At 73.1% G+C, this 111943-nt stretch carries 105 protein-coding genes (1 of these 105 running past the window's edge); 52 read left to right on the top strand and 53 right to left on the bottom strand.

Annotation, left to right across the window (positions count from 1 at the left end; translation table 11 throughout):
• Positions 1-543, bottom strand: partial view of an SDR family NAD(P)-dependent oxidoreductase gene (locus ASG05_RS09190; RefSeq protein WP_056259989.1) — the 5' portion only. It extends 483 nt beyond the left edge of the window; the window shows 543 of its 1026 coding nt (coding positions 1-543); it begins with the start codon at positions 541-543; its stop codon lies off the left edge, out of view.
• Between the two features lie 150 nt (positions 544-693).
• Here ASG05_RS09190 and ASG05_RS09185 point away from each other — a divergent pair, with 150 nt between their 5' ends.
• From ASG05_RS09185 to nhaA, 5 genes are all read left to right on the top strand, one after another.
• On the top strand, positions 694-1569 hold the full coding sequence (locus ASG05_RS09185; protein ID WP_056259987.1) for an SDR family NAD(P)-dependent oxidoreductase: 876 nt from the start codon (positions 694-696) through the stop codon (positions 1567-1569).
• A 244-nt stretch (positions 1570-1813) separates the two neighbouring features.
• Positions 1814-2467, top strand: coding sequence for a TetR/AcrR family transcriptional regulator (locus tag ASG05_RS09180; RefSeq protein WP_056259985.1), 654 nt, complete (start codon positions 1814-1816; stop codon positions 2465-2467).
• A gap of 111 nt (positions 2468-2578) precedes the next feature.
• Positions 2579-5182 carry an MMPL family transporter gene (locus ASG05_RS09175; RefSeq protein ID WP_082486584.1) on the top strand — a complete coding sequence of 868 codons (2604 nt, stop codon included), beginning with the start codon at positions 2579-2581 and terminating at the stop codon, positions 5180-5182.
• 250 nt (positions 5183-5432) lie between these two features.
• On the top strand, positions 5433-5606 hold the full coding sequence (locus ASG05_RS16300; RefSeq protein ID WP_157490152.1) for a hypothetical protein: 174 nt from the start codon (positions 5433-5435) through the stop codon (positions 5604-5606).
• 73 nt (positions 5607-5679) lie between these two features.
• Positions 5680-6972 (top strand): Na+/H+ antiporter NhaA, encoded by a 1293-nt coding sequence (gene nhaA, locus ASG05_RS09170; RefSeq protein WP_056259983.1) that lies wholly within the window; start codon positions 5680-5682, stop codon positions 6970-6972.
• A 16-nt stretch (positions 6973-6988) separates the two neighbouring features.
• Here nhaA and ASG05_RS09165 read toward each other — a convergent pair whose 3' ends face one another.
• The gene (locus ASG05_RS09165; RefSeq protein ID WP_056259981.1) at positions 6989-8239 is read right to left on the bottom strand and encodes a hypothetical protein; all 1251 of its coding nucleotides are present in this window, start codon (positions 8237-8239) and stop codon (positions 6989-6991) included.
• Positions 8229-8771 (bottom strand): RNA polymerase sigma factor, encoded by a 543-nt coding sequence (locus ASG05_RS09160; protein WP_082486699.1) that lies wholly within the window; start codon positions 8769-8771, stop codon positions 8229-8231. Before ASG05_RS09160 ends, ASG05_RS09165 begins: the two co-directional genes overlap by 11 nt.
• Before the next feature lie 125 nt (positions 8772-8896).
• On the opposite strand from ASG05_RS09160, the gene ASG05_RS09155 reads away from it, so the two are divergent.
• Positions 8897-9304 (top strand): low molecular weight phosphatase family protein, encoded by a 408-nt coding sequence (locus tag ASG05_RS09155; protein ID WP_056259977.1) that lies wholly within the window; start codon positions 8897-8899, stop codon positions 9302-9304.
• 131 nt (positions 9305-9435) lie between these two features.
• Here the strand turns inward: ASG05_RS09155 and ASG05_RS09150 are convergent, their stop codons facing one another.
• The 6 genes from ASG05_RS09150 to ASG05_RS09125 form a co-directional block, all read right to left on the bottom strand.
• Positions 9436-10401, bottom strand: a complete 966-nt coding sequence (locus ASG05_RS09150; RefSeq protein WP_082486583.1) for a carbohydrate ABC transporter permease — start codon at positions 10399-10401, stop codon at positions 9436-9438.
• Positions 10398-11357, bottom strand: coding sequence for a carbohydrate ABC transporter permease (locus ASG05_RS09145; RefSeq protein WP_056259975.1), 960 nt, complete (start codon positions 11355-11357; stop codon positions 10398-10400). The genes ASG05_RS09150 and ASG05_RS09145 overlap by 4 nt, the downstream gene beginning before the upstream one ends.
• Before the next feature lie 60 nt (positions 11358-11417).
• Positions 11418-12770 carry an ABC transporter substrate-binding protein gene (locus tag ASG05_RS09140; protein ID WP_056259972.1) on the bottom strand — a complete coding sequence of 451 codons (1353 nt, stop codon included), beginning with the start codon at positions 12768-12770 and terminating at the stop codon, positions 11418-11420.
• A gap of 84 nt (positions 12771-12854) precedes the next feature.
• Entirely contained in the window at positions 12855-15110 is a 2256-nt protein-coding gene (locus ASG05_RS09135) for an alpha-amylase family protein (RefSeq protein WP_056259970.1), read from the bottom strand.
• Positions 15111-15712: 602 nt separating this feature from the next.
• Positions 15713-16711, bottom strand: coding sequence for a LacI family DNA-binding transcriptional regulator (locus ASG05_RS09130; protein WP_056259968.1), 999 nt, complete (start codon positions 16709-16711; stop codon positions 15713-15715).
• A gap of 160 nt (positions 16712-16871) precedes the next feature.
• A complete protein-coding gene (locus ASG05_RS09125; protein WP_056259966.1) occupies positions 16872-17066 on the bottom strand; it encodes a hypothetical protein in 195 nt (64 codons plus the stop codon).
• 155 nt (positions 17067-17221) lie between these two features.
• Between ASG05_RS09125 and ASG05_RS09120 the strand changes: the two genes are divergently transcribed.
• Complete coding sequence (locus tag ASG05_RS09120) at positions 17222-18583, top strand: hemolysin family protein (protein ID WP_056259964.1); 1362 nt, start codon at positions 17222-17224, stop codon at positions 18581-18583.
• 58 nt (positions 18584-18641) lie between these two features.
• Here ASG05_RS09120 and ASG05_RS09115 read toward each other — a convergent pair whose 3' ends face one another.
• On the bottom strand, positions 18642-19133 hold the full coding sequence (locus ASG05_RS09115; protein ID WP_056259962.1) for an SRPBCC family protein: 492 nt from the start codon (positions 19131-19133) through the stop codon (positions 18642-18644).
• Positions 19134-19262: 129 nt separating this feature from the next.
• On the opposite strand from ASG05_RS09115, the gene ASG05_RS09110 reads away from it, so the two are divergent.
• The 4 genes from ASG05_RS09110 (at position 19263) to ASG05_RS09095 (ending at position 23529) form a co-directional block, all read left to right on the top strand.
• Positions 19263-20192: an aldo/keto reductase family oxidoreductase gene (locus tag ASG05_RS09110; protein ID WP_056259959.1), complete on the top strand. Its 930-nt coding sequence runs from the start codon at positions 19263-19265 to the stop codon at positions 20190-20192.
• A gap of 315 nt (positions 20193-20507) precedes the next feature.
• Positions 20508-20960 (top strand): S-ribosylhomocysteine lyase, encoded by a 453-nt coding sequence (locus ASG05_RS09105; RefSeq protein ID WP_056259958.1) that lies wholly within the window; start codon positions 20508-20510, stop codon positions 20958-20960.
• Positions 20957-21880: a 5'-methylthioadenosine/S-adenosylhomocysteine nucleosidase gene (locus ASG05_RS09100; RefSeq protein ID WP_056259957.1), complete on the top strand. Its 924-nt coding sequence runs from the start codon at positions 20957-20959 to the stop codon at positions 21878-21880. Before ASG05_RS09105 ends, ASG05_RS09100 begins: the two co-directional genes overlap by 4 nt.
• A 233-nt stretch (positions 21881-22113) precedes the next feature.
• Entirely contained in the window at positions 22114-23529 is a 1416-nt protein-coding gene (locus ASG05_RS09095) for a nucleobase:cation symporter-2 family protein (RefSeq protein WP_082486582.1), read from the top strand.
• 340 nt (positions 23530-23869) lie between these two features.
• On the opposite strand, the gene ASG05_RS09090 is transcribed toward ASG05_RS09095, so the two are convergent.
• Positions 23870-26641, bottom strand: a complete 2772-nt coding sequence (locus tag ASG05_RS09090; protein ID WP_056259956.1) for a molybdopterin-dependent oxidoreductase — start codon at positions 26639-26641, stop codon at positions 23870-23872.
• A complete protein-coding gene (locus ASG05_RS09085; RefSeq protein WP_082486581.1) occupies positions 26638-27582 on the bottom strand; it encodes an FAD binding domain-containing protein in 945 nt (314 codons plus the stop codon). The genes ASG05_RS09090 and ASG05_RS09085 overlap by 4 nt, the downstream gene beginning before the upstream one ends.
• 180 nt (positions 27583-27762) lie before the next feature.
• Between ASG05_RS09085 and uraD the strand changes: the two genes are divergently transcribed.
• Positions 27763-28338: a 2-oxo-4-hydroxy-4-carboxy-5-ureidoimidazoline decarboxylase gene (uraD, locus tag ASG05_RS09080; protein WP_082486580.1), complete on the top strand. Its 576-nt coding sequence runs from the start codon at positions 27763-27765 to the stop codon at positions 28336-28338.
• A complete protein-coding gene (gene uraH / locus ASG05_RS09075; protein ID WP_056259955.1) occupies positions 28335-28661 on the top strand; it encodes a hydroxyisourate hydrolase in 327 nt (108 codons plus the stop codon). Before uraD ends, uraH begins: the two co-directional genes overlap by 4 nt.
• A gap of 56 nt (positions 28662-28717) precedes the next feature.
• Here the strand turns inward: uraH and ASG05_RS09070 are convergent, their stop codons facing one another.
• A complete protein-coding gene (locus ASG05_RS09070; RefSeq protein WP_235491450.1) occupies positions 28718-29194 on the bottom strand; it encodes a nucleoside deaminase in 477 nt (158 codons plus the stop codon).
• A 50-nt stretch (positions 29195-29244) separates the two neighbouring features.
• Entirely contained in the window at positions 29245-30138 is an 894-nt protein-coding gene (gene pucL, locus ASG05_RS09065) for a factor-independent urate hydroxylase (RefSeq protein ID WP_056259951.1), read from the bottom strand.
• Positions 30139-30251: 113 nt separating this feature from the next.
• Between pucL and ASG05_RS09060 the strand changes: the two genes are divergently transcribed.
• The 5 genes from ASG05_RS09060 to ASG05_RS09040 all read left to right on the top strand — a co-directional run bounded on the left by ASG05_RS09060 (position 30252) and on the right by ASG05_RS09040 (position 36661).
• The gene (locus ASG05_RS09060; RefSeq protein WP_082486579.1) at positions 30252-31421 is read left to right on the top strand and encodes an acetamidase/formamidase family protein; all 1170 of its coding nucleotides are present in this window, start codon (positions 30252-30254) and stop codon (positions 31419-31421) included.
• The gene (locus ASG05_RS09055; RefSeq protein WP_056259945.1) at positions 31414-33165 is read left to right on the top strand and encodes an AtzH-like domain-containing protein; all 1752 of its coding nucleotides are present in this window, start codon (positions 31414-31416) and stop codon (positions 33163-33165) included. The genes ASG05_RS09060 and ASG05_RS09055 overlap by 8 nt, the downstream gene beginning before the upstream one ends.
• A 132-nt stretch (positions 33166-33297) precedes the next feature.
• The gene (locus ASG05_RS09050) at positions 33298-34506 is read left to right on the top strand and encodes an alanine--glyoxylate aminotransferase family protein (RefSeq protein WP_056260777.1); all 1209 of its coding nucleotides are present in this window, start codon (positions 33298-33300) and stop codon (positions 34504-34506) included.
• Positions 34503-35759 (top strand): allantoate amidohydrolase, encoded by a 1257-nt coding sequence (locus ASG05_RS09045; RefSeq protein ID WP_056259943.1) that lies wholly within the window; start codon positions 34503-34505, stop codon positions 35757-35759. The genes ASG05_RS09050 and ASG05_RS09045 overlap by 4 nt, the downstream gene beginning before the upstream one ends.
• On the top strand, positions 35756-36661 hold the full coding sequence (locus ASG05_RS09040; protein ID WP_235491449.1) for a MurR/RpiR family transcriptional regulator: 906 nt from the start codon (positions 35756-35758) through the stop codon (positions 36659-36661). Before ASG05_RS09045 ends, ASG05_RS09040 begins: the two co-directional genes overlap by 4 nt.
• A gap of 267 nt (positions 36662-36928) precedes the next feature.
• Here the strand turns inward: ASG05_RS09040 and ASG05_RS09035 are convergent, their stop codons facing one another.
• From ASG05_RS09035 to ASG05_RS09020, 4 genes are all read right to left on the bottom strand, one after another.
• Complete coding sequence (locus ASG05_RS09035; RefSeq protein ID WP_056259941.1) at positions 36929-37648, bottom strand: MBL fold metallo-hydrolase; 720 nt, start codon at positions 37646-37648, stop codon at positions 36929-36931.
• A gap of 34 nt (positions 37649-37682) precedes the next feature.
• A complete protein-coding gene (allB, locus tag ASG05_RS09030; protein ID WP_056260773.1) occupies positions 37683-39083 on the bottom strand; it encodes an allantoinase AllB in 1401 nt (466 codons plus the stop codon).
• Positions 39076-39855: a DUF1275 family protein gene (locus tag ASG05_RS09025; RefSeq protein ID WP_235491448.1), complete on the bottom strand. Its 780-nt coding sequence runs from the start codon at positions 39853-39855 to the stop codon at positions 39076-39078. The genes allB and ASG05_RS09025 overlap by 8 nt, the downstream gene beginning before the upstream one ends.
• A gap of 274 nt (positions 39856-40129) precedes the next feature.
• Positions 40130-41542, bottom strand: coding sequence for a carboxylesterase family protein (locus tag ASG05_RS09020; RefSeq protein ID WP_235491447.1), 1413 nt, complete (start codon positions 41540-41542; stop codon positions 40130-40132).
• Positions 41543-41583: 41 nt separating this feature from the next.
• On the opposite strand from ASG05_RS09020, the gene ASG05_RS09015 reads away from it, so the two are divergent.
• The 3 genes from ASG05_RS09015 (at position 41584) to ASG05_RS09005 (ending at position 44501) form a co-directional block, all read left to right on the top strand.
• Positions 41584-41805, top strand: coding sequence for a DUF1653 domain-containing protein (locus ASG05_RS09015; RefSeq protein ID WP_056259939.1), 222 nt, complete (start codon positions 41584-41586; stop codon positions 41803-41805).
• A 127-nt stretch (positions 41806-41932) separates the two neighbouring features.
• Positions 41933-43207, top strand: coding sequence for an AI-2E family transporter (locus ASG05_RS09010; protein WP_082486577.1), 1275 nt, complete (start codon positions 41933-41935; stop codon positions 43205-43207).
• 376 nt (positions 43208-43583) lie between these two features.
• Entirely contained in the window at positions 43584-44501 is a 918-nt protein-coding gene (locus ASG05_RS09005) for a phospholipase (protein WP_235491446.1), read from the top strand.
• A gap of 123 nt (positions 44502-44624) precedes the next feature.
• On the opposite strand, the gene ASG05_RS09000 is transcribed toward ASG05_RS09005, so the two are convergent.
• From ASG05_RS09000 to ASG05_RS08980, 5 genes are all read right to left on the bottom strand, one after another.
• Positions 44625-44924 carry a hypothetical protein gene (locus ASG05_RS09000; protein ID WP_157490151.1) on the bottom strand — a complete coding sequence of 100 codons (300 nt, stop codon included), beginning with the start codon at positions 44922-44924 and terminating at the stop codon, positions 44625-44627.
• Between the two features lie 239 nt (positions 44925-45163).
• Positions 45164-45883, bottom strand: a complete 720-nt coding sequence (locus ASG05_RS08995) for an ABC transporter ATP-binding protein (protein WP_056259931.1) — start codon at positions 45881-45883, stop codon at positions 45164-45166.
• Complete coding sequence (locus tag ASG05_RS08990) at positions 45870-47972, bottom strand: hypothetical protein (protein WP_056259930.1); 2103 nt, start codon at positions 47970-47972, stop codon at positions 45870-45872. Before ASG05_RS08990 ends, ASG05_RS08995 begins: the two co-directional genes overlap by 14 nt.
• A 77-nt stretch (positions 47973-48049) precedes the next feature.
• Positions 48050-48436, bottom strand: a complete 387-nt coding sequence (locus ASG05_RS08985; RefSeq protein ID WP_056259928.1) for a lactococcin 972 family bacteriocin — start codon at positions 48434-48436, stop codon at positions 48050-48052.
• Between the two features lie 81 nt (positions 48437-48517).
• Positions 48518-48814: a hypothetical protein gene (locus ASG05_RS08980; protein WP_056259926.1), complete on the bottom strand. Its 297-nt coding sequence runs from the start codon at positions 48812-48814 to the stop codon at positions 48518-48520.
• 84 nt (positions 48815-48898) lie between these two features.
• Here ASG05_RS08980 and ASG05_RS08975 point away from each other — a divergent pair, with 84 nt between their 5' ends.
• Entirely contained in the window at positions 48899-49807 is a 909-nt protein-coding gene (locus ASG05_RS08975) for a transglutaminase family protein (protein ID WP_056259924.1), read from the top strand.
• A 198-nt stretch (positions 49808-50005) separates the two neighbouring features.
• On the opposite strand, the gene ASG05_RS08970 is transcribed toward ASG05_RS08975, so the two are convergent.
• Positions 50006-51454 (bottom strand): glucose-6-phosphate dehydrogenase, encoded by a 1449-nt coding sequence (locus ASG05_RS08970; protein WP_082486695.1) that lies wholly within the window; start codon positions 51452-51454, stop codon positions 50006-50008.
• A gap of 84 nt (positions 51455-51538) precedes the next feature.
• Between ASG05_RS08970 and ASG05_RS08965 the strand changes: the two genes are divergently transcribed.
• Positions 51539-51751 (top strand): hypothetical protein, encoded by a 213-nt coding sequence (locus ASG05_RS08965; protein ID WP_056259922.1) that lies wholly within the window; start codon positions 51539-51541, stop codon positions 51749-51751.
• A gap of 125 nt (positions 51752-51876) precedes the next feature.
• On the top strand, positions 51877-52227 hold the full coding sequence (locus ASG05_RS08960) for a hypothetical protein (RefSeq protein ID WP_056259920.1): 351 nt from the start codon (positions 51877-51879) through the stop codon (positions 52225-52227).
• A gap of 43 nt (positions 52228-52270) precedes the next feature.
• Here ASG05_RS08960 and ASG05_RS08955 read toward each other — a convergent pair whose 3' ends face one another.
• A complete protein-coding gene (locus tag ASG05_RS08955) occupies positions 52271-52945 on the bottom strand; it encodes an SDR family oxidoreductase (protein WP_056259918.1) in 675 nt (224 codons plus the stop codon).
• Between the two features lie 29 nt (positions 52946-52974).
• The gene (locus ASG05_RS08950) at positions 52975-53301 is read right to left on the bottom strand and encodes a DUF3140 domain-containing protein (RefSeq protein ID WP_056259916.1); all 327 of its coding nucleotides are present in this window, start codon (positions 53299-53301) and stop codon (positions 52975-52977) included.
• A gap of 125 nt (positions 53302-53426) precedes the next feature.
• Between ASG05_RS08950 and ASG05_RS08945 the strand changes: the two genes are divergently transcribed.
• Entirely contained in the window at positions 53427-54467 is a 1041-nt protein-coding gene (locus tag ASG05_RS08945) for a glycosyl hydrolase family 18 protein (protein WP_056259913.1), read from the top strand.
• Positions 54468-54621: 154 nt separating this feature from the next.
• On the opposite strand, the gene ASG05_RS08940 is transcribed toward ASG05_RS08945, so the two are convergent.
• On the bottom strand, positions 54622-55044 hold the full coding sequence (locus ASG05_RS08940) for a hypothetical protein (RefSeq protein WP_056259910.1): 423 nt from the start codon (positions 55042-55044) through the stop codon (positions 54622-54624).
• A gap of 203 nt (positions 55045-55247) precedes the next feature.
• Here ASG05_RS08940 and ASG05_RS08935 point away from each other — a divergent pair, with 203 nt between their 5' ends.
• From ASG05_RS08935 to ASG05_RS08915, 5 genes are all read left to right on the top strand, one after another.
• Positions 55248-55880: a hypothetical protein gene (locus ASG05_RS08935; protein WP_056259908.1), complete on the top strand. Its 633-nt coding sequence runs from the start codon at positions 55248-55250 to the stop codon at positions 55878-55880.
• 25 nt (positions 55881-55905) lie between these two features.
• Positions 55906-56796 carry a hypothetical protein gene (locus ASG05_RS08930; protein WP_056259906.1) on the top strand — a complete coding sequence of 297 codons (891 nt, stop codon included), beginning with the start codon at positions 55906-55908 and terminating at the stop codon, positions 56794-56796.
• 571 nt (positions 56797-57367) lie between these two features.
• Positions 57368-59416, top strand: a complete 2049-nt coding sequence (locus ASG05_RS08925) for a glycosyltransferase (RefSeq protein ID WP_056259900.1) — start codon at positions 57368-57370, stop codon at positions 59414-59416.
• On the top strand, positions 59413-60144 hold the full coding sequence (locus ASG05_RS08920) for an HlyD family efflux transporter periplasmic adaptor subunit (RefSeq protein ID WP_056259896.1): 732 nt from the start codon (positions 59413-59415) through the stop codon (positions 60142-60144). The genes ASG05_RS08925 and ASG05_RS08920 overlap by 4 nt, the downstream gene beginning before the upstream one ends.
• 185 nt (positions 60145-60329) lie before the next feature.
• Positions 60330-62351, top strand: a complete 2022-nt coding sequence (locus ASG05_RS08915; RefSeq protein WP_056259894.1) for a glycosyl hydrolase — start codon at positions 60330-60332, stop codon at positions 62349-62351.
• Between the two features lie 118 nt (positions 62352-62469).
• Here ASG05_RS08915 and ASG05_RS08910 read toward each other — a convergent pair whose 3' ends face one another.
• A complete protein-coding gene (locus ASG05_RS08910; protein WP_056259892.1) occupies positions 62470-64125 on the bottom strand; it encodes a PQQ-binding-like beta-propeller repeat protein in 1656 nt (551 codons plus the stop codon).
• Between the two features lie 137 nt (positions 64126-64262).
• Between ASG05_RS08910 and ASG05_RS08905 the strand changes: the two genes are divergently transcribed.
• Together ASG05_RS08905 and ASG05_RS08900 are read left to right on the top strand one after the other, a co-directional pair.
• Positions 64263-64529 (top strand): hypothetical protein, encoded by a 267-nt coding sequence (locus ASG05_RS08905; protein ID WP_056259890.1) that lies wholly within the window; start codon positions 64263-64265, stop codon positions 64527-64529.
• A 4-nt stretch (positions 64530-64533) separates the two neighbouring features.
• A complete protein-coding gene (locus ASG05_RS08900) occupies positions 64534-64998 on the top strand; it encodes an N-acetyltransferase (protein WP_056259888.1) in 465 nt (154 codons plus the stop codon).
• 181 nt (positions 64999-65179) lie between these two features.
• Here ASG05_RS08900 and ASG05_RS08895 read toward each other — a convergent pair whose 3' ends face one another.
• Entirely contained in the window at positions 65180-67000 is a 1821-nt protein-coding gene (locus ASG05_RS08895) for a PQQ-binding-like beta-propeller repeat protein (protein ID WP_056259886.1), read from the bottom strand.
• A 169-nt stretch (positions 67001-67169) separates the two neighbouring features.
• Here ASG05_RS08895 and ASG05_RS08890 point away from each other — a divergent pair, with 169 nt between their 5' ends.
• Positions 67170-68717 carry an APC family permease gene (locus tag ASG05_RS08890; protein WP_056259884.1) on the top strand — a complete coding sequence of 516 codons (1548 nt, stop codon included), beginning with the start codon at positions 67170-67172 and terminating at the stop codon, positions 68715-68717.
• A gap of 173 nt (positions 68718-68890) precedes the next feature.
• On the opposite strand, the gene ASG05_RS08885 is transcribed toward ASG05_RS08890, so the two are convergent.
• Positions 68891-69583 (bottom strand): peroxiredoxin-like family protein, encoded by a 693-nt coding sequence (locus tag ASG05_RS08885; RefSeq protein ID WP_056259883.1) that lies wholly within the window; start codon positions 69581-69583, stop codon positions 68891-68893.
• Between the two features lie 248 nt (positions 69584-69831).
• Between ASG05_RS08885 and ASG05_RS08880 the strand changes: the two genes are divergently transcribed.
• Positions 69832-70296 (top strand): MSMEG_6728 family protein, encoded by a 465-nt coding sequence (locus ASG05_RS08880; RefSeq protein WP_056259881.1) that lies wholly within the window; start codon positions 69832-69834, stop codon positions 70294-70296.
• A gap of 23 nt (positions 70297-70319) precedes the next feature.
• Here the strand turns inward: ASG05_RS08880 and ASG05_RS08875 are convergent, their stop codons facing one another.
• From ASG05_RS08875 to ASG05_RS08860, 4 genes are all read right to left on the bottom strand, one after another.
• Entirely contained in the window at positions 70320-71012 is a 693-nt protein-coding gene (locus tag ASG05_RS08875; RefSeq protein ID WP_056259879.1) for a peroxiredoxin-like family protein, read from the bottom strand.
• A 194-nt stretch (positions 71013-71206) separates the two neighbouring features.
• Positions 71207-71983 carry a DNA-formamidopyrimidine glycosylase family protein gene (locus ASG05_RS08870; RefSeq protein ID WP_056259877.1) on the bottom strand — a complete coding sequence of 259 codons (777 nt, stop codon included), beginning with the start codon at positions 71981-71983 and terminating at the stop codon, positions 71207-71209.
• A gap of 3 nt (positions 71984-71986) precedes the next feature.
• Positions 71987-76981 carry a DEAD/DEAH box helicase gene (locus ASG05_RS08865; protein WP_056259875.1) on the bottom strand — a complete coding sequence of 1665 codons (4995 nt, stop codon included), beginning with the start codon at positions 76979-76981 and terminating at the stop codon, positions 71987-71989.
• A gap of 42 nt (positions 76982-77023) precedes the next feature.
• Positions 77024-78223: a Fic family protein gene (locus tag ASG05_RS08860; protein ID WP_235491445.1), complete on the bottom strand. Its 1200-nt coding sequence runs from the start codon at positions 78221-78223 to the stop codon at positions 77024-77026.
• A gap of 140 nt (positions 78224-78363) precedes the next feature.
• Here ASG05_RS08860 and ASG05_RS08855 point away from each other — a divergent pair, with 140 nt between their 5' ends.
• Genes ASG05_RS08855 through ASG05_RS08845 form a run of 3 tightly spaced genes read left to right on the top strand, consistent with a single transcriptional unit; the run spans position 78364 to position 80376 of the window.
• Positions 78364-79008, top strand: a complete 645-nt coding sequence (locus tag ASG05_RS08855; protein WP_056259872.1) for an FMN-dependent NADH-azoreductase — start codon at positions 78364-78366, stop codon at positions 79006-79008.
• A 50-nt stretch (positions 79009-79058) separates the two neighbouring features.
• Complete coding sequence (locus ASG05_RS08850; RefSeq protein WP_157490148.1) at positions 79059-79367, top strand: hypothetical protein; 309 nt, start codon at positions 79059-79061, stop codon at positions 79365-79367.
• 10 nt (positions 79368-79377) lie between these two features.
• On the top strand, positions 79378-80376 hold the full coding sequence (locus tag ASG05_RS08845) for an aldo/keto reductase (RefSeq protein WP_056259866.1): 999 nt from the start codon (positions 79378-79380) through the stop codon (positions 80374-80376).
• Between the two features lie 38 nt (positions 80377-80414).
• Here the strand turns inward: ASG05_RS08845 and ASG05_RS08840 are convergent, their stop codons facing one another.
• Positions 80415-80987, bottom strand: coding sequence for a phosphatase PAP2 family protein (locus ASG05_RS08840; protein WP_056259865.1), 573 nt, complete (start codon positions 80985-80987; stop codon positions 80415-80417).
• 124 nt (positions 80988-81111) lie between these two features.
• Here ASG05_RS08840 and ASG05_RS08835 point away from each other — a divergent pair, with 124 nt between their 5' ends.
• The gene (locus ASG05_RS08835) at positions 81112-82005 is read left to right on the top strand and encodes an SDR family oxidoreductase (protein WP_056259863.1); all 894 of its coding nucleotides are present in this window, start codon (positions 81112-81114) and stop codon (positions 82003-82005) included.
• A gap of 135 nt (positions 82006-82140) precedes the next feature.
• Here the strand turns inward: ASG05_RS08835 and ASG05_RS08830 are convergent, their stop codons facing one another.
• From ASG05_RS08830 to ASG05_RS08820, 3 genes are all read right to left on the bottom strand, one after another.
• The gene (locus ASG05_RS08830; protein WP_056259860.1) at positions 82141-82998 is read right to left on the bottom strand and encodes an NAD(P)H-binding protein; all 858 of its coding nucleotides are present in this window, start codon (positions 82996-82998) and stop codon (positions 82141-82143) included.
• A complete protein-coding gene (gene pip / locus ASG05_RS08825) occupies positions 82995-83978 on the bottom strand; it encodes a prolyl aminopeptidase (protein ID WP_056259859.1) in 984 nt (327 codons plus the stop codon). Before pip ends, ASG05_RS08830 begins: the two co-directional genes overlap by 4 nt.
• 116 nt (positions 83979-84094) lie before the next feature.
• Positions 84095-84520, bottom strand: a complete 426-nt coding sequence (locus ASG05_RS08820) for a DUF1810 domain-containing protein (protein WP_056259855.1) — start codon at positions 84518-84520, stop codon at positions 84095-84097.
• A gap of 128 nt (positions 84521-84648) precedes the next feature.
• On the opposite strand from ASG05_RS08820, the gene ASG05_RS08815 reads away from it, so the two are divergent.
• Positions 84649-85737: a GNAT family N-acetyltransferase gene (locus ASG05_RS08815; protein ID WP_056259853.1), complete on the top strand. Its 1089-nt coding sequence runs from the start codon at positions 84649-84651 to the stop codon at positions 85735-85737.
• A gap of 87 nt (positions 85738-85824) precedes the next feature.
• Here the strand turns inward: ASG05_RS08815 and ASG05_RS08810 are convergent, their stop codons facing one another.
• Together ASG05_RS08810 and ASG05_RS08805 are read right to left on the bottom strand one after the other, a co-directional pair.
• A complete protein-coding gene (locus ASG05_RS08810) occupies positions 85825-86502 on the bottom strand; it encodes an SIMPL domain-containing protein (RefSeq protein WP_056259851.1) in 678 nt (225 codons plus the stop codon).
• Positions 86503-86595: 93 nt separating this feature from the next.
• A complete protein-coding gene (locus ASG05_RS08805; RefSeq protein ID WP_082486574.1) occupies positions 86596-87300 on the bottom strand; it encodes an alpha/beta hydrolase in 705 nt (234 codons plus the stop codon).
• Between the two features lie 98 nt (positions 87301-87398).
• Between ASG05_RS08805 and ASG05_RS08800 the strand changes: the two genes are divergently transcribed.
• Together ASG05_RS08800 and ASG05_RS16295 are read left to right on the top strand one after the other, a co-directional pair.
• On the top strand, positions 87399-87947 hold the full coding sequence (locus ASG05_RS08800; RefSeq protein ID WP_056259849.1) for an NUDIX hydrolase family protein: 549 nt from the start codon (positions 87399-87401) through the stop codon (positions 87945-87947).
• 529 nt (positions 87948-88476) lie between these two features.
• The gene (locus ASG05_RS16295) at positions 88477-89055 is read left to right on the top strand and encodes a hypothetical protein (RefSeq protein WP_157490145.1); all 579 of its coding nucleotides are present in this window, start codon (positions 88477-88479) and stop codon (positions 89053-89055) included.
• A 64-nt stretch (positions 89056-89119) separates the two neighbouring features.
• Here ASG05_RS16295 and ASG05_RS08790 read toward each other — a convergent pair whose 3' ends face one another.
• The 3 genes from ASG05_RS08790 to ASG05_RS08780 all read right to left on the bottom strand — a co-directional run bounded on the left by ASG05_RS08790 (position 89120) and on the right by ASG05_RS08780 (position 92686).
• The gene (locus ASG05_RS08790; RefSeq protein ID WP_056259845.1) at positions 89120-89425 is read right to left on the bottom strand and encodes an EthD family reductase; all 306 of its coding nucleotides are present in this window, start codon (positions 89423-89425) and stop codon (positions 89120-89122) included.
• A 229-nt stretch (positions 89426-89654) separates the two neighbouring features.
• Entirely contained in the window at positions 89655-91547 is a 1893-nt protein-coding gene (locus ASG05_RS08785) for a DEAD/DEAH box helicase (RefSeq protein ID WP_082486573.1), read from the bottom strand.
• 539 nt (positions 91548-92086) lie between these two features.
• Positions 92087-92686: a DUF1684 domain-containing protein gene (locus tag ASG05_RS08780; RefSeq protein WP_056260768.1), complete on the bottom strand. Its 600-nt coding sequence runs from the start codon at positions 92684-92686 to the stop codon at positions 92087-92089.
• Between the two features lie 242 nt (positions 92687-92928).
• On the opposite strand from ASG05_RS08780, the gene ASG05_RS08775 reads away from it, so the two are divergent.
• A complete protein-coding gene (locus ASG05_RS08775) occupies positions 92929-93432 on the top strand; it encodes a nucleoside deaminase (RefSeq protein ID WP_056259843.1) in 504 nt (167 codons plus the stop codon).
• A gap of 97 nt (positions 93433-93529) precedes the next feature.
• On the opposite strand, the gene ASG05_RS08770 is transcribed toward ASG05_RS08775, so the two are convergent.
• Positions 93530-94018 (bottom strand): hypothetical protein, encoded by a 489-nt coding sequence (locus ASG05_RS08770; RefSeq protein ID WP_056259839.1) that lies wholly within the window; start codon positions 94016-94018, stop codon positions 93530-93532.
• Between the two features lie 173 nt (positions 94019-94191).
• Between ASG05_RS08770 and ASG05_RS08765 the strand changes: the two genes are divergently transcribed.
• Together ASG05_RS08765 and ASG05_RS08760 are read left to right on the top strand one after the other, a co-directional pair.
• Positions 94192-94788 (top strand): hypothetical protein, encoded by a 597-nt coding sequence (locus tag ASG05_RS08765; protein ID WP_082486571.1) that lies wholly within the window; start codon positions 94192-94194, stop codon positions 94786-94788.
• 48 nt (positions 94789-94836) lie between these two features.
• Complete coding sequence (locus ASG05_RS08760) at positions 94837-95142, top strand: DUF427 domain-containing protein (protein WP_056259838.1); 306 nt, start codon at positions 94837-94839, stop codon at positions 95140-95142.
• Positions 95143-95300: 158 nt separating this feature from the next.
• On the opposite strand, the gene ASG05_RS08755 is transcribed toward ASG05_RS08760, so the two are convergent.
• The 8 genes from ASG05_RS08755 to ASG05_RS08720 form a co-directional block, all read right to left on the bottom strand.
• Positions 95301-95945: a CGNR zinc finger domain-containing protein gene (locus tag ASG05_RS08755; RefSeq protein ID WP_056259835.1), complete on the bottom strand. Its 645-nt coding sequence runs from the start codon at positions 95943-95945 to the stop codon at positions 95301-95303.
• Positions 95946-96102: 157 nt separating this feature from the next.
• Positions 96103-96558: a SprT-like domain-containing protein gene (locus ASG05_RS08750; protein ID WP_056259833.1), complete on the bottom strand. Its 456-nt coding sequence runs from the start codon at positions 96556-96558 to the stop codon at positions 96103-96105.
• 21 nt (positions 96559-96579) lie between these two features.
• Entirely contained in the window at positions 96580-97857 is a 1278-nt protein-coding gene (locus ASG05_RS08745; RefSeq protein ID WP_056259831.1) for a hypothetical protein, read from the bottom strand.
• A gap of 149 nt (positions 97858-98006) precedes the next feature.
• A complete protein-coding gene (locus ASG05_RS08740) occupies positions 98007-99215 on the bottom strand; it encodes a sorbosone dehydrogenase family protein (protein WP_056259829.1) in 1209 nt (402 codons plus the stop codon).
• Positions 99216-99330: 115 nt separating this feature from the next.
• A complete protein-coding gene (locus tag ASG05_RS08735) occupies positions 99331-99735 on the bottom strand; it encodes a flagellar assembly protein FliW (RefSeq protein ID WP_056259828.1) in 405 nt (134 codons plus the stop codon).
• Complete coding sequence (gene flgL, locus ASG05_RS08730) at positions 99732-100616, bottom strand: flagellar hook-associated protein FlgL (RefSeq protein ID WP_056259825.1); 885 nt, start codon at positions 100614-100616, stop codon at positions 99732-99734. The genes ASG05_RS08735 and flgL overlap by 4 nt, the downstream gene beginning before the upstream one ends.
• Positions 100617-100619: 3 nt before the next feature.
• The gene (flgK, locus tag ASG05_RS08725) at positions 100620-102044 is read right to left on the bottom strand and encodes a flagellar hook-associated protein FlgK (protein WP_056259823.1); all 1425 of its coding nucleotides are present in this window, start codon (positions 102042-102044) and stop codon (positions 100620-100622) included.
• A 1-nt stretch (position 102045) separates the two neighbouring features.
• On the bottom strand, positions 102046-102549 hold the full coding sequence (locus tag ASG05_RS08720; RefSeq protein WP_056259821.1) for a flagellar protein FlgN: 504 nt from the start codon (positions 102547-102549) through the stop codon (positions 102046-102048).
• A 478-nt stretch (positions 102550-103027) separates the two neighbouring features.
• On the opposite strand from ASG05_RS08720, the gene ASG05_RS08715 reads away from it, so the two are divergent.
• The 5 genes from ASG05_RS08715 to ASG05_RS08695 all read left to right on the top strand — a co-directional run bounded on the left by ASG05_RS08715 (position 103028) and on the right by ASG05_RS08695 (position 107163).
• Entirely contained in the window at positions 103028-103849 is an 822-nt protein-coding gene (locus ASG05_RS08715; RefSeq protein ID WP_056259819.1) for a sigma-70 family RNA polymerase sigma factor, read from the top strand.
• Positions 103850-103964: 115 nt separating this feature from the next.
• Complete coding sequence (locus tag ASG05_RS08710; RefSeq protein WP_056259816.1) at positions 103965-104789, top strand: flagellin; 825 nt, start codon at positions 103965-103967, stop codon at positions 104787-104789.
• 193 nt (positions 104790-104982) lie between these two features.
• Entirely contained in the window at positions 104983-106371 is a 1389-nt protein-coding gene (fliD, locus tag ASG05_RS08705; protein WP_056260767.1) for a flagellar filament capping protein FliD, read from the top strand.
• A complete protein-coding gene (fliS, locus tag ASG05_RS08700) occupies positions 106371-106838 on the top strand; it encodes a flagellar export chaperone FliS (RefSeq protein WP_082486569.1) in 468 nt (155 codons plus the stop codon). The genes fliD and fliS overlap by 1 nt, the downstream gene beginning before the upstream one ends.
• Entirely contained in the window at positions 106828-107163 is a 336-nt protein-coding gene (locus ASG05_RS08695; protein ID WP_056259814.1) for a hypothetical protein, read from the top strand. The genes fliS and ASG05_RS08695 overlap by 11 nt, the downstream gene beginning before the upstream one ends.
• A 66-nt stretch (positions 107164-107229) precedes the next feature.
• Here the strand turns inward: ASG05_RS08695 and ASG05_RS08690 are convergent, their stop codons facing one another.
• Positions 107230-108756, bottom strand: coding sequence for a CitMHS family transporter (locus tag ASG05_RS08690; protein WP_056259812.1), 1527 nt, complete (start codon positions 108754-108756; stop codon positions 107230-107232).
• 216 nt (positions 108757-108972) lie between these two features.
• Between ASG05_RS08690 and ASG05_RS15860 the strand changes: the two genes are divergently transcribed.
• From ASG05_RS15860 to ASG05_RS08680, 3 genes are all read left to right on the top strand, one after another.
• Entirely contained in the window at positions 108973-109149 is a 177-nt protein-coding gene (locus ASG05_RS15860) for an antitoxin (protein ID WP_082486568.1), read from the top strand.
• A gap of 71 nt (positions 109150-109220) precedes the next feature.
• Positions 109221-111212 carry a sensor histidine kinase gene (locus tag ASG05_RS08685; RefSeq protein ID WP_235491444.1) on the top strand — a complete coding sequence of 664 codons (1992 nt, stop codon included), beginning with the start codon at positions 109221-109223 and terminating at the stop codon, positions 111210-111212.
• Positions 111209-111910, top strand: coding sequence for a response regulator (locus tag ASG05_RS08680; RefSeq protein ID WP_056259810.1), 702 nt, complete (start codon positions 111209-111211; stop codon positions 111908-111910). The genes ASG05_RS08685 and ASG05_RS08680 overlap by 4 nt, the downstream gene beginning before the upstream one ends.
• The last annotated feature ends 33 nt before the right edge of the window (positions 111911-111943 follow it).

The following is a 111943-nucleotide window of genomic DNA, read 5'->3' as shown; positions in this document are numbered from 1 at the left end:
GCCCGCGATGTTGGCGAGGGCGTCGATGCGGTCGCCGGCGGCCGCGACCACGGCGTCGACGTCGTCCTGCTTGGTGATGTCGCCGACCACGGTCACCAGGTCGGCGTCGGGCAGGGAGGCGACCAGCGCCTCCAGCTTGTCGGCGAAGAGGTCGACGGCGACGACGCGACCGCCCTCGCGGGCCACACGCGACGCCGTCGCGCGGCCGATGCCGGACGCGGCACCCGTGACGACCACCGTCCGGCCCGCGAAGCGCCCGGGCGTGACGGTCTCGCGCCACGGGCCGTCGGCGTCGTCCGCCTCGTCGGGCACGACCCCTCCGTTCACCTGCAGCACCAGTCCGTCGACGAGTTCCTGCGGCACCTGCCCTTGGCTCATCACGACGAGTTGCTGCAGCGGCAGGCCGCGGACCGGGGCCAGCGCGCTCTCGTCGAACGCGCCTCCCTGGCCGAGGGCGGCGCGGATCGCGGGGCCGCCCTCGGGGTGGTCGAGCCAGGCGCCGACGGTGCTGGAGCCGGTCAGGGGGGCGGTGGCGTCGGACATGTCGTCTCTTCTCTGAGCGGGGAAGTCATTACGAGACAGGTTGTCTCGCATCGAGACGGTACCGCGGTTCGAGCCCCCTCCGGCTGAGTGCCCGCCGAGAGATCGCCGACCGCCGCCCGGCCGCGGGGCATCCCGCCTAGCGTCCCCTGCATGACCGTCACCCTGCCTCCCGCCGCCCGCCTCGACGACCAGACCGTCGTCGTCACCGGGGCCAGCTCGGGCATCGGCCGCGCCGCCGCCCACGAACTCGCCCGCCTCGGCGCCACCGTCGCCGTCGTCGGCCGCAACCCCGACCGCACCCGCACCGTCGCGCACGAGGTCGGTGGCCGGGCCTACCTCGCCGACTTCTCCGACCTCGCGAGCGTCCGTGACCTCGCAGAGCAGCTGCTCGCCGAGTTGCCGCGCATCCACGTCCTCGCGAACAACGCCGGGGCGACGATCCCCGAGCGGTCGACGACCGTCGACGGCCACGAGACGACGTTCCAGGGCAACCACCTCGCACCGTTCCTGTTGACGGCCCTGCTGACGCCGCGCCTCCTCGAGACCGCGAAGGACGCGCGGCCCGGGTCGGTCCGCATCGTCCAGACCTCGAGTGCCGGCAACCTCTTCGGCAAGGTCGACCTCGACGATCTCGACAACTCGGCGGGGCCGTGGGCCGGCGGGTTCCGTGCCTACGGCACCTCGAAGCTGCTCAACGTGCTGTTCACGCGCGAGCTGGCCCGACGCCTGCCGCGCGCCGGCGGCGGGGTCGACGCGTACGCGTTCCACCCCGGGTTCGTCGCCTCGGGCTTCGGCGGCACCGGCGCGTTCATGACGGCCGCCAAGCGCCTCGCGGTCTCGACCGAGGACGGCGCCGAGCCCCTGATCCGCCTCGCCGGGGCGACGACCGTGCCGGCACCGAGCGGCAACTACTTCGACCGGCTCAAGGCGCCGGGCCGCGTGGCGCGCCAGGCGAACGACGCGGACCTCGCCCGCCGCCTGTGGGACGAGAGCGCCCGCCTGCTCGACCTCGACGAGACGATCTAGCGCAGAACGCGCCCCCGCCCGCCCACGATCTCGCCTCGGGCTGGTCGAGTGGTCGCGAAACGTCCTTCCGCGGGATGCGAAGGACGTCTCGAGACCACTCGACCCTCGCGTCGCCAGGGCGACAGCGGGAACGAGGAGGCGCGGGGCGGGCGGGGTACGGACGCCGCTTCCGGCCGCCCAAGTCCCAGCGACTGCCCAGCCGAGGTGGGTGCACCGAGTGCGTCGCTGCACTTAGTGTAGGCAGGTGACCGTCAAGAGCCTGGTGCCCGACCGCCGTGCCGCCCTCAAGGCGAAGCACCGCCAGGACATCGTCGACGCCGCCGACGCGCTCATCGCCGAGCGCGGCGCACCCCGGTTCAGCGTCGACGAGCTCGCCGAACGCGCCGACGTCTCGCGCCGCACGGTCTTCAACCACTTCTCGTCGCTCGACGAGGTCGTCATGACGGCCTGCACCCGAGTGCTCACCGGTGCGGTCGACGAGTTCCGGGCCGCGACCGCCGCGGCGCCCGTCGGGGACGGCAGCCGCGCCTCCTTGTTCGCCGAGATCATCCAGGCCATGCAGGTCATCGACCTGCCGGCGGTCGTCTCGTACCTCTGGGGCGTGCTCGGCGACGACGGCAGCGACCCTCGGTCGCACAGCCTGATCCAGGACGTCTTCACCCGCGTCACCGAGCAGCTCTCGGTCGAGACGGCCGAGCGCAGCCCCGCCACCGACCCGCTCGAGGCCGAGGTGCTCGTCAGCTCGCTGATGAACGGCATCGCCGTCGTCGCCCGGCACTGGATCGTCCGCACCGGGGCCGTCGTCGACGACGACAGCCGCGCGGTCTGGGCCGACCTGCTCGACCGCATGGTGACGAGCATCCGCACCGGCTACGGGCCCACCCCGACCACCCCCTGACCCGTCGGCCGGTGCGCCCGGCCGACCCGCACCTCCTTCTCGACGACGCGACGTGAGGCCCACCCCCCGCAACCCGCATCACCCCGCACCACCCTGGAGGAACAGACACCCATGGCATCCCTGCTCTATCGACTCGGCCGGTTCTCGGCCCGGCGGGCCTGGCTCGTCATCGTGGCCTGGCTGGTCGTGCTCGGCCTCGCCGGCGGCGCCTTCGCGCTGTTCGGCGGCACGCTCACCACGGCCGTCAGCATCCCCGGCACGGCGACCCAGAAGGTCAGCGACGAGCTCGCCGAGAAGTTCCCCCAGGCCAGCGGCGGCACCGGCACGGTCGTCTTCACGACCACCGACGACTCCGCGTTCACCGACCAGCAGAAGTCCGACATCGCGGCCCTGCTGACCGATGCCGAGGGGCTGGACGACGTCAAGGGCACCACCGACCCCTTCGCCACCCAGCAGCAGATCGACGACCAGGCGCAGAAGATCACCGACGGCCGCGCCCAGATCACCGCCGGCGAGGCGCAACTGACCTCGGGTCAGCAGCAGATCGACGCCGCGACGGCCCAGATCACCGCCGGCCAGCAGCAGCTCGACGCCGCCAAGGCCCAGGCGCAGGCCGCCGGCGAGGCCGCGCTCGCCGCCGCCACGCCCCAGCTCGAGGCGCAGCAGGCCCAGCTCGACGCGGGCACGCAGCAGATCGCCACGCAGCAGGCCACGCTCGACGCGAGCAAGGCCGAGCTCGAGACGCAGAGCGCCACGCTCGAAGAGGGCGCGAAGCTGCTCGAGCTGACCGACGGCATCCGCCAGGTGTCGACCGACGGCACCACCGCCGTCGCGAACATCCAGTTCGACAAGGCCCTCAACCTCGTCACCAGCGAGAACAAGGAGGCCGTCGTCGAGGCGATGGACGACGCGTCGATCGACGGCGTCGCCGTCGAGGTGTCGAACGACATCGCCTCCACCATCCCCGAGGTCTTCGGCCCGGGCGAGGTGGCCGGCGTCTTGATCGCCGCCATCGTGCTGTTCGTCATGCTCGGCACCCTGATCGGTGCGGGCCTGCCCCTGATCAACGCCCTGATCGGCGTCGGCGTCGGCGTGCTCGCCTCGCTGTCGCTGTCGGGCGCCGTGGAGATGCTCTCGGTCACCCCCGTGCTCGGCGTCATGCTCGGGCTCGCGGTCGGCATCGACTACTCGCTGTTCATCCTCAACCGGCACCGCACCCAGCTGAAAGAGGGGGTGCCGCTGCACGAGTCGATCGGCCTGGCCAACGGCACGTCCGGCAACGCCGTGGTGTTCGCGGGCTCGACGGTGCTGATCGCCCTGCTCGCGCTCAACCTGACCGGCATCCCCTTCCTCGGCCTGATGGGCACGGTCGGCGCCGTCTGCGTGTTCGTGGCGATCCTCATCGCCATCACGCTCACGCCGGCGCTGCTGCGCCTCGTCGGCCTGCGCATCCTGACCAAGAAGGCCCGGAAGGCCGTCGGCCACACCGGCGCCGTGCGCGTCCCGACGAAGCCGATGAGCACCGTCCGGGCCGTGCTGACCCTCGTGGCCGGGGTCGCCGTGCTGCTGATCATCGCGATCCCCGCGCTGTCGATGCGCCTCGGCCTGCCCGCCGGGTCGTCCGAGCCGGTCGACTCGAGCGCGTACAAGGCGTACAAGCTGATCGACGAGAAGTTCGGCGCCGGCGTCAACGGCCCCCTGGTCGTCGTCGCCGACCTGCCGACCGCGATCTCGGACGACGACCTCGTCTCGGAGCAGGTGCGCATCGGCACCATCTTGAAAGGCCAGGACGACGTCGCCGCGATCGCCCCGATCGGCGCCTCGGACGACGACACGCTGCTGGCGTTCCAGGTCGTGCCGAAGGGCGGGCCGACCGCCGAGTCGACCGAGCAGCTCGTGCGCGACCTGCGCGGCCTCGACATCGACGACGTCTCGTCGCTCGGCGTCGCGGGCAACGCCTCGGGCAACATCGACGTGAGCGAGAAGCTGGCGGGTGCCCTGCCGCTCTACCTGCTCGTGGTCGTCGGGCTGTCGCTGATCATCCTGATCTTCGTGTTCCGGTCGATCCTCGTGCCGGTCACCGCCACCATCGGCTTCGTGCTGTCGCTGTTCGCCGCGTTCGGTGGCGTCACCGCGGTCTTCCAGTGGGGCTGGCTCGGCCCGGTGTTCGGCGTGCACGACCCGGGGCCCATCCTGAGCTTCCTGCCCATCCTCATGGTCGGCGTGCTCTTCGGCCTCGCGATGGACTACCAGCTGTTCCTGGTCAGCGGCATGCGCGAGGCGCACGCCCACGGCTCGTCCGCCCGGCTCGCGGTGCAGCGCGGCGTCCACGCCGGACGCACCGTGGTCACGGCCGCGGCGCTGATCATGACGGCGGTGTTCTCGGGCTTCGTGTTCTCGAACTCGGTGCTGATCCAGTCGATCGGCCTGGGCCTGGCGCTGGGGGTGCTCTTCGACGCGTTCGTCGTCCGCCTCCTGCTGATCCCGGCCGTGATGCACCTCCTCGGAGAATCCGCGTGGTGGCTGCCGAAGTGGCTCGACCGCATCCTGCCGGACGTCGACGTCGAGGGCGCCTCCCTCGAACGGTCGCATCCGCACGCCTCGGCCGCGGACGCCGGCTCGGGCGGGCACGTCTCGCACGTCGACCCGACCGTCCCCGTCGACGCGGTGCCCGACGGCAGCGACCCCGACCACCACGGGCGTCACGCCGGCTGACCCCCGCACGTCGCACCGCCGAGTGGACGTCGCACCGCCGAATGCGGCGGTGCGACGTCCACTCGGCGGTGTCGTCCGACCGTGACCGGCCTTCGGAGCGCCACCCGCGCCTCCTGACCTCGGCGCCGTCGGGGCGCAGGAGGCACGGGGCGCAGAAGACACGGGGCGCAGGAGGCACGGGGCGCAGAAGACACGAGGCGCAGGAGGCGCGGGTCGGCCTGCCCACGGAGCCCGGCGGTACCCTGGGGCCATGTCGTCCCCCGCCTGCCCGAGCCGCGCCCCGCGCCGGGTGCGCACGGCACAGCAGGCGTTCCCGAAGCGGTTCGTGCTGACGAAGCGCACCTGCGGAACGAACGGCTGGATGAGCCTGTGGGGCAGCAACGCCCACGGCGAGATCGCCGGGTGCCCGCCGCCCGTGGCGTGACGCCGCTCCTCGTCGTCGACGGGTCGAGCGGTCGTGCCGCCCTGCCCACCTTCGCTCTCGAAAGACGACGACCATGACCCAGCCCACCCCTGCCGACCCGACGGCCACACCTCCCTCCCCGACGCACGCCCCGCACGCCGAGGGTCGGGGAGCCCGCCTCTCGCGGTTCCTCAGTCGTGACACCACCGGTGGCCTGCTGTTGCTCGGTGCGACGGTGCTCGCCCTCGTCCTGGCCAACAGCCCGGCCGGGGCGTTCTACGCGCAGGTGCGCGACGTCTCGTTCGGCCCCGAGGCGCTCCACCTGAACCTGAGCGTCGGGGCCTGGGCGGCCGACGGCCTGCTCGCGATCTTCTTCTTCGTGGTCGGCCTCGAGCTGAAGCAGGAGTTCGTCGCCGGCTCGTTGCGCGACCCCCGGGTCGCCGTGCTGCCCATCGCGGCGGCGGTCGGCGGGGTCGCGCTGCCGGCGCTGATCTTCACGCTGGTCAATCTCGGCGCCGGGCCCGACGCCCTGCAGGGCTGGGCGATCCCGGCCGCCACCGACATCGCGTTCGCCGTCGCCGTGATCGCCGTCGTCGGCAAGCGACTGCCGCCCGCCCTGCGCACCTTCTTGTTGACCCTGGCCGTGGTCGACGATCTCATCGCCATCACGATCATCGCGGTGTTCTACACGGCGGGCATCGCCTTCGTGCCGCTGCTGCTCGCGCTGCTGCCGCTGGCCGCCTTCGCCCTGCTCGTCCGCCGCGGGGTGCGGTCGTGGAGGCTGCTGATCCCGCTCGGGGTCGTCGCCTGGGCGTTGGTGCACGCCTCGGGGGTGCACGCCACGATCGCCGGTGTCGTGCTCGGGCTGCTCGTGCCCGCGGTGGCCACGGCGCGGGCCGGCGTCACGCACGTCGGCCCCGACGGCCACGAGGAGCGGCACCCGCTGACGCACCACTTCGCCGAACGCTGGAGCCCGGTCTCGTCGGGTGTCGCCGTGCCGATCTTCGCGTTCTTCTCGGCCGGCGTCACCGTCGGCGGCTTCTCGGGCCTGGTCGAGTCGCTCGGTGACAGCGTCGCGTTCGGCATCGTCGTCGCGCTCGTGCTCGGCAAGTCGATCGGCATCACGGGGGCGTCGCTGCTGGTCACGCGGCTGCCCGGCATCCGACTCGACCCGACCCTGCGGTGGGGAGACGTCGTCGGCCTCTCGTTCGTGGCCGGCATCGGGTTCACCGTGTCGCTGCTCGTCGGCGAGCTCGCCTACGGAGCCGGCAGCGCTCAGGACGACGTCGTCAAGGTCGGCGTCCTCGTCGGCTCGCTCGTCTCGGCGCTGATCGGCGGCACGATCCTCGCCGTGCGCGGTCGGCGGCGCGCGGGCGCCGAGGCCTGAGCGCAGGAGGCGCGGGTCAGCCCGCGGGACGCGTCGCGACGATCGCCTCCGCGGCCGCGACGAGCACGCGCTCCAGATCCGGCCCATGCGCGTTGCCTGATCCGACCTGCAGCCAGGACCCGTCCGTCAGCACGTTCACGGAGCACGAGCTGCCCTCGCCGTAGAGGCAGACGTATTCGGCACCGTCAGCCCCGGCCACCGTCGCCGGTGAGCGTTCGATCGAGTCCGTCGAGGTCGTCTCGTCGACGGCCCAGCCGCTGCCGGTGCCCAGCGACACGTACACCTCGCCGACCTCGGTGGTCGGGCTGTCGGCGACGGACGGGACCATCCACTGGCACAGCAACGCCTGATCGACCTCGGTGGACATCCGCCCCGGGGCGTAGAGGGGGCTGGGGAACGGCCCCTCGAGTCGGGGCGAGCCGATCACCTCGCCCAACGCCACGCCCGGGGCCAGCCGCGAGCAGTCGTCGACCTGGCTCCACGACGAGGCAGGTCGCGTCCAGGCGGGTCGTGGCACGAGCCCGTCGAGTCGGTCGACGACCAGCTGCAGGGACGCGGTCGTGTTCGCGGCGCGCGTCTCGGCGGTCACCGCCCCTTTCCAACCGTCGACGTCGGTGGACTCGAACTGGACCCACCAGGGCCCGGCGACCAGGCTCGCGAAACAGCCGTCTTCGCTGCAGTTCATGGCCGAACTGTCTCCGACCCCCACCGACCTCCAGCCGGCTCCGCGGAGCGGGTCGACGTTCTCGAGTCCCTTGTCACGATCGGCCGACACCGAGACGATCACGTCCGAGTGCGACTGCACGGACGAGTCCCATGTGCAGGTCAGAACTCCGTTCTCGAGCAACGAGGCCGCGGTCGGGTCGACGAGATCGGGTGCGCCCAGCTCGGGCGACGGGATGAACAGGTCCATCCGGACGCCGCTCGCGAGCGTCGCGCAGTCGATCGGCACGGACGGTTGCGGTGCCACCACGGGTGCCACCGTCGGCGTCGGCCGCGGCGTCGCCGTCGGGGTGACGGTCGGCGACGGCGTGGGCGTGCCGGTCGGCGTGGCCGGGGCCGACGCCCGGAACGGCGAGGGCAGCATGCCGAGGGCGAGGGCTCCCGAGCCGCCGCCGATCGCGAGCAGTGCCGCGAGGCCGAGGCCGAGGCCGAGGTTGCGGTGGCGCTTGCGGCGCGGGGACTCCGTGGTGCGTTCGAGGACGTTCTGCTTCATCGTGACGAGCAGGCGGGCCAGGTCGTCTCCGGTGGGGGGCTCAGAGTTCATCGTTCATCACCGCCTTCTTCTTCAGTCGCGATCGGGTGCGCGACACGCGTTGGGTGACGGCGCCGAGGCTCAGGCCGACCTGCGCCGCGGCCTCGCCGTAGGGGCGTCCCTCGATCAGGCAGAGCTCGACGATCTGCCGGTCGACCGGGCCGAGGGCGTCGATCTCGTCGCGGACCCACCTCAGCCGGTCGCGCGCCTCCTGGCCGTCGTCGGGTGCGACCAGGTCGTCGGGGAGCGCGTCGGCGGCGGTGCGGGCCTGCTTGCGGCGCAGGTTCGCGGCGTGGTTGCGGCAGACGACCAGCAGCCAGGGCAGCAGCGAGTCGTCGGGCAGGTCGATCTGGTCGACCTTCTTCCAGAGGGTGACGAAGGTGTCCTGCACGATCTCCTCGACGTCCATGCGCGTCTCGGCCAGCGCCCAGGCGTACCGGGTCACCGTCGGCGCGTGCCGGTCGAACAGCGCCGACAGCGCGCGCTGGTCACCCCCGACCGTGCGCCTGACGAGCTCGTCGTCGCCCTCCGTGTCGTGATCCACGTCCACCCCCTCACTAGAGGAGTGTCGCGGAACGGACGAACCTGACACGGGATGTCGGACGGGTCGGCGGACGGCCCGTCCCGACGACCGGGGTCCCGGTCACCTGCGGTCGGTAGGGTGCCCGCATGACCCCGACCCGCGCCTCCGTCCTGTTCGTCTGCCAGAAGAACGGGGGCAAGTCGCAGATGGCCGCCGGCCTGATGCGCGACCTCGCCGGCGACGAGGTCGCGGTCGTGTCGGCCGGCACGACGCCCGGCACCGCCCTCAACGCCCAGTCGGTCGCCTCGCTCGCCGAACTGGGCATCGACCTCGGCGACGAGCACCCCAAGGCGCTGACCGAGCAGATGGTGCGCGACGCCGACGTGGTCGTCGTCCTCGGTCAGGAGGCGCGGGTCGACGAGGTGCCCGGCACCCGGTTCGAGACGTGGGTCACCGACGAACCCTCGGAGCGCGGCATCGAGGGCATGGAGCGCATGCGCCTCGTCCGCGACGACATCCGCGCCCGCGTCACCGACCTGCACGCCCGCCTCTGACGCCCCACGACGAACGGAGGCGGTGGTGACCTCTCAACGTCACCACCGCCTCCCGGGCCGCCGCTGCCACGGCCACGGCCCACCCGCGCCGACCTCCACCGTGAACCGGCGGTCGGGCGGGAGCCTGCCCGCTAGCCCTTCACGCCGCCGGCGCTGAGGCCGGACTGCCAGAAGCGCTGCAGGAACAAGAACGCCACGACGAGCGGCAGGATCGACACGAACGACCCGGTCAGCACCGTCGAGAACAGCACCTGGGCGCCGCCGCCCCCGGTCGCCGCCTGCTGCCACTGCGCCAGGCCGACCGTCGCGGGGAAGAGCGACGGGTCGTTCAGCATGATCAGCGGCAGGAAGTAGTTGTTCCAGGTCGACACCAGCGCGAACAGCAGCACGGTGACGATGCCCGGCGCGAGCAGCCGCGACGCGATCGTCAAGAAGATGCGCAGCTCGCCCGCCCCGTCGATGCGGGCCGCCTCGAGCAGGCTGTCGTCGACCGCCTCGCTCGCGTAGACGCGCATGAGGTAGACGCCGAACGGGCTGACCAGCGACGGCAGGATGATCGCCCACGGGGTGTCGACCAGGTTCGCCGCGCTGAACAGCAGGTAGGTCGGGATCGCCAGGGCCGTCAGCGGCACCATGACCGCGCCGAGGATCAGCCCGAAGACGAACGACTTGCCCTTGAAGACGTACTTCGCCAGCGAGTAGCCGCACATCGTCGCGAGCACCGCGGCACCGACCGAGCTGACGACGGCGTAGAGCACCGTGTTGCCCATCCACTGCACGAAGATGCCGTCCTGGAAGGTGAACAGCTGCGCCAGGTTGTCGCCGAGGGCGAAGGTGCGGCCGAAGGCCAGGCCGAACGTCGAGAAGATGTCGCCGTTCGTCTTGGTCGCCTGGATCGCCAGCCAGACGAGCGGCAGCAGGAAGTACGCCAGCGTGATCCAGAGGATCACGGTGAGGATCGGCGTCTTGCGCTTCGACCGCTCGACGCGACGTCGCGGGCGTCGCCGACCCGCGCCTCCCGAGGCGTCGAGACGTCGGGCGGGGCGGTCGACCGAGGTGGCCCCGGCGGTGTCGACGGGTGCGGGTGCGATCGTCACGACAGTCGCTCCTTGCGTGAGGTGGCGAGCTGCACCACGTAGCTGATGATCATGATGAGGAACCCGAGCAAGAAGGCGATGGCCGCGGCGTAGTTGACGTCCTGGTTCTTGAACGCGACGTTGTACGCGTAGAGGTTCGGGGTGAAGTCCGACCCGATCGCGTTGGGCGCGATGCTGTAGAGCAGGTTGGGCTCGTTGAACAGCTGGAACGAGCCGATCACCGAGAAGATCACGGTCAGCAGGATCGCCGAGCGGATCGCCGGGATCTTGATGCTCCACGCCACCCGGAAGGGCCCGGCACCGTCGATCTCGGCCGCCTCGTACATCTCGGTCGGCACGCTGCGCAGTGCGGCGTAGAGCACGATCATGTTGTAGCCGATGAACTCCCAGCTGACGATGTTCATCGTGCTGCCGAGCACGTTCTGCGGCGAGAGCAGGTCGGGCGGGGTGAGCCCGAGACCGCTGATCACCTGGGCGATCAGGCCCGACTCGCGGCCGTAGAGGTAGCCCCACATCAGCGTCGCGACGACGCCGGGCACGGCGTAGGGCACGAAGATCGCCAGGCGGACGAACTTGCTGCCGGCCACCCGACCCGTGTCGAGGGCGAGGGCGACGAACAGGGCGATCACGAGCATGATCGGCACCTGCACGAAGAGGAACAGCGCGACGCGGCCGAGGCCGGCCCAGAAGCTGGGGTCGCTCAGGGCGCGGCTGTAGTTGGCCAGGCCCGAGAAGACCTGCCCGCCGACCAGCTGCGAGGTGAAGGTGCTGAGGTACCCCGCGTAGCCGAGCGGCACGAGGAACATCGCGGCGAACACGATCAAGAACGGGATCGCCAGCGCCCAGGCCGCGACGAGCTGCGGACGGTGCAGCGAGCTCGTGCGCCGCGGGGTGGCGGGCTGACGGGACGAGGAGGCGCGGGTCGCGTCTCGACGAGGGGTGACGGAGGTGGACATGGGGCTCCTTGCCGGGCTGGAGGGGGTGCCGCCCGCGGGCGGGCGGCACCCCCGTGAGCACTACTTGACGGTGAAGCCCTGCTGCTTCGCGTAGGTGGTGACGTCGTCCTGCCACGCCGTCAGCGCCGCGGACAGGTCGGAGTGGTCGGCGATCGCCTTGCCGAGCGTGTCGTTGAAGCTCGAGTAGACGTAGTCCATGAACGGCAACCACTGGAAGTCGGTGCTGACCGTGTCCGAGACGCCCGCGAAGAGCTCGTTGACCTTCTGGCCGCCGTAGAAGTCCGAGGCGGTGTCGGTGAAGTCGCTGCTCGACAGGGTGTCGGTCGTCGTCGGGAACAAGAACTGCTTGTTAGCGAACGCGAGGGTCGACTCGGGGTCGCTGTTCAGGAACTTGCTGAACTCGGCTGCGGCGATGGGGTTCTGCGTGCCCGTGATGACGGCGTCGCTCGACCCGCCCCAGTTGCCCGAGACGTCCTCGCCGGCCTTCCACTGCGGGATCTTCGCGGCGGTCCACTTGCCGCTCGTGTTGGCGGCGGTGCCCTGCAGGAACACGGGGCCCCAGGCGGCGGTCTGCCAGCTGGCGTACTTGCCCGACGAGAAGCCCTGGTACCAGGCGTCGTTGAAGTCGGCGTCGGTCGAGACGAGGTCCTTGTCGATGAGGTCCTGCCAGAAGGTCACGACCTTCTGCGTCTCGGTCGAGTCGAGGTCGATGCCGACGGTCTTGTCACCGTCGTACGAGAACGGCTTGGCGCCGGCCTGCCAGAACAGCCCGACGACCTGGCCGGGGTCGTTGCCCGGCAGGTTCGAGATGTACGAGCCGGTCTTGTCCTTGATCGTCTGGGCGTCCGAGGCGAAGTCGGCCCAGGTCTCGGGCGCCTCGGTCAGTCCGGCCTGCGCGTAGATGTCCGAGCGGTAGAGGTTGCCGAGCGGGCCGGAGTCCTGCGGCACCGACCAGACGCCGGTGTCGTCCGCGACCTGGTTCCAGACCCACGGGACGTACTTCGACTCGAGGTCCGCGCCTCCGTAGGGGGTCAGGTCGACGAGGCTGCCGGTCTGACGGAACGACGGGATGTACTGGTACTCGATCTGGGCGACGTCGGGCGCGCCCTTGCCGGCCTTGAGCGCGGTGCGCAGCTTCGGGTACTGCGCGGTGCCCGTGCCGACGTTCACGACGTCGACCTTGATCTTCGGGTACTTCGCCTCGAAGAGGTCGACCTCTTGCTGGATGTCGGGCACCCAGGTCCAGAAGGTGAGGGTGGTGTCGGTGTCCATGGCCTTGTCGATGTCTGCCTGCGACACGGGGGCGGTGGTCGACCCGCCGCCCGATCCGCCGGACGGCGCGCAGCCGGTCAGCACGAACGCCGACACGACGGCGAGTGACACGAGCGCCTTTGCTGTGGTCTTTCTCTTCATGGTGGTTCTTCCTCGAGGGGGTGGGGAGCGGGAGTGGTGGTTCAGGGGAGGTGGTGCGGGGTGGGTGGTGCNGGGTCGGGTCGCCTACGCCGTGGTGTCGGGCGCCTCGTCCTGGTCGGCCGCCTCGACGAGCTCGTAGACGTGGGCCGAGCGCGGGGCGAGCGTGAGGGTGGTGCCCGCGGCGACGACCTCGTGGGTCTCGAGGTCGCACACGGCCGCGGGGGTGGTGACCGTGGCCTCGTGGGCCGACCAGTTCGACACGAACGCGAGCCCGGGGGCGTCGGTCCGTGAACCGGTGGTGACGGTGACCGTCTCGGTCGCCGCCCAGTCGCCGGTCGCCGTGGCCGGCACGAGCCAGCGCGCGATCGAGCGCGACAGCTCGGGGTTCGGCACCGTCGCGACGTAGCTGACGCGGCCGGCTCCGGAGGCGCGGGTCGTCAACAGCGCGTCGGCCCCGATCTCGGTCGGTGCGGCCCGCAGCACGACCGTGGCGTCGTCGACCTGCAGGACGTCGGCCCAGCGGGTGCCGGCCGAGCCGGGCTCGAGGACGAAGGGGGCCTCGGCGGCCTGGGTGGGGGTGCTGGTGCCGGGACCGTCGGTGGTCTCGGGGACCGCGCCCGCGCCTCCTGGGGTCGGGGCGTCGGCGACGGTGCCCGCGCCTCCTGCGGTCGGGGCGTAGGCGCCCTCGACGTGGACGGCGAGGGGTTCGTCGAGGTTCGTGTACTCCTCGTACCAGACGCCGGCAGGGCCCGAGAGGCGGGCGGGCGCGGGGTCGCGGCGGGCCCGGGCGAGCTCGTCGCCGTAGGCCGTGCGGATGCCGACCACGAGGTGCCCGCCGGCCTCGGCGTAGGCGGTGAGCGCGGCGAGGGCGGCGTCGTCCACGACGTACAGGGCGGGCACGACGAGCACCGGGTACCGCGCGGCCAGCTCGGCCGGGTCGGCGGCGACGAACTGCGCCACGTGCTGGATGCGCACCTGGGCGCCCACCTCGGCGAGCCCGCGGTAGTGCGCGTCGAAGAGGTGCAGGTACGACTCGGGGTCGGGGGTGCCGTCGGCCCGCGCCAGCGGCGGGTACGTCTCGAACGACCACTTGGTGTCGGTCGACCAGAGCATCAGCACGTCGGCGTCGGGCTCGAGCCCGTCGATCGCCCCGCCGACGGCCTTGAGCGTGGCCCCGAGCGCGGCGACCTCGCGGTAGATGCGGCCGGGACGCTGGCTGTGCGGCAGCACGCCGCCCCAGTAGGTCTCGACGCCGAAGTGCAGCGTGTGCCAGTGCCAGTACTCGACCATGCGGGCGCCGCGGGCGACGAGCGCCAGCGCGGCCTGCTTGATCTGACCGTCGAACGGCGGGTGGTTCTGCCAGGGGCCGCCGATCGACTGCGCGTTGGTCTCGGTGACGAGGAACGGCGCCTGCGCCGACGAGAAGGCCCGGTCGCCCCACTGCTGCAGAGCCCAGACGCCCGTGTGCCACCAGCCGGCCTCGCGGGGGACGTCGACGCCGACGGTCAGGCCGTCCTGCATCTTGTAGTACGGGTTGCCGGCGGTGACGTCGAGGCTCTCGACCAGGCGGTCGTCGGCGACCTGCGGCCGGGAGTACGAGATGCAGGTGGTCACGAACTGGTCGTCACGGGCGTACTCGCGGACGACCGCGGCCTGCCAGGCGATCAGCTCGTCGGCCAGCTCGCCCTGGAACCGACGCCACTCGAGGTCGTACTGCGGCTGCACGTTGCCGTCGGGGCGCCAGAGCTGCGACCACTCGGTCAGGCGGTGGGACCAGTAGACCAGGCCCCACTCCTCGTTCAGGCGCTCGACCGTGCCGTACTTGCGTTGCAGCCAGGCCACGAAGCGGTCGAACACCTGGTCGTTGCGCGGGCGCTCGTTGCCGGGCTCGTTGTCGACCTGCCAGCCGATCACGGCCGGGTGCTGCGCGTAGCGCTCGACGACCTTCCGCACGACGCGCTCGGCGTAGAAGCGGTAGGCGGGGTGGCTCTGGTCCATCTCCTGCCGGGCGCCCCAGCCGGCACGGACGCCGGTCGTGCGCTCGGCCGCGATCTCGGGGTGACGCACCTGCAGCCATGGCGGCACGGCGTAGGTGGGCGTGCCGAGCACGACGTCGATGCCGCGGGCGTGGGCCCCGTCGAGCACGGGCTGCAGCCAGTCGAGGTCGAACTCGCCTTCGCGCGGCTCCCACGTCGACCAGACCGACTCGCCCACCCGGATCACCGTGAAGCCCGCCTCGACCATCAGGTCGAGGTCGCGGTCGAGGGTGCCGGCCTGCTGGTACTCGGCGTAGTAGGCGGCTCCGAAGAGCACCCCGGAGTGGCGTGGAGCAGAAGTCATCGTTGACCCGTTCGTGTGTGTCGGCTGCGGTGGCGACGGTCGATGTCGACGGGAGGCCGGGGTGGTTCCGGCATGGTGCTGGGGGTGGTGCCGGGGTCGTGCCGGGGGGTGGTGCCGGGGTCGTGCCGACCATGGCATTCGCTGTGGCGTCCCTGGATGTTGTCGATAACATCGGTGTCTGCGGAGAACGTAACCCACGCCCCGCCACCCGCGCAAGACCCACTTTCGACGGCGGCCCGCGCGCCCCCTCTGTGGGACGTGGAGGCGCGGGTCCTGTGGTGCGGACCCCGCGGTCCGGCGTGGAACGCGCGCCTAGGCAGGGGTTCTGCGCCGGACGAGGGGGTGCGCCGGACGTGCTGGCAGGAGGGCGCAGGTCGTGTGGTGCGGACCCCGCGGTCCGGCGTGGAACACGCGCCTAGGCAAGGGTTTCTCGCCGAATGAAGGGGTGCGCCGGGCGTGCCGGGCGGGAGCCGCAGTTTGTGTCGTGTGGACCCCGCGCTCCGGCGTGGAACGCGCGCCTAGGCAGGGGTTTCGCGCCGGACGCGGGGGTGAGCGGCGGCGGACGGGGCCCGAGAGGCGCGGGTCGGCCGGCGCCCCATGCCTCAGCCGCGCGCGGGAGCCGTCGAGGCCCGGGCGACGAGCGTCGGCACCGGCAGGCGGGCGGCCGTGTCGGGGCTGCGCCCCTCGATGCGGGCGATCAGCGACGTGACGACGTGGGCGCCCTCGAAGCCGAAGTCGAGGGCCACCGTCGAGAGCGAGGGAACCATGAACCGCGCCTCCGGGGCGTCGTCGTTGCCGACCACGCTGACCTCGTGCGGCACCGAGACGCCTTCGGCGGCGAGGGCGGCGAGCAGCCCCATGGCCATCGCGTCGTTGGCGACGGCGACGGCCGTGAAGTCGTCGGTCCGGGTGGCGAGGCGCAGCCCGATGTCGTAGCCGGCCGCCGCGGACCAGTCGCCGACGTCGGTGACCGTCACCGCGCCTCCTGACGCGGCGATCACCTGACGGAACCCGTCGGCGCGCTCGCGGGCGGCCAACCACTGCTCGGGCCCGGCCACGTAGGCGACCCGGCGGTGGCCGAGCGAGACGAGGTGTTCGGCCGCGACCCGGCCGGCGTGTTCGTTGATCGACTCGGTCGTGCCCTCGAGGATCAAGCCGAAGTCGCGCGCGACGGGCACGGTGATCGCCCGCCGTTCGAGGGCCGACCGGGCCACCGCGGTCTGCGCCGTGACGACGATGCCGGCGATCTGTTGACCGAGCATCAGGTCGAGGGCGTCGTCGACCGAGCGTTGGTCGCCGCCGTCCATCGACACGATGTCGGTCACGTAGCCGAGCGATCGGGCGGCCTCGGTCGCCCCGGCGATCGTGCGGGCCGGGCCCGACTGGTGCATGTTGTCGGCGAGCAGCCCGATGCGGTTCGTGCGCTGCAGCCGGAGGTACCGGGCGGCCGAGTTCGGGCGGTACTCGAGCTCGGCGAGGGCCTGCTCGACCTTCTCGCGCGTGGCGGGGCGGATGCCCTCGAACCCGCGCAAGAACCGGCTGACGGTCTGGTGCGAGACGCCCGCGCGCTTCGCCACGTCGTAGATCGTGGCGTCCTTCATGCCCCGAGGGTAGCGGTGACGCGCGCCACCGTGGGGTGCCCGGCGCCAGGGAGGCGCGGGCAGCGTGGGCGAGGAGGCGCGGGTGCGGTGGGCGCGGCGGCGCAGTCGCGGTGGGTGAGGAGGCGCGGGCGCGGTGGGTGAGGAGGCGCGGCCGCGGTCGTCAGCGCCGGCGCTTGTCGGGGCGCACCACGAGCCATAGCACGGCGCCGACCGCGATGCCGCCGGCCATGCCGAACCCGATCGCGAGCCCGACGGACCACCCGAGCACGAGCGCGAGGACGACCCCGGCGAGCAGCCCGAGCACGAGGCCGGAGAGGACGTAGGCGGGCAGTCCGCGATCAGGAGGCGTCGACATGCCCTGGACGGTATGCGTCCCGCCGTCCGGCCGACCTGTGAGCTGACTGACCGGTGACCGCAGATCTGCTTCGTGAAGGGTCCACACGGAGCCCCCGGCGGACGCTCGGCTGATGCCCGGCACCCTCACGGCCGGTTCATCGATAGCGTCGGGGCATGGACGTCGACACCCTCGTGAACATCGGCCTCGTCGTGGTCTTCGTGCTGATCGGCGGGGTGTTCGCGGGCACCGAGATGGCGATCGTCACCCTGCGCGAGAGCCAGGTGCGGGCCATCGAGACCCAGGGCGAGCGCGGGCGCCGGACGGCCGCACTCGTCCGCAACCCCAACACGTTCTTGTCGGCGGTGCAGATCGGCGTGACGCTGGCGGGCTTCTTCTCCTCGGCCTACGGCGCCTCGACCATCGCGCCCGACCTGGTGCCCGGGCTCGAGTCGCTCGGCCTGTCGCCGGGTGCCGCCTCGACGGTGTCGGTCATCGGGATGACCGTCGTCATCGCCTACCTGTCGCTGGTGTTCGGCGAGCTCGTGCCCAAGCGCATCGCGATGCAGAAGTCGGTCGCCTTCACCAAGGTGCTCGCGCCTCCGCTGAACGGGCTCGCGACGCTGATGCGTCCGCTCATCTGGCTCTTGTCGGTGTCGACCAACGGCGTCGTCCGCCTGCTCGGGCTCGACCCGAAGGAGCGCGGTGACGAGGTCTCGGCCGACGAGGTGCGCGACCTCATCTCGAGCAACCGTGACATCCACGAGCAGAGCCGGACCATCTTGACCGACGTGTTCCGGGCCGACGACCGCCGGGTGGCCGAGGCGATGCGGCCACGCCACGACGTGGCGTTCCTGACCGGGGCGACCCGCGCCTCCGAGGGGTACCACGAGGTGCTCGACCTGCCCCACTCGCGCTACCCCGTCACGGGTCGCGACGTCGACGACGTGCTCGGCTTCGTGCACGTGCGCGACCTCATGGCCGCGGTGCCGGCCGCGCGCCGCGAGAGCGTGGCCGACGAGCCGGCCATCGCCGACATCGTGCGTCCGATCCTCGCGCTGCCCGGCACGACGAAGGTGCTGGCGGCCCTCACGACGATGCGTCAGGACGGCCACCAGATCGCCGTCGTCATCGACGAGTACGGCGGCACCGACGGCATCATCACCCTCGAAGACCTGCTCGAAGAGCTCGTCGGCGAGATCTACGACGAGTACGACGCGGGCGCCGCGACCGAGGTCGGCTTCGAGCCGGGCGGCACGCGCGACGTCGAGGGCGGCCTGATCGTCGAGGGGCTCGACGAGATGCTCGGGCTGACCCTGCCCGACGGGCGCTACGAGACGGTCGGCGGGTACATCCTCGACCGGCTGGGAAGGCTCGCGGTGGTCGGCGACTCCGTGTCGGTCGACGAGCACACGCTCGAGGTCGTCGAGACCGACGGCTACCGCATCGCGACGGTCCGGGTCACGCCGCCTCCGTCGCACCCCGAGGCCGCGGCCCAGGGTGGGCCGGACGAGCCGGGCGGCGGCCCGGCGGCCTGAGCGGCCGGCCGGGCTCGGACGACGGCCGGGCGGGCTGGTCGGACGGCGGCCGGGTGACCTAGGCGGCCGACTGGCCGACGCGTTCGACCTCGCGGGCGATGCCGACGAGGACGCGACGCATGTACGGCGCCCAGGCGAACCGCACGATGCCGCGGACGATCAGACCACGCCCCGGGCGGGCGAAGAACGAGTAGGTCCAGTCGACGCGGGTGCGTCCGTTCGGCGTCGACGAGTAGCTCCAGTCGGCACGCCCGCCCGTCACGAGGCGACCGAGCAGGCCGGTGAAGCGGCTCAGCTCGTAGACGAAGACCCCGTCGGGCTCGACGCGCACGAGGCTCTCGACGACGCTGCTGCCGTCCGACAGCTCGAGCCGCCGGGTCCGACCGACGGCGTCCCACGGCCCGGTCTGGTCGTGCACGGCCACGACGGCCGGGATCACGCCCGCCCTCGGGTAGAACCCGACGGGGGTCAACGGCGTCGCGACGCGCCACGTGTCGTCGAGCGCGGCGGCGACGACGCGGGCGGTGCTCGCACTCGCGGTGACGGTCATGCCGAGGTGTTCGGAACCGAGGGCGCGAACGACGGGACGTCTCGTCCCCAGGTCGCCCGCGCCTCGTCGACGTCCACCGAGGAGGCGCGGGTCGACACGGCGAGGCCGCGGACGGGGCAGACTGGCCGCGTGAAGACGACGACGTTACCCACCACCGACCGCCCGGCCTCGACCATCGTCCTCGGGCTGATGCGCATCTCGGGCATGACCGACGACGCGATCCGAGAACTCGTGGCCGAGGCCCGAGACCTCGACATCGACTTCTTCGACCACGCCGACGTGTACGGCGACCACCCGCACCACTGTGAGCAGCGCTTCGGTGACGCCGTGTCGATGAGCTCGTCCGAGCGCGACGCCGTGCAGCTGCAGAGCAAGGTCGGCATCCGCGACGGCTTCTGGGACTTCTCGACCGAGCACATCCTCGAGTCGGTCGACGCCTCGCTCGCCGCACTGCGCACCGACCGCCTCGACGTGCTGCTGCTGCACCGCCCCGACGCCCTCGTCGTGCCCGACGAGGCCGCCGCCGCCTTCGACCAGCTGCACACCAGCGGCAAGGTGCGCCACTTCGGCGTCTCGAACCACACCCCGGCCCAGGTCGAACTGCTGAAGCGCAGCGTCGAGCAGCCGCTGATCGTCAACCAGGTGCAGCTCAGCATCACCCACGCGCCGCTGATCGCCGCGGGGGTCGCCGCCAACATGGCCGGGCTCGACCAGTCGGTCGACCGCGACAACGGCATCCTCGACTACAGCCGTCTGAACGACATGACGCTGCAGGCCTGGTCGCCGTTCCAGAAGGGGTTCTTCGACGGCGTGTTCCTCGGCGACCGCCAGGGCTACGCCGAACTCAACGACGTGATCGACGAGCTGGCCGCGAAGTACGACGTGCCGCCGTCGGCGATCCCGGTGGCCTGGATCACCCGGCACCCGGCCGAGATGCAGGTCGTGCTCGGCACCACGAGCGTCGCGCACCTCCGCGACAGCGCCGCGGGCTCGGACGTGCCGCTCACCCGGCCCGAGTGGTACCGGCTCTTCACAGCCGCCGGTCACACGCTGCCGTAGCGGGCCGGGGGCCGCACGCGGCACGCCGCCGTCTGGCACTCCGCGCGCGCCGCAGCCCGCCACCCCGCATCCCGGCATCGCGCCGCGACGAAAACAACCCGCCATCCTTTTGCGTGGCGTGTTGTTTACGTCGTGGCGGGGTGGCAGGCCGGCAGGCCGGCAGGAGGCGCGTGGTCGCGGCAGGTCATGCAGCGACCGCCGTCGGGGGAATGTCCTAGGGTCGACACGGCGTTGGGACGCACAGATCGGTGCAGCGCCGACGCGACCCCCGCGCCCCGCCCGCACCCCGAAGGGACCATCGTGACCCAGCCCAAGATGAACGTCGAGTCGTTCAACCTCGACCACCGCACCGTGGCCGCGCCCTACGTGCGCGTCGCCGACCAGAAGACGCTGCCGCACGGCGACGTCATCACCAAGTTCGACGTCCGGTTCGCGCAGCCGAACGAGGGCCACCTCGACATGAAGTCGGTCCACTCGCTCGAGCACCTCTTCGCCGAGCACTCGCGCAACCGCTCCGGTGACGTGATCGACTTCTCGCCGATGGGCTGCCAGACCGGCTTCTACCTGATCCTCCAGGGCGACCCCGCGATGGACGACGTCCTGTCGCTCATCGAGGGCACCCTCACCGACATCACCACCGCCACCGAGGTCCCCGCGGCCAACGAGGTCCAGTGCGGCTGGGGTGCCAACCACTCGCTCGAGGGTGCCCAAGAGGTCGCGCGCGACTTCCTCGCGGCCCGCGACGAGTGGTCGACCGTCACCCGATGACCGGGACGCACGCCGCGCCTCCTGCCGACGGGGTCGCGGCGCTCGCCGTGCCGTCGATCATCGTCGTCGTGGCGATGGCCGACGAGGCCGAGCCCTTCGTCTCGCGTGCCTCGCGGGTCGACGAGCCGGTCGCGGTCGGCGGGTCGTTGCAGCGCGTGCTCGAGATCGACGGGGTCGAGCTGCTGCTCGTGCAGAGCGGCATCGGCTTCGTCAACGCGGCCGGGGCGGCGACGTCCGCCATCGTGCGGTCGGGGTCGCTCGAGGGCGTCGTGCCGACCGTGATCAGCGCGGGCACCGCAGCGGGCATGGGCGCCGGCATCGAGATCGGCGACGTCGTCGCGGGGTCCGAGTACCTCAACCTCGACGCGGACGCGCGCGTCTTCGGCTACCGGCTCGGGCAGGTGCCCGGCATGCCGGCCAGCTTCCACGCCGACCACGGACTGATGGAGGCGGCGGTCGCCTACGACACGTCGGTCTCGTCCCCCGCGGAAGGATCGGTCGAGTCGACTGGCTCTGGTTCGGGCTCTGGCTCAGGCGATGCCGCGGGCTCGGGCTCGGCCTCGGCCTCGGACTCGGACTCGGACTCGGACTCGGACTCGGCCGAGCCTGCCGCAGCGCGCGGCGGTTGGGCCGTGCGCCCGGGGCTGATCGCCTCGAGCGACGCGTTCATGACGGCCGAGCGCGTGATCGGCGTGCGCAGCGCCTTCGCCGACGTGGTCGACGTCGACGCCGTCGACATGGAGTCGATGGCCATCGCCCAGACCTGCCACGTCCACCACGTGCCGTTCGTCTCGGTGCGCGGCATCAGCGACCTCGCGGGGCCGGACGCCCACGACGTGCACGACGAGAACCTCGCCCTCACGGCGGGCCGGTCGGCGGACGTCACGATGCACCTCGTCCGCGCGATCGCCGCGGGCTGAGTCCGGACGCCGGCTGAGCCCGGCCGTCCCGCCCGCTCGCACCGTGCCTCCTGCGCCTCGAACCCCGTTAACGAAGAAGAACCCCGACAAAACGGGGTTCTTCTTCGCGAACGGGGTTCGTCGGCGCGATCCCGCGAGACGACACGAGCCTGAAACACGCGTGCCGCCCCGTCGAAACGCGCGTTTCGTACGCTGACCGCGACAACCCGACATCCCCACGATCAGGAGTTCCGATGTCACAGCCCACGCCCACCGGCGCCGCACCCGTCGAGACGACGCACCCCGTCGACCGCGTCCCGCCGCTGCGGAGGCTCTTCCCGCTCGGCCTGCAGCACGTGCTCGCGATGTACGCCGGGGCGGTCGCCGTCCCGCTGATCGTGGGCGGCGCGCTGGTCGGCATGGGCCAGCTCGAGCCGGGTGACATCGCGTACCTGATCAGCGCCGACCTGTTCGTGGCAGGCATCGCGACCATCGTGCAGTCGGTCGGCTTCTGGCGGTTCGGCGTGCGGCTGCCGCTGATGCAGGGGTGCACCTTCGCGGCGGTCGGGCCGATGATCGTGATCGGCGGCGAGTACGGCATCACCGCGATCTACGGGTCGGTCATCGCGAGCGGGGTGTTCATGATGCTGCTCGCACCGTTCTTCTCGAAGCTCGTACGGTTCTTCCCGCCGATCGTGACCGGCACCGTGATCCTGATCATCGGCGTCTCGCTGATGGACGTCGCCGCGGGCTGGGTCGGAGGAGGCGCGGGTTCCGACGACTTCGGACGCCCGCTCGACGTCGCCTTCGCCGCCGGCACCCTGCTGCTGATCGTCCTGATCGAGCGGTTCGCGCCTCCTGGCCTCCGTCGCCTGTCGATCCTGCTGGGGCTCGTGGTCGGCACCCTGGTGGCCTGGCCCTTCGGGCTGACCGACTGGAGCGGCGTGGCCGAGAGCAGCTGGTTCGGCCTCGCCCTGCCGTTCCACTTCGGGCTGCCGACGTTCCCCGTGAGCGCGATCGTGTCGATGTGCATCGTCGGCCTCGTGATCATGACCGAGACCACCGGAGACATCATCGCCGTGGGCGAGATCGTCGACCGACCGGTGACGCCGCGCCGCCTCGCCGACGGCCTGCGCGCCGACGGCCTGTCGACCGTCATCGGTGGCGTGTTCAACACGTTCCCGTACACGGCCTTCGCGCAGAACGTCGGGCTGGTCAGCATCACCGGCGTGAAGTCCCGGTACGTCGCGACGCTGGCCGGAGGCATCCTCGTGGTGCTCGGGCTGGTGCCGGCGCTCGGCGCGGTGGTCGAGGGCGTGCCGGTCGCCGTGCTCGGCGGGGCCGGCGTGGCGCTGTTCGGCATGGTGGCCGCGAGTGGCATCCGGACGCTGTCGAAGGTGCGGTTCACGAACTCGAACATCTTGATCGTGGCGATCGCCCTGGGCGTGAGCCTGCTGCCGACCGTCAGCCCCGAGATCTACGCGCAGTTCCCGACCTGGTTCACCATCGTGTTCGACTCGGGCATCAGCGCCGGGGCGATCGTCGCCGTGCTGCTCAACCTGCTGCTCAACTCGCCCCGGGTGCAGGCGCGGGACGGCGGGGCCGACCGCGACGTGTCGGCGCACGACGCCGTCCGCGGGCCGGCCGCACCGGCTGCGCACGAGGGCTGACGCGCCGAGCCCCGAGCGGCACGTCGCACCGTCGTCTGAGCGTCGCACCGCCACATTCGGCGGTGCGACGTTCATCTGACGGTGCGACGTCGATCCGGTACGTGACGGATCACGCCTCGAGCGAAGGAGGCGCGGCGCGAGGCCCCGACACCGGTGCCGTTCCCGGCGGCAGCGGCGGCCGTGCCGACCCGATCGTGCCGTCGGGTCCGAGCTCGCCGGCCCCGGCGACCCGACGGCCCAGCGCCCGCGGCCCAGTGCCCGACGGCCCAGCGCCCGCGGCACAGCCCCCACGGCCCAGTGCCCGACGGCCCTGACGACTCGCCGGTTCGACGTCTGCGGGTCAGCGCCCGCCGGCCAGGCGCCAGAGGCGGTCGCGTGACATCGGCAGCTCGTGCGGGCGCACCCCGAGCGCGTCGCGGATCGCGTTCGCGAGGGCCGGGGCGACCGGGTTGTAGGGCGCCTCGCTCATCGACTTGGCGCCGAGCGGCCCGAGGTCGTCGTGCGTGGTCGCGAAGTGCACCTCGGTCTGCGGCACGTCGCCGAACTTGGGCATCCGGTAGTTGCGGAACGCCGTCGTCAGCACGCGGCCCTCGTCGTCGAGCACCATCTCTTCGTAGAGCGCCGTGCCGATCGCCTGGGCCGTGCCGCCCTCGACCTGCCCGCGCAGCTGTTCGGGGTTCAGCACGACGCCGGCGTCCGCCGCCTGCACCGAGCGCAGCAGTCGCAACTCGCCGCTCGCGCGGTCGACCGCCACCTCGAAACCGTGCACGTTGAACGCCACCGAGCGCGGCGTGCCGTCGTGGGCGCCGTCGGCGGCGAGCGGACCGTCGGCCAGCAGCCGTTCGGCGGACACGAGCACGGTGGCGTCGGCGCCCGGGCCCACCCGCACCACGACGCCGCCGGCGACCACCTCGGGGGCGGTGCCGGTCTCGACGGCGTGACCCGCGCCTCCTGCGATCGCCAGGGCACGGTCGACCATCGCGGCCCGCAGCTTGTGCGACGCGGCGAGCAGGGCCTTGCCCGCGACGACGACGCCGGCCGAGCCGTAGGCGCCCGTGTCGTAGCGGGCGACGTCGGTGTCGGACTGCCGGACGACGACCCTGTCGGGCGTCGTGCCGAGCGCCGAGGCGACGAGTTGGGTGTGCACCGTCGTCGTGCCGTTGCCGAACTCGGCGGTGCCCACGCCGATGTCGTAGCGGCCGTCGGGCAAGAGCTCGATCGAGGTGTCGGCGAAGTGCCCGCGCGGGGGGATCGTCGCGATCATGGCCAGGGCCATGCCGCGTCCGGTCGACCAGGTCGGGCCGACGGGGGCAGGAGGCGCACCCACGGGGGCAGGGGACCCCAGCGCCTGCTCGACCAGGTCGAGGCACTGGTCGAGCCCGTAGCTGCCGATCAGCAGATCGCTCTCTTCGTCGGGGTCGGTGACCACCATCGGGTCGCCCGGGACGATCACGTTGCGACGGCGCAGCTCGAACGGGTCGATGCCGAGCTCGCGGGCGAGTTCGTCCATCGCGGACTCGACGGCGAACACGACCTGGCCGAGCCCGTAGCCGCGGAACGCCCCCGAGGGCAGGTTGTTCGTGTACACCGACTCGGCGTCGACGCGTTTGTTGGGGCAGCGGTAGACGCTGGTCGACTCGTGGACCGAGTGGTACATGACGCCGACGCCGTGGTTGCCGTAGGCGCCGGTGTCCATCAGCTGGTCGACGTGCAGGGCGGTCAGCACGCCGTCGCTCGTCGCCCCGACCCGGACGCGCACCCGCATCGGGTGGCGGGTCGGCGCGATCGTGAACTCGTCCTCGCGGGTGAACTCGTACTGGACGGGCTGCCCGGTGCGCAGGACGGCGAGGGCGACCAGGTCTTCGGTGATGAGCTCTTGCTTGCCGCCGAAGCCGCCCCCGACGCGGGCGGCGAACACGCGCACCTGCTCGGGCGGCAGGTCGAAGACGTGCGCCAGCTCGTCGCGCACGAGGAACGGCACCTGGCTCGCCGTACGGATCACGAGGCGACCGTCGTCGTCGAGCCAGCCCCGTGAGGCGTGCGTCTCGAGGGCTCCGTGCGAGACGCGCTGCGTGCGCCAGGTGCCCTCGACGACGGCGTCCGCGGCGGCCAGGCCGGCCTCGACGTCACCCGTCTCGTCGTGCATGGCGGCGACGGTGTTGCGCTCGGGGTAGGCGATGCGCGACACCTCGGTGGTCTTCTCGCCGTGCAGCAGCGGGGCCCCGGGCGAGCGAGCGGTCTCGGGGTCGAACACCGCGGGCAGCGGCTCGTAGTCGACCACGACGGCCGCCAGGGCCTTCGTCGCGGTGCGGACGTCGTCGGCGACGACGGCGGCGACCCGCTGGCCGCGGAACCTCAGCACGGGGTCGAGCACGAGGCCGTCGTCGGGGTCGTCCTCGCGGTCCTCGTGCCGCCCGGTCGAGAACAGCGTCGCGGGGGAGTCGCGGTGCGTCAGCACCAGGTGCACGCCGGGCATCGCCTCGGCGGCGGTCGTGTCGATCGACGTGATGCGCGCGTGGGCGTGCGGGCTGCCCAGCACGGCCAGGTGCAGCAGCTTCGTCGTGCTGCGGAAGTCGAGCGTGTACGGCTCGGAGCCCGACACCACGCGCATCGCCGCCGGGGCCGCCACCGACCGACCGGCCGCCTCACCGTCGGCCGGTGCCACGGTGTTCTGCACGCCGCAGATCGCGTCGCCGATCGCCCGGTACCCCGTGCACCGGCAGAGGTTGCCCTTCAGGAGGCGCGGGAGGTCGTCGCGGTCGGCCTCGGTGAACGTCGAGGCCGTCACCACCATGCCCGCCGTGCAGAAGCCGCACTGGAACCCGGCCGCATCGGCGAACGCCTGCTGCACGCGGTGCGGGTGGTCGGGTGTACCGAGCCCGGCCGCCGTCGTCACGGCACGGCCCTCGAGGCGGTGCGCCGGGTAGATGCACGAGTGCACCGGCTCGCCGTCGACCAGCACCGAGCAGGCGCCGCAGTCGCCCGCGTCGCACCCCTTCTTGACCGAGTGCACGCCGTGCTCCCGCAGCAGCGTGCGCAACACCTGCCCCGGGGCGACGTCGGTCTCGAGGGGGAGGCCGTCGACCTCGAACGTGACGTGCCTCTGGCTCATCGCGCGCCTCCTGGGGTCGTGCCGGTGCGGGGCGTCGGCCTCGCCCGGGCGGTGGCGCTGCGGGGATCGTGGGTCGGCTCACGCGGAGGTCGCACTCCGCTGCCGCCGGTGCCGATGCGACCGGTGCCGGCGGTGGCGGGGCGGCCGAGCTCGACGCGCAGTTCGTCGGCGAAGCGGGTGCTCATCGCGCGGCGCCAGTCGGGGTCGCCGTGCGGGTCGGAGTACCAGCAGTCGACCCCGGCCATCGCGTCGGCGAGCGACCGTTCGCCGGGCACCTCGTCGAAGCGCAGCTGGACGGGACGGGTCGTGCCGGCCGTCACCGTCACGACGAACTCGCCGTCGAGGCCGAGTCGCGCCGTGACCAGGGTGCCCGAACGACCCAGCGGGCTCAGCGAGATGCGCCGGAACCCGGTCCGTGACCGCAACGAGTCGATCGGCACCTCGAGCGACCGCAGCACCTCACCCGGCTCGAGGGCGTTCTGCACCACCCCGGTGACGAAGGTCGAGACGGGCACGCGGCGCTCGCCGCCGTCGGTGGTCCAGACGACGGCGGTGGCGTCGAGTGTGGCCATCAACGACGTCATCGCACCGGCCGGCAATCCGAGGGCGACGTTGCCGCCGACCGTGGCGACGTTCCAGATCTTGAACGAGGCGAGCAGCGAGTCGACGCACTGATCGATCAGGGGGTGGCCTGCCCAGTCGTCGTCCGAGGGCAGGCGCAGCAACTCGGCGATGGTGCAGGTCGCGGCCACGGTGACGACGTCGGTGGCCCGTTCGATCGGAGCCCAGCCGAGCGAGGTCAGGTCGACGAGGCCGGTCAGCCCGGGTTGCCGCTCGGAGAACAGCCAGGTGCCGCCGCCCAAGGGGCGCTCGCCGGGTGCGAAGACGACCTCGTCGCGGTGCGACGGGGTGCGGATCTCGCGAACGGTGGTCAGGTCCATGGGAGCCCCCACTCTGCACGACCGGGGTTTCGAGCATGTGTCGGCTCGCTCGGCGTCGAACGACCGCCGCGCCCGCCACCCGCCACGAGGCGGACGGGCACCGCGTCACCCGGAGCCGAGGAGGCGCGGGTCGGTCGGCCGCGCCCCGCGCCCCGGAGCCACGTCGCTAGGGTGTGCGTCATGATCGACCTCGACCGAGCCGACCTGCGCTCGCACCTGCTGGCCGCCCTGAACGTCGAGCGGTGGGCCGACGACGTCGCCAAGCAGGCGCCGTTCGCCGACGCCGACGCCCTGATCACGGTCGCGGCTGCCGCCGCCACGCCGCTCAGCCCGGCGGAGATCGACGAGGCGATGTCGCACCACCCCCGCATCGGTGAGAAGCCGGTCGGCGAGGGGGCGGCGCAGCAGTTCAGTCGACACGAGCAGGCGTCGGCCGCCGACGCCGACGACGCGAACCTCGCGCAGCTGCTGGCCGAGGGCAACGCCGCGTACGAGGAGCGTTTCGACCGTGTGTTCTTGATTCGCGCCGCCGGTCGGAGCCGGGCCGAGATCGTCGGCGAGCTGCACCGGCGGCTGCGACTCGACGACGAGACCGAGTCGCGCATCGTCGGTGCCGAGTTGCGCGACATCGCGCTGTTGCGGTTGCAGTCGACCTTCGCCGAGCCCGCGGCCGACGGGGCCGCAGCGTCCGCGTCCGCCGAGCCTGACCGAGCCGAGCCCCACCCGGCCGAGGGCGACGCCGAGGCCCGCGCATGAGCCACGTGACGACTCACGTCCTCGACGTCGCACTGGGTCGCCCGGCGTCCGGCATCGCCGTCGCCCTCGTCGACGCGCGCGGCGACGAGCTCGCGACCGGGGTGACCAACGCCGACGGTCGGGTGCCCGATCTCGGCCCGGACGCCCTGTCGGCGGGTGACTACCGGCTCGTGTTCGAGACCGCCGCCTACTTCGCGGCGGCTCGGCGTGACACGTTCTACCCCCGCGTCACGATCGACTTCACCCTCGCCGACGAGTCGAGCCACTACCACGTGCCCGTGCTGCTGAGCCCGTTCGCCTACTCGACCTACCGCGGCAGCTGACCTCTCGACCCGCCCGTCGAGTTCGCGGGCGGGGTGACCCGGGGACATCGATCGCCTCAGTAGTCGGTGCGGTGGTCGTGGGTCGCCCACGCCTCGAACGGTGCCGGCGCGTTCGACGGGCGGACCTCGTCGACGGGGAGGTCCCAGGTCGACCGGTCGCGCGCGAACAGTTCGTAGAACTCGAGGTCGTCGAAGCCGCCGCGTGCGGCGTCGTGCCGGTCGGCCGCGTAGACGACCCGGTCGACCCGCGCCCAGAGCGAGGCCGAGAGGCACAGCGGGCACGGTTCGCACGAGGTGTAGAGGGTGGTGCCGGCCAGGGAGAAGTCGCCGACGGCCTGGCAGGCCGCCCGGATGGCCGTGACCTCGGCGTGGGCGGTGGGGTCGAGGTTCGCCGTGACCCGGTTCTGCCCCTCGGCCACCAGTTCGTCGCCGCGGACGACGACGGCCCCGAACGGCCCGCCCCCGTTCGCGACGTTCTCGACGGCCAGCTCGATGGTGCGGGCCAGCCAGCGGGCGTCGTCGGCGTCGGTCACGGTGTCTCCTCGGGGTGCTGCGGGCGTGGGTTCGGTCGCGTCGACGAGGCTCATGCGAGACCTGCCGAGACGCGCCAGGCGTCGTGGGCCGGTGGGGCGTCGTCGCGCAGCACCGTCGCCTCGATCAGCCCGTAGGGCCGGTCGGCCGCCCAGAAGACCTCGCCGGGGTTCTCGAGGCCGAACGGGGACAGGTCGTAGGCGAAGTGGTGCTTGTTCGGTGCCTTGAGCCGCACCTCGACGATCGAGGGGATCGCCTCGAGGACGGCGGTGCCCATGTGCCAGAGGGTCTGCTGCAGGGCGAGCGACTGCAGGGTGGCGAACTCGCGGACCATCAGGCGCTTGACCTCGGCATAGGTGGCGTCCCAGTCGACGTCGGTCGTGCCGAACCGCCATTTCGCGTCGAGCGCCGTCGCCATGACGCGGTCGTGCGTCTCGGGCAGCGTCGTGAACTCGTCGGTCAGGAAGCCCGCGAACTCGGAGCCGGTCGACTTGAGCAGCACGAGGTCTTTGAGCCCGCCCACGACGTGCTCGCCGCTGTCGTCGACCGTCACGGCCGCGGTGCGCACCTCTTGACCCGACCGGAGCCAGGTGTGGTCGTGCTCGGTGCCGTCGACCACGGCCCGCTGCCAGTCGTACTGCTCGATCTCGATGCGGGCACCCGTCACCGGCTCGACGTCGTGCACGAAGTGCCGGGCCAACTCGAGCCCGAAGGCCTCGACGGCCTCGACCCCCTTCGACTTGGCGAACGCGAACGCGGTGTTCTTCTGGGTGTCGGTGGGCAGCACGGCGCTCTGGTCGCCGTGGAGGTACGCCGCGTCGAACGGACCACGCAGGGCGGTCGTGACGTTGACGTCGCGGATCTCGTGTCGTGGCCCGTCGCGGGAGAAGCGCACGAGTCGTGATTCCGCCTTGCCGTACTGGTTGTCGCCGAGGATGATCGCCATGCCGCGATGATCACACAACCGTGTGAACGACTTGTTTCACGATCGACCATTTGTGAACAACTCGTTTCAGAAGGCTTATCGGGACGAGGCGTCCACTCGCTACTGTGCTGGGCATGGCGATCTCCGAGGCGACCCCCGCACCCCCGTCAGGCCCCGTTCCCGCGACCCCGATCCTGCAACCGCTGCCCTCGGGCGACGGCGACGGCGAAGGCCGCCACAAGGGTGACCGGGGCGTCCCCTACCTGCCGGCGACGCTCGAGACGACCTTCTGGGGGCGCCTGCCGTGTGCCGGCGACGAGCCCGTGCTGACGATCGAACCGGGCACCGCCGTCGTCATCGACACCCTCAGCCACGAGGGCGTGCTCGACGACCAGGGGCGTGACCCGCGGGCCTTCTTCGCCCGCCACGGGGTGCCCGCCGAGCACGTGCTCGACGACGCCGTCGAGCTGGCTGCGGCGAGCGACGCCGTGCACGGTCGCGACGCGACGGCCGACGGCCCCCACGTCGTCACGGGGCCCATCGCCGTGCGCGGGGCGCAGCCCGGCGACCTCGTCACCATGACGCTGCTCGACGCCACGCCGCGCGTGCCGTACGGCGTCATCTCGAACCGTCACGGCCGCGGCGCCCTGGCCGGCGAGTACCCGCTCGAGGCGGGCCCGGTCAGCGTGTTCGCGGCCGTCGACCACGACCCCGACGGGTCGCTGGTCGGCACCCTGCCGCTCGTGCCGGGTGGCGACCACACGGTGAGGTTCCCCCTGCACCCCTTCCTCGGCATCATGGGCGTGGCCGTCGCGGGCGACGAACGCCCGCACTCGGTGCCGCCGGGGTCGCACGGCGGCAACGTCGACATCGCCCTGCTGACCGAGGGCGCGTCGCTGCACCTGCCGGTCCAGGTGCCCGGCGCCCTCGCCTACGTCGGCGATCCGCACTTCGCCCAGGGCGACGGCGAGGTCGCCCTCACCGCGATGGAGGCCAGCCTCCGCGTCACGGTCCGCTTCGACCTCGTGCCCCGCGCCGAGGCCGTCGCGCTGTTCGGCGAGATCGCCGGTCCGCTCGCCGAGACCGCCGAGATGCTCGTGCCGACCGGTCTCGACGAAGACCTCGACGAGGCGGTGCGAGCCTGCGTGCGGGCGGCCATCGACCTGCTCGAGGCCCGCTACGGCATGGACCGCAGTATCGCCTACGCGTACCTCTCGGCCGCGACCGACTTCGACATCTCGCAGGTCGTCGACCTGGTCAAGGGCGTGCACGCCCGCATCCGCAAGGCGGACTTCGGTGGCTGAGGCGGCCGGCCCCGAGGAGGCGCGGGTCGCTCCGGGCACCGTCCCCACGTCCGTCGAGGGCGACCTGCCCGACGGGCTCCTCGCCGCGTTCGACGCCTACGAACGCGCGCTCGGCGCCGACGACCAGGCGGCGCTCGCCGCAGCCTTCGAGCCGACCGCCACCGTCCTGCGTGCCGACGCCGGGGGCCTGCTGGTCGGGCACGAGGCGATCACGGCGTTCCGCGGCAGACGCGGCTCCGGGCCCGTCCGTCGCGTGGTCGAACGGCACGTCCGGGTGGTCGATGCCGACACGGCACTCATCGTGTCCGTCAACGCTCCCACCGGTGGTGGGCGAGGGGTCGTCACGCAGCTCTGGCGGCGTGCGCCGGGCGTCGGCTCGGGGGGTGCTCGACCGTGGCGCGTCGCGTCCGCGCAGGTGCAGGCACCACCGCCGGCCGTCGACCGGCGGGTGTGGCGGGTCGTGGGCGAGCCGCTGGTCGCCGGGCGGCGAGAGGCGGGGGCGACCCCCGCCGCGCCTCCTGCGGGGTCGGGATCGGGGCCCGGGCTCGCCGGGCCGTCCGGGCCGTCCGGGGCGACCGGAGCGGTCGGGGGTGCCGACGGCGGCGGACCCGATGCGTCGTCCGTCGGCACGCTCGCGGGCGAGACCGTCGCCGTGAAGGACCTCTTCGCCGTCGCGGGGCACGCGATCGGTGCCGGGGTGCCCGCCCGGCTGCACGACGCCCCCGTCGAGCCCCGCCACGCGGCCGCGGTGCGGCACCTGCTCGACGCGGGGGCCGACCTGCGCGGCATCGCCCAGACCGACGAGTTCGCGTACAGCATCGCCGGGCGCAACTCCGCCTACGGCACCCCACCCAACCCGGCCGTTCCCGGGGCGATCTCAGGGGGCTCGACCAGCGGTCCGGCGACGGCGGTCGCCCTCGGGCAGGCCAGCATCGGCCTCGGCACCGACACCGGCGGGTCGCTCCGGGTCCCGGCGTCGTACCAGGGCCTCTGGGGCATCCGGACGACCCACGGGGCCGTCGACCGCACCGGGCTGCTGCCCCTCGCTCCGACCTTCGACACGATCGGCTGGCTGACCCGAGACGTCGACACCCTCCGTCGGGCGGCGGGGGCGTCGCTGCCCGCGGCCGACCAGGTGTCGGTCGAGCCGTCGTACGTGGTCGACCCGACCCTGCTCGCCTCGGTCGCCCCCGAGGTGCGGGTCGAGTTCGGGCGGACTCTGGACGAGGCGACCGCGGCGGGCCGGGTCGAGCGTCCCGGTCAGGTGCAGCTGGGCGACGTCGCGCAGCTGTTCGAGCTGTTCCGCGTGCTGCAGGCGTTCGAGGCCTGGCAGTCCGACGGCGACTGGATCACCGCGCATCCCGGCGAACTGGCCCCCGACGTGGCGTCCCGGTTCGCGTTCGGTTCGACGATCACGTCGCAGCAGGCCGAGGAGGCGCGGGTCGCGTTGGGGCACGAGCGTCGCCGTCTCGAGGCCCTCCTCGACGGGCGGGTGCTGCTGCTGCCGAGCGCGTCGTCGGCTGCTCCGTCGCTCGGCGCGACCGCGGCCGAGGTCGACGCCGTCCGCTCGGCGACGCTCGGCCTGACGTGCATCGCGGGAGTCCTCGGTGCTCCCGCCGTCTCGGCCCCCGTCCTCGAGGTGCCGCTCGCCTCCGGGCGCCATGCACCCGTCGGGCTGTGCCTCGTGGGGCCGCGGGGCACCGACCTGGGGCTGCTGGGTCTGGCGGCGTCGTGGGCGACGTGACCCGCGCCTCCTCGGCCACGGGCGCGACCCGGTCGACAGGTCGACTCGTTCACCTGCCTGAAACACGGGTTGCGTAGGGTGGGTCAGGTGAAACGAGTCTTCCAGCCGATCGATCCGCCCGCCCGCCTGCTGATGGGCCCCGGCCCGATCAACGCCGACCCGCGCGTGCTGCGAGCGATGTCGGCCCAACTCGTCGGTCAGTACGACCCCGCCATGACCGCCTACATGGACGAGACGCAGGCCCTCTACCGCGAGGTGTTCCAGACCACGAACCAGCAGACGCTGCTCGTCGACGGCACCTCGCGTGCCGGCATCGAGGCGTCGCTCGTGTCGCTCATCGAGCCCGGTGACAAGGTGCTCGTGCCGGTCTTCGGGCGGTTCGGCCACCTGCTGCGCGAGATCGCCGAGCGCTGCGGTGCCGAGGTCCACGTCATCGAGGTGCCCTGGGGCCAGGTCTTCACGCTCGAGACGATCGCTCGTGCCATCGAACAGGTGCAGCCCAAGCTGCTCGCGGTCGTGCACGGCGACACCTCGACCACCGTCGCCCAACCGCTCGAGGGCCTGGGCGAGGTCTGCGCCCGCCACGGCGTGCTGTTCTACACCGACGTCACCGCCTCGATCGTCGGCAACGCGTTCCGCACCGACGAGCTCGGTCTCGACGCCGTCAGCGCCGGCCTGCAGAAGTGCCTCGGTGGCCCCTCGGGCTCGTCACCGGTCACCTACAGCGAGCGGGCCGTCGAGGTCATCCGGGCCCGCACGTCGATCGAGGCCGGCATCCGCGGCGACGGCGACACGACCAGCGCGCACCGCATCGCCTCGAACTACTTCGACCTCGCGATGATCTTCGACTACTGGGGCCCGCAGCGCCTCAACCACCACACCGAGGCGACCACCATGCTCTGGGGTGCCCGGGAGTGCGCCCGCGTCGTGGTCGACGAGGGCCTCGACGCCGCGGTCGCCCGGCACGAGCTGCACGGCCGGGCGATGCTCGCCGGCGTGCAGGGGCTCGGGCTCGAGACCTTCGGCGACCTCGAGCACAAGATGAACAACGTGGTCGCCGTGGTGATCCCCGACGGGGTCGACGGCGACCGGGTGCGCGGGGCCATGCTCGCCGACTTCGGCATCGAGATCGGCACGTCGTTCGGCCCGCTGCACGGCAGGGTCTGGCGCATCGGCACGATGGGCTACAACGCTCGGCGCGACACCGTGCTCACGACGCTCGCCGCGCTCGAGGCCGTCCTGCGGCGCGAGGGCGCCCCGATCACCGGCGGAGGCGGCGTCGGCGGGGCGTACGACGTGTACCTCGACGTCGATCGCGGCCTCGACGGAGGCGCGGCGTGAGCTCCGAGGCCCGTCTCGTCCTCGAGCGCTGTGACGCCCTCGCGGCGGTCTCGAGCAGCGCGACCGGCATCGAGCGCGTCTACCTCTCGCCCGAGCACGCCCGGGTGAACGCGATGGCCGGCGAGTGGATGCAGCAGGCCGGCATGACGACCTGGCAGGACGCCGCCGGCAACCAGCGGGGTCGCTACGAGGGCACCGAGCCCGGGCAGCCCGCCCTGCTGCTCGGCTCTCACCTCGACACGGTGCCCGACGCCGGTCGCTACGACGGCATCCTCGGCGTGCTGCTCGGCATCGCCCTGGTCGGCCGTCTCCACGCCGCCGGCACCCGCCTGCCGTTCGCGATCGAGGTGCTGGCGTTCGGCGACGAAGAGGGCACCCGGTTCGGCACCGCCCTGCTCGGTTCGCGTGCCGTCGCCGGCACCTGGCTGCCCGAGTGGTGGTCCCTGGTCGACGCCGGCGGCACGACGTTGCGCGACGCCTTCCGCGCGTTCGGCCTCGACCCCGAGCGGGTGGCCGACGCCGCGTACGACCCGTCCGACGTCGTGGGCTACCTCGAGACGCACATCGAGCAGGGGCCGTACCTCGAAGAGGCCGACCGCGCCCTCGCCGTCGTCTCGTCGATCGCCGGCGCTCGCCGTTTCGAGCTGACGTTGACCGGCGTGGCCGGTCACGCCGGCGGGGTGCCGTTCCACCGCAGGCACGACGCCCTCGCCGGGGCGAGCGAGATCGTCCTCGCCGTCGAGCGCCTGGCCCGCGAGGCCGACTGCGTCGCGACCGTCGGCCGGTTGCAGGCGTTCCCCGGCGGGGTCAACGTCATCCCCGGGCTCGTCGAGTTCAGCCTCGACCTCCGCGGCGAGCACGACGACCGTCGAGACGAGGTCTGGGCCGGCATCCAGGCCGTCGCCGCCGAGGTCGGCGAGCGTCGTGGCCTGACCTTCGCCGTCGACGAGACCCACCGGGCGCCGGCCGTGGTGGCCTCGCCGCGCCTCCGTGGTTTCGTCCGCGAGGGCGTCGTCGCCACCGGAGACACCGACCCGATGGTCCTGTTCTCGAAGGCCGGGCACGACGCCATGGCCGTCGCCGAGCTGACCGGGTGGGCCATGCTGTTCGTCCGGTGCGGCAACGGCGGCATCAGCCACCACCCCGACGAGATCGTCACCCTCGCCGACGTGGCCGTCGCGCTCGACGCCTTCGAGGCCGCGGTCCACGCGGTCGCCGCGGGGCACCCGGTCGCGACGCGGGCCTCGGCGTGAGCGATCCCGTCGTTCCGACCGGCGACGACCTCGCCGACGAGGTCGGGGCAGGAGGCGCGGGTGCGGTCGAGGGGGCCGGCATCCGTGACCGCATCGACTCGGGCTACGGCCGGCTCTCGCCGCAGGAGCAGCGCGCGGCGGACTTCATCCTCGACCACCTCGACGACCTCGCCGTCTACACGGCGACCGAGATCGCCGAGCAGAGCGGCGTCTCGAAGGCGACGGTCTCGCGGCTCTTCCGGCGGCTCGGCTTCAGCGACGCCCAAGAGGTGCGCGACCAGGCGCGGGCGTCTCGCAGCCGGGGGGTGCCGGTCGGGCCGACCCGCGCCTCCGGCGGTCTCGCCGAGCACGCCGAGGCCGAACGCCGCAACCTCGACGCCCTGCTCGCAGGGCTGGCCGACGGCCGCCTCGAGCGCGCGGCCTCACTCGTGGCGGCGGCCGACCGCGTCGTCGTCGCCGGGTTCCGCAACAGCTACCCGGTCGCCCTGCACCTGCGGCAGCAGCTCGTCCAGGCACGCGACGACGTGCGGGTGGCGCCCCAGCCCGGGCAGTCCATCGGTGAAGAGCTGGTCGGCCTGGGCTCGGGCGACGTCGTCGTGCTCGTGGGCTTCCGACGTCGGCCGGCCGGGTTCGCCGGCGTGCTGTCGGCGCTGGCCGCCCGGGGCGTCCCGGTGGTGCTCGTCGCCGACCCGTCGCTGCGGGGCGTCGACGTGACCGTGCGGCTCGACTGCCCCGTCGAGACGCCGGCCCCGTTCGACAGCTACGCCAGCGCGATGAGCCTGGCCGCCCTGCTCGCCGGGGCGGTGCTGACCGAGACCGTCCGCGCGGGTCGGCCCGAGGGGGGCCGCAGCCGCGTGGCCGAGGTCACCGAGCTCTACGCCGAACTGAGCGAGCTCGAGTAGGTCGGGGGCGCCGGGTCGGCTTCGACCGCCGGTCGCCAGGCCTGCGGAACGAGTGAAGCCCGCGACTGCAGCAACAGTCGCGGGCTTCGGTCGGCCTCCGAGTAGAAGACCAGGGATGCGCACACGCATCCCGAGCTGAACACTCGGGACCAGTGTCATCAGGTCCGCCTGATCATGCATCTCTGGCGCTTCCGTTGCGCATCCGTCACCGGTGGCGCGACCGACCGGCACCCTGTCGGCCGGTGGACCGCCGTGCGCCGCCGGACGTCAGCGCAGCAGCGCCGGGCCGTGGCCGGGCAGGACGACCCGCGCGCGGTGCTCGACGAGGCGGCCGTAGGTGCGGCCGGCCTCGGCGAGGTCGTCGTGGAAGATCGGGTGCAGCATCTGGACGCCCTCGAGCCGCGAGGTCGGGTGGCCGGTCACGAGAGCGTCACCGGTGATCAGCACGTCGTCGTCGGGCAGGGCGAACACGGTGTGCCCGGGGGTGTGGCCGACGGCGGCGGTGGGCACCACCCGGTGGCCGCTGAACGTCCGTGGCGTGCCCGGGACGAGCGGCACGACGTCGGCCACGCCGACGTCACCCAGGCCACCGGCCCGCACCGCGTGCAGCACCCACCGGGCGAAGCGCGGCTTGTACAGGTGCGGCAGCACGTCACCGACCGTGACCTGGTGCAGCTCGTCACGCGTCACGTTCGGCACCTCGGCCGGAGCGGCGAGGACGTCGAACTCGTGTCGCCGACGCAGGGCCGTCACCGTCCCGATGTGGTCGCTGTGGCCGTGCGTCACCAGCACCGACGTCAGACGGGGCAGCTCGGGGCCCGAGCCCGCCGCCACGGAGCGCAGCGACGCCTCGACCAGCTCGAGGTCGGCCGGGTACCCCGCGTCGACCAGGGTCAGCGTGCCGTCGCCCGACAGGATCGTCCAGTTCGACGCGGGCCCCTCGACGAAGTGCACCCCGGGCGCGACCTCGACCGGTGCGACGGTCACGCGCCCCACGGTGCGACCCCGTGGACGGCGCCGGTCACGACGCCACCCCGGCGTCGGGGCGCACGAGCAGTCGGGCAGGAGGCGCGCTCGGCCCCGCCAGCCGGCCGCCCACCCAGGTCGCCGCGACCTCGCCGAACAGGCGGGCGTCGTCGTACGCAGTCACGGGGTTGCGGTGCGAGAGGTCGTCGACGTCGATCGTCACCGGCGTCTCGGGGGCGAACGCCACGAGGTCGGCGTCGGCCCCGACGGCGATGCGGCCCTTGGCGGGCAGCCCGACGAGGGCGGCCGTGCCCCGCGACATCCAGCCCACGACCGTCTCGAGGGCGATGCCCCGCTGCCGTGCCCCGGTCCAGACCGCGCGGAAGCTCAGCTCGAGGCCCGAGATGCCGCCCCAGGCGACGTCGAAGTCGCCGTGTGCGCCGTCGGTGCCGCCGGCGAACTTGAGCTCGCGGGTCGAGGGGGAGTGGTCGCTCGCCACGACGTCGATCGTGCCGTCGACCAGCGCCTGCCAGAGCAGTTCGCGGTTCGCCTCGCCCCGGATCGGCGGGCAGCACTTGAACTGCGTCGCCCCGTCGCCGATGTGTTCGGCGTCGAAGGTCAGGTAGTGCGGGCAGGTCTCGACCGTCAGCCTCAGCCCCTCGGCCTTCGCGGCCCGGATGGTGTCGAGGGCGGTCGCCGACGACAGGTGCAGCACGTGTGCCCGCCCGCCGGTCGCACGCAGGGCGTCGACCACGTGCTCGATCGCGGTGCGCTCGACCACGTCGGGGCGCGAGCGGACGAAGGCGTCGTACGCCGCGCCTCCGGCGGGTGCTCCGGACGATGCGGCGCCCGCCGCGGCGTCGAGCCCGTCGGGGTCTTCGGCGTGGACGATCAGCAGGCCGTCGAACTCGGCCAGCTCGGCCATCGCCTCGTGCAGCTGCGCGGTCGTGAGGTGGGGGAACTCGTCGACGCCGGACGGCGACAGGAAGGCCTTGAAGCCGAAGACCCCGGCCTCGTGCAGCGCCCGCAGGTCGCCCGTGCCGAGGTTGGCCGGGATCGCCCCACCCCAGAACCCGACGTCGACGACCGACTGCGGGCCCGCGGCGGACCGCTTCTGCTCGAGGGCGTCGACCGTCGTCGTCGGCGGGATGCTGTTGAGCGGCATGTCGACGATGGTCGTCACCCCGCCGGCGGCAGCGGCTCGGGTGGCGGTGGCGAAGCCCTCCCACTCGGTGCGGCCGGGCTCGTTGACGTGCACGTGGCTGTCGACGACGCCCGGCAGCAGCACCTGCTCGTCGGGCAGGGTCACGTCGACGGTCGCGGACACGTCGTCGCCGAGGTCGCCGATCGACACGACCCGGCCGTCACGGACGACGACGCTCGCCTCGCGCCACCCGCCGTCGACGAGTGCGCGGCGGGCCCGGACGACGAGGTCCGCTCGCGTGCCGTCAGCCACGAGCGGCACCGTTCGCCTCGCTGGTCGCCGGGCGCGCCTCCCGGGTCTCGGCGTCCGCGGCGGCGGCGGCTGCCGCCTCGCGGGCCTCGAGCTCTTTCCTCCGCTCGCGCAGCAGGTGGCCGGTGAGGGCGACCAGCAGCGTCAGACCGCCGGCGACGCCCATGCCGACGCCGATGTGCACCTGCAGCAGCAGCGCACCGACCCCCGCGCCGGCGAGGATCAGCACCACGGCGAGCACCCTCCGCGGGAAGTTCTTGCCCGTGCCCCCGGCGAGCTTCGACTCGGACGCCAGGCCGACGATCGTCGACGTGACCACGACGGTCGTGACGTCGGCGACGGCGATCTTGCGGGCCGCGGCCGCCTGCAGGCCCATGGCCGCACCGAGCAGGCCGGTGATCGTGAACGCCCACGGCGTGTTCTCTTCGGGCACGAAGTAGAAGGTCGAGACGCCGAGCCCCAGCAGCACGCCGCCGGTCACGCCGAACGAGGTCGTGCTGCGACCCGACCAGCCGGCCCGGCCGCCACGCAGCACCCGCCCGCCGATCGCGGCCCCGAGCAAGAAGGCGGCGAGGGCGACGATCGGACCGACGATGGGCAGCCCGTCGGCCTGCGCGATGGCCATGCCGAGGATGACCACGTTGCCGGTCATGTTGGCCGTGAACACCCGGTCGAGGCCGAGGTAGCCGACGGCATCGATGATGCCGGTCGTGAACGTCAGCGTCAGCATCATCACGAGGTGCATGCGCGCCTGGTCGCGGCGGAACTTCTTCACAAGGGTCCTCTGGTGCTCGGCGCCGCGGCAGGCACGGCGGGGAGGGCGACCACGGCGGCGTCGGCGTGTCTGGTCTGCCGTCGATCGTATGGTCGCGACGCCGCCCGGCGCGAACACCGTGCCGAAAGTGTGGAGAGACGGAGGCGCGGGCCGGCTGTGGAGGGACGGTCCGATCCGGCCACCCCGTGCACCGGCGGTCGACTATTTGCCTAGGCAGGGGGTCAACGCCGGACGAAGGGGTGGCGCGGGGCGTCAGGAGGCGCGGCGCGGGGCGTCAGGACGGGCGGCGGTCGACGACGAGGGTGTCGGCGAGCCCGGCGGTGGCGTCGGCGGCGACCGTGCCGGTGCGGGCGAAGTCGGCCCAGACCTGACGCACCTTGCGGCCGCGGCGTTCGACGTCGTCCCAGTCGGTGGTGCCGATCAGGCGGGTGTGCCCCCAGGCCTCGCGGCCGCCGAGCAGCAGCGGCAGCTCGGTGATGTGGGCGGCGCCGAAGGTCGTGCCCTCGGGCTCCCAGGTGAACCGGAACGTCGAGACGCGGCCGCCGGCGGCCCGGTGCCGCTCGGCGAAGGCCCGCCCGGCCCGGTGGTAGACGGCCTTCGTCGTCGCGTCGATCAGCACGCGGCGGATCGCGCGGCCGACCAGGGGCAGGGAGAACGCCCGCTGCAGCGGGGGCGAGAACTCGGCGAACACCGCCGTCTCGTCGGTCGTCGAGCCGATCAGGAGGTCGATCTCGGGGGCGACGTCGCGCCACGCGTCGTCGGCGTCCGACTCGGCCGGCAGGGGAGCCCGGCCGTACTGCACGCCGAACGCCATGCCGCCGCGCAGGCCGAACCGCTTGGCCGCCCGTTCGGCCACGGGCTGCCCGGCGAGCACCTCGTCGATCGGGGCGTCCGTGCGGGGCGTCCCCACCGCCTCCGTCATCGCCGCGATCATCCGGGTGCGCCCGCGCACGATGCCGAGCGGGGCGCTCTGCACGATGGCCCGGGCGAACAGGCCCCTGGCGCCCTCGCTGATCATGAGGTGGGCGATCGCGTCGCCGCCCGCCGACTGGCCGAACAGCGTGATGCGAGACGAGTCGCCGCCGAACGCCTCGATCGTGTCGTGCACCCAGCGCACGGCCGCGAGCTGGTCGAGCAGGCCGAGGTTGGCGGGCACCGCGCCGCCGTCGCCGAAGAAGCCGAGCATGCCCAACCGGTAGGTCACGGTCACGACGACCACGCGCTGCTCGGCGACGAGTGCCCGGGGGTCGTAGACCCGCAGGTCGCCCGCCCCCGAGACGTACGAGCCACCGTGGATCCACACCATCACCGGCACGCGCTCGTCGGCCGGCAGGTCGGCGGGCAGGGTGATCGAGAGGCGCTGGCAGTGCTCGTCGTCGACCATGCCGACCGCGGCGCCCTCGATCAGGGCGTCGAGCCCCGGGGCGGGCAGCTGCGGTGACGCGGGCGCCCGGTCGAACGCGAGCAGCGGCGACGACCACGGCGCGACCGGCCGCGGCGGCTCGAACCGGCTCGCCTCGGCGTAGGGCACGCCCAGCACGCGCACGACGTCGCCGTCGACCCGGCCGACGACGCGGCCCGAGGGGGTGTCGAACTCGCGGCGTGCGGCACGCTCGTCGGTGTCGACGACGGGCTCGCCCGGGGTGGTCGGGGTGCTGGCGGTCGAGCGGGGAGCGTCCTGGGTCACCCGACCCATCGTGGCCCGCGTCGCCCGTCTAGGCTCGCGGCATGAGCGCCGACACCCCTCCCGCCCCCGGGCCGTACCGTCACTTCAAGGGCGGTCGCTACGAGGTGCTCGGCACGGCCCGCCACAGCGAGACCGACGAGTCGCTCGTCGTCTACCGCGCCCTGTACGGCGAGCAGGGCCTCTGGGTGCGTCCGCTTGCCGCCTGGTCAGAACGGGTCACCCGCGACGGGTACGACGGCCCGAGGTTCGCGCCCGAGGCCTGACTCCGGCCGGTCCGCACGCCGGCCCGCGGCCGTCGGGCGTCCTGCCCGACACCCCGAGCCCGGGAGGCGCGAGGCGGGTCAGCGAAGTCACAGCCGGTTGATAGCCGCGCGGCCGGACACTCGGCTCATGAAGTTCTCACGTCGCTCCCAGCGCACCCAGGGTGCAGCCACAGACGGGAGCGCCCCGGACGACGCGACCCGCACCCCCGACCGCACCGTGCCCGCCTCACCCGCGCCCACCGCGCCCACCGCGGCCGCGCCCGCGCCCGCCGCCCCCGCCACGACCGGTGCCGTCCCCGCCGACCCGGCCCGCGCCTCCTTGCCCCCCGGCATGCTCGTCGCGGGCGCCTGGGCCTGGCGGCTGCTCGCGGTGGCGGCGGCGCTCGCCGTGCTGTTCTGGCTGATCGCGACGCTCGAGGAGATCGTCGTCCCGCTGCTGATCGCGATCCTCGTGTCGGCGTTCCTCGTGCCGGTCGCCGGCTTCTTGCACCGGCACCGGTGGCCGCGCTGGCTGGCGATCGTGGCGGCGTTGCTGGCCGGGGTCGTCGTCGTGGGCGGGCTCGTGCTGCTCGCGGTGACCCAGATCCGTGCCGGCCTGCCGCAGATCGAGAAGCAGTCGGTCGCCCAGTACGACCAGCTGACGACGCTGCTGCAGGGGCCGCCCTTCCAGTTGACGAACGCCGACGTCGACGGCTACCTGAAGGACGCCCAGGACGCGTTGCAGACCGAGAGCAAGGCGATCCTCAGCGGTGTGCTGTCGATCGGGACGGCGGCCGGGCACCTGCTCGCAGGCGGGCTGTTGACGCTGTTCGCCACGATCTTCCTGATGATCGACGGTCGGGGGGTGTGGGCCTGGACCGTCCGGCTCTTCCCGAAGGCGGCCCGACCGGCGGTCGACGGCGCCGGTCAGGCCGGCTGGCACACTCTGACCTCGTTCGTGCGCGTGCAGATCGTCGTCGCCGCCGTCAACGCCGTCGGCATCGGCCTGATCGCGGCCTTCCTCGGCCTGCCGCTCGCCGTGCCGATCGCGATCCTGGTGTTCTTGGCGTCGTTCATCCCGGTGGTGGGTGCCATCGTCACCGGCGCCCTCGCCGTCGTCGTCGCCCTGGTCTTCGCCGGGCCGTTGCAGGCCGTCATCATGCTGGCCGGCGTGCTCGTCGTCCACCTGCTCGAGGCGCACGTGCTGCAGCCGCTCGTCATGGGCTCGGCCGTGCGCGTGCACCCGCTCGCCGTGGTCTTCGCGGTGGCGGGCGGATCGTACGTCGCGGGCATCCCCGGAGCGCTGTTCGCCGTGCCGACGGTGGCCGTGCTCAACGTGATGGTGAAGCACGTCGCGACCGGGGCGTGGCGTCGCTCCCGGGTCGCGGACGACGTCGCCGCCGGGGCGTCGGGGACGACGTGATCGCGGGCGGCTGACCGGCGCGACCCGCGCCTCCTTCGCTCGGATGAGGGAGGCGCGGGTCGATGTCATCCGCTCGGCTGATGCGCCGGACTACGTGGTTCGACACCGGATTGTGTGCTCCTACTCAGGAAGTCTCTGCATACTCGTCACTTCGCCCGGGCGCGTGCGCCCCTCCCGACCGAGTCACGCTCGGCCGAGCAGCAGCGGCGGACGAGTCGGGGCCCCACGGCCCCGCGAGACCGACACCGACCTGTCACGGCCCCTCGCCCCCGTTGCGTGGAACCCGGCCGCCCCGCGTGCCTCGAGCGCCCGGTGCGGTGCGGCCGTGTGCGCCCCGCCCGACCGGCGGCGCGGGTCGGCCGAGCACGAGGACCACATGACACCCGAGAACACCCCTGCCCCCGACGGGGACGCGTCGACCACGACGCCCGTCGAGGCACCCGTCACCCGCCGTTCGCTCGCCGCGGGCCGCCGCCGCGCCGCTCGTCGCCGGCTGTCGCTGATCGGGGGCGTGGCCGCCGTCGCCCTCGTCGCCGGCACCGGCTTCGCCGTCACCTCGATGACGGCCGCCGGAGCCGACACGACCATCTCGGCCGAGCAGCACGCCGCCGCCGTGAAGCAGCAGGAGGCCGACATCGCGACCTCGCTGGCCCAGGCCAAGGCGAAGTCGACCATCCAGATCGCCAACCAGGTCGTGGCCTCGACGTCGAGCCGGACCGACGCGAGCGACCTGCAGACCCAGGTCGCGTCGCTCGCCGACTACGAGAAGCTCGACGCGTCCACCCTGAACGCCCGCGTCGAGAAGACCGCCCTCTCGGCACAGACCGTGCAGGCCGCCGCCGCCGAGGCCGACCGCCAGGCCGCGGCCGCTGCCGCAGCGGCCGCCGCAGCCGCTCAGGCCGCCGCCGACGCCCAGGCCGCCGCCGAGGCGAAGGCCGCTGCCGAGGCCGCCGCTGCCGCCGAGGCCGCCCGCGCGGCCTCCGACAACTCGGTCGCGGGGGCCAAGGCGACCGCCCAGTCGCTCGCGTCGTCGCAGTACGGCTGGGGCAGCGACCAGTTCTCGTGCCTCGTCTCGCTCTGGACGAAGGAGTCCGGCTGGAACTACAAGGCCTACAACCCCAGCGGGGCGACGGGCATCCCGCAGGCGCTGCCCGGCAGCAAGATGGCCTCGGCCGGCAGCGACTGGGCCACGAGCGCCAAGACGCAGATCACCTGGGGCCTCGGCTACATCAAGTCGGTCTACGGCAGCCCGTGCGGCGCCTGGTCGCACTCGCAGTCCGTCAACTGGTACTGATCGAACGATCTGGCTCGCTGACCGGACGCCACACCAGGGAGACCCGTGTGGTGGCGTCCGGTTCGTGCTGCCCTGTGCGGCGAGGTGCGTGTGCCGCGCGGCGTGCGTGCGAGGCCGGGGCGGCTAGTTCTGCGGGGGGATCGTCTGCCGGTCGGTCGGCTTGTCGGTCGTCACGGGCGTGGGGCTCGGAGTGGTCGGCGAGGGTGCGGGCGTGACGACGCCGTCGGTGGGAGGCGCGGGGGCCGGCGTCGGGCTCTCGGGGGTCGCCGACGGGCTCACGATGGGGCTCACCGTCACGACGGGGTCGTCGTCGTCGTCGTCACCGCCGCAGGCCGTCAGCACCCCGAGCGTGAGCGCCGCCGTCGCGGCGACCGCCACCGCCCGCGAGGTCGTCGCCCGCACCGTCCGCGTCGTCGTCCCCATGGCGCGAGCCTACGCGTGGCCGGCGCGCGGCACCGAGGTGCTTCCGCCGCGCGGTCATCCGGTCCGTGCCGGATGGGGCCGACGGGCCCACGGGTCCGCCGGCCACACGATCCGGTACGTGCCGGATGAAGCCGGCAAGGACTCCACGACCGAGGAGGCGCGGTGCCGGACGCCACGGAGGCGACCGTGCGCAGAACGGGCCATGGACCCGTCGGCCGGACCCGCGCCTCCCGGGGGCGTCACCGCGCTCGGTTCAGCCCCGTCCCGGCGAGCTCGAGCACCTGATCGCTCGCGGCGATCACCCGTTCGTCATGCGTCGCGACGACCACGACGGCACCGTCCTCGGCGAACGTGCGCAACAGGTCGACGACCATCTCGGCGTTCGCGTCGTCGAGCGACGCGGTGGGTTCGTCAGCCAGGACCACCCGTGGCTCGTGCAGCAGGAGGCGCGCCAGGGCGACCCGTTGCCGCTCGCCCCCACTCAGCCGGGACACCTTCGTCGTCTGCGCGCCGTCCAGCCCCACGCGCCGGAGGGCTGCGGAGCGTCGCCCGGCCCGCTGTCGACGAGGGGCCCGCCGAGCGACGAGGGCGACGTCGAGGTTCTTCGCGACGGTCCAGTCGTCGACGAGGCCGTGGTCCTGGAAGAGGAACCCGAACACGTCTCGATGCAGACGTCGGCGCGTGCGACCTCGGGTGCGCGTGAGTTCGTCGCCGTCGAGCGTGATCGACCCGGACGTCACCGTGTCGAGCAGTCCTAGACACGCCAACAGGGTGGACTTCCCCACCCCGCTGGGGCCCCAGATCGACGTCGTCGTCCCGGCGTCGAACGTCGCGGACACGTCCTTCCAGAGCTCACGTCCCGAACGGAGCGCGGACAGGTCCGAGACGACCAGGCGTGGGCGGGGCCCGGCTGGTGCCGCCGTGCGACGGATCGTGGTCGGGGCGTCAGGACGCGCCATGGACGTCTCCTTCGAGTCGGTGCCGGACGGTCGAGCCACGTGCCCACCTGGCCCGCGCGCCCGGACGACGCTCGCACCAGACGGCCGTCGGCCAGGCGAGCAGGGCGAAGGCCGCAGCGAGTGCCAGGCCGGTGGTGATCGCTCGCACGAGGGGGATGTCGGGTACGGCCATCGGGTGTGGACCGAAGAACGCCATGAGGGGTGCCGTGCCTCCGAGCGCTGCGACGACGGCCAGCAGCCGGCCGTGACGACGGAACGGTGAGAAGCCGTGGACACGGTGCACCGCCAGCGAGCGGGCACGCGATCGGACGGACGACCAGACGAGGAGGCAGATCATCGCGGCTGCCAGGAGGGCCGAGAACCACAGCGTGACGACGGTCTGGGACCTCCACGCGCGCCACTGGGGGACGAGCGAACCGGTCTCGTCCTGGACATCCGTGTCGGCGAAGACGAGATCGCGGACACCGTGTTCGTCGAGGGCTGCCTCGAGCTCGACCTCCGAGCCGGTGTACAGCTCGTCGCCCGTGCTCAGGGCCGCCAAGTGGTAGTCCACGCTGAGCACTCGGCGTGCCGGAGGAACGACGACCAGCACGGGGTCGACGAGCACGTCCCTGCCCGAGTCGGTGCGCGGGTAGGCCGTCAGCAGAGGGAGCTCGAGTCGGGAGGAGTACGTCTGGACGGTCACCGCCGCGACGGGGACGTCGTCGAGGCAGTCGTCGTCGGGGCAGGCGAACCGCGTCTCGACCTCGCGTTGGAACGCGACGAACTCCTCGACGGCGGACTTCAGGGCGCCGGTCTCGATCGCCGAACTGCGCGGCACGAGGACTCGCACACGATCGTCGGCGTCGTGGACGAGCCCGTCGATCCCGTTCGTGCCCGAAGATGCCACCTGCTGCAGATAGGTGCTGCTGACCACCACGCAGTCGACCGGCAGCGAGAGTCCCTGACACCCGGGGTCGAGTTGGTCGAGCAGGAGGTGCCCGGCCGCCTCCTCGGTGGCGATGAGACGGGACCAACCCGGTGCTTCACGCTCCACGACGGGCTCCTCCGTCGCGCGCAGCGAGATGATGCGAGCCGATCGGCCGTGCCAGGAGTCGTGTTTCGCCACGGCGGCGTGGAGGCCGTGGTCAGCCTGTTCGAGCGTGTACGAGGCGACGGACAGGGACGATCCGATCCCCAGGAGGGTCATCCCCGCCGCCACCCCGACGACGGTCGTCGTTCGACGGTCGCGAGATCGCGGCCCGGGACGCGACGCACCGTGCGTCACCACGGCCGCGAGGGCGACGACGGCGACCGTCCCCCCGCCACACAGAGCCGAGATCCGCGCGACCAGGAGACCCGTGGGGCCGAAGGTCGGTGCGGTGCCCCACAGGACCGTGGCCGTCACCAGCCAGCCGAGACAGGTCGTCGCCCAGGCGGCCACGACGAATCCTGCCGTCTTGGTCAGGTCGCCGCCGGACACCCGGCAGCGAGAGAGACCGTGGACCCGACGGACCCTCCGTGAGCCGGCGGTCAGGGCCCACGCGGCCGACGACGTCGCGAAGAGGAAGAGGGCGACCGTGAGCACGAGGAGGGGTGGGGTCACCGTGACGGCTTGCGTTGCCGCTGCCGCTGCGTCGTTCCACACGACCTCTGCCGTGAAGCCGTCACGACGGAGGGCTTCGGCTGCGCCCTCGATGTCGTGGTCGGAACCGAAGACCGTCCACTGGCCGTAGATCGTGTCCGCGTCCGTGTCGAGCACGCGGGTCTGCGTCGACGCCAGACGGGTGCCGAAGGCGTGGACGTCCTCGCCGGGAGCCACGGCGTCGGGGGCCCCGGGCTGTCGCGCGAAACCGGGAGAGAGGACGAGGACGCGTCGAACGCCAGCGGGGGTGGCGTCGAAGGTCACGAGCGCTGCGGCGAGGTCGTTCCCCTCGAGGTCCGCGATCACGGCCGCCGGTTCGGCCGATCCGCCCGGGCCCGACGTGATGTGGATCTGGGCCGGGGCCGAGAGGGGAAAGAGTTCTTCGATCCTCTCGGCGACGAGGTGTGCGGCCAGGGTCGAGGCCACCGCGACGAGGACGACGGCCGTTCGGAGGATGGCATGCATCGGGGGCCTCCTGACGAGAGGTCGGACGGAGTCGGGATCAGTGGTGCGTCACGCCACGACGTGACGCACCACGTGGATCAGCTCGTGATGCGGTAGTACGCGAAGTCGACTCGGCCCGGAGTGGCGATGCCGTACGCGTAGGACCACTGCCCCGGGCGCGTGTTCGCACTCTGCGTGATCCGGCCGGCGTTCGTCTTGACCGACGAGCCGTGCCACCTGCTGCGGTGGAAGTAGTTCGAGTAAAGGCGGGGCTTCGTGCCGTAGGTCCAGGACGACTCGACCACGAGGCTTCTGCCGTCCCTGCTCGTGGTCGTGGCCTCCGTCTCGGGCTGGACCGCCACGGAACCGTGTTCGACGGTCGTGCCTTCGGTGGCTGAGAGGGTTTCCGCGTTCGCCGCGGTGGTGCCGGTCGCCAGCAGGGCGAGCGCAACGGCGCCAGTGGTGAAACGGGACAGGATCTTCATGCAATGCCTCTCTGGAAGGGCCGAGCGAACGCCCGACCCGTCCAGGAAAGCATTAAAGTGTGAACCGCGTCATGAAGAACATCAGACTGCACTCACCAACGTCCACGCCCCGCCGTCGCGACGCGTCACGCGCCCCTGGACGACGTCGGCCAGCTCGCCGACGGCAGCCTCGACGACGGCGCCGATGCGGTGTGCGGGCTCGTCGGCCGGGCACTCGTAGCGCACCACCAGGCGTGGCTCGCCCCGGACCAGCGTGACGTCGCTCGCCTCGACCGTCGTCAGGCCCGCGGCGCTCGCGGCCGCCGCCGGCAGCACGGAGTCGGGCCGCACCCCGGGCCGCAAGGTGCCGACGGTGAGCGTGACGCGGTACGAGGGCATGCGCTCATCCAACCCGGCGCCACCGACATCGCGGCGCCTCGCCGACGAAACACGCCGGACCCACGGGTGTGCCACCCTCTCGTCATGAAGCGCACCGCGTCCGCCCGGCTCGAGTTCGACGTCGACGGCCCCGCCGAGTTCGTCCTGTCGGTCGCCGCCTCGCGCGCCTACGCGGCCGCCCCCGACGCCCTCGGCACGGATGCCGACGCCCCCGGCACGGACACCGCCGCCCCCGGCACGGACGCCGACGCCCCCGGCACGGCTACCGCCGCCCCCGGCGCCGCCCGCATCACCGAGGAGGCGCTGGCCGTGACCCAGCACGGCGCACCCCTCGAGGTCCGCGAGGTGCACGACCACCACGGCACCCTCCTCCACCTGTGCGAGGTCGGGGCCGGCCGCGTCACCGTCGACTACCGGGTGGTCGTCGAGGGCCGTCTCGACGAGCCGCCCGTCGACGAGCTCGACCTGGTCCGCTACCGACGACCGAGCCGCTACTGCGAGTCCGACACCCTGAGCCCGACCGCCCGAGCCGAGTTCGGCGGCCTCGAGGGGCGCGACCTGCTGGCGGCGGTCGCGACCTGGGTCGGCTCGCACCTCGCCTACGTGCCCGGGGCGAGCGCGCCGACCGACGGCGCCGTGCAGACCCTGCTCGACCGGCAGGGCGTCTGCCGCGACTACGCCCACCTCGTCATCGCCCTGCTGCGCGGGCTCGACGTGCCGGCCCGGCTCGTCAGCGTCTACGCGCCGGGGCTGTCGCCGATGGACTTCCACGCCGTGGCCGAGGCCTTCGTCGACGGCGCCTGGCACGTGGTCGACGCCACCGGGCTGGCCCCGCGCCAGACGCTGCTGCGCATCGCGACCGGACGGGACGCCTCCGACACCGCGTTCCTGTCGAGCCACGGCGGACGCGTCACCGTCGCGGGGATGCAGGTCGGTGCCGTCGCCGACGTGCTGCCGCGCGACGACGTGACCACCTTCGTCAGCCTGGGCTGAGCGCCCGCCGGCGCCGCGCCTCCTGCGCTCGCCGCTCCGTGCCCCGCCGCCGCCCGGCGACCCCGCCGACCCCGCCGCCGCCCGGCGACCCCGCCAATCCCGCTGATCCCGCCACGAATTGAACAGCCCGCCACGTGATTGCGTGGCGGGCTGCTTACTTCGTGGCGGCGTGGCGGCGTGCCGGTGCCGCGGCGCGCCTCAGTCCTCGCGGTGCGCCAGCTTCGCGCCCTCGCGGGCCCGCACGGCCGGTTCGTTCTGGTGCACGCCGGCCGGCCACGACGACGGCCCGGCCGACCCGGCCGGGTACTCGTCGATGGCGACGTCGCCGGACGTCCAGGCCTTGACGACAGGGGCGACGATGCGCCACCCCTCCTCCGCCGAGTCGCCGCGCACCGACAGCGTCGGGTCGTCGTCGAGGATGCCCTCGAGCACTTCGCCGTACGCCGTCAGGTCGGCCGCGCCGAAGTCGGCGTGCAGGGAGGCGCGCGACAGGTCGTACGAGTCGCCCGGCCCGTTGACGTTCAGCTCGAGCGACATCTCGTCGGGCGAGATCGCGATGCGCAGGCGGTCGGGGGTGCCGCCGCCGACGAACTCCTTCGGCACGTGGGTCGGCGGGCGGAACGTGATGACGATCTCGCGGCGACGTGAGGCGAGCGCCTTGCCCGACCGCAGCAGGATGGGCACCCCGGCCCAGCGCCAGTTCGCGACCTCGACGACGACCTCGGCCAGGGTCTCGGTCTCGAGCGACGGGTCGACGCCGTCCTCGTCGACGTAGGCGGGCAGGGTGCGGCCGTCGACCTCGCCCTTCGCGTAGCGGGCGCGACGGGTGTTGGCGACCGCGTCGTCGTCCCAGACGTGGGTGGCGCGCAGCACGAGTTCTTTCTCGTCGCGGAGGTCGGCGGGGCCGAGGGTCGCGGGGGCGTTCATCGTCAGCACGGCCATCACCTGCAGCAGGTGGCTCTGGATCATGTCGACCATGGCACCCGCGTGGTCGTAGTAGCGGGCGCGGTTCTCGAGGCCGAGCTCTTCGTCGTAGACGATCTCGATGCTCTCGACGTGCTGGTTGTTGAGCATCGGTTCGATCAGGCGGTTCGCGAACCGCAGGCCGAGCAGGTTGAGCACGGTCGACCGGCCGAGGAAGTGGTCGACGCGGTGCACCTGGTCCTCGTGCACGAGCTTCAGCACCTCGCGGTTCAGCTTCTTCGCGCTGGCGAGGTCGGTGCCGAACGGCTTCTCGAGCGCGAGCGACGTGCCCTCGGGCAGGTCGACCTTCCGCAGGGCGGCGCAGGCCTTCTCGGTGATCGCGGGCGGCAGGGCGAAGTAGATCGACGGAGGCGCGTCACAGGCCTCGACGAGGCTGCGGAGGCCGTCGACCCCGGTCACGTCGGCGGTGATGTACGTCGTCGACTCGAGCAGCGCGTCGACGGCGGGGCCGCTCGCGTGGACGCTGTCGAACGACGTCTTCACACGCTGCTTCCACTCGGCGTCGGTGTACTCCTCGACGCCGGCGCCGATCAGCTGGACGCGGCGCTTCGGCTCGAGCGCCAGCAGGCCGCCCAGGCCGGGCATCAGGAGGCGCGCGGCGAGGTCTCCGCTCGCCCCGAGGATCAACAGGGTCGCGGGCTCGGGGGCCTTCTTCGCCGTCATGCCGTGCACGGTAGTGGTTCGGGTCCCGGCGTGCCCGGGGGTCGGCGCACACCGCCGGGGCCGGTGCGGCGTAGCGTCCACGCCATGAGCGACCAGACCTACACCGCCCGCTTCGTGGGCCACGACGAGACCACCACCGAAGAACTCACCCTCATCGACGGCCTGCCGCAGAAGAGCGTCACCCGCCCCGGGGCCTCGGACGGCGAGGACCTCATGTGGGAGCTCGACGCCGACGCCAGCGAGGGCGGCGAGTACGTCTACCGCTCGCTCGGCGTCTCGGGCCACGACTACAGCTGACCCGGCCGCAGGTCGCACCGCCGAACGGACATCACTCCGTGGTGTGACAGCAGGTCGGTCACCCGCCGACGCCTCACCAGCCAGGGGGAGGCGCGGGTCGCCTCCCTGGCCCTAGCCTCGAGGGCATGTGGTTGCTCCTGTGGCTCGTGGTGCTCGTCTTCGGCGTCGCCCTGTCGACCCAAGCGACGGCGCGTGAGCTGGCCGCCGTCGGTGATCGTCGGTTCCCGTGGTGGCGGCAGTCGCCGAACGTCCCCCCGGGCCTCCGGTGGGGACGCGCTCTCGGCACCGGTGTGATCTTGCTCGGCGTCTTCGGCATCCGTGAGACCACCGACCTCGGCTTCTCGACCGTGGTCGTGTTCCTCGCCGTCGCCGCCGCCCAGTGCGGGCAGATCGCCTGGCACAACCGACGCGCCGCCCGTCTCGCCGCCCCCGAGCACGACCCGACCGACGGCTCGGACGCAGCCCGCACCTCCTGACCCGGCCCGCGCCGCCCGATGCGCCCGGCGCGGGCGCAGCGGGTCAGGCCCGGCGGGTGGGGCGCACCGAGACGACCTCGGCCGTCGCGCCGTGCGGCAGGTCGACCACGAGGCGCACGGCGTCCGCGACCGACTCCGGCTCGAGGTAGAGCGAGGCGTCGTAGGTGCCGCCTTCGGCGGTGACCAGCTCGTGCTGCATGTCGGTGTCGACGCGGCCCGGGTGCACCGAGCTGACGCGCACGCCGTTCGGGCGTTCTTCCTCGCGCAGGGCGTCGGTCAGGGCCCGCAGGGCGAACTTGCTCGCCGCGTAGGTGCTGCCGTTCGGCCCGGCGGTGAAGCCCGAGCCGCTGTTGATCGCGACGACGGTGCCCTGAGCGGCCCGCAACGCCGGCAGCAGCTGACGCGTCACCTCGGCGACGGCGAACACGTTGACCTCGAAGACCCGACGCCAGGCGTCGCGGTCGGTGTCGGCGACGGCCCGGCCGCCGATCACCCCGGCGGCGTGCACCAGCACGTCGAGCTCGTCGAGAGCCGGCATCGTGAGGGCCGGGCCCGAGAGGTCGGCGGCCCACGCCGTGGCGGACGGGAGGTCCGCGGTGATCGCCCGCAGCGCCTCCTCGTCCCGGCCGTGGACGATCACGTGGTGCGTGCGGGCGAGGTCGCGGACGACGGCGAGGCCGATGCCCCGCGAGCCCCCGGTGACGAGTGCGGTCTTCATCGGTCCAGTCTGCCGGTCCAGGGGCGCCGTCAGGCCAACGGGTCGTGGCCCCAGTTCATCAGCGACCAGCGCCACTTCGTGTCGGTGACGTCGCCCGAGGGGCGCTGCTTCGAGTGGCGCGCGACGTAGCCGTGCACCTTCTCCATGTGCTGCCAGTCCGCGTCGGTCAGGTCGGCCTTCTTCTTCTCGAGGATGCGCACGATGTGCCGACCGCTCTCGTGCCCGACGGACTCGCCGCCGTCCTTCTGCCCCACCTCGCGCGACTCGTCGGTGTCGAGCCAGTCGCGGAGCGTCGAGGCCGTCATGTTCACGTCGTCGTGGAACTCGTCCCAGGTCTGCTGCCGGTCGTCTGCCATGGACCGAGCCAAGCACGCCCGCCCCCGCCGAGCCCGGGAGGCGCGGGTCGCGGCCTCGCGCCCGGTGCGTCCTCCGGCGCGTCGCCTCGGCACCACGGCCCGCCCGGATCGGCGAAGATGGCACGGTGCGCACCCTGACCGCCGGCACCGCCGCCCTGCTGCTCGCCACCTCGCTCGCCGTCACGCTGACGTCGTGCTCGGCCGACGGCACCAACCCGACGGTCGCCCCGCAGGCGAAGATCCCCGCCGGGCTGGCCGTCGAGGGCTACGCCATCGCCTCGCCCGACGCGACCACCGCGGCCGTCGACGCGCTCGACCGCAGTGACGACGCCGTCGACGTCGTCGGCGTCTCGGGCGTCGCGATCACGACCGGCGGGGCCGGGGTCGCCCCGAGCGACGAATCGGCCAACGCGTTGCGACAGGCCGCCCAGTCGGCGGGCAAGCAGGCCGAGCTGCTCGTCGTCAACGCGGGGCAGGACGGCTTCAGCGGCGAGCTCGCGACGCAGCTGCTGTCGAACCGGGCCAACCGCGAGTTCGTCGTGTCGGGCCTCACCGGCGAGGTCGTCAACGGCGGCTGGGACGGCGTCCAGATCGACTTCGAGTCGCTCTCGGCCGACGACGCCCCGGGCCTGGTCGACTTCGCCACCGAGCTGCGCGACGCCCTGCCCGACGACGCCACGATCTCGATGGCCGTGCAGCCGAGCACCGACGAGGCCGGGTACCTCGACCTCGGCTACGACCTCGCCGCACTCGCCGACCCGGTCGACCGCTTCGTGCTCATGGCGTACGACCAGCACGGCGCCGGCTTCAGCGACCCCGGGCCCGTCGGCGGGCTGCCGTGGGTCGGCGAGGTGCTCGACGCCGCGCTCGGCCTCGTCCCGGCCGACCGCCTCGACCTCGGCGTCGCCGGCTACGGCTACCGCTGGACCGGCGAGGGCACCGCAGGAGGCGCGGTGTCGGTCGCCGAGGCCCGCACCGCCGCGCGGTCCACGGGTTCGTGGGACGCCGACCAGGCCGAGTACACGGCGTCGCCCGGCGACGGGTCGACCCTCTGGTGGTCGGACGGCCGGTCGATCACGGCCCGCGCCGAGCTGGCCGAGTCGAAGGGACTGCACGGCGTCGCGATCTGGCAGCTGACGACGGGCGACCCGATCCGCCGCGGCTGACGCCTCGGCATCGCACCGCGTTTCGTGCACCGCGACCCGACTAGTCGCGGTGCGCTGCACGAAACGCGGTGCAGAGGCGGGCGGGGCGGGTGCGGCTGCGGGCGGGGCGGGTGCGGGCGGGGAGAAGGCGGGGGGCGCGAGGGCCGGGGCGAGGCTACGGCTGGACGACGCCGATCGGGCCGGTCAGCTGCGGGATGTCGCGGTCGCTGAGCAGCCAGTGCTCGCCGCGGCCGGTGATGAGCAACGCGAGGGGCCCCGGCCGGCAGACGACGAGCGCGCCGCCGTCCTGGTGCAGCACGCCGTCGAGCGCGCCGCCGAGGTCGCGGTCGTCTTCGGAACCCGCGGCCGACAGGACGGCGCAGCGGCCCTCGGCCCCCATCGCCTGCAGCAGCCGGCGCATGCCCTCGGGGTCGCTGCGGTCGGGGCCGAGCGGGTGGGCCACGGCCATGTCGACCCATTCGACCGAGCCGGTCAGGTCGGCGAGGGTCACCTCGGCGGGACCGGACGGGTCGACCGCGAGGTCGTGCACGGATTGCTTGCGATCGGGCGCGGCGAAGGCCTCGAGTGCGGTGATCACGGAAGGGGGGAGCGACGCCACGGGGGTTCTCCTGTCGAGCGGTTCCGACCATCCTCCCACCCGGGGTGCCCTCACTGGTCCGTCCACAGGCGGAAACCCGAGCGGGCGTCGGGTGGAGCCGCCGCACTACGCTGCCGGAGAGCCGCGCGACGCGCGCCACCCCGACCCCGACCGACACCCACCACGACGACGACGGAGACACCGTGAGCGACGCCCCCGGCCAGCAGCCCTGGCAGAACCCCCGGCACCCTCAGCATCCCCACCCCCAGCAGGGCCAGCCGCCGTACCCGCAGCACGGCCAGCAGCAGCACCCGCAGCAGGGCCAGCAGCCCTACCCCGGCCCCGGTGGGCGCACGGACCTCCTGAAGAACACCAACCCGGGTGCCTCCACGTCGACCCCGTTCGTCTGGGTGCTCGTCGTCCTGCCGCTGGTGCAGCTGGTCGGCCTCGCCTTCTGGGACATCCCCGACTACCTCGAGCGCGCCACGACCTTCACGCCGGGTGCCTACCAGTCGCCGTTCACGCCCGGCTACCTCGCCTACATGGGCGTCGCGCTGCTCGTCTACGCGCTCATGGTCGTCTTCTCGTGGCTGGACCACCGTGCGCTGGTGGCCAAGGGCATCGTCAAGCCCTTCCCGTGGCCGTGGGCCTTCCTCACGATCGTCTACGTCATCGGCCGCTCGGTCGTCGTGAAGCGCCGCACCGGTGGCGGCCTCGCCCCGCTCTGGCTCTTCATCGCCGTGTACCTGATCACGATCGTGGTCGCGTTCTCGGTCTTCATCTCGGCGTTCGTCGAGTTCGCCCAGACCGTGCCCTCGCTGCCGACCGCGCCGTAGCCGGTCCGACTGCGAGGATGGACCCGTGACCCCTCCCACCGCACCCCGCCTCGGCCTGCTGCTCGACGTCGACGGCCCGATCGCCAGCCCCGTGACCCGCAGCATCGCGCTGCCCGAGATCACCCGCGACCTCGTGGCGCTCGCCGCCCTCGGCGTCCCGATCGTCTTCAACACCGGCCGGTCGGACGCGTTCATCCGCGACGAGGTCGTCGGCCCGTTGCTCGCCGCCGGCCTGCCCGAGGGGTCGCGCGTGCACGGCGTCTGCGAGAAGGGCGCCGTCTGGTTCACGATCGGCCCCGAGCACGGTGCCGAGGGCATCGGCCCGATCGAGGTCGACCGGTCGCTCGCCATGCCCGCCGACTTCGGCGACGAGATGCAGGCGCTGGTCGCGGACGAGTACGCCGACCTGGTCTTCTACGACACCACGAAGCACGCCATGGTCTCGATCGAGCAGCTCACCAGCGTCGAGTCGTCGACCTACCTGGCACGGCAGCGCGCCCTCGACGAGCGGGCGATGGCGGCGCTCGTCCGGCGCGGCTTCGGCGTCCGACGGCTCGACGACGTCCGGCCCGACGCGTCCGGCGAGGTGCAGTGGCGCGTCGACCCGACCATCATCTCGACCGACGTCGAGTCGGTGCGGCTCGGCAAGGACCTCGGCGCCGAGCGGGCGCTCGCGCTGCTGGCGGCCGACGGCGAGCCCCCGCTCGCCTGGCGCACGGTCGGCGACTCGCGCAGCGACTACGCCATGGCCGACTGGCTGCACGCGCAGGGGCACGCGGTCGCCCACGTCGACGTGCGACCCGCCGACGGCGTCCCGGCGACGCCCTACCCCGTGCTGACGAGCACCACGGGCGCGATCCACGACGAGGCCGGTGCCGAGTTCCTCGCCGCGTGGCTGGCCGACCTGACCGCCTAGACCCGCCGGCCGACGCCCCCGGGCCCGCCGACGCGCCCGGCGCCGGCCGACGCGCCCGGCCCGGGCAGGCCGACACGCCCGGCCCGGGCCCGCCGGGCGACCCGACCGCCCGGGGTCGCGGGTCGACGCGACACGCCCGACCCGCGCCTCCGCGTCCGGCGTGTCGAGCCGCGTCGGCGTGCCCCCCCGGACGGGTGAGGCGGGTGAGTCTGGGTCGCGGACGGGTGTCACCCACCCGCTGACCTGGCGGGCTGTGACCCGTTCGAGGGGGCGTGCCCCCCGAACGGGTGTCGCGTCGGAGCCGGATCGACCCTGTACTGTTTCGTCACGTCCCCGGAACGGTCCCCCGAAAGGCCCACACCGGAGGCGAGCCCGTCGATCGAGACGACTGACCCCTCTCGCAGTCGACGGACCCGAACAGGGAGTCCCTAGCTCCCACCCGACCGCCGCCCACCCCGGCGAGTCACTCGAGTCGCCGCTGTCGCCGACGCCCCTCCGGACGTCCGACGGCAGCTCTCACCGCCTGCCGGCGTCCGGTCGTCTCTCAGACCCGAACCCGGAGAGAACACGCATGTCCCGAACCATGCGCGTCCGCGACAGCGACGCCGAAAACCGACCCACCACCGGTGCATCCGACACCGGCCCCGCCCTCGACGCGGCACCCCGCTCGCGGGGCGAGTTGAGGCGCCTGGCACAGCGCGACGAGGAGCGAGGGGCGCGTGTGCGCCCCTCGACCCGCATGACGAGCGACCACCACGCCTCGGTCGTCTCGCGGACCGAGGGCCGTGCCCACTCACCGTTCATGGTGCTGTTGGTGCTCGCCTGCACCATGGGCATCCTGCTCTACGGGCAGTTCTTGCTGAACCCGGCCAACCGCGGCGACCTGCTGCCCTACGTCGCTGTGATCATCGCCGAGGCCGTCCTCGTCCTGCAGGCGCTGTTGGCCATGTGGACGATCCTCTCGGGGGGCCAGAACCCCCGCGACTTCGACTTCCACTCGACGCAGGACGCGCTCTACGACGAAGAGGCCATCGACCGCCTCGGCGTGCGCGACCAGCCGCACCTGTGGCCGATCGTCGTCGACGGCAAGACCGTGGTGGTCGACGTGTTCGTCACCGTCTACGGCGAGGAGCTGTCGAAGATCGCGATGACCGTGCAGGCAGCGCTCGCGATGCAGGGCGAGCACCGCACCTGGGTGCTCGACGACGGTCGCAGCGACGAGGTCAAGGACCTCGCGGCGACCCTCGGCGCCCGGTACATCCGTCGGTTGACGAGCAACGGGGCCAAGGCCGGCAACGTCAACTACGCCCTGTCGGTGGCGAAGGGCGACTACTTCGCCATCTTCGACGCGGACTTCGTGCCCAAGCCGATGTTCTTGCACGAGACCGTGCCGTTCTTCATCGACGAGAAGGTCGCCTTCGTGCAGACCCCGCAGTCGTACGGCAACCTCGTCAGCATCGTCAGCCGCGGCGCCGGCTACATGCAGGCCGTCTTCTACCGGTACATCCAGCCGGGTCGCAACCGCTTCAACGCGGCGTTCTGCGTCGGCACCAACGTGATCTTCCGCCGGGCGGCGATCGACGAGGTCGGCGGCATCGACACCGACTCGAAGTCCGAGGACGTCTGGACCAGCCTGTTCCTGCACGAGGCCGGCTGGCGCTCGATCTACATCCCGATGACGCTCGCGATCGGCGACGCCCCCGAGACCATCGAGGCCTACAGCAAGCAGCAGCTGCGCTGGGCGACCGGCGGTTTCGAGATCCTCTTCCGCCACAACCCGCTGAGCCCCCGTCGCACCCTCACGATGGACCAGCGGTTCCAGTACACGCTGACGGCGACGCACTACCTGACGGGCATCGCCCCGCTGCTGCTGATCATGGTGCCGCCGATGGAGATCTTCTTCGACCTGCGCCCGATGAACCTGCACATCTCGGTGCTGCAGTGGCTGCTCTTCTACTCGGGCTTCTACCTGCTGCAGATCGCCCTGGCCTTCTTCACGCTCGGGTCGTTCCGGTGGGAGGTGCTGATGCTGGCGTCCGTGTCGTTCCCGATCTACGTCAAGGCGCTCTGGAACGTGCTGAGCGGCAAGGACACCGCCTGGCACGTGACCGGCGGCGGCAAGGCGGCGAGTCCGTTCAACGTGCTCGTGCCCCAGGTGCTGTTCTGGCTGTTCCTCACGCTGACCTCGCTCGTCGCCATCTGGCGAGACTGGGACAACCGCGTGCTCACCCTGGCAACGGTCTGGAACCTCATCAACACCGCGGTGCTGTCGGCGTTCCTGCTGGCGGCGCTGCGCGAGGCCCGCTCCATCAAGCGGGCGGCCCGCTCGGGCTCGAGCGCCCGGACGACGATGGCGCACCCGATCGGCACGCAGCCCGAGCCCGACCGCACGCTCCGCACCCAGGTCGCCCGGCCGTTGCCGCGCAGCCACGACGAGTTCCTCGAGCTGTCGGCAGAGCAGCGTTCCGAGCAGCTGCGCCGCGACGACGAACGCCGCCACCTGCTCGAGGCCGAGCTGGCCATCGTGGACGAGCACCACGCCGACGAGGCCGAGCACGAGCCCGGCACCCCCCGACCCGACCGACACGACACGAACGACCGAGAGAAGGTGGTCTCATGACCTGGGGCAACAGGATCAAGATGACCGTGGGCATCCTCGTGGTGATCGCCCTCGTGGCCGTCTTCACCGTGATCTTCACGCAGCGTCAGGCGCAGGTGATCAGCACGAGTGCCGCCATCGCGAGCCAGGACTTCCCGGTCGGCACCGACTACAGCGGCACGGTCACCTCGACCGACGCCGAGGTGGGCGACGTCGTGAAGAAGGGCGACGTGCTGTTCTCGCTGCAGAGCCCCTCGCTGCAGAAGGACCTCGCCGACGACGTGGTCGTCCCCGACACCGAGGCGTACACCGTCGCGGACGACGGCACGATCACCTTCATGGCCACCGTCGACGGCACCCTGTCGCGCCTCGACGTCCGTGAGGGTGGGTTCCTCGGGTCGGGCACGTCCGTCGCGACCATCGAGAAGGCCGGCACGCTCTTCGTGGACGCCGACTTCACGCTGACGCCCCGCGACTACGAGCGCATCCAGGACGGCGCCACCGTCGACGTCATGCTGCCGAACCAGGTCGTGGTCGAGGGCAGCGTCGACCTGGTCAGCGTCGAGACGAAGGACGGCGCGGCCGCGGCCACGGTCCGCGTCGTCAGCGACCAGCTGACCGAGGGCGCCTACAACGGCCTGGTCGCGAGCGGCACGCCGGTCGAGGCGACCATGCACCTCCGTGACGACGGCATCCTCGCCGGTCCGGTGGACACCATGCAGGACTTCCTGCGCCAGATCGGGGTCTGACGATCCGCGGCGCAGCGAGAGAGACGACGGGTCGGTCCGACCGACGGGATCGTTCGGGATCACCGATCGACGCCGGGCCGGCCCGTCACCCCCGGGAGGCGCGGGTCGAGACCCGACGCGCCCCGCGCCTCCCGGCCCTCCGCCGCCTGGTCACCGGCGTCGCCCTCGGCACCGCCGGCGCGCTCGTGCTGGCCGGCTGCACCGGCGGCTCGGGCACGGACGGCGACGGCGACACGACCGGGCGGCCCGACGCCACGGGCGACGTGCTGCCGGCCTCGCAGGTCGACCCCCTCGTCGCCGCCCTGCCGCAGGAGTCGGTCGGCGCCGTGCCGACCATGCGCCTCGCCGACGGGCTCGTCCCGCCGACCAACGCCTGGTTCTCGGGGCTCGTGTTCGGCGACCAGCCGCAGCCGGTGTTCCCGTTCCCGTTCTCGTTCCAGCTGACCGACGACGGCTTCGCCGCGGGGCTGCCCATGCCCGTGGCCTCCGAGAAGGCGATCGTCGGGCCCGCCCTGCCCGACGTCACCCTCGACGTCGGTGCCACCGCGACCGAGGTCAGCGCCTACGACAAGGTCTCGGTGACGGTCGCGCACCTCGACGGCGACACGGTGCTCGGCCACACGACCGTCGCCGAGGGCTCACCGCTCGTCTCGTACACCGCCGCCTCGGCGCAGACCGACACCCTCGGCGCCGCCGTGACGAGCACCGGCGACGGACGCGGCACGCTGACCGTCGGCGACGCCACATGGGGCGTCGTCGTCACGGGCGGTGACCTCGACGGCACGTCCGTCCGGCTCGACGAGGGCGGCTCGGTCGTGCTCGTGCCGGTGCCGGACGGCGCCACCGACGACCAGGTGGGGACGGTGCTCGACGCGGCCGCCTCGCCGCTGGTGTCGGTGACCACCGGGCACCGCGCCTCCGGGTCCGGGTCGTCGGCGGTCTCGACCACCGAGCTCGGCTACGAGACCGCGGCCGGCGGCGACACCCTGCTGGTGTCGGCGCCGCACATGGGCGGCTCGGCGACGGGTGGCGACACCGGGCTGAGCTACGAGACGATCTACGGCACCGTGCCGCTGGCGGTCGGCACGTCGCTCTCGTTCGACGCGCCCGTCACGACGGCCTCGGCCGGACTCGACCTCTCGGGCCTGGGCGACGACCAGCGGCAGCAGCTCGGCGACCAGGTGCGGGCCGACGTCGCCTCGACGACGGAGCCCGCGGCCGACACCTACTTCGGCGGCAAGGCGCTGTACCGGTCGGCGATGCTGATGCAGCTCGCCGAGCAGCTCGGTGACGACGCCTCGGCCGACACCCTGCGCACGTCGATCGTCGACCGGCTCGACACCTGGACCGACCCCTCGGGCTGCGAGACGCGCGAGCAGGAGTGCTTCGTCTACGACCCCGCCGTGAAGGGCGTCGTCGGCAAGGTGGCGTCGTTCGGGTCGGACGAGTTCAACGACCACTACTTCCACTACGGGTACTTCCTCTACGCCGCCGGCGTCGTCGCGGCCGACGACCCCGAGCTGGCCGAGCGGTGGCAGCCCGTGATGGACCTGCTCGCGGCCGACATCGCCTCGGGCTCGGGCAACGGGTCGTTCCCCGACCAGCGGGCGTTCGACCCGTACTGGTCGCACAGCTGGGCCTCGGGCTACTCGCCGTTCGCGGACGGCAACAACCAGGAGTCGTCGTCCGAGGCGGTCACCGCCTACGCCGGGCTGTCGCTCTGGGCGGCCGCCACGGGCGACGACGCACTCGGCGGCGAGGCGTCGTGGATGCTCAGCAGCGAGGCGTCGTCGGCGCTGGCCTACTGGCTGAACCCCGACCTGAGCGGCCCGACGGCGGACGGGTACGACCACGCGATCGTCTCGCTGACCTGGGGTGGCAAGCGTGACTACGGCACCTGGTTCTCGGCCGAGCCGTCCGCCATCGCCGGCATCCAGCTGATCCCGCTCGCCCCGAGCTCGGTGTCGTACCTCACGTCGTCGGCGGCCGGCGGTGCCGAGCAGATCGCCCGCGTGGTCGACGAGGCCGCGGCCTCGGGCTTCGACGCGCCCCTGGGCGACTACGTGCTGATGTACTCCGCCCTGCAGGGGCCCGACCAGGCCGCCCAGGCCCTGTCGACGCTGGCCGACCTGCCCGAGTCGGGCATCGACGACGGCAACTCGCGGGCCTACGCGATGGCGTACGTCATGAGCGCCGGCGCCCGGTAGCGCAGGGCGCAGGCGCAGGAGGCGCGGGTCCGGTCACGGGGACACCGCCGAGTGGACGACGCACCGCGGCATGCCGCGGTGCCCTGTCCACATCGCGGCGTCGGAGCGGCGTGTGGCCTCAGCCGACCTCGCGCACCGGGTCGACCAGCCGCACCGGGTCGACCAGGCGGTGCACGCTGCCGTCGGGCCGGTTCGCGACGAGCGCGCCGCCCCAGAAGCCGAGCTGGTCGCCGTCGCTGTCGAGCTGCCAGAGGCGGTGGCCGTCGGCGAGGTCGAACGCCGTGACGACGGAGGTGCGACCGCCCGACGGCGAGGTCGTGGCGTACCCGGTCGTCCGGCCGACGAGGGCGATCTCGGATTCGCCCGGCACGGCGGCGCGGGCGACTTCGTCACCGGTGGTCGCGTCGAGCAGTCGGACGGTGCGTTCGTCCGCCTGGTCCGACGTGAGGTCCCCCGAGGCCGCCGCCGCGCCTCCCGGTTCGAAGGTCTGGGCGAAGACGAGCGAGCCGCGGCCGCCGGCCGGGTCGGTCGTGACGCGGGCGAGGCCGTGGCGGCGGTCGCGCGGCGGGGTGGTCCAGAGCTCGGCGCCGGTGCGTCGGTCGACGCAGACGACCCCCGGCGTGGTCGAGAAGACGAGGCAGTCGTCGGTCGGCTGCACGCCGCGGTCCTGGCGGTAGCCGTGTCGCCACCGCTCGGTGCCGTCGAGCGAGAGGGCGACCACGGTGCCGTCCGTGTCGCCGGTCGAGGTGGGGATCGCGGGGTCGAGGCCGACCACGACGAGGTCGCCGTCGACGGTGAGGGTCGTGGCCGTGGGCAGGTCGGGGCCCCACGGGGTGGTGTCGCCGGTCCGCCCGTCGACCGCGGTGATGTCGCCGTCGTCGAGGACGAGCAGGCCGTCGGGCGTGAGCGCCTCGTCCTGCCGGCCCGTCGTCTCGCCCGTCCACACCGCGGTGTCGAGGTCGTCGGCGCGGTAGAGCGAGAACTCGCCCGTGCCGGGCTCGGAGTCGTAGTAGACGGCCGAGTCCTGGTACGAGAACTCGGGGTCGCTCGAGACGAGCACCCAGGAGGCGGTGGCGTCGGTCAGGCGCGAGCGCCCGTTCGGCGAGGTGGTCACGTCGGTCAGCTCGCCCGTCGCGAGGTCGAGGCGGCCGTAGGCCGACGCGAAGCCGTCGTCGCCGAAGCCGAGCGACGAGACGAGTGCCGTGCCCGTGGCCTCGTCGGCCGGCCAGACCTGGACGAACCCGCTTCCCGCGTCGAGCTCGGCGCCGAGGTCGACCCACCAGCGGACCGTCCCGTCGAGGGGGTCGACGCGCGCCAGTCGGCTGGAGGTCTGCGCCGTGCCGCCGAAGCCCCCGTCGAAGCTGCACCCGGTGTCGCTCGCGGCGCTCGTGGTGGCGCCGTCGTCCGTGCCGTCGCCGCTCGCGCTGACCAGCACGTCGCCGTCGAGCCCGCCGGTGCCCACCCCGGGCTCGGCCTGCCAGAGCAGGCACTCGGCCCGGTCGTCGGGCACCCCGACGTCGGCGGGGGTGAGGGTCCACGACGCGGCGACGGGCTCGTGCCGCAGGTCGTCGCCGTCGACGCCGTCGAGCGCGTCGGCCGACGAGTACCGGGGAGCCTCGGCCAGGCCGACGGTGGTGACCAGGGCCGCGGTCGCGACGACCGCGGCGGCCACGAGCGCGAGGCGACGAGCGCGGGAGGCGCGGTGCCAGGCGGCCCCGGAGCGCCGGCGGGCGCGCGCGAGCGGCTGGTCGCTCGGCGAGGCCTGGTCCGTCACCCGGCCATGCTACGAGTCGGGTGCGCGCACGGGCCGTGAGCTCGCCCGGGGCCCCGACCCGCGCCTCCCGGGCCCTCGGGGTCGCCCGTTAGGCTGGTGCAGGCCGTCCGGTCACACCTGGAGCGCCCTAACGCCGTGTGCGCCCACGCCCACGCCCGCCCCGCCCGACCCCGCCCGACCCCGCCCGAAGGAGCCGCGCCATCGAAGCCGTCGTCATCTCGATCCTCGCCCTGGCGATCGTCGTGCTCGTGGTGATCCAGGTGATCTACCGCCGCCGCGTGCTGCAGCGCCGGGAGGCGTCGGGGCAGCGCGTCGTCGGCCGCGGCACCTACGTCGTGTTCGGCGTGATGGCGGCGTTCTTCCTCTTCGCGGTGTTCGTGTTCCCGCTGCTCGTGCGGGGGTAGCGAGATGCGCCCTGGTGAGGCGGCCGACGTCGAGGCGTGCGTGGCGGTCTGGGTCGCGGCGTGCGCGGCCCGCGATGGGCGCGCCATCGAGGGAGTCGCCGAGAGGGCCCGGCCGAAGTTCGATGCGGCCGTCGTCTGGCTGGTCGTCGACGGCTCGGACGGCATCGACGGCTTCGTGCTGGCGACGCGTCCCGGCAGCGGTCTGCCCGGCGATCCCGCCGACGCACCGGTCCTCGGCCTGCTGGCGACGCGTCCCGGGGCCCAGACACGAGGGACGGGGCGCTCCCTGCTGAGGGCGGCGACGCGAGAGCTCGCGGCTCGCGGTCACGAGCGCGTCCTGCTGCACGTGCTCCTCGACAACGTCGGGGCCGTCCGGCTCTACGAGTCCGAGGGGTGGGCGGCCGCAGGCGCGCCCTTCGAGCACTCGTTGCTGAAGCGGCCCACGCAGCGTTTCGAGCGGGTGCTCTGATCGGTCCGGGCTGGGCCGGACCGTCGACGGCCGGGAGGCGCGGTGCGCGCGGTCGGGCACCGCGCCTCCTCGTCCGCTGCCGGCCACCGCCCGCCCACAGCGCCACGTCCTGGACACAACACCACGACTAGTCGTGGTGCTGTGTCCACAACGTGGTGTCGTGCCCGCCCGCGCCGCGCCGTCACCCGCGGTCGGCCACCGCCGTCGGGTCGTCGAGGCGGCGGACGACGCCGTCCTGCCCCGTGACCACCAGGTGCGGACCCCAGAAGCCGACGTCGATCGCGTCGGTGGGCGAGGTCCGCCAGAGCTCGCGGTGGCTGTGCCCGTCGAAGGCGACGACGGACGTCCGGCCGTCGACGCCGAACGCCAGCTGGTAGGCGGTCGTGCGGCCCTGGGCCAGGGGCGCCGAGTACCCCGGCAGCGTCGCCTCGAAGGCCACGTGCCCGTCGTCGGCGTCGAAGGTCGTGACGGTCGAGGTCTCGTCGCCGAAGCTGCTCGAGGGCGAGACGGACACCTGCACCTGGTCGAACGCCGAGTCCGGCAGGGGGTTCCAGCCCGACTGCACGGTCTGCCCGCTGCGGACCGGGACGGTCGTCGTCCAGCGGGTCTCGCCGGTCGAAGGCGACAGGCAGGTCACCGAGACCCGGCCCGTGGGGTCGTCCGCGTCGTCGTCGCCGCCGCCCCGCGGCCCCTCGACGACGGGGTCGCCGCTGACGACGGTGGCCGTGACGGTGACGCAGCGGTCCGACACGATCAGCGAGGCGTCGCCCGGCAGGTCGGCGGACCAGCCGATCGCGCCGGGGTCGTCCTGCGAGAACGCGACGAGACGCTGGCCGTCGTTCGCCGCGAACGCCACGACCACGTGGTCGCCGGCCTGCTCGGGCCAGCCGTAGGTGTCGTCGTCGATCGGCACGGGGTGTTCGGCTCCGGTCGCGGCGTCGATCACCCGCGGCCCCTCGCCCGCCGTCGTCAGCACGTAGAGCTCGTCGTCGAACAGCGTCACGGTCGCCTGCGCCGGCTCGTCCCCGCGCCAGGTCACGGCGTCGAGGTCGTCGAGGGGGTGCAGCTCGAACACCGTCCGGTCGCCGTCGTTCGTCGTCGGGCCCGTGCCGTCGGCCCCGAACCGCGACCGCGGCTGGTGCGAGACGAGGACGCTCGACGAGGAGACGCCCTCGATGCGCGTGACCTGGTCGGCGTCGGTCGACTCGACGGCCGCGGACCGGTCGGTGACTTCGCCCGACGCGAGGTCGAGGCGTGCGAGGGTCGAGCCGGTGTCGACCTCGACGGTCAGGGTGGCCGCCCGGCCGTCCTCGTCGGGCGTGACCGACACCGAGCGCACCGCCCGGCCGAGGGCCGTCGCCACGTTGGCGCTCCAGGCCACGTCGCCGGTCTCGCCGTCGACCCGCGCCAGCCGCCCGCCCGCCCCGCCGCACCGGTCGGACAGCTCGGCCGACAGCGCCGCCATGATCGCGTCGTCGCCGACCCCGCCGACCCGCAGGTAGTAGGCGCAGCCGTCGGGCGTGCCCGGCGTCAGCTCGTCCGTCAGGTCGGTGCGCCAGACCGTCGTGGTCGGCTCGCCGCGCAGGTCGTCGACCAGCATCGCGGGTCGCGCCGGTTCGTCGTACCTGGGTTGCACCGCGAGCCCCGCCCCGGCGACGACCGCGGTCACGGCGACGACGGCGGCGATCGTCAGGCCGAGGCGACGAGCGCGGGAGGCGCGGGCCCAGAACCGGCGCACGGCACCCGGAGCACGGTCGCCCGGCGTCTGCCGCGGTGCCCGCCGCCCGCGCCGGTCTGCTCCGGTCGCCTCCCCGCCGTCGTGGGCCTCGTGCGTGTGGTCGTGGTCGTCGTAGGTGTCGTGGTCGCCGTGACCGTCGACGACGGTCGTGCGGTCGCCCAGGTGACCAGGCGCCGAGGCGGGCGTCGTCGCGGAGCCGGCCCGCGCCTCCCACGCTGTCGGCGGGCGCCCGGGACGCACCGGCTGCCACGACCGTCCGCTCATGCCGACCCCCTCTGGTCGCCATGCTACGAGACCGGGCCGGTCCACCGGTATGCTGGCGCGTCGTCCCCCCCGCAGGGAGCCACGACCGGCCCGCACCACCCCGGCCCGCACGAACCGCAGCCCGCACCACCCCGCCGCACCGACCAGCCCGCACCACCCAGGAGGCAGCATGAGCACCGTCCCCAAGGCCCGGGGTCTCGGCACCCTGTGGCGCACCAAGTCGGTCGAGTCGTCGCTCGCCGACTCGACCGGGCCCGAGAACGGGCTGAAGCGCTCGCTCGGGGTCACCGACCTGACCCTGATGGGCATCGCCGTCGCCGTCGGGGCCGGCATCTTCTCGGTCGGCGCCAACGCCGCCGCGAACTTCGCGGGGCCGGGCGTCACGCTGTCGTTCCTGCTGGCTGCGGTCACCTGCGGCCTCGCGATCATGTGCTACGCCGAGTTCGCCTCGACGATCCCCGTCGCCGGCAGCGCGTACACCTTCACCTACGCCACCCTCGGCGAGTTCCTGGCCTGGATCATCGGGTGGGACCTCATCCTCGAGACCCTCACCGGCGCGGCGGTCCTCGCCAAGTACTGGGGCATCTACCTCAGCACGGTGTTCGAGGGCTTCGGCCTCGACGTGCCCGCCACCCTGTCGATCGGGCCGCTCGAGCTCAGCTGGGCACCGTTCGTCATCGTCGCGTTCTTCACCGTGCTGCTCGTGCTCGGCACGCAACTCAGCTCGCGCGTCGGCAGCGTCTTCACCGTGATCAAGGTCGCGATCGTCCTGTTCGTCATCGTCGTCGGCTTCTTCTTCGTCAAGGCGTCGAACTACACGCCGTTCGTGCCCGAGTCGCAGCCCCGCCCGGCCGGTGAGGGCGACGTCTGGACGCAGTCGCTCTTCTCGTTCGTCTCGGGTGCCGAGCCGGCGCAGTACGGCGTCTTCGGGCTGCTCGCCGGTGCCTCGCTCGTCTTCTTCGCCTTCATCGGCTTCGACGTCGTCGCGACCAGCGCCGAAGAGGTCAAGAACCCGCAGAAGACCATGCCGCGCGGCATCTTCCTCGGACTCGCCATCGTCACGGTGCTCTACGTGATGGTCTCGATCGTGCTCACCGGCATGGTGTCGTACCGCGACCTCGCCTCCGTCGAGGCACCCACGCTGGCGACCGCGTTCGAGCTGGTCGGCGTGGGTTGGGCGGCCCAGGTGATCGCGATCGGCGCCCTGATCGGCCTGACCACGGTCATCATGGTGCTGCTGCTCGGCCTCGCCCGCATCGTCTTCTCGATGGCCCGTGACGGCCTCCTGCCCCGCTGGCTCGCGAAGACCTCGGCGGTCCGCAAGACGCCCGTGCGGGTGCAGGTCATCGCCGGCGTGCTCGTCGCCCTGATCGCCGGGTTCACCGACGTCGGCGTCCTCGAAGAGATGATCAACATCGGCACCCTGTCGGCCTTCGTGCTGGTCAGCATCGGCGTGATCGTGCTGCGCCGGACGCGCCCCGACCTGCCCCGCGCCTTCCGCGTGCCGCTGTCGCCCGTGCTGCCGATCCTCTCGGCCGTGCTCTGCGTCTGGCTGATGTTCAACCTGACGACGCTGACCTGGGCACGGTTCGCGGTGTGGCTCGTCATCGGCGTGGTCGTGTACTTCGCCTACGGGCGTCGGCACTCGCGCGTCGGGCTCGGTGAGGACGCCGCGGCGCCCGCGCCGGCCGTCGACGCGGGTGACCGACCGCGCTGAGCGGCACCGCCGATCGACGGAGAACCCCGTTCGCGACGATGAACCCCGATTGTCCGGGGTTCATCGACGTGAACGGGGTTCTTCGCGGTGTGCACGGGGGTGACCGGCGCGACCGGGCCGAGCGCGCCTCCTCGGGGCTGTGAGGCGCGCGGGGGGCGGGAGGCGCGCGAGGGTCAGGAGGGGCGGGGCGCGTCGAGCGCGTCCACCGCGGCCACGACGTCGTCGACCTCGGTGCGCGTCGTGTAGTCGACGTGGACGTCGGCGAAGACGACCTTGCCGTCACGGTCGACGACCAGCACGGTCGGGAACGGCACGTCGGCCGTGGCGTCGGCGTTGCTGTCGGCGACGTCGAAGCCCAGGTCGGAGTGCACCGCACGGGCCCCGGCGGCCGGTTCGGTCTGGATGCCCAGCGCGCGCACGAGCACGTTGCCCGGGTCGGACAGCACGGGGAATTCGAGCCCGCCGTTCGCGACCGATCGCTCGCTGCCCTCGGGCGTCTGGGGGCTGATGGCGACGAGGGCGACGCCGCGCTCGCGCAGGCGGGGCAGCAGGTCGGCCTGGTACGTCTTGAGGGTCAGGTTGCAGTACGGGCACCAGGCACCCCGGTAGAAGACGAGCACGGCGGCCGACTCGCCGACCGTCTCGGACAGCGACACCTCGTCGCCTGCCGTGTCGACCAGGGTGGCGTCGACGATCGTGTCGCCGAGTCGCACGGCCGAGGCCGGGACGCCCGCGTCGCGCAGGCCGGACTGCTCGTCGTCGAAGACCTTGGTGGCGTCGGCACCGATCCGGGCGTTGAAGCCCTCGGTGAACTCGCTCACCTGGTCGGCGATGGAACTCGCGGCGCTGGCGTCGTGGGTCGACATGTGGTCCTCTCGGCGGGGCGGTGGCTCGTCGGGTGCGTGCCCTCGGCGACCGGCCTGCGGCGTCGACCCCGGGAGGCGCGGCGCGGGTGGGGACGTGGGGTCACGTCCGGTCGCCGGGGTCGATCGTAGACGGTGCGACCGGTGTCGTCCGTCCCGCACCGGGCGCCGTTCGCTTTCGTCCCCGGGGCGCCGCGGGCGTCCGGTCGGTCCGGGGGACGGGCGGCAGGGCGGGCGTGTTGGCTTGTCGGATGCAGACGTTCCTTCCCTACGCCGACCTCCGAGCGAGTGTCGAGGTGCTCGACGACCGGCGCCTGGGCAAGCAACGGGTCGAGACACTGCAGGTCATGCGGGCGCTCGTCGTCCCCGGCTACGGCTGGCAGAGCCACCCGGTCACGGCCATGTGGCGCGGCTTCCGACCGGCGCTGATGGCCTACCAGGTCGAGACCTGCGCGGCGTGGGTCGCCCGGGGGTTCGCGGACACCTGCCTCGACAAGACGCTCGCCACCCTCGACGAGGTGCCGGCCGACGCCGCTGCCTTCCGGGCGGGTCAGTACGACCTGCCGCCCTGGTTCGGCCGCGACGACGTCCACCGTTCGCACCGCTCGAAGCTGCTGGCGAAGGCCCCGGAGTCGTACGCCGAGGCCTTCGGCGACGAGCCCACCGACCTCGACTACGTCTGGCCGGTGTCGTCGGCACGCGGCACCTCGACCTGATCGGGGGCCGCCCGCCGGCGCGGTCAGGCCGCGCGCGCCTCCAGCAGGTCGAGGGCGGCGACGATCTCGTCGACCTCGGTGCGGGTGGTGTAGTCGGTGTGGACGTCGGCGAAGACCACGGTGCCGTCGCGGTCGATCACGAGCACGGTCGGGAAGGGGATGTCGCCGGTCGCGTCGGCGTTGCTGTCGGCGACGTCGAAGCCGAGCTGCGTGTGCACCGCCCGCGCGTCGGCGCTGGGCTCGGTGCGGATGCCGAGGGCGCCGGTCAGCACGTTGCCGGGGTCGGACAGCACCGGGAACTCGAGCGCGCCGTTCGTCACGGACGCCTCGGAGCCCTCGGGCGTCTGAGGGCTGATGGCGACGAGGGCGACGCCCCGCTCGCGGAGCCGGGGCAGCAGCTCGGCCTGGTACGTCTTGAGGGTGAGGTTGCAGTACGGGCACCAGGCGCCGCGGTAGAACACCAGCACGGCCGGCCCCTCACCGACGGTCTCGGCGAGCGAGACCTCGTCACCGCGGGGCGTCAGCAGTGTCGCCTCGACGAGCGTGTCGCCGGGCGCGACGGCGTCGTCGGGCACGCCGGCCTCGCGCAGGGCGCTCTGCTCGTCGGCGAAGACCTTCGAGAAGTCGGGGCCGATCTGGGCGCTGAAGCCCTCGTCGAACTCGGCGACCTGGTCGGCGATGCGGCGGTCGGGGGTGGGGGTGCTGGCGTTCGACATGGTCGTCCTCTCGCGGTGACGGGCTCGCCGGGTACGGCCGTCGGGTGCCGCCGATCGTAGGCACGTCGCACGAGGCCGAGCTGCGGCGTCGTCACGGGGCGTCACACACGGGTGCGGGCGCGGGCGGTGATCAGCTCCAGCGGCGATCAGCTCCGGCAGTGATCAGCTCATTTGGTGATCAGCTGCGGCCCTGATCAGCTCTGGCAGTGCGGGCACCAGTACGTGTCGCGCAGCTCGAGCTCGCTCTCGCCGAGTTCGCCGCGGACGATCTTCGTGCCGCAGCGCAGGCAGGGCTTGCCCGCCCGGCCGTACACCCAGTCGGTCGTGCCCCGCAGGTTGCCCGTGGTGGTGCGGTCGACGCGGTCCTTGTTGGCCTGGATCAGCCGGTGGGCCAGGTCGATCATCTTCGGCCGGTTCTCGACCGCGCCGACGGGCCGCGTGGGCAGCACGCCCCGCAAGAAGCAGAGCTCGTTGCGGTACACGTTGCCGACCCCGGCGAGCACCCGCTGGTCGAGCAGGGCGAGCCCGACCTCGCGAGTCGGGTCGGCCTCGAGGTTCGCGAGGGCCCGGGCGGCGTCCCAGTCGGGGCCGAGCAGGTCGGGGCCGAGGTACGAGACGACGCTGTCGTCGTCGTCGCGGGCCACCAGTTCGACGATGCCCAGGTCGAAGCCGACGGCCACCCACTCGGCGGTCTCGAGCACGACGCGGGCCTGGTAGGCCGGTCGCTTCCACCTCGTGCCGTGGCGGTAGACGTGCCACGACCCCTCCATCTTGAGGTGCGTGTGCAACGTCACGTCGCCGATGTGGTGCAGCAGGTGCTTGCCCCGCGCGATGACGTCGTCGACGACCTCGCCGGTCAGGTCGACCGTGGCGAACGCCGGCACCCGGAAGTCGCTGGCCGTGAGCGTCTGGCCGTGCAGCACCGCGTCGAGGTTCTTCGCGGCGCGGTAGACGGTGTCTCCCTCGGGCATCGGTCAGGACCTCAACCGGATGCCGCTCGGCGTGGGCGCGAAGCCGGCGTCGCGCAGGGCGTCGCCGAGCGGGGTGCCCAGCACGAACTCGCCGTCGACCCGCTCGACGGCCAGCTTGCCGAGGCGCGTGCGGACGGTGGCCGCGAGCGACGCGGCCGCGAGGGCGAGCTCTCGTTCGTCGGGTTCGCCGAAGGTGAGGACGGTCTTGCCGCCGCGCTCGACGTAGACGACGAGTCGGCCGTCGACGAGCACGACCAGCGACCCGGCCTTGCGGCCCGGCCGGTGCCCGGACTTCTTCTTGCCGCCCGCTGCGGTGTCAGCCGAGTCGGCGCGATCGGACCCCGAGGAGGCGCGGGTCGTGCCCGCCGTGGAGCCCGCGTCGTCGCGCGTCCCTGCCCCGGTCGCCGTGGTCGCCGCCGCCGAGGTGGCGGCTCGTGCCGCCGCGCTCGCCACGGCCGCGGCCTCGTCGGCGGACGCCCCGTCGAGCGTCTGGCCGGGCCATGGCAAGGCGGCGCCGTAGGGGTTGGCCGGGTCGGTCGCGGCGAGCGTGACCACGGGCACGTCACGCTGACGGCCCGCGGCGACCAGGGCGTCGTCGTCGCGCCGGTCGCCCTCGTCGCGGACGAACGAGCGCAGGCGGTCGACGGTCGGCCCGGTCGCGAACTGTGCGGCGCCGAGCCCCTCGACGAAGTAGCCGCGACGAGCGCGGCCGGTCTCTTCGAAGCCGCTCAGCACCTTGTAGGCCGTCGAGAAGCCGCCGCGGACGCCCTCGTTGACGACTGCGCCGCGCGTGACGACGCCGTGGCGTTCGAGCAGGATCTCGGCCGTCGCGGCGGCGCGCACCGTGCCGTCGGGTTCGGCGAGGGGCAGCAGCGACCACCGCCCGCCGACGGTCGGCGGGCCGGCCTGGCGTGGCATGGCCACGCGACCGCGGCTGCGGTACGACGAGCGGGACCGGGTGGGCGTGCGCGGCTTCGGCGTGCGTCCGCCGCCGACCTGGGTGCGCAGCGGGGCGAACGTGTCGTTGGTGATCTGGCCCGCCCAGACGAGTTGCCAGATCGCGGTGACCAACGAGTCGTCGTCGGTGCTGCCGACGGCGTCGGAGAGCTGCCGGAAGAAGTACGCGCCACCACCGGCGAGGGCGGCGAGCACCTCGCGCTGCAGGTCGTCGGTCTCGGCCCCCGACGGTTCGGGCAGGGTGACCTGGGCGCCGTCGGCGAGGTGCAGGCTGACCCAGCCGTCGTGACCGGGCAGGGTGCCCGTGCCCGACCAGATGACGTCGCCGGTCGCGGTGAGCTCGTCGAGCATCGAAGGGTTGTAGTCGGTCACGCGGGCGGGCAGGATCAGGGACTCCCACGCCGAGGCGGGCAGCGAGACGCCGCTCAGCTGGTCGACGACCTGGACGACGCCGTCGAGCCCGCGCAGGCCCGAGCCCTTGAGCCCGGTGGCGACGTGCTGCCAGGCGGGCAGGAAGCGGCCGAGGGTCTCGGGCGCCACGGGTTCGACCTCGTGCCGCAGCGCGGCGAGCGACTTGCCGCGCAGCCGACGCAGCACCTCGGAGTCGCACCACTCGCTGCCCTGCTGCCGTGGTCGGAACTCGCCCTCGACGACGCGACGCTGGGTGGCGAGCTTGCGCAGGGTGTCCAGGACGACGGCGGTGCCGAGGCCCAACCGGTCGGCCACCATGGCGGGGGTGAACGGCCCGTGGGTGCGGGCGAACCGGCCGATCAGGTCTCCCAGCGGGTCGTCGACGGGTTCGACGAACGCGGTGGGCACGCCGATCGGCAGGGCGACCCCGAGGGCGTCGCGCAGGCGCGAGGCGTCTTCGATGCCGGCCCAGCGCACGGTGCCGGCGTGGGTGAAGCGCAGCACCCGGTTGGACCAGGCGAGGTCGGTCAGGGCCGTCTCGAGCGACCGGTGGGCGTCGTCGCGTGCGGCGACGTCGCCCGTGACCAGGGTGGCGGCCAGCCAGCTGCGGTCGATGATCTCGTCGGTCGTCAGCGGGCCGAGCAGACGCAGCAGGTCGACGACGCCCTCGATGTCGCGGGCCCGACGATCGGGCGCGAGGCGCTGCAGCTCGAGTTCGTGCTGGTCGATGACGTCGGCGTCGAGCAGCTCGCGCAGCTCGGCCCGGCCGAGCAGCTCTTGCAGCAGGCTCGAGTCGAGCGAGAGGGCGGCGGCCCGGCGTTCGGCCAGCGGCGAGTCGCCCTCGTACATGAAGGCGGCCACGTAGCCGAACAGCAGCGAGCGGGCGAAGGGCGAGGGCACCTCGGTCTCGGTCTCGACGATGCGCACGGTGCGGCTGGCGAGGTCGCGGGTGAGGCTCATCAGGGCCGGCAGGTCGTACACGTCTTGCAGCACCTCGCGCACGGCCTCGAGCACGATCGGGAACTGCGGGTACTTGCGGGCGACGTCGAGCAGTTGCGACGACCGTTGGCGCTGCTGCCAGAGCGGGGACCGCTTGCCCGGGTTGTAGCGCGGCAGCAGCAGGGCCCGGGCGGCGCACTCGCGGAAGCGCGACGAGAACAGCGCCGAACCGCCGACCTCTTCGGTGACGATCTCGTCGAGGTCGTCGAGCTCGAACGAGAACAGCTCGGCCCCGGGAGGCTCGGCGTCGGTGTCGGGGATGCGCACGACGATGCCGTCGTCGGCTGCCATCGCGCCACCGTCGACCCCGAGCTGGTCGCGGATGCGGGCCGAGACGGCCAGGGCCCACGGGGCGTGGACCTGCATGCCGTACGGCGAGTGCAGGATGAGCCGCCAGTCGCCGAGCTCGTCTCGGAAGCGTTCGACGACGAGGGTGGTGTCGGTCGGCACGTACGAGGTGGCGGCCTTCTGCTCGGCGAGGAACGCGATCAGGTTGCGGGCGGCGCGCTCGTCGAGGCCGCCGGCCGCGACACGGGTCGTGGCGTCGGCCTCGTTCGAGTTCGACAACTCGCGGACGTAGCCGCCGATCGCCTTGCCGAGCTCGGCGGGCCTCCCGATGCCGTCGCCCTTCCAGAAGGGGACGCGGCCGGGCTGGCCGTACGCGGGCGACACGAGCACGCGGTCGTGGGTGATGTCTTCGATCCGCCAGCTGGTCGCCCCGAGGGCGAAGACGTCGCCGACCCGTGACTCGTAGACCATCTCTTCGTCGAGCTCGCCGACGCGAGCGGCCTTCTCACCGACCATGAACACCCCGAAGAGGCCCCGGTCGGGGATCGTGCCGCCGCTGGTGACGGCGAGGCGCTGGGCGCCGGGCCGACCGGTCAGCGTGCCGTGGACGCGGTCCCACACGATGCGGGGTCGCAGCTCGGCGAACTCGTCGGACGGGTACTTGCCGCTGAGCAGGTCGAGGGTGGCGTCGAAGGCCGACCGGGGCAGCGTCGCGAAGGGCGCACTGCGCCGCACCGTGTCGAACCAGTCGTCGGCGTCGAGCTCGTCGAGGGCCACGGCCGCGACGGTCTGCTGGGCCAGCACGTCGAGGGGGTTGGTCGGCACGCGCAACTCTTCGATGAGCCCGGCGACCATCCTCTCGGCCGCCACGGCGGAGTGGATCAGGTCGGCACGGTGCTTCGGGAAGAGCACGCCGCGCGAGGTCTCGCCGACCTGGTGCCCGGCCCGCCCGACGCGCTGCAGGCCGCTGGCGACCGAGGGTGGCGACTCGACCTGGATCACCAGGTCGACGGCGCCCATGTCGATGCCGAGCTCGAGCGAACTCGTCGCGACGACGCAGCGCAGGCGGCCGCTCTTGAGGTCGTCCTCGATGAGGGCCCGCTGGTCTTTCGACACCGACCCGTGGTGGGCCCGGGCGAGCAGGGGGTCGCTGCCCGCGGTCTGGCCCGAGCCGCCCATCAGCTGGGCGGGGGCGCCGCCGCCGACGGCCGGGTTGCGCTGCGACGCGGGGGCCGGGGCGAACGGGTCGACGGTGTCACCGGCCGCGCCGTCGCCGACGCGACCGGCCGCGACCAGCTCGCCCCGCGCCTCCTGGTCGTCGTCGTGGTCGTCGCCGTCCGTCGAGGAGGCGCGGGCGGCGGAGGCGTCTGACCGTGCGTTCTCGGTCGCGCGCTCGGCGGCCTCGAGGTCGCCGCCCTGACGTACGATCCAGATGTCGTTGAGCCGGGCCGTGAGGCGTTCGGCCAGGCGGCGCGAGTTCGAGAAGACGATGGTCGACCGGTGCGCGGCGATCAGGTCGACGATGCCCTCTTCGACGTGCGGCCAGATCGAGCCTTGGGGCGCCGCCCCGGCCGCCGACCCCTCGAGCGGAGCGGCGGTGCCGAGTTCGGTCATGTCGTCGACGGGCACCACGACGCGCAGGTCGAACTTCTTGTCGGCGCGCGGGTTGACGATCGTGACCGGTGCCGGCCCGGCGAGGAATCGCGCGACCTCTTCGGGCGGCCGCACGGTGGCGCTGAGGCCGATGCGCTGGGCGGGCTTCTCGAGCAGGGCGTCGAGTCGTTCGAGCGAGAGGGCCAGGTGGGCACCACGTTTGGTGGACGCGACGGCGTGCACCTCGTCGATGATGACCGTCTGCACGCCCTTGAGGGTCTCGCGCGCCTGAGACGTGAGCATCAGGTAGAGGGACTCGGGCGTCGTGATGAGGATGTCGGTGGGGGTGCGGGCGAGGCGACCCCGGTCGCTCGAGCTGGTGTCGCCCGACCGGACGCCCACCGTGATGTCGGGAGCCTCGGTGCCCAGCCGCCGGGCGGTCTGGGTGATGCCCACGAGCGGCGAGCGGAGGTTGCGCTCGACGTCGACGCCGAGCGCCTTGAGGGGCGAGATGTAGAGCACGCGGGTGCGGTGCAGCTTCTCGTCGGGCGGGGGCGACGAGGCCAGCGAGTCGATCGACCACAGGAACGACGCGAGCGTCTTGCCCGAGCCGGTGGGCGCGATGACGAGGGCGTGGTCGCCCTGGCTGATGGCCGTCCAGGCGCCCTCTTGTGCCCGCGTCGGCGCGGCGAAGGCCCCCCGGAACCACTCGCGGGTCGCGGGGGAGAAGCGGTCGAGCACGTCGGTCATCGGTGCCATCCTGCTCTGCACCACCGACATTCCGCCGGGGGTTCAGCTGAGCGCGGTGGCCTCGCCTCGGCGTCCGGAGCGTGCCGCGAAGGCGTCGAGCGCCGAGAGGACCTCGTCGGCTCGCCAGATCGTGCCCAACTTGTACTCGGCCTTCTGCTTGAGGACGCCCGACTCGACCAGCCGACGGAGCAGCGGGTAGACGTTGCTCGGGGCGAGCGACAGGCGGCTGGCGGCCGTCGCGGCGTCGACGACGGGCTGGTGGACGAGCAGGTCGAGCAGGCGCCAGACCGACGAATCGCTCCGTGCCGTCACCCGGGTCGTCCACGACGCCCTCACGTCGTGGAGATCGTCCACGAGCCTGCGGGCGTTCGCGACCGCCCGCAGGGACGCCTCGGCCGTCAACCGCACGATCGGGTCCAGCTCGCCTGCTCGGTAGGCGGTCAGGGCCCGGTGGTAGGCGTCGACGTCGGTCAGCAGGCCGGCCGAGACCGGCACGGTCACGGATCGCGTGACCCCCTTGGAGCGCAGCATCGCCTGGGTCAACGATCGCCCCGTCCTGCCGTTGCCGTCCGTGAAGGGGTGGATCGTCTCGAACTGGGCGTGGGTCACGGCCGTCTGGACGAGGACCGGCAGGTCGTCGCGCCGCGCGAACGCCAGACAGTCGTCGAGCAGGGCCGGGACCCGGCTGCTGACCGGCGCGACGAACTCGGCGCCGACCGGGCTCGAACTGCTGCGACCGATCCAGACCTGTTCGTCGCGGAGGGCCCCTGGCGTGTGGCGTGCGTCCGAGGCCATCAGCGTGGCGTGCATCGTGAGCACGGAGGCGCGGGTCAGGTCGTCAGCCAGGTCGATCGCTGCCGACATGGCCCGCGTGTTCGCGGCGATCAGGGTGGCGTTGCGCTTGCGCTCGTCCCCGAGTTCGGCTGTGAACACGGAGCGCGCGGTCGCGGTCAGGTTCTCGATGCGGGACGAGGCCACCGCCTCGCTTCGCAGCAGGAGTGGCGCGAAAGCGGCCACCTCGCCACCGAGGGTGGCGTCGAACCGCGTCAGTTCGAGTGACGCGTCCTCGGCCAGGGCGGCGACCTCGGCTGACGGGGCGGGACTCGAGTCGTGGATGAGAGGAGGCACCGCTGCCTCGAAGACGACCGCCCGGAGCGGCTCGGCACGGAGGCCCACCGTCGGTCGTCCGGACGGGACCCAGTCGACCTTCTCGTGACCGATCGGTGGCCAGGGTGTCGACACGTCACCTCGCAAGTCAGAACGGGACCGGAGCATTTTATGAGCTGTGCATCGATCTCACAAAACACCACGACGATGCTACGGCGCTCTCCTAGACGGCGCAACCGGCCGGCGGCGTCGGCGGCCCCGGCTACGGTGGGCGCATGCCGAACCTGTTGCACCTCGACTCGTCCGCCGACCTCACGACGAGTCGTTCGCGCGCCATCACCGCGGCGTTCGCCGACGCCTGGCGCGACCTCGGCGACGACCACGCCGTCACCCGTCGCGACCTGCACGTCGACCCCCTGCCGCACCTGAGCGACAGCGCGCTGCACTGGCCTCCGCGGTTGCGGCGCGCGGGCGACGCCCCCGACCCCGCGCACGAGGCCCTGCAGCAGGCGCTCATCACCGAGCTCGTGGCCGCCGACGTCGTGCTGATCGGCGCCCCGCTGTACAACTACTCGTTGCCCTCGACGCTGAAGGCCTGGGTCGACAACATCCACCTGCCCGGGGTCACCGCCCCCTTCGACGGCGACGACCAGCAGCCGATGCTCGGACGCACCGCGGTCGTGGTCACGAGCCGCGGCGGCTCCTACGACCCCGGCACGCCCACGGCGGGCTATGACCACGCCGTCCCGGTGCTCGAGATCGTCCTCGGCGCGACCCTCGGCATGCGTGTCGAGACCATCACCACGAACCTCACGCTGAGCGATCGCCTGCCCATGCCCGACGAAGCGCGCGAGCGTGCCGTCCGCGAGCTCGGCGAGGCGAAGGAGGCGGCGGTCGCCTCGGCCCGTCGCCTCGGCTGACGGTGTCGTCGCGTCCCCGGGGCGGTCGCCGGGCCGGTGCCGCGCGTCGCGTGACGTCCGTCGTCGCTCGGGTCTTCGGCATGCTGTCCGCGGCCCTCGCCATCATCGGGCTCGTCCGGCTGCTGCAGGGGCAAGCCGGGTTCGGCGCCGCCTTCCTGTTCGCCGCGTTCGTCTCGGTCGTCGTGTCGTACGCGCTCGTCCGCAGCGTGAACGCGTCCCGGCAGCGTCCCGCCGGGCAGCGTCGTCCCGACGGGCAGCGACGTACCGACGGGCAGCGACGTCCCGACGGGCGGCCTCGTCCCGACGGGCGGCCTCGTCCCGACGCGCAGCCTGGGCGGGGCGACGACCGGCGTCGCTAGGCTCGGCGGCATGCAGAGCCGCACCCTCGGAACCCGTTCATCCTTCCTCGCCGACCGACCCGTCTCGGTCGTCGGCCTCGGCACCTGGCAGCTCGGAGCCGACTGGGGCGACGTCTCCGAGAGCGACGCGCTCGACGTGCTGAGCGCCTCCGTCGAGTCGGGGGTGACCTTCTTCGACACCGCCGACGTCTACGGCGACGGCCGGAGCGAGCAGATCATCGGGCGCTTCCGTGCGTCGAACCCCGACGTGCCGCTCACCGTCGCGACCAAGATGGGTCGTCGTCTCGAGCAGGTGCCGTCGAACTACGTCAAGGAGAACTTCGTCGCCTGGACCGACCGTTCGCGTCGCAACCTCGGCGTCGACACGCTCGACCTGGTGCAGCTGCACTGCCCTCCGACCGCCGTGTTCGAGAGCGACGCCGTCTACGACGCGCTCGACGAGCTGGTCGAGGCCGGGGCGATCCGTGCCTACGGCGTCAGCGTCGAGGAGACCGCCCAGGCCCTGACCGCCATCGCGCGGCCGAACCTCGCGACCGTGCAGATCATCCTCAACGCCTTCCGGCTCAAGCCGCTCGACGAGGTCCTGCCCGCCGCGCAGCGCGCCGGGGTCGGCATCATCGCCCGCGTGCCCCTGGCCAGCGGCCTGCTGTCGGGCAAGTACACGACCGAGACGACGTTCGCCGAGAACGACCACCGCAGCTACAACCGTCACGGCGAGGCGTTCGACCAGGGCGAGACCTTCAGCGGCGTCGACTTCGAGCAGGGCGTCGCCGCCGCGCAGGAGTTCGCCGCCGCCGTCCCCGACGGCGTCACCGTCCCGCAGGCGGCCCTCGCCTGGATCGTCGAGCAGCCGGGCGTCAGCACGGTGATCCCCGGCGCGCGCAACGTGGCCCAGGCGACCGCGAACGCGGCGGCGGGCAGCGTGGGCGACCTCGACGACGGGCTCGACAGCGAGGTCGTCCGCATCTACGACCAGTACTTCCGCGAGGCCGTGCACGGCCGCTGGTAGCCCCGGCACGACGCCGCGCACCCGCATGACGGGTCGGGTCAGCGCGGGCCCGGGGTCGCCACGAGACGGCCGATCAACGCCACGCCCGAGCCGATGATCAGCCCGCCGACCACGTCGGACGTCCAGTGAGCCCCCACGTGGAGGCGCGACCACGAGACCGCGCCGGCCAGTGGCACGAGGGCTGCCGCGGCCCCGGGCGACTCGATCGCGACGCCGGTGACGAAGCCGGCGGCACACGCCGCGTGGCCGGAGGGGAACGACGCCGAGAGCGGCTGGCTGCGCAGCCGTCGCTCGATCGGGACGTCGTCGATCAGCGGGCGGTTGCCGCCGAAGATGCGCTTGCCCACGATGTTCGCCATGGCGCTGGCGAAGCCGAGCGAGAGCGCGCCGCGGACGGCGGCCCGCCGCTGGCCGACGAGGGCCAGGCCCGTGGCCACGGCCGCCCACAGCAGCCCGTGGTCGGCGAAGTGGCTGAGGCGGCTGAGGTTCCGGTCGACGACGGGAACGCCGCGGACCGCGTTGATGCGCTTCGCGGCCCGACGGTCGGCACGCAGCACCCAGGCGGGCAGGACCTGACGGGGCGTCTCGGAGGGCAGGGGGAGCAGGGGCACCGGTCCACCGTATCTTTCCTCGGGGACGGTGCCCGCGCCTCCTCGGGGTGGACGCACGAGGCGGCGGACGGGTCGAGGGGTACAAGCTGGCCGGTCGGCGACGGCCGCCGCGTACACCGGGGACATGGCAGACAACATGTACACGCCCCAGAACCCCGTCACCCAGTACCCGCAGCCGCCGTTCGAGCACCAACAGCAGAGCGCCCCCGGCGACGTCCACGCCATGAAGCCCGAGCCCGACCACGGCGAGACCAGCTACGTCGGCAGCGGCCGCCTGGCCGGCCGCAAGGCCCTCGTCACCGGTGCCGACAGCGGCATCGGTCGCGCCACCGCCATCGCCTTCGCCCGAGAGGGTGCCGACGTCGCGCTGAGCTACCTCGCCGACGAGCAGTCGCAGGCCGAGGAGGTCGCCGCCCTCGTCCGTGAGGCCGGTCGGACGGCCGTCCTGCTGCCGGGCGACCTGCAGGTCGAGCAGACCAACGTCGACGTCGTCGAGAAGACGGTCGCCGAACTCGGCGGGCTCGACATCCTCGCGATCATCGCCGGCGTCATGCCGACGGTCAGCAGCATCGACGACTTCGAGACCCAGACCCTCGACCACGTGCTGAAGGCCAACATCTACCCGCTCTTCTGGCTGACGAAGGCCGCGTCGACGCACCTGAAGCCGGGTGCGTCGATCATCACCACGTCGTCGATCCAGGGCTTCCAGCCGTCGCCCGACCTCGCCGAGTACGCCGTGTCGAAGGCCGGCATCGCCAACTGGACCCGCGCCATGGCCCAGCAGCTCGCCGAGCGTGGCATCCGCGTCAACGGCGTCGCTCCCGGCCCGGTCTGGACGCCGCTGCAGCCGGCCTTCGTGCCGAACGAGAAGATCGAGAGCTTCGGTTCGGAGGCCGCCTACGGTCGCCCCGGCCAGGCCGTCGAGCTCGCCCCGTCGTTCGTCTTCCTGGCCAGCCAGGAGTCGAGCTACATCAGCGGCGAGACCATCGCCGTCACGGGTGGCACGCCGATCCACTAGGTCACTCAGCCTCCGAGGACACCGTCGAGTGGACGAGGCACCGCTGAACACCGCGGTGCTTCGTCCACTCGACGGTGTTCTGATTCGGGGCGTGCCGCGCCGGGCCGGGCCGCGCCTGGCCACGCGGGCCCGGGATCAGGGGTGCCGCACGCCCTCGCCCGCGATCACGGCGCGGTACCCCTCGCGGTGGGTCGGGTACGTGAAGGCGAACCCGGTGCCGCGCAGGCGGGCGTTCGACAGTCGCTTGTCGCCCCCGGCCTGGCGACCCCGAGGAGGCGCGCTCGGCGGCACGGGCACCCCCAGTTCGCCGGCCACGAACGTCAGCACGTCGTCGAGCCTCGACGGCTCGTCGTCGACCCCCACGTACAGGTCGTCGGTCACGCCCGGGGTCGTCGTGAGGTGGACGATCGCGGCGGCCGCGTCGTCGCGGTGGATGCGGTTCGTGTGCGGCGAGCTGCCGGCCGGCTCGGCCGACCGGGCCTCGCCCCCTCGCACCTGCTCGATCAGTCGCTCACGGCCGGGGCCGTAGATGCCGCCGAGCCGGAGCACGATGCCGTCGGGTCGGCGCTCGTGCAGCAACGCCTCGGCCTCGAGGATGACCTCGGCCGTGGGCGAGGCCCCGGTCGCCGGGGTCGCCTCGTCGACGACGCTGCCGTCGTCGACGTCGTACACGGCGGTGGACGAGACGAACAGCACCCGGGCGTCGGCGGCACCCGCCTCGTCGAGGGCGTCGAGGACGTTCCGCAGACCATCGACGTACGACGCGCGGTAGGTGTCGACGTCGCGCGACCCTGCCGAGAGGGCGACGACGACGACCTCGGTGTCGGCGGGGATCGTCGGGCGGGTCGTGCTCAGGTCGACCGACACGCCCTCGATGACGTCGGGCAGCAGGTCGGCGGACCGCCGGAGCCCGATCACCCGGTGCCCGAGCGATGCGAAGCGGAGCGCGGCCTCGGTGCCGAGGTCGCCGCAGCCGGCCAGCACGACCGTCATCGCGAGGCCTCGTCGGCGGAGCCGGCGAACCGGTCGGTCGCCGCGATCAGCGCGTCGAGGATGCCCGGCTCGTCGAACGCGTGCCCCGCGTCGTCGACCAGGACGAACTCGGCGTCGGGCAGTGCGGCGTGCAGGTCGAAGGCCGTGGTCGCCGGGGTGCACAGGTCGTAGCGGCCCTGCACGATCACCGTGGGGATGTGCGCCACGAGGTGCGCGTCACGGATCAACTGCCCCTCGTCGACGAAGCCGCGGTTGACGAAGTAGTGGTTCTCGATGCGGGCGAAGGCGAGGGCGAACGCCGGGTCGGAGTAGCGCTCGACGAGGTCGGGTCGGGGCAGCAGCGTGATCGCCGAGGCCTCCCACGTCGACCAGGCCACGGCGGCGGGCCCGTGCACGGCCGGATCGGGGTCGGCCAGCAGGCGCGAGTAGGCCTCGATCAGCCCGCCCGGCCGACGTTCTCGCACCGGCACGGGGGCGAGGTACCCCTGCCACCGGTCGGGCAGCACGTTCGAGGCGGCACCCTCGTAGAACCAGTCGAGCTCGCTCTGGCGCAGCGTGAAGACGCCTCGCAACACGAGCTCGGTGACCCGGTCGGGGTGGCTCTCGGCGTAGGCGAGGGCCAGCGCCGAGCCCCACGAGCCGCCGAAGACCTGCCATCGCTCGATGCCGAGGTGCTCGCGGAGCACCTCGAGGTCGGCGACGAGGTGCTGCGTCGTGTTCGTCGAGAGGTCGGTGCCGAACGTGCCTGCGTGCGGCGTGCTGCGGCCCGCCCCGCGCTGGTCGAGCAGCACGATCCGGTACCGCGCCGGGTCGAACAGCCGACGGTGGGCGGGTGACGAGCCGCTGCCGGGCCCGCCGTGCAAGAAGACCACGGGCTTGCCGTCGGGAGCGCCGCATTCTTCCCACCACACGTGCTGGCCGTCGCCGACGTCGAGCAGGCCGGAGTCGTACGGTTCGATCTCGGGGTAGAGCGGAGGCATGTCGACGAGCGTAGCCGGGGGCACCGACGCCGGACGGCGAGGTGACGGACCTGTGGGTGGTGACCCGCGCCTCCTCGGCTGGGGACGAGGTGACCTGTGCCGGACGGTCGCGGGGCTCAGAGGCGGGCGAGCGTCAGGTCGTCCTCGTCGCCGTCGAACCAGCGGTCGAGCACGGCGCGGAACACCGGTTCGGACGGGTCGGCCCGCCCGAACAGCGTCATCGACGAGCGCAGCTTGATGGCGTCGACGCCGCCCATCAGGTCGTCCGCACTCGGGGCGGGTGCCTCGGCGACGACGCCGGCCGCCTCGCGCAGCCGGGGGCCGAGCACGGGGTGTTCGAGGTAGGCCCGTGCCTCGTCGAGCGACCGGATCGAGTAGGTGCGGTCCATGCCGCTGTGGCCGAGACCGGCGATCTGGGGCAGGACGAACCACATCCAGTGCGACGACTTGCGTCCCCTGCGCAGCTCGCCGAGTGCTCTCTCGTGCGTCGCGGCGGCGTCCTGGGCGTCGACGAAGCGCTGCAGGTCGTAGGGGACGTCCATGAGTCCGTTCTACGCCGCGCCCTCACCGCAGGTGCTCGCGTGACGGCGGGCCTCGACGCTAGGCTGGCGGGCTGCCCGACCGGGTGGCAGGCGGGTGGCCGCCGACCACCTCCAGCCCGGGAGACCCCGTGACCGACCTCGTCATCGACGAACTCGTCGTCCCCACCACCCTCGAGCCCGGCGGGCACGCCGCCCGTGTCGCGGACTACGTCGAGGCCGTCGCCCTCGAGAACGCCGTGCAGGCCGAGGTGCTCGGCTTCGGCGACCTCGACTTCGGCCCCGCCGAACAACTCCCGCAGTGGCACGACCCCTTCTCGCCTCGGCGGCTCTTCGTCGTCCGGTCCGGGGGCCGCATCGTCGGGCAGGCGACGTACGAGACCCTCGCCGACCCGGCGGTGACGACGTGCTGGCTCGGGGTCGCCGTCGCCCGCGAGCACCTTCGTCGCGGCGTCGGCACGGCCCTGCTCGACCACGTCGAGGCCGTCGCCCGGGCCGCCGGTCGCACCGACGCCATCTCGTTCGTCGCCTCGGCCCAGGGCGCCGCGCCGGCCGACCGCCTCGAGGCCTCGACCGGTCACGGCGGGGTGCCCCGCGCCTCCTCGGAGGTCCGCTTCGCGCTCGCCCGCGGCTACGCGCTCGGCCAGGTCGAGCGCATCAGCCGACTCCCGCTGCCGGTGGACGAGGAGGCGCTGGCCGCGATCCGTTCCGAGGCGCGGGCCGCGGCGGGCGACGAGTACCGCGTCCACACCTGGTCGGGCCCCACGCCCCGGCCGTGGCGGTCCGACGTCGCGGCGATGGCGACCGCGTTGAGCACCGACGCGCCGACGGGTGACGTGCCCGAACCCGAGGACGTCTGGACCGTCGAACGACTCGTCGAGGCGGAACGGCGACGTGCCTCGACCGGACGGGCGTCGCTGACCGCCGCGGCGGAGCACGTGCCGTCGGGTCGACTCGTGGCGTGCTCCGATCTCGCGGTGCCCGACGACGCCTCCCGCCCGGTGATGCAGCAGATGACCCTCGTGCGGCGGGACCACCGCGGGCACCGGCTCGGCTGGCTGGTGAAGGTCGCGAACCTCGACCAACTCGCCGTCGAACGCCCCGGGCGGTCGGCCGTGCTGACCTTCAACGCCGAGGAGAACCGCCCGATGCTCGCCGTCAACGAAGCCGTCGGGTTCGTGCCGGTCGGCGTCGAGGGGGTCTGGCACCGGCTGCTCTGAGGCACGTGCCGAACCCCACCGGCGGATCGTGCCGAGGCATGCCGAACCCGAGCGGCGGACGGTGCCGGCCCGCGAGGGCCGGCCGGGTCATGCGACGAAGTCGGCGCTGACCTCGGCGGTGACCTCGATGTCGTCGGGGTGCAGGTCGAACGTGGTGGGGCCGCCCGTCGAGAACGTCGCGGCGGCGCGGGCGAGGCCGAACGGGCTGCCACCACCCGACGCCCCCGGCCGCAGCCCCGGCTCGAAGACCGACTGCAGCGTCGGCTGCCCGAGCCCGAGGGCCTCGGCGTAGTCGCCGGCCCGGCCGACCGCGTCGGCGATCGCGGCGACCCGCACGGCCTTCTCGACCTCGGGGCGTCGGGCGTGGCTCAGCGACCACTCGATCCACTCGATGGTCACCCCGGGCTCGACGGCGACGTCGCCCACCCACGACGCCAACGCGTCGAAGTCGCTGAACCGGACGTCGACGGCCGCCCGCGTGCGGAACCTCACGACCGAGGAGGCGCGGCTCGGCTCGCCGCCGTCACTGCGGTCGGTCACCGCCTCGGTCACGACCCCGACGGTGACGCTCTGGGCGCTCCACCAGGTGGCGGCCTCCTGTCGGCGCCAGGCGGTGGCCTGCTCGGTGAGGCGGGCGTGCACCCCGGCGGTGTCGCGCACGACCTTCTCGCGGTCGTCGCCCTCGAAGCCGACGCTGAGGTGGACGACACCGCGCTCGGCACGGTGGCGGTGGGTGGCGGAACCGGACACCGAGAGCGTCGCCATCGCGCGCCTCCTTCGTCTCGACGGGTGCTGCAGGGTCTGTCAGGGGGGGGCGTCGGCGGCCGTGGGCGGCCGGCCCGGTCGACGCCCGGCGGCTCACCCGGCCGGGTCGGCCGCGGCCACCGGGGTGCCGGCGTCGGTGATCGGTGTCGCCATGACGCGACCGATGAACGCGTTGAGGTCGTCGAGTTCTTCTTGCGAGACGCCGTGCGCGAGCCCGGGGTAGACGGTCTGCTCGGCGTCGGCGTGTTCGTCGAGCCAGGCCTGGGTGCGCTCGACCGCCTCGACGGGGATCACCTGGTCGACGTCGCCGCGACCGTAGAACACCGCGGGTCGCGCGGCGGCCAGGGCCTCGTCGCGCGCGCCGGCACGCTCGAGCGCGTCGTCACCCGCGGCGGGGACAACGAAGCCGGCCAGCACGGCGGCGAAGGCGAACCGCTCGGGCGCGTGCCGCAGCAGCTGCAGCGACAGCGAGCCGCCCTGCGAGAAGCCGAGCAGGCTGACGCTCGGGTGGACGTCGGGCAGGGTGTCGAGCCAGGCGAGGACGGCCTCGGCCGCGTCGTCGACGGCGCCGGGGTCGGGTGCGCCGGGCGTCGAGAGCGGGTACCACGAGAAGCCGTCGCCGTGCGGCAGCGGTGCCCGGAGCGACGCGGCCACGAACTGCTGCGGCAGGTACGGGGTGAGGCCGATCAGGTCGCCCTCGTGCGAGCCCACGCCGTGCAGCAGCACGAGCAGCGGTCGCCCCTCGCGCTCGGCCTCGACGGCGGACCACTGGACGAGGGACGGGTCGATCTGCACCATGGGCCGAGCCTAGCGACGGGTGCCGACATCGGGGCCGGTGCTGTTCGCCCGTAGCGTCACGCGCCGCGATCGCGCTGCCGGACCGGTAAGAATGGCGCATGAGTTCCGTGCGGACACCCGACCCCGACCCCAATCCCGGCTGGCTCTCGGAAGACGAGCTCTTCCACGCGCGGCAGCACCTGCCGATCCTGTACGTCGAGGCCGTGCCCGTGCGGACCGACGGCATGGGGGTCGTGACCGAGGTCGGGGTGCTGCTCCGCGCCTCCGACGAGGGGTCGATCTCGCGCATGCTCGTCTCGGGCCGCGTGATGTACGGCGAGAGCCTGCGCACCGCTCTGTTCCGCCACCTCGAGAAGGACCTCGGGCCGATGGCGTTCCCGCAGCTGCCGGCGTCGCCCGTGCCGTTCCAGGTGGCCGAGTACTTCCCGCTGCCCGGCTCGTCGGTCTACACCGACCCGCGCCAGCACGCGGTGTCGCTCGCCTACGTCGTGCCCGTCACCGGCACCTGCGACCCGCGGCAGGACGCCCTCGAGCTGACCTGGCTGACCCCGCACCAGGCCGCCTCCGACGAGGTCGCGGCCGAGATGGAGGGCGGCCGCGGCTCCCTGCTCCGCAGCGCCCTCGCCTCCGTCGGCGCCCTGCACTAGCCGCCCCCACCACCCCAGACCCCAGCAAGTCGCTCAGACCCCTGGGCGCGAGCAGGGGCCTCGGCGACTTTCTGGGGTCTGGTGCAGTTGTCCACAGGCAGGCGGCTGCGGGAGGCGCGCGTCGCGACGATCGGCCAGGCTCGAGTCCGTGCCTGCCTCCGACGACGACCTCATTCGACGGACGACCTGGCTGCGCGGTGGTCGTGACGACCACGAGCTCCGCCGCCGTGTCCGAGTCGGCGAACTCGTGCGAGTCGCCCCCGGAGCCTTCGTCCCCGCATCGACCTGGACCGAGGCCGATCCACGTCAGCGACATGCCTTGCGGGTCCGGGGTGTCGTCGGCCGGCTGACGTCGGACGTCGTCGTCTCGCACGAGTCGGCACTCGCCCTTCACGGGTTCCCACTGCTCGGCCAGTGGCCCGAGCGCGTGCACGTCGTCGACCGACGGCGCTGCCGCACCCTGACGTCGTCGACGCTCGTCCGGCATGCCGCCCGTGTCGGCGCCGGCGATCTGACGACCAGGTGGGGCATGCCCTCCCTCGTACCCGTCCGGGCAGCTCTCGACGTCGCCCGCACCCGTGACCTCCGCGGGGGTCTGGTCGTGATCGACCACGGGCTCCGTTCGCGGGCGTTCGACCGGGTGGTGGCTCGTTCGTACCTCGAGGCCCGTTCCGCGTTCCGGGGCACCAAGGTGGCCGCCCTGGCCCTGGCACTGGCCGACCCGCTCTCCGAGTCTGCGGGTGAATCACTCAGCCGGGCAGGCATGTACGAGGCCCGGCTCGCGCGACCGGTCCTGCAGAAGTGGTTCCACGACGCCGAAGGACGCATCGGCCGGGTCGACTTCTGGTGGCCGTGCTGCGGGGTCGTCGGAGAGTTCGACGGCCTCGTGAAGTACCTCGGCCGAACCGAACGTGGCGGCAGGACACCTGAGCAGGTCGTGGTCGACGAGAAGCTCCGCGAGGACCGCATCCGCGCCGTGCCCGGCGTCCGTGGGTTCGCCCGGTGGACGTGGGACGACGCCCTGAGGCAGCGCCCCATGATCGACAAGCTGTCCGCTGCCGGCCTGGCCCGCTGTTCGCACGGGCCGTGGATCGCCGAAACCCCATGAAGTCGCCGAGACCCCCGTGCGCGCGTGGGGGTCTCGGCGGTTTCGTGGGGTCTGACGCGAGCGGCTACTGCTCGATGTCGGAGAAGAGCGCCTTCAGGCCGGCCTCGCCGAGGGCGAAGACGGTCGGGAAGAACTCGGCGGCCTCGGGGCCCGCGACGGCGGCACTCGCGGCGTCGTAGTCGGCGAAGTACAGGTCGAGCGTGCGGTAGGCCGGCGTCTCGGTGCCGTCCTCCTTCGGCCAGACCTTGGCGGACTCGAGGCGCTCGAGGCCGGGCAGCTTCCGGGCCAGCTCGAGCGATGCGGGGTAGTCCGCCTCGAACGCGGCGGGGTCGGTCGGGTTGTCGTAGACGATCGTGATCTTGGTGGGCACGGGGCGGCCTTTCGTCGGAGGATGGCGCGGACCGTCGGCGGTCCGATCGACACCCAACCGGCGGAGTCTGTGCGCAGTCTGCACGTGGCCGCTAAACGAACGACCCCGGGCCGGGCGACGCGACCCGAGCCTTCGGGTGCGTCGTCCGGACCGGGGTCGGTCCGTGTGTCAGAGCTCAGGAGGCGCGGGTCGTCCCGTCAGGACGGCCCACCCCACCGGCGTGGTCGCCTCAGCGACCGCCGCGCTGGCCGCCGCCGGTGCGGGCCTTGCCGCCGACGAGGCCGCCGACCTTGAGCGAGCCGGGACGGCCACCCTCGGAGGAGGAGCGGCGTCCGCCGGAGCGCTGGCCACCGCTGCGCTGCTCGCCGTCGCGCGAACCGCCGAGCGACGCGGCGAACTCGGCCTGGTCGTTGCGGACGGCGTTGGTGCGGCTCTGGCCGCCGTCGCTCTGGGTGCCGCTGCTCTGGGCGCGGCGACCGGTCTGGCGGGTGCCACGGGTCTCGTCGCGAGCTCCGTCGCGGCCACCCCGGGCGTCGTCGGCGACCGGGGTCACGGCGCCGCGGCCGGACTCGGTCGAGTAGAAGGTCGAGGCGCCACCGCGCGGGGCGGCGTCGCGACGCGCACCCTCGCGGCCACCCTGGCGGCCGCCGTCACGCGAGCCGGCCGAGCGACCCGCACCGGCACCGGCGCGACCGGCCTCGGAGCCGCGACCCGCGCCTCCTTGGCTGGGACGACCCGAACGGTCCTTGCGGGCGATCGGGGCCCCGGTGCTGTCTTGACGGGCGGCGCGCTTGCGCTGGGCGTTGGCGCCCTGCGAGCGTCCACCGCCACCCTGCTGCTGCTGGACGGCAGCCTTGGGCGAGGGCTTGACGTAGGCGGCGACCTGGCCGACGAGGGCGTCGACCTCGGGCGAGTTCGGCGTCACGGCGGTGATGGTCGGGCGGATGTCGGCCTTCTTCATCAGCTGGGCGACGTCGCGCTTCTGGCTGGGGATGACGAGGGTGACGACGTCGCCCTCGGCCCCGGCGCGGGCGGTGCGGCCCGAGCGGTGCAGGTACGCCTTGTGCTCGGTCGGCGGGTCGACGTGGATGACCAGCTCGATGTCGTCGACGTGCACGCCACGGGCGGCGACGTCGGTGGCGACGAGGACGCGGGCGCTGCCGTCCTGGAAGGCGGCGAGGTTGCGGTCACGCTGCGGCTGCGAGAGGTTGCCGTGCAGGTCCACCGAGGGGATGCCCGACTCGGTGAGCTTCTTGGCGAGCTTCTTCGCGTGGTGCTTGGTGCGCATGAAGAGGATGCGACGGCCCTGGCCGCTCGCGAGCTTCTGGATCAGCGCGTTCTTGCTGTCGACGTCGGGCGTCTCGAAGACGTGGTGGGTCATCTTGGCGACGGGCGAGTTGGCCTCGTCGACCGAGTGCAGCACCTCGTTGTGGAGGAACTGCTTGACCAGCTTGTCCACGCCGTTGTCGAGGGTGGCGCTGAAGAGCAGGCGCTGGCCGTCGTTGGGGGTGGCCTTGAGGATGCGCGTGACGCCGGGCAGGAAGCCCAGGTCGGCCATGTGGTCGGCCTCGTCGAGCACGGTGATCTCGATGGCGTCGAGCTTGACGAAGCCCTGCTTCATGAGGTCTTCGAGGCGGCCGGGGCAGGCGATGATGATGTCGACGCCGGCCTTGAGGGCCTGCACCTGACGGTTCTGCGAGACGCCGCCGAAGATCGTGGTGGTGCGCATGCCGTAGGCCTCGGCGAGCGGGGCGAGCACGGCGTCGATCTGGGTGGCGAGCTCGCGGGTCGGGGCGAGCACGAGGCCGAGGGGGCGGCCGGCGCGGCGGTTGCCGCCGGCGAGCTTGCCGCCGAGGCGGGCGGCCATGGGGATGGAGAAGGCGAGGGTCTTGCCCGAGCCGGTCTTGCCGCGGCCGAGCACGTCGCGGCCGCCGAGCGTGTCGGGCAGCGTGTCGACCTGGATCGGGAACGCGGTGGTCTTGCCTTCGGCGGCGAGGGACTTCACGATCGGGGCGGGCACGCCCAGCGAGCTGAAGGTGACGGCGTCGGCCGTCTCGTCGACGGTCGTGGCGTCGGTGTTCTCGGGGGCGGTGTTCGCCTGGTCGAGGGTGTTCGTTGACATGTGGTGCACCTTTCGGGGCATCGGTGTCGAGCCGGGCCGAGGCTGCCTGACCACCTGCTGGTGCGATGGCACGTCGGGGACGTGCTCGCACGAGGGCGGGGCAGTGCCGGGAGAACGGCTGTCGTAGCCGGGCTCGAGGTGTGGCGACGGTGCAGGTGTGCACGATCGTTTCGCCGCAGAGTGAGCTTCGCGCGCCTGCTGTTCTGCCTGGGTGTGTGCCAGGACGGAGAGGCGGTGAGGGGCGTGCTACGACGCAGGGAGCCGATCGGACCGGCTCGCAAGTGACCCCAGCCTAGCGGCTGGGGCCCGAAAACGCGACGGGTGTGGTCTGCACGGGTGTGCAGTGCGCGTCACGCCGGTGTTGCGGACGAGCCGAGGAGGCGCGTGTCGCGCCCTCAGGACGCCTCAGCGACTCGGCGCCGCGCCACGCCTCAGGGCCGAGGGTGGGCTGTGTCCGACACCGCGCCTCCCGGCGTCCGTCATCTAGGAGAACAGGCCGCGGATCATCTCGACGTGGTGACGTGGCGTCGTCGTGCGCCTCAGTGCGCGCGCCCGTACCGTTCGCCGACGGGGATCTCGACCGCGACCGTGTTGCCCGGCTGCGCGAGCGGGCACGCCCAGGCCGGGTCGTAGGCGCAGCTCGGGTTGTAGGCGAAATTGAAGTCGAGCACGATCGTGCCGGGCTCGCCGCCGGCACCGAGGTCGGCGCCCTTGACCGAGTCGATCAGGTACCGTCCGCCGCCGTAGGTGCCGCCGGGCTTGCCGGCCAGGGCGTCCTTGACCGGGATGAACAGGCCCCCCGCGTACTGCGCCAGCTTCCACACGTCGAGGCTGCCGACGCCGGGCACGTCGACGACGCCGACCAGGTCGAAGAGCACGTCGCCGTCGGTGCCGGTCTCGACGACCATCCGGCGCGGCTCGGCGGGCTCGACCGCGACCTCGAAGCGCCAGGCCGGGTCGTAGGGCTTCGTCGGCAGGCCGGTGAAGTCGGGGCGGTCCTCGGGCAGCAGCGGGGTCGACGGGTGCGTCGAGAACAGCTCGTCACGGGTGCGCCGCCACAGGTCGTGCGCCGCCGCCAGGTCGGTCGCCTCGCGCACGTCGCGGTAGAGCCCGTGGATCGTCCGGCGCCACGACGCGATGTCGAGGGCGCCCTGGGCGGGCGTCGATGCGGGCGCCGGCGCGGTGGTCTCGGCCGAGGTGTCGGCGGCGGTGTCTGCGGAGGTTTCGGCGGGAGACGAGGAGGCGCTGGTCGGGTCGGTCACCCCTGCCACCGTACGCAGGCGGTCACCGCCGCGCCCGTGGCTCCCTCACAGGTCGTGCACCCGTCCACACCCCACCCTCACGGCCCCGGGCACGGGCGACCCGTGGCTACGCTCGCCCCATGACGACCGACACCACGACCACCGATCCCACCGTCACCCCGGCAGACCTGGTGCAGCTGCACCGCGCGATCGAGGTCGCGCAGGATGCCCGCGACCACGGCAACCACCCGTTCGGCTCGCTGCTGCTCACGGCTCGCGGCGACGTCGTCGAGGCCGAGAACACCGTCGTCACCGAGGGCGACCCGACCGGCCATGCCGAGACGAACCTCGTCCGGCTCGTGGCGCAGCGGTTCGACAAACCGACGCTCAAGGCCGCGACGCTCTACACGAGCACCGAGCCGTGCGCGATGTGCGCCGGCGCGATCCACTGGGCCGGCATCGGCCGGGTCGTCTACGCGCTCGCCGAGCAGCAGTTGCTCGGCATGGTGACCGAGCAAGAAGGCGAGTCGACCCTCGACCTGCCCTGCCGCGAGGTCTTCGCGCGAGGCGGAGGCGCGGTGTCGGTGTCGGGCCCTGCCCTGTTCGACGAGGCGTCCGCCGTGCACGCCGGCTTCTGGGGCTGACGCCGGCCGTCATGCGGGCGACCCTGCCGTCCGGCGCGGACCCCCTGCCTAGGCGGATCGTCGGACGCCGCTCGAGGGGGTCGGTGCCGACCGATGGTCAGGCGTGCTTGGGGTGGGTCGAGGCGCCGCGCCAGGTGGGGGCGAGGGCCTTCATGCGCAGGGCCCGCCACTGCCAGGTCGCCCAGAGCCCGGGCCAGAGCAAGACGCCCAGCGGACCGGCGTGGAACTCGAGGCGGTCGCGCAGCAGCGTGTGCCCCGCGCCGTCCGGCACGACGGCCATCCGGTGGTTGATGCGCATGCGGGCGAACTGGCCGCTCGTCCCGCGTCCCGTGTCGCGCTGGATCCACGCCCCGTCGCGTTCGTGCCAGTCGAGGTCGACGTGCGTGCTGCCGAGCGGCAGGACGCCGAGGATGCTCGCCGACACCGGGTGCGCCTCCTCGGTCCAGCGGTCGGGGAAGCCCGACGGCGACTCGGACCGGTAGACCACGAGCGGCTTCGTCACCGCGACCATCACGCGGGGGTCGCGCAGGGCGTCGGTCGCGACGTCGACGGAACAGGCGAGGCGGAGCTTGAGCTGCACGTGCATGCACCGATCCAACTCCCGCCGCCTGATCGCGGCCGTCGGCCCGGTCCGGGCTGCTCTGCAGGAGGGCAGGAGGGCAGGAGGGCAGGAGGCGCGGTGCCGGTCGAGGGCACCGACCTCCGTCACGGCGCGTCACGCACGGGCGACGCCCCGCAGCGGCTGCCTAGGCTGGTCCGATGAGTTCGCACGGCCAGCAGAAGTACCAGGTGAGGTTCGACCAGGGGGTGGCCGGAGCGGCCCGCGTCGCACCCGGGGCCCACGTCGTCGTCGTGGTCGACGTGCTCGACGGCCACGGCACGCTGAGTCGTGACGAGACCGTGCGGGCGGTCGCCGAGCTCACCGACGTCGCTCGCGACGCCGACCTGCTGCTCGTCACCGGGGCGGACTCGGCGGCCGACGTCGCCCGGCACGTGGTCGAGCGCCAGGCCCGCCGAGGCGACCGGGCCCTCGTCGCGATCGTCGCCGCCGGCGCGGTCGAGCCCGACGGGTTCCGGCCCGCCGTCGAGGACCAGCTCGCCGCCGGCACGGTGGTCGACGCGCTCGCCGCGGTCGGCATCGACTTCTCGTCACCCGAGGCGGCTGCCGCGTGCGCCGCCGCCGTGGCGTTGCGGCGGGCCTCGTCGCACCTGCTGACGGCGTCGGCCTCGGCGGCCGAGCTGGTGGCGACCGACCGGGGCGACGTGGTCGACGCGGCCCGCGCCTCCTCGTCCGATGGCGGCGTCGCAGTGGTCTTCCGGGCAGGCTCCGTCGAGGAATCAACCCTGCCGGCGTAGCGTTGCAGCGAGAGCGACCTGACGTCGCCCCGACCCGCAGGAGGAACCATGAAGGCAGTGCTCACCGACGGAACCGTCGTCGCCGAGGCCTCGAAAGACGAGCTGATCTCGATCGAGGGCAACTGGTACTTCCCTCCCGCGAGCGTCCACACCGAACTGCTCACCGAGAGCCCGACCCAGTACCACTGCCCGTGGAAGGGCGACACCCAGTACTTCAGCGTGAAGTCGGGCGACGACGTGCTGCAGGACCGCGCCTGGAGCTACCCCACGCCCATCCCGACCTCGTTCGAGCGCGTGGGCAAGGACTACTCGGGCTACGTCGCCTTCTGGAAGGACGTCTCGGTCGTCGACTGACGCCGGACGCCGGACGCNNCCGCCACGAACTGAACACCCCGCCACGAGATCTCGTGGCGGGGTGTTCAGTTCGTGGCGGCGTAGCGCAGTGGGGCAGGGCAGGGCGGGCAGGGTCGGGCCAGCCGGTGTCGGCGCCGACCGTCGCGGCCGACGCCGCCTCAGCCGCGGGCGGCCCGTGCCCGGTGCGCCCGCACCTTCGCCCGGTTGCCGCACCGCTGCATCGAGCACCAGCGGCGGCTGCCCGCCCGCGACTCGTCGAAGAACACGAGCCCGCACGCCTCGTTCGAGCACCGACGGAGGCGCGAGTCCGGTCCGCCGCCGAAGCCGACGGTCGTGAAGAGGGTCACCGCGTCGCGCGCCACCGACGCCATCGCCTGCCCGAGCCGCAGGCGCCCGGCGCCGGCCTGGCGGCGGCCGCCCTCGAGCGAAGGAGGCACATCCGGCAGCGCGGCGAACAGGTTGAGCGTGTCGACGTCGTCCGGGTCGGTCGAGGTGCCGTCGGCCGCGGCCACGGCGAGCCGGGCGATCGCGTCGCGCAGGCCCCGGGCGTCGGCGAGCTCGCGGTCGCCGGCCGAACCGGCGATGCCGTCGAAGCGTTCGCGCGTCCAGTCGTCGAGGTCGGCCGGCAGCAGCAGGCCGTCCCACGGCGTCGACCCGTCGGCGGGCAGGTCGAGGCCCGACTCCGGGCCGAAGCGCGACCCGGCCCGGAACCCGCCGAGGTACGCGAAGTCGAGGCTGAGCGCCCCCGAGTCGAAGAACCACCGGGTGTCGGTGTCGGATCTGAGCCACTGTCCGGTCTGCACCTGACCACCCTAAGCGGTTACGCGCCTCCTGCGTACCGACTCCCCGTCGCACGGCACGAGTACGGGCAGAGCACGGACACGGCACGGCACGGCACGGCCGCCGCGGCGCGGCCCGGCCCGCCACGGCCCGGCACGGCCCACCCCGGGAGGCGCGGCGTCAGACCTCGCGCTTCGTCCAGGTGATCAGGTGCGCGGGGTCGTACCGCCGCGAGCAGCGGCCGCAGGCGAGCGGCCGGGCCGGCTGGCGGTACCGGTAGTGCTCGTGCCCGGCGGGGCAGACGCCGACCCAGGGGGCGAGTTCGCTGGCGATGGCTCCGTCGTGCAGGCGCGAGCCGACGTAGCCGAGGTCGGTCGCCACGGCCTTCCACCTCGGGCCGTGGCCGGCACGCGACCCGGCGAGGGCGTGGGCGACCTCGTGCAGCAGCACCTGGTGGATCTCGTCGTCGTCGTAGCGGCCCGCGAGGTGTCGCGAGACCGTGATGCGCTTGGTCGTGTAGTTGCACAGGCCCGCGCGGGTCTTCGCGTTGTCGAAGCCGAAGCTCCACACGGAGGGGTCGAGGTGCAGGTCGATGAGCGCGGCGGCCCAGCGCCGCACCCGGTCGAGGTCGGCCACGTCGGGGTCAGGAGGCGCGGGTCAGCGACGCGGGAACGGCCAGGTGGTGGGCTCGTCGTCGCGCGGGAGGCCGTCGACCACGCCGGTCACGCCGGTTCCCCCGGTGCGGGGTCGGTCGCCGGCCGGCCGCCCGTCGCCGTCGGTGGGACGCGGGGCGGCACGGCGCTCGGCGTCGAACTCGTCGGAGTCGCGGTCGCGGTGGCCGGCGGCGCGCTCGGCGAGGTGGCTGATCTTGCCCCAGAGCCCCCCGTCTCGCGGAGCCGCGGGAGCCGTCGCCGCGACCTTCTCGGCCCGGGCGGCGGCGGCCTCGGCGACGGGCGACGCGGCGGCCTCGTCGGGCATCGACTCGGGGTCGAAGCTGATCGCGGCCGTGCGGGCGGCGTCCATGGGCGGACGGGCCGGCACCGCGCCTCCGTCGTCGACGGGGGTGGGGGTGGAGGCGGAGGCGGAGGCGAAGTCCGAGTCCGAGTCGGCGCTTGACTCCGACGACGCAGAGGACGCCTGGGCCGGGGCCGACGACCCTCCGTAGAGCCCGGCGATGCCGTCGAAGCGGGGGACCTGCACGCGCCCCTGGGCGGCGTTCGCCCGGGGAGCGGGAGCGGGGGCAGCCGGCGAGGCGGGGGCGAGCGGCTGGACCGGCACCGGGTTGGTGTCGCCCGCGGCCGGGGCCTCGAGGCGGGGCTGGGGGCCGGTGTCGCTGAGGTAGGCGCGCATGACGCCCTCGATCGCGACCCGCAGGCCGTTGGTGCGGTCGCGCGGAGCGCCGGAGGCCTCGTACGCCTCGAGCGCCTTCGCGAGCGTCTCGCGGGCTTCTTCGTTGCGGCCGAGGTCGTAGAGCGTGTAGCCCTCGAGCTCGGCGGCGGCCGCCTCGAGCTCGCGCCACTCTTCGGTGGCGGACGTGATGCGGCTGGTGTGCAGGTCGTTCAGGGCCCGGTCGAGCTTGCCCTGCTCACGGAAGATGTGGGCCCGGCGGATGCGGGCGGCCGTCGAGTCGGCGCGGTCGCCGGTGAAATGTGCCAGGCGGAAGGCCTCTTCGGCGATCGCCAGGGCCTCGTCGAGTCGACCGAGCAGGCGCAGCAGGTCGGCCCGCTCGCCGAGGGCGTCCGTGCTGCGGCTCTGGCCCAGGGCGGCGAGCCGGGCCTCGGCGGCCGGCACGTCGACGGCCGTGCGCAGGCTGATCGGGTCGAATCCGCCGGCGCCCCCGATGCCCCGGACGACGGGCGCGGCGAGACCCGGCGGCACGGTCTGGGGGCGGGCGCTGCCGGGTGCTGTCGTGTCGGGTCGGTCGTGCTGGCTCATCGAGTACGAGGGTAACCGCCCGGCCCCCGAACAGGCCGCGCGGCGCGCAGCGTGTGGGGGAGTGTCGGGGCCGGTCTGCGGAAGCCGACCCGCGCCTCCTCGGGGCGCGTGTCGGACGCGACCCGCGCCTCCTCGGGTCGGAGGGGCCGCTACGGGAGCGGGGTGAGCGGGACGCTGACGATGCGGTCGTCGCCTGCGGCCGGGGCTCCGCGCCCGTCGGTGTTGTTCGTGACGAGCCAGAGGGTGCCGTCGGGCCCGGGCAGGACGTCGCGGATGCGGCCGAGCGAGGCCGAGCCGGTGAACATCTCGACCGGCTGCGCCTCGGAGCCGGGGGCGGCCTGGATCTCGAACAGCTTCTCGCCGCCGAGCCCGGCCAGGTAGAGCGTGGTGCCGACGGCGGTCAGCCCGCTCGGGCTCGCCTCGTCGGTCGACCACTGCAGCACGGGGTTCGAGAAGCCGTCGACCTCGCCCCGGCCCTCGACCTCTGGCCAGCCGTAGTTCGCACCGGGCTCGAGGGCGTTCAGCTCGTCGTAGGTGTTCTGGCCGAACTCGGCGGCCCAGGCCGCGCCGGTGGCGTCCCAGGCGATGCCCTGCGGGTTGCGGTGACCGAGCGTGTAGACGAGCGACCCGGCGGACGGGTTGTCGTCGGGGACTCCGCCGACCGGCGTCGCCCTCAGGATCTTGCCACCGAGCGAGCCCGGGTCCTGGGCGTTCGGTCGCTGGTTCGCGTCGCCCGTCGTCACGTAGAGCAGGCCGTCGGGGCCGAAGGCGATGCGGCCGCCGTCGTGGTTGCTTGCCTTGGGAATGCCCGTGATCACGGCCTCTTGTTCGCCGAGGCCGTACGAGCCGACCTCGCCCGTGATCGGCGCCCGCACCACGCGGTTGTCGTCCGACGTCGTGGCGTAGGCGTAGAGGTACGACGGCGACCCGGCCAGGACGGCGAGGCCGAGCAGCCCGCCCTCGCCCTCGTGGACGACGCCGTCGATCGTGCCGGCCTCGCGCGTGCCGCCGTCGGCGAGCAGCTCGAGCACCGTGCCGGTGTCGCGCAGGCTGACGAACGACGACCCGGTGTCGAGTCGCACGACCGACCAGGGGGCGGCCAGGTCGGTGGCGACGTCCGTCGGCTCGGCGTCGGCCGCGACGGTGACGCCGGACGTGTCGGTGGTCGGCGCGACCGGGCCGGGGCCCGCGACGGCGGTCGGGTCGGTCGGGGTCTCAGACGCCGGGCGGGTGGCGGCCTGGCCGCCCGAGCCGGGGGTGTCGGCCCCCGCGGTGCAGCCGACGAGCAGGACGGCGGTGACCGCCGCCATCGTGCCGACGGCGAGCCGGTGCCGTGTGGTGCGGGGTGTCGTGACCATGATCGCGCCTCCTGCGGTCAAGGCAAGCGGACGGCCGACGCGACCGCACCCGTCGTCACCACACCGTGACCGGCTTCGCAGCCGGTGCCCAGCCCGGCGACCGAGAGGCGCGCCCCTACGCGCGCGGGCTCAGCTCGGCGCGCAGCGGCCAGTCCTGGCCCTCGAGGATCAGCTGGGCACCGGCACCGGTCCGCACGTTGACGACGATCGGCGCCAGCAGGTTCACCGTCATGCCGGTCGCCGCGGGGGTCGCGACGACGAGCAGCAGGGCCTCGGCGGCGTCCTGCAGGTCGAGCGACAGCGTCTGCTCGTCGCTGACGACGGGCGAGTAGTCGGGCAGGTGGACGGCCGCGTCGAGCACGAACAGCCGGACGTCCGAGTCGGCGGCGCGCAGGGCGTAGAGGCCGTCGGCCCCCTCGATGCGTTCGAGCGAGAAGTCGACGAGCGGCTCGAGCCCGAACGGAGGCGCGACGAACGAGACGACGGAGCCCACGACGGTGCGGGCGGCCTGGGCGCTCATCGGAGGAAGTCCATCAGCGTCGGCTGCAGCACCTTCGCCGTGACGGCGAGGGCGGCCTGGTACGACGTGTTCTGCATCTGCAGGTCGAGCACGGCCTGGCCGAGGTCGAGGTCCATGATGCCGGCGCGCTGCGCCTCGAGTGTGGTCTTGGTGTCCAAGAGGGTGTCCTCGGCTCTCAGGATCTGGGACTGTCGTGCCCCGATGTCGGACTGTACGCCGCGCACGGCGGTGAGTCGGGCGTCGACCTCGGTGAGCCGTGCACCGACGTTGACCCCGCCCCGCAGGTCGGCGGTGAGGCGGTCGAGCATGCTGAACACCGAGTCGGCGCCCGTGCCGAACGCGGCGGCGCCGTCGGCGTCGACCCGGACGCTCGTCTCGGTGCCGATCTGGCGCGTGACGGACGACCCGGGGGTGCCCGTGTAGCTGAAGTCGGGGCGGAAGGCGACGCCCGCGTCCGAGGTGCCGGCGAAGACGCTGCGGCCGGCGTACGACGTGTTCGCGACGGCGAGCAGGTCGGCCTTCAGGCCGTCGATCTCGGTGGCGATGGCGTCGAGGGCGGTCTGCGACAGGCTGCCGGTGTTGGCACCCTGCACGGTGAGGTCGCGCACCTTCTTCAGCACGTCGTCGGTCGACGACAGGGCCGCGTCGGCGAGCGAGAGCCAGCCGTCGCCGTCGCCGACGTTGCGCGAGAACTGGGCGTTCGCGGCCTGCTCGGCCTTGACCCGCAGCGCGGCGGCGGTGCCCGCCGGGTCGTCCGACGGCTTGGCGATCTTCTCGAGCGACGAGGCGCGCTGCTGCGCCTGGTCGACCCGGTACGAGCTGGTCTGCAGGTTGCGCTGCGCGGTGAGCATCGCCATCTGGTTCGTGGTGCGGGTGATCATCGGTTACCTCCCGACCCGTCCCATGCCGTTGATCAACGTGTCGAGCATCTCGTCGATCGCGGTCATGACGCGGGCCGCGCCCTGGTAGGCGTGCTGATAGGTGAGCAGGTTGACGTTCTCCTCGTCGAGGCTGACCCCGGCGGTCGAGAGCTGACGGCCCTTGGCCGACGTGGCGGCGAGGTCGGTCAGCGTCGCCCGGTCGGCCTCGGTCTTCGCCGTGGCGCCGATCGTGCTGACGGTCGAGCCCCAGGTGCGGTCGGGCGAGCCGGTCGACAGGCCGATCTGGCCGATCGCCCGGGCGACCGAGCCGTCGAGGGCGCCACCCGTGCCGTTGCCCGACGCGATCGTCGAGGCGCCGGTCGGCAGCACGGTCAGGCCGCGGGCGGCGGGCACCCCGGCGGTGAAGGCGAAGAAGTCGTGCCCCGTCGTGCCGTCGGCCGTCGTGCCGGTCGAGTGCACGGCGTTGACCTGGGCGGCGAGCTGGGTGGCGAGGGCGTCGTAGCTCGCGGCGGCCTCGGCGAGCACGCCGCCCGAGCCGCCGGGCCCCGCCGGTGCGAGCACCGACAGCGAGCCGGCGATGCTGCCGCCGTCGAGCGGGACGGCGTCGCCGGGGCGGTGGGTCCACTCGAGCGAGACCCCCGAGGAGGCGCTGGCCAGGGTGTAGTCGCCGGTCACGCGCACCTGCCGGGCCGAGTCGCCCGACACCAGGGCGTTGCCGCCCACGACGACGTCGACCGTGCCGTCCGCGTTGTCGCGCACCGTGCCGCCGGCGAGCGTGGCGATCTTCTCGGTGAGCACCGAGCGGGCGTCGACCAGCTCGTTCGTGCTGACGCCCTGCTGCTGGGCGGTGCGGATGCGCACGTTGAGGTCGGCGACCTGCGTCGCCGCGTCGTTGAGCTGCGAGGCGAGGCCGTCGAGCTGCTGGCGCTGGGCGGTCCACTGGTCGTCGACGGCCTTGTAGCCGGCCGAGATCGTCTGGGCGATGGTGTTCGCCTGGCCGAGCAGCACGGCGGCGGGAGCCGCGGCGGCCGGGTCGTTCGAGACGTCCTGCCAGGCCGACCAGAACCGGGTCAGCTGGGTGGCGAGGCCGGTGGTGCTCGGCTCGTTCAGCGAGGCCTCGAGCGCGGAGGTGACCGAGGCGCGGACGCCCTGGTAGCCCGCGGCCCCGGCGGCGCCGCGCACCTGGGCGTCGGCGAACCGGTCACCGATGCGGGCGATGCCGTCGATCGAGACGCCCTGGCCGGGCTGGACGCCCGTCGAGAACAGCCCCACCCGCGCCGCGGCCTCGATCGAGGACTGCGTGATGCGCTGCCGCGTGTAGCCGTCGGTGTTGACGTTGGCGATGTTCTGCCCGACCACGTCGAGGCCGGTGCGGGCGGCCGTCAGCCCGCGGTACGCGGTGTTGAGCCCGCCGAAGGTGCTGCCCACGTCAGAGCCGCCCGTCGAACAGGTGACCGCCGGAGGCGCTGGCCGAGTCCGCGTGGCCGGTCCGGCCGCTCGCGTCGTACGTCGCGGCCGCGGTGCCGTTCTGGGCCGTCGCCAGGGTCTCCTGGGTGGCCCGGGCCGCGGCCCGGAGGAAGCGCTCGTTCTCGTCGCGCAGCTGCGCGATGCGGCCGGTCAGCTCGGTCATGGCGCGCAGGTGGGCGGTGAAGATCTCGCCCCACGGTCCGGCCGGCGCCGCCGAGATGATCTCGCGGAGCGGCGCCTCCTCGTCGGTTCCCCACTCGCGGGCGACCGACGACACCTCGACGCTGCGCTCGAGACCCGCCGAGCGCAGGCGACCGAGCACCTGCTCGACCTCGCGGGTCGCGTGGTCGACCCAGCGGCTGCGGCCCGCGGTGAGCAGCAGCTGCTCCTCCTCGAGCTTGAAGGTCAGCAGCTCGAGCAGCTCGCGCTCTCGCCAGAGCAGCGCGGAGAGTTCGTTCGCGCCCATGGGGGCCTCCTCGGTCGGGACATCGGGTGGTCTGTGTACGGCAAGTCGTCGGCGAGGAGTGCCTGACGTCCTCTGCACCGGTCACTATCGGCGGAGGCGCGGCGGGCGTTAGCGGCCGCCGCGAGCGCCCTCGCGGTGCCGCCTAGCCTCAAAGCACCGCTCGAAGGAAGGGGCGTTCCGACCCAGTACGGGGGTGGGGGCACGGGGTGTGTCCCCCGAAGGGATGACGGCCGTTCCCCCGCACTGGGGGCAGCTCCGGCCTGCCGCTGCCCCCCTGCTCCTCGATAGCGTTGCAGAGCAGCGACGGGCCCCGACGGTCGGTCGCCGCAGCACCACCCGCGGTCCCGCCGTCCTCTACTCACGGCGACCCGCGCCTCCTCGGCGAACCCTGTCGACGTGCCCTGATCAGAGGGCTCTTCGTCGCGCCCGGAGTCACGATCACCGGACCCGAGAGGTCCCCTTCGCACTGGGAGTCGCGATGAACCGCACCGAACGAAACGCCATGGTGGTGGAGAACCTGCCGCTGGTGGGCTACCTCGTCTCCGAGGTGTGCGCCCGCGCCACCCACCTGTCGCGTGACGACCTCGCGTCGGTCGGTGCCGTCGCCCTCGTCCAGGCCGCGGACGCCTTCGACCCCACCCTGGGCATCCCGTTCGGCGCCTACGCCCGCACCCGCATCGTCGGCGCCTTCGCCGACGACATGCGCTCGGGCGACTGGGCCAGCCGCGGCACGCGCAAGCGCATCAAGGAGACCCTCGCCGTGCAGGAGGCGCTGACCGCCTCGCTCGGTCGCACGCCCAGCGTCGACGAGGTCGCCGGCGCCCTCGGCGTCGACCGTCAGACCGCGGCGAACGCCCTGACCGACGCGGCCCGCACCGTCTCGGCACTCGACGACGCCGTCGCCGACCACCTCGCGGCCGACATCCCCCTGCCCGAGGAGAACCTGCTCGTCTCGGAGCGCAGCCGCTACGTGGCCGCCGCCGTCGAGGCCCTGCCCGAACGCATGCGCCTCATCGTCGAGGGCGTCTACTTCGGTGACCGGACCGTCACCGAGATCGCCGACGAGCTGGGCATCACCCACTCGGCCGTCTCGCAGCAGCGCACCGAGGCCGTCCGCCTGCTGCGCGACGCCCTCGAGGCGCACTACGCCGACGACCCCGACGTCGAGTTCGCGCCGGTCTCGAAGACCGCCCCGGCCCGTCGCAGCGCCTACCTGTCTCGCGTCGCGACCAACGCCGCCGTCGGCATCGCCCGGGCCATGCGCGAGCCCGAGGCGACCGCCGTCGCCACCGCGGTCTGAGATCGCCGAAAAAACTTCTGCGGCTGACTAACAGCCGCGGTCGACCGGCCGACAGTAGCCGGTGTCAGCCCACGGACGGGCTGACGAACACCACCCAGTCACGGAGGAGAACACCATGGGTATGCAGATCAACACCAACCTCGCGGCCAACAACACCTACCGCAACCTCAACGCCACGCAAAACGACCTGTCGAAGAGCCTCGAGAAGCTCTCCAGCGGTCTTCGCATCAACCGTGCCGCTGACGACGCAGCAGGTCTCGCGATCTCCGAGGGCCTGCGCTCGCAGGTCGGCGGACTCACGGTGGCCGCACGCAACGCCCAGGACGGCATCTCGGTCGTCCAGACCGCGGAAGGCGGACTGACGGAGGTCCACTCGATCCTCCAGCGTGTGCGTGACCTCGCCGTTCAGTCGGGCAACGACTCGAACAATGCGGACGCTCGCACGGCGATCCAGACCGAGGTCACGGCCCTCGGCGACGAACTGACCCGCATCTCGGGTTCGACGAACTTCAACGGCATCAAGCTGCTCGACAGCGATGCCGACCTGACGTTCCAGGTCGGCGCCGGCTCCACCGCCGCCAACGACCAGATCACGGTCAGCCTGACGAACATCGCGACGGTCGCCACGGCGATCAAGGGCCTGACCTTCGACTCGTCGGCCAACGCCCTCACCTCGATCGCCGCCATCGACACCCAGATCAAGAACGTGTCGACGGCCCGTTCCGAGCTGGGTGCCGTCCAGAACCGCTTCGAGCACTCCATCGCGTCGACCAACGTCGCGAAGGAGAACCTCACGGCGGCCCAGTCGCGCATCCGCGACGTGGACATGGCCGAAGAGATGGTCAAGTACACCCGCTCGAACGTGCTCAGCCAGGCCGGCACCGCGATGCTGGCCCAGGCGAACCAGAGCACCCAGGGCGTGCTGTCGCTGCTGCGCTAGTCGTCGCCGCGTGACGGCCCGTGCTCCCAGCACGGGCCCGACCCTCCGCCTCGCCGCGGTCCGAGACCGGGTGGTGTCGACGGTGCAGCTGATCCTGCGCCGTCGGGCCACCCGGTCTCAGCACTACCCCCCCCACTTCGATCTTCCCCACGGTCCGACCCCGGACGCCCACCCCCCTCGACAGGAGCACCAGATGGCCTCGCTCGGCATCGACGGTCTCGTCAGCGGGCTCGACACGACGACGCTCATCAACACGCTGATGCAGTCGGAGGCCGTGCCCCAGACCATCCTGAAGAACAAGGCCACCGCCGGTCAGACGCTCGTCGCGGCCCTGCAGGGGCTCAACACCCGGATCGCCGACCTGGCGACGCTCGCGACCTCGACCGCGAAGGCCGGCTCGCTGTCGCTCTTCACCCCCACCAGCAGCTCGACGGCCGTCACCGCCAAGACGTCCGCGGGGGCCGTCTCGGGTTCGATCGACCTCGTGGTCGGCGCCACCGCGTCGTCGAAGACGGCGGTCACCGCCGCGATGACGGCCTGGCCCGACTCGCCCCCGACCCTCACCTTCGTCTCCGCCGCGGGCGTGAAGACCGAGGTGACCGCCGCCTCCTCGTCCCTCGACGACGTCGTCAAGGCCGTCAACGCCTCGGGCGCCGGCGTCTCGGCCGTCAAGGTGGCCTCGGGCAAGGACGCCTCGGGGGCCGTGCAGTACCGCCTGCAGCTCTCGAGCACGACGAGCGGGGCCGCCGGCGGCTTCGACGTCCACCGCGGCACGGCCGCCGAGGTCGACGCCGGCACCGCTCCCGACCTGATCGCGCAGCCGGGCGCCGCCGTCATCTCGCAGGCACGCGACGCCTCGATCACCCTCTGGGCCGGCACCGCCGCCGAGCAGGTCGTCACCAGCGGCAGCAACACCTTCACCGACGTGATCCCCGGCGTCTCGGTCACCGTCTCGGCCGCGTCGACCGAGCCCGTGCACCTCTCGATCGCCCGCGACGCGACCGCCGCGACGAAGGTCGCCACCGACCTGGTCGCCGGCGTCAACGCCGCGCTCGGCCTGATCAGCACGCGGAGCGCGGCGACCACCTCGACCAACGCCTCGGGCGTGACCACCGTGACCGCCGGCGTCTTCGGCGGCAACTCGACCACGCGCGGCATCACGCAGCGGCTGACCGACGCCGTGCTCAGCCCGGTCGACGGGCAGTCGCCGAGCACCGTCGGCATCTCGATCGACGCGAAGACCGGGCAGTTCGCGGTCGACGCCACCAAGTTCGCCGCCGCCCTCGCCGCCGACCCCGCGAAGGTGCAGGCGACGATGAGCGCGATCGCCGCCCGGGTCGCCTCGACCTCGACGGCCGTGTCGGACAAGTTCGACGGGTCGCTGACGAGGGTCATCACGGGTCAGCAGTCGGTGGTGCGCGACCTGAACGACCGCGTGAGCGTCTGGGACGACCGGCTGGCTGCCCGGCGGGCGGGCCTGCAGAAGACCTACTCGGCGCTCGAGACGTCGCTCAGCGCGTTGACCGCCCAGCAGAAGTACATCACCAGCCAGCTCGCCACCCTCTCGACGAGCAGCAGCTGATGGACGCCACCTCGTTCGCCGCCTTCGCCGCGGCCTCGGCGGGCCCCTCGGCCGTCGTCCAGAAGCAACGCGCCCGGTACACGAGCGACGCCGTGCTCTCGGCCACGCCCGTGCAGCTCGTCACGATGCTCTACGACCGGCTCATGCTCGACCTGGCCCGCGCCGAGACCGCGCAGGTCGCCGCGGACTGGGGCACCGCCTCCGAGCAGCTGCTGCACGCCCAGGCGATCATCGCCGAGCTGTCGTCGTCGCTCCGGATCGACGTATGGGACGGCGGCGAAGGCCTGCTCGCCCTGTACACGTACACGTCCACCGCCCTCGTGAACGCCAACGTCCACCGCGACGTGGCGCAGACCCGCGAGGTCGCGGGGCTGCTCGAGCCGCTGCGCCAGGCCTGGCACGAGGCCGCGGCCTCGCTGCAGGCCGGCGCGGCGACGACCACGCCCGGGGGCTTCGGTGTCGCCTAGGGGCGAGCAGACGCACGCCGCGTGGCGTGCGGCCCTCGACGAGCTGGAGGCGCTGGTCGCCGAGGCGGACGTCCCCGGTCTCGAGGGCGACGGCGGCCCGACGGCTCTGATCGCGTCGCCGCGACGCTGGACGCCCCCGACCGGGCTGGGTCCGCTGCCGCACGAGCTCGCGAGCCGCGCCTCCTCGTTGGCGGAGCGCCAGCGCGGCGTGCTCGACCGCCTCGAGGCCGCCCGCACCGCCGTGCTGCAGCACCTCGGCGCCGTGCGCTCGGTCGAGGCCTCGCACGAGCCGTCGCGCCCCGTCTACCTCGACGCCACCGGCTGAGGCCGAGCGCGGGTCGACCCGGGCTGGCTAGGCCCGGCTCGGCCCGGCTCGGCCCGGCTCGGAGCCTCAGCCGAAGGGGATCACCCCGACGAGCACGGCCACGACGAGCATCACGACCGAGACGACGGCCGCTCGCCAGAGCACCTTCTTGTGGTGGTCGCCGAGGTTGACGTTGGCCAGGCTGACGAGCAGCAGGATCGCCGGCACGAGCGGGCTCTGCAGGTGCACGGGCTGACCGATCACCGAGGCGCGGGCCATCTCGACCGGGTCGATGCCGAACGCCGACGCGCTCTGGGCGAGCACGGGCAGGATGCCGAAGTAGAAGGCGTCGTTGCTCATGAAGAAGGTGAGCGGCAGGCTGAGCAGCCCGGTGATCACGGCCAGGTACGGGCCCATCTCGTTCGGGATCACCTGCACGAGCCACTGCGCCATCGCGTCGACCATGCCCGTGCCGTTGAGCACGCCGATCAGCACGCCGGCGGCGAAGACCATCGAGACGACGCCGACGATGCTCGGCGCGTGGGCCACGATCTCGGCCGACTGCTGCTTGACCTTCGGGAAGTTGATCAGCAGGGCGACCGCGACGCCGACCATGAACACGTAGGCGAGCGGGAAGAGGTCGAGCACCAGCAGCACCATCACGACGACGGTCAGCGCGAAGTTGAACCAGATCAGCTTCGGTCGCAGCGTTTCGCGCGTCGGGTCGAGCATGGTGTCGGCCATCGTGCCGGCCATCGGGGTGCCGTTCTCGCTGCCGGCGGTGCCGGGGTTGTCGATCGCGCGCTCGCCGGGGGCGTCGGCACGGCTGCCGTCGGCGCGACCGCCGCGGAGGCCGAGCGCGACCGTGGGGCTGGTGAACATCGAGACGCCGACGCCCGCCTTGCCCGGGCCACCGCCGCGGGCGGCCGTGGCCAGCTCGCGCGACAGGGGCGACATCTTCTCGGCCGCCGCGGCGAGCACCGAGCCGCCGAGCTCGACGGTGCCGAGGCGGCGACGTTCGCGCAGGCCCATCAGCCAGGCGAAGGCGAACACGATCACGAGGCCGACGATCAGCGACGGCACGAGCGGCACGAAGATGTCGGACGGCGCGACGTTCAGTGCAGCCGCGGCGCGGACGGTCGGCCCACCCCACGGCACGATGTTGAGCGTGCCGTTCGCCAGGCCGGCGACGCAGGTCAGCACGACCGGGCTCATGCCGAGCTTGAGGTAGATCGGCAGCATGGCGGCGGTGGTCACGATGAAGGTGGTCGACCCGTCGCCGTCGAGCGAGACCGCACCGGCCAGCAGGGCCGTGCCGAGCACGATCTTCGCGGGGTCGTTGCCCGTGACGCGCAGGATGAACCGCACCAGCGGGTCGAAGAGGCCGACGTCGATCATCAGGCCGAAGTACATGATCGCGAACATCAGCAACGCCGCGGTCGGGGCCAGGTCGCCGATCGCCTCGATCACCATGTCGCCGATGCCGAGACCGGCCCCCGCGAACAGGCCGAAGATGGTCGGCACCATGATCAGGGCGAGCATCGGCGACAGCCGCTTGGTCATGATCAGCACCATGAAGGTGGCGATCATCAGATAGCCGAGGATGACGAGCATCAGGACTCCTTCGTCCAGTTCGTGTGTCCGGGCACGCTAGCGGCGGCCGGGCAGCCCCGTCGCGCTTGTGCGCATTGGCCGACTATCGCGCGTTCGGGGCGTTCTGCGCGTTCTGCTCAGGTGACGACGGGTGCGCGGGCGTGGGCGGCGTCGCGTCGAACGGAGTCCACTGGACGAGGCCGCACCCGGCGGCCCACACGAGTGGAGGAGAACCCCATGGGTCTGATGGACAGCGCCAAGGACGCACTGAACAGCGACAAGGGCGAGAAGCTCAGCGACGCCGGCATCGAGAAGGCCGAGCAGGCGGCCTCGTCGAAGACGGGCGGAAAGTTCGACGAGAAGATCGAGAAGGCCGGAGAGACCGCCGACGGCAAGGTCGGCGACGGTCACTGACCTCGGTCGGCGGCCGTCGACCGAGGTCGGCGACCGCTGACGTCGCCGTCGCGCCCGGTACCCTGGCGGGCGTGACCGACGACAGCTCACCCCGGAGTCGCCGCACCCCGGTGCGCCGTCGAGCGGGTGTGCGACGCGACGGGGCCCGGGTGCCGACGCCGCACCTCCGGAAGCGCCGTTTCGCCACCGAGGTGCTGCTGCTGCAGCTCGCCGTCGTCACCGCCATCGTGCTGCTGACCAGCGCCGTGTTCGCGGCCATCGCCGTGCAGCGGCTCGCCCGCGAGGCCGAGGCGACGGCGCTCGCGGTGGCGCAGAGCGTCGCCAGCGACGCGGACGTCCGCGAGCAGGTCGCGCGGCTGAGCGTCGACGGCACCGAGATCGACCAGGAGGCGCTGGCACAGGGAGCCCTGCAGCGCACCGCGGTCGCCGCCCAGCAGCGCACCGGGGCGCTCTTCGTCGTCGTGACCGACGACCGCGGGGTGCGGCTGGCGCACCCGGACCCCTCGCGCATCGGCGAGCGCGTCAGCACCAGCCCCGACGCCGCCCTGCGGGGCGAGGAGGTCGTCGCCTGGGAGCGCGGCACGCTCGGCGACTCGGCCCGGGCGAAGGTGCCGGTGTACGCGCCCGGGGCCTCGGTCGGAGGCGCGTCGGACGTCGTCGGCGAGGTCAGCGTCGGCTACGCGCCGGCCCGGGTCTACGACACCCTCGTGCGGGACGCCCTGCCCGTCGTCGGGGTCGCCGTGCTCGCCCTCGCGCTCGGCGTCGTCGCGTCGGTGCTCATCCGCCGGCGACTCGACCGGGCGACCCTCGGGCTGCAACCCGAAGAGCTGTCGACCCTGGTGCAGAACCAGCAGGCCGTGCTCGGCGGGGTCGGCGAGGGGGTGCTCGCGGTCTCGGGCGACGGGGTGGTGACCGTGTGCAACGACCAGGCGGCCCGGCTGCTCGGGCTCGACCCGACGGCCGTCGTGGGGCGCCCGCTCGCCGGGCTCGACCTGCCGGAGGTGCTCGTCGGGATGCTCGGCCCGGGCAGCGCCGGCGTGCCTCCCGGCTCGCGGGCGCGGCCCGACGATGCGAACACGACGCCGACCGACACCACCCTCGTGGTCGACCACCACGTGCTGCTGGTCGACGTGCGCCCGGTCTCGCGCGACGGGGTCGACCTCGGTCGGGTCGCCGTGGTGCGCGACCGCACGGCCGTCGAGGCGCTCACCCGTCGGCTCGACGCGGTGGGGGCGATGACGACGGCCCTCCGTGCGCAGCGGCACGAGTTCGCCAACCGGCTGCACGCCCTGTCGGGCATGCTCGAGCTCGGTCGCGCCGAGCAGGCCCGCGCCTACCTCGCCGACGTGCTCGACCACGGGCCGCTGCGCTACCCGGTCGCCCACGCCGACCGGCTGACCGAGCCGTACCTGCAGGCGTTCCTCGGGGCGAAGGGCGTCGAGGCCGCGGAGCGCGGGGTGCTGTTGAAGCTCGGGCCCGAGACCCTCGTCACGGGGTCGGTCGTCGAACCCGGCGACGTGACGACGGTGCTCGGCAACCTGGTCGACAACGCCGTGCGGGCCGCGGTCGCCGGCCGCGTCACCCCGGCCTGGATCGAGGTCGAGGTGCTCGACGACGGCACCGACCTGCACCTGTCGGTGATGGACTCGGGCGACGGTGTGGTCGATGCGGGGCTGTTGTTCGACCGCCTGCCGCACGACCCCGGCGGCGAGCCCGGCAGCGGGCCCGGAAGCGGGCCCGGCGGCGACGCCGACCCCACGCGCGTGCACGGTCTGGGCTTCGGGCTGCCGCTGTCGCGCGACATCGCCCGGCGGAGGGGCGGCGACGTCTGGCTCGGCTCGCCGGGCGGCGACGAGCACGGTGCGGTCTTCTGCGCGAGGCTCGTGGGCGCGGTCTCGAGCGAGGCGGTGGTGACGGGCGGGTCCGAGCCGGCCCGCGCCTCCTCGTCCACCGACGCGCCGACCGCCCGGCCCACCGTCGGCAGCACGCCCGGCATCCCCGGCCGCGGCAGCACCCCCGGCAGCCCCGACACCCCCGGCGCCCCAGAGAGGACCACCCCGTGACGACCGAACTCACCGTGCTCGTGGTCGACGACGACTTCTACGTCGCCGACCTGCACCGCCGCCAGGTCGAGCAGCTGCCCGGCCTTCGGGCGCTGCCCGCGGTCGGGACGGTCGCCGAGGTGCGCCGCGTCCTCGCCGAACGACCCGTCGACCTGCTGTTGCTCGACGTGCACCTGCCCGACGGCAGCGGGCTCGACCTGCTGCGCGAGGTCGACGTCGACGCGTTCGTGCTCAGCGCCGCGTCGGACGCGGCGACGGTGCGGCGCGCCCTGCGACGAGGAGCATTGGGCTACCTGATCAAGCCGTTCGCGTCGGGCACGCTCGTCGACCGGCTGCGCGCCTACCAGCGGTACCGCAACGTGCTCGACGAACGGACGACCGTGGACCAGGAGGCGCTCGAGCGGGCCCTGCGCATCCTCCATTCCGGCGACGCGGCGAAGGCGGCCTCGCCGTCTCGGTCGGCGACCGAGCAGGCGGTGCTCGAGCAGTTCGGTGCGGACGGGGGTGCCGGGGACGCCGGAGGCGGGGGCGACGTCGGTCCGCTCGAGCTCTCGGCGGCCGACGTCGCCGCCCGGGTCGGGGTCTCGCGCGCCACGGCCCAGCGCTACCTCGCGGCGCTCGCGGCCGACGGCCTCGTCACGATGAAGCTCAGCTACGGCACCACCGGCCGCCCCGAGCACCGCTACTCGCGCCCCTGACGCGACCCGCGCCTCCTGCCGGTCGCCCCGCCG

The organism is Frigoribacterium sp. Leaf186 (assembly GCF_001423905.1).
GTDB lineage: Bacteria > Actinomycetota > Actinomycetes > Actinomycetales > Microbacteriaceae > Frigoribacterium.
This window is presented reverse-complemented; position numbering and strand designations above follow the sequence as displayed.

Coding starts and splice junctions, on each gene's coding strand:
- ASG05_RS09185 (WP_056259987.1), top strand. CDS start 694: ATGACCGTCACCCTGCCTCCCGCCGCCCGCCTCGACGACCAGACCGTC.
- ASG05_RS09175 (WP_082486584.1), top strand. CDS start 2,579: ATGGCATCCCTGCTCTATCGACTCGGCCGGTTCTCGGCCCGGCGGGCC.
- ASG05_RS16300 (WP_157490152.1), top strand. CDS start 5,433: ATGTCGTCCCCCGCCTGCCCGAGCCGCGCCCCGCGCCGGGTGCGCACG.
- nhaA (WP_056259983.1), top strand. CDS start 5,680: ATGACCCAGCCCACCCCTGCCGACCCGACGGCCACACCTCCCTCCCCG.
- ASG05_RS09165 (WP_056259981.1), bottom strand. CDS start 8,239: ATGAACTCTGAGCCCCCCACCGGAGACGACCTGGCCCGCCTGCTCGTC.
- ASG05_RS09155 (WP_056259977.1), top strand. CDS start 8,897: ATGACCCCGACCCGCGCCTCCGTCCTGTTCGTCTGCCAGAAGAACGGG.
- ASG05_RS09145 (WP_056259975.1), bottom strand. CDS start 11,357: ATGTCCACCTCCGTCACCCCTCGTCGAGACGCGACCCGCGCCTCCTCG.
- ASG05_RS09140 (WP_056259972.1), bottom strand. CDS start 12,770: ATGAAGAGAAAGACCACAGCAAAGGCGCTCGTGTCACTCGCCGTCGTG.
- ASG05_RS09135 (WP_056259970.1), bottom strand. CDS start 15,110: ATGACTTCTGCTCCACGCCACTCCGGGGTGCTCTTCGGAGCCGCCTAC.
- ASG05_RS09130 (WP_056259968.1), bottom strand. CDS start 16,711: ATGAAGGACGCCACGATCTACGACGTGGCGAAGCGCGCGGGCGTCTCG.
- ASG05_RS09125 (WP_056259966.1), bottom strand. CDS start 17,066: ATGTCGACGCCTCCTGATCGCGGACTGCCCGCCTACGTCCTCTCCGGC.
- ASG05_RS09120 (WP_056259964.1), top strand. CDS start 17,222: ATGGACGTCGACACCCTCGTGAACATCGGCCTCGTCGTGGTCTTCGTG.
- ASG05_RS09115 (WP_056259962.1), bottom strand. CDS start 19,133: ATGACCGTCACCGCGAGTGCGAGCACCGCCCGCGTCGTCGCCGCCGCG.
- ASG05_RS09105 (WP_056259958.1), top strand. CDS start 20,508: ATGAACGTCGAGTCGTTCAACCTCGACCACCGCACCGTGGCCGCGCCC.
- ASG05_RS09100 (WP_056259957.1), top strand. CDS start 20,957: ATGACCGGGACGCACGCCGCGCCTCCTGCCGACGGGGTCGCGGCGCTC.
- ASG05_RS09095 (WP_082486582.1), top strand. CDS start 22,114: ATGTCACAGCCCACGCCCACCGGCGCCGCACCCGTCGAGACGACGCAC.
- ASG05_RS09090 (WP_056259956.1), bottom strand. CDS start 26,641: ATGAGCCAGAGGCACGTCACGTTCGAGGTCGACGGCCTCCCCCTCGAG.
- ASG05_RS09085 (WP_082486581.1), bottom strand. CDS start 27,582: ATGGACCTGACCACCGTTCGCGAGATCCGCACCCCGTCGCACCGCGAC.
- uraD (WP_082486580.1), top strand. CDS start 27,763: ATGATCGACCTCGACCGAGCCGACCTGCGCTCGCACCTGCTGGCCGCC.
- uraH (WP_056259955.1), top strand. CDS start 28,335: ATGAGCCACGTGACGACTCACGTCCTCGACGTCGCACTGGGTCGCCCG.
- pucL (WP_056259951.1), bottom strand. CDS start 30,138: ATGGCGATCATCCTCGGCGACAACCAGTACGGCAAGGCGGAATCACGA.
- ASG05_RS09060 (WP_082486579.1), top strand. CDS start 30,252: ATGGCGATCTCCGAGGCGACCCCCGCACCCCCGTCAGGCCCCGTTCCC.
- ASG05_RS09050 (WP_056260777.1), top strand. CDS start 33,298: ATGGGCCCCGGCCCGATCAACGCCGACCCGCGCGTGCTGCGAGCGATG.
- ASG05_RS09015 (WP_056259939.1), top strand. CDS start 41,584: ATGAGCGCCGACACCCCTCCCGCCCCCGGGCCGTACCGTCACTTCAAG.
- ASG05_RS09010 (WP_082486577.1), top strand. CDS start 41,933: ATGAAGTTCTCACGTCGCTCCCAGCGCACCCAGGGTGCAGCCACAGAC.
- ASG05_RS09005 (WP_235491446.1), top strand. CDS start 43,584: ATGACACCCGAGAACACCCCTGCCCCCGACGGGGACGCGTCGACCACG.
- ASG05_RS09000 (WP_157490151.1), bottom strand. CDS start 44,924: ATGGGGACGACGACGCGGACGGTGCGGGCGACGACCTCGCGGGCGGTG.
- ASG05_RS08995 (WP_056259931.1), bottom strand. CDS start 45,883: ATGGCGCGTCCTGACGCCCCGACCACGATCCGTCGCACGGCGGCACCA.
- ASG05_RS08990 (WP_056259930.1), bottom strand. CDS start 47,972: ATGCATGCCATCCTCCGAACGGCCGTCGTCCTCGTCGCGGTGGCCTCG.
- ASG05_RS08985 (WP_056259928.1), bottom strand. CDS start 48,436: ATGAAGATCCTGTCCCGTTTCACCACTGGCGCCGTTGCGCTCGCCCTG.
- ASG05_RS08980 (WP_056259926.1), bottom strand. CDS start 48,814: ATGCCCTCGTACCGCGTCACGCTCACCGTCGGCACCTTGCGGCCCGGG.
- ASG05_RS08975 (WP_056259924.1), top strand. CDS start 48,899: ATGAAGCGCACCGCGTCCGCCCGGCTCGAGTTCGACGTCGACGGCCCC.
- ASG05_RS08970 (WP_082486695.1), bottom strand. CDS start 51,454: ATGACGGCGAAGAAGGCCCCCGAGCCCGCGACCCTGTTGATCCTCGGG.
- ASG05_RS08965 (WP_056259922.1), top strand. CDS start 51,539: ATGAGCGACCAGACCTACACCGCCCGCTTCGTGGGCCACGACGAGACC.
- ASG05_RS08960 (WP_056259920.1), top strand. CDS start 51,877: ATGTGGTTGCTCCTGTGGCTCGTGGTGCTCGTCTTCGGCGTCGCCCTG.
- ASG05_RS08955 (WP_056259918.1), bottom strand. CDS start 52,945: ATGAAGACCGCACTCGTCACCGGGGGCTCGCGGGGCATCGGCCTCGCC.
- ASG05_RS08950 (WP_056259916.1), bottom strand. CDS start 53,301: ATGGCAGACGACCGGCAGCAGACCTGGGACGAGTTCCACGACGACGTG.
- ASG05_RS08925 (WP_056259900.1), top strand. CDS start 57,368: ATGTCCCGAACCATGCGCGTCCGCGACAGCGACGCCGAAAACCGACCC.
- ASG05_RS08920 (WP_056259896.1), top strand. CDS start 59,413: ATGACCTGGGGCAACAGGATCAAGATGACCGTGGGCATCCTCGTGGTG.
- ASG05_RS08900 (WP_056259888.1), top strand. CDS start 64,534: ATGCGCCCTGGTGAGGCGGCCGACGTCGAGGCGTGCGTGGCGGTCTGG.
- ASG05_RS08895 (WP_056259886.1), bottom strand. CDS start 67,000: ATGAGCGGACGGTCGTGGCAGCCGGTGCGTCCCGGGCGCCCGCCGACA.
- ASG05_RS08890 (WP_056259884.1), top strand. CDS start 67,170: ATGAGCACCGTCCCCAAGGCCCGGGGTCTCGGCACCCTGTGGCGCACC.
- ASG05_RS08885 (WP_056259883.1), bottom strand. CDS start 69,583: ATGTCGACCCACGACGCCAGCGCCGCGAGTTCCATCGCCGACCAGGTG.
- ASG05_RS08880 (WP_056259881.1), top strand. CDS start 69,832: ATGCAGACGTTCCTTCCCTACGCCGACCTCCGAGCGAGTGTCGAGGTG.
- ASG05_RS08875 (WP_056259879.1), bottom strand. CDS start 71,012: ATGTCGAACGCCAGCACCCCCACCCCCGACCGCCGCATCGCCGACCAG.
- ASG05_RS08870 (WP_056259877.1), bottom strand. CDS start 71,983: ATGCCCGAGGGAGACACCGTCTACCGCGCCGCGAAGAACCTCGACGCG.
- ASG05_RS08865 (WP_056259875.1), bottom strand. CDS start 76,981: ATGACCGACGTGCTCGACCGCTTCTCCCCCGCGACCCGCGAGTGGTTC.
- ASG05_RS08855 (WP_056259872.1), top strand. CDS start 78,364: ATGCCGAACCTGTTGCACCTCGACTCGTCCGCCGACCTCACGACGAGT.
- ASG05_RS08845 (WP_056259866.1), top strand. CDS start 79,378: ATGCAGAGCCGCACCCTCGGAACCCGTTCATCCTTCCTCGCCGACCGA.
- ASG05_RS08835 (WP_056259863.1), top strand. CDS start 81,112: ATGGCAGACAACATGTACACGCCCCAGAACCCCGTCACCCAGTACCCG.
- ASG05_RS08830 (WP_056259860.1), bottom strand. CDS start 82,998: ATGACGGTCGTGCTGGCCGGCTGCGGCGACCTCGGCACCGAGGCCGCG.
- pip (WP_056259859.1), bottom strand. CDS start 83,978: ATGCCTCCGCTCTACCCCGAGATCGAACCGTACGACTCCGGCCTGCTC.
- ASG05_RS08820 (WP_056259855.1), bottom strand. CDS start 84,520: ATGGACGTCCCCTACGACCTGCAGCGCTTCGTCGACGCCCAGGACGCC.
- ASG05_RS08810 (WP_056259851.1), bottom strand. CDS start 86,502: ATGGCGACGCTCTCGGTGTCCGGTTCCGCCACCCACCGCCACCGTGCC.
- ASG05_RS08805 (WP_082486574.1), bottom strand. CDS start 87,300: ATGGTGCAGATCGACCCGTCCCTCGTCCAGTGGTCCGCCGTCGAGGCC.
- ASG05_RS08800 (WP_056259849.1), top strand. CDS start 87,399: ATGAGTTCCGTGCGGACACCCGACCCCGACCCCAATCCCGGCTGGCTC.
- ASG05_RS16295 (WP_157490145.1), top strand. CDS start 88,477: ATGCCCTCCCTCGTACCCGTCCGGGCAGCTCTCGACGTCGCCCGCACC.
- ASG05_RS08785 (WP_082486573.1), bottom strand. CDS start 91,547: ATGTCAACGAACACCCTCGACCAGGCGAACACCGCCCCCGAGAACACC.
- ASG05_RS08775 (WP_056259843.1), top strand. CDS start 92,929: ATGACGACCGACACCACGACCACCGATCCCACCGTCACCCCGGCAGAC.
- ASG05_RS08770 (WP_056259839.1), bottom strand. CDS start 94,018: ATGCACGTGCAGCTCAAGCTCCGCCTCGCCTGTTCCGTCGACGTCGCG.
- ASG05_RS08765 (WP_082486571.1), top strand. CDS start 94,192: ATGAGTTCGCACGGCCAGCAGAAGTACCAGGTGAGGTTCGACCAGGGG.
- ASG05_RS08760 (WP_056259838.1), top strand. CDS start 94,837: ATGAAGGCAGTGCTCACCGACGGAACCGTCGTCGCCGAGGCCTCGAAA.
- ASG05_RS08745 (WP_056259831.1), bottom strand. CDS start 97,857: ATGAGCCAGCACGACCGACCCGACACGACAGCACCCGGCAGCGCCCGC.
- ASG05_RS08740 (WP_056259829.1), bottom strand. CDS start 99,215: ATGGTCACGACACCCCGCACCACACGGCACCGGCTCGCCGTCGGCACG.
- ASG05_RS08735 (WP_056259828.1), bottom strand. CDS start 99,735: ATGAGCGCCCAGGCCGCCCGCACCGTCGTGGGCTCCGTCGTCTCGTTC.
- flgL (WP_056259825.1), bottom strand. CDS start 100,616: ATGATCACCCGCACCACGAACCAGATGGCGATGCTCACCGCGCAGCGC.
- ASG05_RS08720 (WP_056259821.1), bottom strand. CDS start 102,549: ATGGGCGCGAACGAACTCTCCGCGCTGCTCTGGCGAGAGCGCGAGCTG.
- ASG05_RS08715 (WP_056259819.1), top strand. CDS start 103,028: ATGAACCGCACCGAACGAAACGCCATGGTGGTGGAGAACCTGCCGCTG.
- ASG05_RS08710 (WP_056259816.1), top strand. CDS start 103,965: ATGGGTATGCAGATCAACACCAACCTCGCGGCCAACAACACCTACCGC.
- fliD (WP_056260767.1), top strand. CDS start 104,983: ATGGCCTCGCTCGGCATCGACGGTCTCGTCAGCGGGCTCGACACGACG.
- fliS (WP_082486569.1), top strand. CDS start 106,371: ATGGACGCCACCTCGTTCGCCGCCTTCGCCGCGGCCTCGGCGGGCCCC.
- ASG05_RS08690 (WP_056259812.1), bottom strand. CDS start 108,756: ATGCTCGTCATCCTCGGCTATCTGATGATCGCCACCTTCATGGTGCTG.
- ASG05_RS15860 (WP_082486568.1), top strand. CDS start 108,973: ATGGGTCTGATGGACAGCGCCAAGGACGCACTGAACAGCGACAAGGGC.